106 protein-coding genes, 4 pseudogenes and 7 riboswitches (1 of these 117 running past the window's edge) are annotated in these 115,343 nt (G+C 36.2%); of the genes and pseudogenes, 34 read left to right on the top strand and 76 right to left on the bottom strand.

Annotation, left to right across the window (positions count from 1 at the left end):
• Window positions 1–141, top strand: the 3' end of a protein-coding gene (locus DM800_RS16675) for an MFS transporter (RefSeq protein ID WP_147787224.1). Its footprint begins 1,143 nt before the window's first position; only the last 141 of its 1,284 coding nucleotides appear in the window; the start codon falls outside the window, past its left edge; it ends in the stop codon at window positions 139–141.
• 44 nt (window positions 142–185) lie between these two features.
• Here the strand turns inward: DM800_RS16675 and DM800_RS16670 are convergent, their stop codons facing one another.
• The 8 genes from DM800_RS16670 to DM800_RS16635 all read right to left on the bottom strand — a co-directional run bounded on the left by DM800_RS16670 (window position 186) and on the right by DM800_RS16635 (window position 4,090).
• Window positions 186–578, bottom strand: coding sequence for a hypothetical protein (locus tag DM800_RS16670; RefSeq protein WP_147787223.1), 393 nt, complete (start codon window positions 576–578; stop codon window positions 186–188).
• Window positions 579–590: 12 nt separating this feature from the next.
• The gene (locus DM800_RS16665) at window positions 591–842 is read right to left on the bottom strand and encodes a helix-turn-helix transcriptional regulator (RefSeq protein ID WP_074651450.1); all 252 of its coding nucleotides are present in this window, start codon (window positions 840–842) and stop codon (window positions 591–593) included.
• A 56-nt stretch (window positions 843–898) separates the two neighbouring features.
• On the bottom strand, window positions 899–2,131 hold the full coding sequence (locus tag DM800_RS16660; RefSeq protein ID WP_137011445.1) for an MFS transporter: 1,233 nt from the start codon (window positions 2,129–2,131) through the stop codon (window positions 899–901).
• 66 nt (window positions 2,132–2,197) lie between these two features.
• Window positions 2,198–2,779, bottom strand: a complete 582-nt coding sequence (locus DM800_RS16655) for a TetR/AcrR family transcriptional regulator (protein ID WP_048541915.1) — start codon at window positions 2,777–2,779, stop codon at window positions 2,198–2,200.
• An 80-nt stretch (window positions 2,780–2,859) separates the two neighbouring features.
• Complete coding sequence (locus DM800_RS16650; RefSeq protein WP_000817984.1) at window positions 2,860–3,003, bottom strand: hypothetical protein; 144 nt, start codon at window positions 3,001–3,003, stop codon at window positions 2,860–2,862.
• A gap of 125 nt (window positions 3,004–3,128) precedes the next feature.
• The gene (locus DM800_RS16645; protein WP_060486913.1) at window positions 3,129–3,380 is read right to left on the bottom strand and encodes a hypothetical protein; all 252 of its coding nucleotides are present in this window, start codon (window positions 3,378–3,380) and stop codon (window positions 3,129–3,131) included.
• Between the two features lie 13 nt (window positions 3,381–3,393).
• The gene (locus tag DM800_RS16640; RefSeq protein ID WP_088061614.1) at window positions 3,394–3,708 is read right to left on the bottom strand and encodes a thioredoxin family protein; all 315 of its coding nucleotides are present in this window, start codon (window positions 3,706–3,708) and stop codon (window positions 3,394–3,396) included.
• Window positions 3,709–3,718: 10 nt separating this feature from the next.
• On the bottom strand, window positions 3,719–4,090 hold the full coding sequence (locus DM800_RS16635) for a DnaJ family domain-containing protein (protein WP_060486911.1): 372 nt from the start codon (window positions 4,088–4,090) through the stop codon (window positions 3,719–3,721).
• A gap of 372 nt (window positions 4,091–4,462) precedes the next feature.
• On the opposite strand from DM800_RS16635, the gene DM800_RS16630 reads away from it, so the two are divergent.
• Window positions 4,463–6,487 carry a glycosyl hydrolase family 18 protein gene (locus DM800_RS16630; protein WP_147787222.1) on the top strand — a complete coding sequence of 675 codons (2,025 nt, stop codon included), beginning with the start codon at window positions 4,463–4,465 and terminating at the stop codon, window positions 6,485–6,487.
• Between the two features lie 446 nt (window positions 6,488–6,933).
• On the opposite strand, the gene DM800_RS16625 is transcribed toward DM800_RS16630, so the two are convergent.
• The 6 genes from DM800_RS16625 to DM800_RS16600 all read right to left on the bottom strand — a co-directional run bounded on the left by DM800_RS16625 (window position 6,934) and on the right by DM800_RS16600 (window position 13,683).
• Window positions 6,934–8,478: an ABC-F family ATP-binding cassette domain-containing protein gene (locus DM800_RS16625; protein ID WP_147787221.1), complete on the bottom strand. Its 1,545-nt coding sequence runs from the start codon at window positions 8,476–8,478 to the stop codon at window positions 6,934–6,936.
• 395 nt (window positions 8,479–8,873) lie between these two features.
• Window positions 8,874–9,623, bottom strand: a complete 750-nt coding sequence (locus tag DM800_RS16620) for an ABC transporter ATP-binding protein (protein ID WP_060486908.1) — start codon at window positions 9,621–9,623, stop codon at window positions 8,874–8,876.
• Window positions 9,620–10,618, bottom strand: coding sequence for an ABC transporter substrate-binding protein (locus DM800_RS16615; RefSeq protein ID WP_147787220.1), 999 nt, complete (start codon window positions 10,616–10,618; stop codon window positions 9,620–9,622). The genes DM800_RS16620 and DM800_RS16615 overlap by 4 nt, the downstream gene beginning before the upstream one ends.
• On the bottom strand, window positions 10,615–11,388 hold the full coding sequence (locus DM800_RS16610) for an ABC transporter permease (protein ID WP_001057159.1): 774 nt from the start codon (window positions 11,386–11,388) through the stop codon (window positions 10,615–10,617). Before DM800_RS16610 ends, DM800_RS16615 begins: the two co-directional genes overlap by 4 nt.
• Entirely contained in the window at window positions 11,360–11,680 is a 321-nt protein-coding gene (locus DM800_RS16605) for an MTH1187 family thiamine-binding protein (protein ID WP_000082897.1), read from the bottom strand. Before DM800_RS16605 ends, DM800_RS16610 begins: the two co-directional genes overlap by 29 nt.
• A gap of 100 nt (window positions 11,681–11,780) precedes the next feature.
• A riboswitch (TPP riboswitch) is annotated at window positions 11,781–11,882 on the bottom strand.
• A 61-nt stretch (window positions 11,883–11,943) separates the two neighbouring features.
• Window positions 11,944–13,683, bottom strand: a complete 1,740-nt coding sequence (locus DM800_RS16600; RefSeq protein ID WP_147787219.1) for a methyl-accepting chemotaxis protein — start codon at window positions 13,681–13,683, stop codon at window positions 11,944–11,946.
• A 143-nt stretch (window positions 13,684–13,826) separates the two neighbouring features.
• Window positions 13,827–13,911: riboswitch (cyclic di-GMP riboswitch) on the bottom strand.
• 283 nt (window positions 13,912–14,194) lie between these two features.
• Between DM800_RS16600 and DM800_RS16595 the strand changes: the two genes are divergently transcribed.
• Entirely contained in the window at window positions 14,195–15,508 is a 1,314-nt protein-coding gene (locus DM800_RS16595) for an anaerobic C4-dicarboxylate transporter family protein (protein ID WP_147787218.1), read from the top strand.
• 115 nt (window positions 15,509–15,623) lie between these two features.
• On the opposite strand, the gene thiE is transcribed toward DM800_RS16595, so the two are convergent.
• Window positions 15,624–16,283, bottom strand: a complete 660-nt coding sequence (gene thiE, locus DM800_RS16590) for a thiamine phosphate synthase (protein WP_137013141.1) — start codon at window positions 16,281–16,283, stop codon at window positions 15,624–15,626.
• A 16-nt stretch (window positions 16,284–16,299) separates the two neighbouring features.
• Window positions 16,300–17,115 (bottom strand): hydroxyethylthiazole kinase, encoded by an 816-nt coding sequence (gene thiM / locus DM800_RS16585; protein ID WP_097858171.1) that lies wholly within the window; start codon window positions 17,113–17,115, stop codon window positions 16,300–16,302.
• Window positions 17,116–17,178: 63 nt separating this feature from the next.
• A riboswitch (TPP riboswitch) is annotated at window positions 17,179–17,288 on the bottom strand.
• 424 nt (window positions 17,289–17,712) lie between these two features.
• Between thiM and topB the strand changes: the two genes are divergently transcribed.
• Window positions 17,713–19,902, top strand: a complete 2,190-nt coding sequence (gene topB, locus DM800_RS16580) for a DNA topoisomerase III (RefSeq protein ID WP_147787217.1) — start codon at window positions 17,713–17,715, stop codon at window positions 19,900–19,902.
• A 41-nt stretch (window positions 19,903–19,943) separates the two neighbouring features.
• Here topB and DM800_RS16575 read toward each other — a convergent pair whose 3' ends face one another.
• From DM800_RS16575 to DM800_RS16555, 4 genes are all read right to left on the bottom strand, one after another.
• Window positions 19,944–22,919: a YhgE/Pip domain-containing protein gene (locus DM800_RS16575; RefSeq protein ID WP_098082088.1), complete on the bottom strand. Its 2,976-nt coding sequence runs from the start codon at window positions 22,917–22,919 to the stop codon at window positions 19,944–19,946.
• A 306-nt stretch (window positions 22,920–23,225) separates the two neighbouring features.
• On the bottom strand, window positions 23,226–24,017 hold the full coding sequence (locus DM800_RS16565) for an endonuclease/exonuclease/phosphatase family protein (protein ID WP_147787215.1): 792 nt from the start codon (window positions 24,015–24,017) through the stop codon (window positions 23,226–23,228).
• 4 nt (window positions 24,018–24,021) lie between these two features.
• Window positions 24,022–25,659, bottom strand: a complete 1,638-nt coding sequence (locus DM800_RS16560; protein WP_000705549.1) for a PTS transporter subunit IIBC — start codon at window positions 25,657–25,659, stop codon at window positions 24,022–24,024.
• Window positions 25,660–25,864: 205 nt separating this feature from the next.
• Entirely contained in the window at window positions 25,865–27,529 is a 1,665-nt protein-coding gene (locus DM800_RS16555; protein WP_060486900.1) for a glycoside hydrolase family 13 protein, read from the bottom strand.
• 181 nt (window positions 27,530–27,710) lie between these two features.
• Between DM800_RS16555 and DM800_RS16550 the strand changes: the two are divergent.
• Window positions 27,711–27,893, top strand: a pseudogene (locus DM800_RS16550) (BBE domain-containing protein); the annotation flags it as partial.
• Between the two features lie 30 nt (window positions 27,894–27,923).
• Here the strand turns inward: DM800_RS16550 and DM800_RS16545 are convergent.
• Window positions 27,924–28,850 (bottom strand): methyl-accepting chemotaxis protein, encoded by a 927-nt coding sequence (locus DM800_RS16545; protein ID WP_407707385.1) that lies wholly within the window; start codon window positions 28,848–28,850, stop codon window positions 27,924–27,926.
• Window positions 28,851–28,865: 15 nt separating this feature from the next.
• Window positions 28,866–29,051 (bottom strand): annotated as a pseudogene (locus DM800_RS30055) (HAMP domain-containing protein); the annotation flags it as partial.
• A 374-nt stretch (window positions 29,052–29,425) separates the two neighbouring features.
• On the opposite strand from DM800_RS30055, the gene DM800_RS16540 reads away from it, so the two are divergent.
• The 3 genes from DM800_RS16540 to DM800_RS16530 all read left to right on the top strand — a co-directional run bounded on the left by DM800_RS16540 (window position 29,426) and on the right by DM800_RS16530 (window position 31,850).
• Window positions 29,426–30,148, top strand: coding sequence for an amino acid ABC transporter ATP-binding protein (locus DM800_RS16540; RefSeq protein WP_064477213.1), 723 nt, complete (start codon window positions 29,426–29,428; stop codon window positions 30,146–30,148).
• Window positions 30,149–30,269: 121 nt separating this feature from the next.
• The gene (locus DM800_RS16535; protein ID WP_046953749.1) at window positions 30,270–31,064 is read left to right on the top strand and encodes an ABC transporter substrate-binding protein; all 795 of its coding nucleotides are present in this window, start codon (window positions 30,270–30,272) and stop codon (window positions 31,062–31,064) included.
• 93 nt (window positions 31,065–31,157) lie between these two features.
• Entirely contained in the window at window positions 31,158–31,850 is a 693-nt protein-coding gene (locus tag DM800_RS16530; protein ID WP_000461606.1) for an amino acid ABC transporter permease, read from the top strand.
• A 52-nt stretch (window positions 31,851–31,902) separates the two neighbouring features.
• Here DM800_RS16530 and desB read toward each other — a convergent pair whose 3' ends face one another.
• A complete protein-coding gene (desB, locus tag DM800_RS16525; RefSeq protein WP_064477210.1) occupies window positions 31,903–32,988 on the bottom strand; it encodes a Delta(10) desaturase DesB in 1,086 nt (361 codons plus the stop codon).
• 580 nt (window positions 32,989–33,568) lie between these two features.
• On the opposite strand from desB, the gene DM800_RS16520 reads away from it, so the two are divergent.
• Both DM800_RS16520 and DM800_RS16515 read left to right on the top strand, forming a co-directional pair.
• A complete protein-coding gene (locus tag DM800_RS16520; RefSeq protein ID WP_106383450.1) occupies window positions 33,569–35,095 on the top strand; it encodes an FAD-dependent oxidoreductase in 1,527 nt (508 codons plus the stop codon).
• 142 nt (window positions 35,096–35,237) lie between these two features.
• A complete protein-coding gene (locus DM800_RS16515; protein WP_088609251.1) occupies window positions 35,238–36,539 on the top strand; it encodes an MFS transporter in 1,302 nt (433 codons plus the stop codon).
• 15 nt (window positions 36,540–36,554) lie between these two features.
• Here DM800_RS16515 and DM800_RS16510 read toward each other — a convergent pair.
• Together DM800_RS16510 and DM800_RS16505 are read right to left on the bottom strand one after the other, a co-directional pair.
• Window positions 36,555–37,336: pseudogene (locus DM800_RS16510) on the bottom strand (nucleotidyltransferase domain-containing protein).
• A 121-nt stretch (window positions 37,337–37,457) separates the two neighbouring features.
• The gene (locus DM800_RS16505; protein ID WP_147787214.1) at window positions 37,458–38,567 is read right to left on the bottom strand and encodes a PRK06851 family protein; all 1,110 of its coding nucleotides are present in this window, start codon (window positions 38,565–38,567) and stop codon (window positions 37,458–37,460) included.
• Between the two features lie 149 nt (window positions 38,568–38,716).
• Window positions 38,717–38,829: riboswitch (SAM riboswitch) on the top strand.
• An 84-nt stretch (window positions 38,830–38,913) separates the two neighbouring features.
• Here DM800_RS16505 and DM800_RS16500 point away from each other — a divergent pair.
• A complete protein-coding gene (locus tag DM800_RS16500; RefSeq protein ID WP_046958871.1) occupies window positions 38,914–39,546 on the top strand; it encodes a cyclase family protein in 633 nt (210 codons plus the stop codon).
• Between the two features lie 27 nt (window positions 39,547–39,573).
• Here the strand turns inward: DM800_RS16500 and DM800_RS16495 are convergent, their stop codons facing one another.
• The 7 genes and pseudogenes from DM800_RS16495 to DM800_RS16465 form a co-directional block, all read right to left on the bottom strand.
• On the bottom strand, window positions 39,574–39,954 hold the full coding sequence (locus DM800_RS16495; RefSeq protein ID WP_000424111.1) for a hypothetical protein: 381 nt from the start codon (window positions 39,952–39,954) through the stop codon (window positions 39,574–39,576).
• A 224-nt stretch (window positions 39,955–40,178) separates the two neighbouring features.
• Window positions 40,179–40,340: pseudogene (locus tag DM800_RS16490) on the bottom strand (ATP-binding protein); the annotation flags it as partial.
• Window positions 40,341–40,549: 209 nt separating this feature from the next.
• The gene (locus DM800_RS16485; RefSeq protein ID WP_147787213.1) at window positions 40,550–41,815 is read right to left on the bottom strand and encodes an S-adenosylmethionine decarboxylase related protein; all 1,266 of its coding nucleotides are present in this window, start codon (window positions 41,813–41,815) and stop codon (window positions 40,550–40,552) included.
• 236 nt (window positions 41,816–42,051) lie between these two features.
• A complete protein-coding gene (locus DM800_RS16480) occupies window positions 42,052–42,720 on the bottom strand; it encodes an LSm family protein (protein ID WP_001004279.1) in 669 nt (222 codons plus the stop codon).
• A 163-nt stretch (window positions 42,721–42,883) separates the two neighbouring features.
• Window positions 42,884–43,333: a spore coat protein gene (locus DM800_RS16475; protein ID WP_147787212.1), complete on the bottom strand. Its 450-nt coding sequence runs from the start codon at window positions 43,331–43,333 to the stop codon at window positions 42,884–42,886.
• Between the two features lie 20 nt (window positions 43,334–43,353).
• Window positions 43,354–43,878, bottom strand: a complete 525-nt coding sequence (locus tag DM800_RS16470) for a spore coat protein (RefSeq protein ID WP_088061576.1) — start codon at window positions 43,876–43,878, stop codon at window positions 43,354–43,356.
• A gap of 235 nt (window positions 43,879–44,113) precedes the next feature.
• A complete protein-coding gene (locus DM800_RS16465; protein ID WP_002006755.1) occupies window positions 44,114–44,353 on the bottom strand; it encodes a helix-turn-helix domain-containing protein in 240 nt (79 codons plus the stop codon).
• Between the two features lie 180 nt (window positions 44,354–44,533).
• On the opposite strand from DM800_RS16465, the gene DM800_RS16460 reads away from it, so the two are divergent.
• Window positions 44,534–44,902: a hypothetical protein gene (locus DM800_RS16460; RefSeq protein WP_046953739.1), complete on the top strand. Its 369-nt coding sequence runs from the start codon at window positions 44,534–44,536 to the stop codon at window positions 44,900–44,902.
• Between the two features lie 258 nt (window positions 44,903–45,160).
• Here the strand turns inward: DM800_RS16460 and DM800_RS16450 are convergent, their stop codons facing one another.
• A complete protein-coding gene (locus DM800_RS16450; protein WP_001070939.1) occupies window positions 45,161–46,210 on the bottom strand; it encodes an NAD(P)/FAD-dependent oxidoreductase in 1,050 nt (349 codons plus the stop codon).
• 331 nt (window positions 46,211–46,541) lie between these two features.
• Here DM800_RS16450 and DM800_RS16440 point away from each other — a divergent pair, with 331 nt between their 5' ends.
• From DM800_RS16440 to DM800_RS16430, 3 genes are read left to right on the top strand one after another with little or no spacing between them, the layout of a single operon-like run.
• Window positions 46,542–47,459, top strand: coding sequence for an iron-hydroxamate ABC transporter substrate-binding protein (locus DM800_RS16440; RefSeq protein ID WP_000732569.1), 918 nt, complete (start codon window positions 46,542–46,544; stop codon window positions 47,457–47,459).
• Between the two features lie 48 nt (window positions 47,460–47,507).
• Entirely contained in the window at window positions 47,508–48,548 is a 1,041-nt protein-coding gene (locus DM800_RS16435; RefSeq protein WP_147787210.1) for a FecCD family ABC transporter permease, read from the top strand.
• On the top strand, window positions 48,545–49,552 hold the full coding sequence (locus DM800_RS16430; RefSeq protein ID WP_088061572.1) for a FecCD family ABC transporter permease: 1,008 nt from the start codon (window positions 48,545–48,547) through the stop codon (window positions 49,550–49,552). Before DM800_RS16435 ends, DM800_RS16430 begins: the two co-directional genes overlap by 4 nt.
• Window positions 49,553–49,592: 40 nt before the next feature.
• Here DM800_RS16430 and DM800_RS16425 read toward each other — a convergent pair whose 3' ends face one another.
• Genes DM800_RS16425 through mtnK form a run of 3 tightly spaced genes read right to left on the bottom strand, consistent with a single transcriptional unit; the run spans window position 49,593 to window position 52,574 of the window.
• Window positions 49,593–50,234 (bottom strand): L-fuculose-phosphate aldolase, encoded by a 642-nt coding sequence (locus tag DM800_RS16425; protein WP_000926561.1) that lies wholly within the window; start codon window positions 50,232–50,234, stop codon window positions 49,593–49,595.
• A 54-nt stretch (window positions 50,235–50,288) separates the two neighbouring features.
• Window positions 50,289–51,332: an S-methyl-5-thioribose-1-phosphate isomerase gene (gene mtnA / locus DM800_RS16420; RefSeq protein WP_147787209.1), complete on the bottom strand. Its 1,044-nt coding sequence runs from the start codon at window positions 51,330–51,332 to the stop codon at window positions 50,289–50,291.
• Between the two features lie 12 nt (window positions 51,333–51,344).
• Window positions 51,345–52,574 (bottom strand): S-methyl-5-thioribose kinase, encoded by a 1,230-nt coding sequence (mtnK, locus tag DM800_RS16415; RefSeq protein ID WP_088061569.1) that lies wholly within the window; start codon window positions 52,572–52,574, stop codon window positions 51,345–51,347.
• 589 nt (window positions 52,575–53,163) lie between these two features.
• On the opposite strand from mtnK, the gene ahpC reads away from it, so the two are divergent.
• Both ahpC and ahpF read left to right on the top strand, forming a co-directional pair.
• Window positions 53,164–53,727 carry an alkyl hydroperoxide reductase subunit C gene (gene ahpC, locus DM800_RS16410; protein WP_000924420.1) on the top strand — a complete coding sequence of 188 codons (564 nt, stop codon included), beginning with the start codon at window positions 53,164–53,166 and terminating at the stop codon, window positions 53,725–53,727.
• A 14-nt stretch (window positions 53,728–53,741) separates the two neighbouring features.
• On the top strand, window positions 53,742–55,268 hold the full coding sequence (ahpF, locus tag DM800_RS16405) for an alkyl hydroperoxide reductase subunit F (RefSeq protein ID WP_147787208.1): 1,527 nt from the start codon (window positions 53,742–53,744) through the stop codon (window positions 55,266–55,268).
• A 49-nt stretch (window positions 55,269–55,317) separates the two neighbouring features.
• Here the strand turns inward: ahpF and DM800_RS16400 are convergent, their stop codons facing one another.
• Both DM800_RS16400 and DM800_RS16395 read right to left on the bottom strand, forming a co-directional pair.
• A complete protein-coding gene (locus tag DM800_RS16400) occupies window positions 55,318–55,926 on the bottom strand; it encodes an SAM-dependent methyltransferase (RefSeq protein WP_098133551.1) in 609 nt (202 codons plus the stop codon).
• Between the two features lie 193 nt (window positions 55,927–56,119).
• Window positions 56,120–57,235 (bottom strand): M20 peptidase aminoacylase family protein, encoded by a 1,116-nt coding sequence (locus tag DM800_RS16395; protein ID WP_098653536.1) that lies wholly within the window; start codon window positions 57,233–57,235, stop codon window positions 56,120–56,122.
• A gap of 276 nt (window positions 57,236–57,511) precedes the next feature.
• On the opposite strand from DM800_RS16395, the gene nhaC reads away from it, so the two are divergent.
• Window positions 57,512–58,933 (top strand): Na+/H+ antiporter NhaC, encoded by a 1,422-nt coding sequence (nhaC, locus tag DM800_RS16390; protein WP_147787207.1) that lies wholly within the window; start codon window positions 57,512–57,514, stop codon window positions 58,931–58,933.
• On the opposite strand, the gene DM800_RS16385 is transcribed toward nhaC, so the two are convergent.
• Complete coding sequence (locus DM800_RS16385) at window positions 58,922–60,193, bottom strand: transcriptional regulator (RefSeq protein ID WP_147787206.1); 1,272 nt, start codon at window positions 60,191–60,193, stop codon at window positions 58,922–58,924. The genes nhaC and DM800_RS16385 overlap by 12 nt on opposite strands.
• A gap of 92 nt (window positions 60,194–60,285) precedes the next feature.
• On the opposite strand from DM800_RS16385, the gene DM800_RS16380 reads away from it, so the two are divergent.
• Both DM800_RS16380 and DM800_RS16375 read left to right on the top strand, forming a co-directional pair.
• Window positions 60,286–61,395, top strand: a complete 1,110-nt coding sequence (locus DM800_RS16380; protein ID WP_097907540.1) for a mandelate racemase/muconate lactonizing enzyme family protein — start codon at window positions 60,286–60,288, stop codon at window positions 61,393–61,395.
• Between the two features lie 14 nt (window positions 61,396–61,409).
• Entirely contained in the window at window positions 61,410–62,105 is a 696-nt protein-coding gene (locus DM800_RS16375; RefSeq protein WP_147787205.1) for a GNAT family N-acetyltransferase, read from the top strand.
• Window position 62,106: 1 nt separating this feature from the next.
• On the opposite strand, the gene DM800_RS29640 is transcribed toward DM800_RS16375, so the two are convergent.
• The 5 genes from DM800_RS29640 to rlmD form a co-directional block, all read right to left on the bottom strand.
• A complete protein-coding gene (locus DM800_RS29640; RefSeq protein ID WP_255447003.1) occupies window positions 62,107–62,229 on the bottom strand; it encodes a hypothetical protein in 123 nt (40 codons plus the stop codon).
• A gap of 37 nt (window positions 62,230–62,266) precedes the next feature.
• Window positions 62,267–62,974, bottom strand: a complete 708-nt coding sequence (locus tag DM800_RS16370; protein ID WP_088609260.1) for a M48 family metallopeptidase — start codon at window positions 62,972–62,974, stop codon at window positions 62,267–62,269.
• 95 nt (window positions 62,975–63,069) lie between these two features.
• Entirely contained in the window at window positions 63,070–63,588 is a 519-nt protein-coding gene (locus tag DM800_RS16365; protein ID WP_147787204.1) for a YehS family protein, read from the bottom strand.
• Window positions 63,589–64,087: 499 nt separating this feature from the next.
• Complete coding sequence (locus DM800_RS16355; RefSeq protein WP_147787203.1) at window positions 64,088–65,077, bottom strand: tRNA dihydrouridine synthase; 990 nt, start codon at window positions 65,075–65,077, stop codon at window positions 64,088–64,090.
• Between the two features lie 249 nt (window positions 65,078–65,326).
• Window positions 65,327–66,703 carry a 23S rRNA (uracil(1939)-C(5))-methyltransferase RlmD gene (gene rlmD, locus DM800_RS16350; RefSeq protein ID WP_016133496.1) on the bottom strand — a complete coding sequence of 459 codons (1,377 nt, stop codon included), beginning with the start codon at window positions 66,701–66,703 and terminating at the stop codon, window positions 65,327–65,329.
• Window positions 66,704–66,824: 121 nt separating this feature from the next.
• A riboswitch (purine riboswitch) is annotated at window positions 66,825–66,926 on the top strand.
• Window positions 66,927–67,129: 203 nt separating this feature from the next.
• Between rlmD and DM800_RS16345 the strand changes: the two genes are divergently transcribed.
• The 4 genes from DM800_RS16345 to DM800_RS16330 all read left to right on the top strand — a co-directional run bounded on the left by DM800_RS16345 (window position 67,130) and on the right by DM800_RS16330 (window position 72,396).
• The gene (locus DM800_RS16345; RefSeq protein ID WP_001200511.1) at window positions 67,130–68,326 is read left to right on the top strand and encodes a NupC/NupG family nucleoside CNT transporter; all 1,197 of its coding nucleotides are present in this window, start codon (window positions 67,130–67,132) and stop codon (window positions 68,324–68,326) included.
• Between the two features lie 279 nt (window positions 68,327–68,605).
• Complete coding sequence (locus DM800_RS16340; protein ID WP_046958889.1) at window positions 68,606–69,709, top strand: polysaccharide deacetylase family protein; 1,104 nt, start codon at window positions 68,606–68,608, stop codon at window positions 69,707–69,709.
• A 258-nt stretch (window positions 69,710–69,967) separates the two neighbouring features.
• Window positions 69,968–71,050 (top strand): polysaccharide deacetylase family protein, encoded by a 1,083-nt coding sequence (locus DM800_RS16335; RefSeq protein ID WP_147787202.1) that lies wholly within the window; start codon window positions 69,968–69,970, stop codon window positions 71,048–71,050.
• A gap of 116 nt (window positions 71,051–71,166) precedes the next feature.
• Window positions 71,167–72,396 (top strand): aminopeptidase, encoded by a 1,230-nt coding sequence (locus DM800_RS16330; RefSeq protein WP_000007353.1) that lies wholly within the window; start codon window positions 71,167–71,169, stop codon window positions 72,394–72,396.
• Between the two features lie 40 nt (window positions 72,397–72,436).
• On the opposite strand, the gene DM800_RS16325 is transcribed toward DM800_RS16330, so the two are convergent.
• The 10 genes from DM800_RS16325 to DM800_RS16280 all read right to left on the bottom strand — a co-directional run bounded on the left by DM800_RS16325 (window position 72,437) and on the right by DM800_RS16280 (window position 83,097).
• Window positions 72,437–72,760, bottom strand: a complete 324-nt coding sequence (locus DM800_RS16325; RefSeq protein WP_000263262.1) for a DMT family transporter — start codon at window positions 72,758–72,760, stop codon at window positions 72,437–72,439.
• Between the two features lie 47 nt (window positions 72,761–72,807).
• Window positions 72,808–74,259 carry an NADP-dependent succinate-semialdehyde dehydrogenase gene (gabD, locus tag DM800_RS16320; protein ID WP_147787201.1) on the bottom strand — a complete coding sequence of 484 codons (1,452 nt, stop codon included), beginning with the start codon at window positions 74,257–74,259 and terminating at the stop codon, window positions 72,808–72,810.
• On the bottom strand, window positions 74,252–75,619 hold the full coding sequence (locus tag DM800_RS16315; RefSeq protein WP_147787200.1) for a sigma-54 interaction domain-containing protein: 1,368 nt from the start codon (window positions 75,617–75,619) through the stop codon (window positions 74,252–74,254). Before DM800_RS16315 ends, gabD begins: the two co-directional genes overlap by 8 nt.
• Before the next feature lie 115 nt (window positions 75,620–75,734).
• Window positions 75,735–77,099, bottom strand: coding sequence for a 4-aminobutyrate--2-oxoglutarate transaminase (gene gabT, locus DM800_RS16310; RefSeq protein ID WP_179955684.1), 1,365 nt, complete (start codon window positions 77,097–77,099; stop codon window positions 75,735–75,737).
• Between the two features lie 154 nt (window positions 77,100–77,253).
• Window positions 77,254–78,000: an HAD family hydrolase gene (locus DM800_RS16305; RefSeq protein ID WP_147787198.1), complete on the bottom strand. Its 747-nt coding sequence runs from the start codon at window positions 77,998–78,000 to the stop codon at window positions 77,254–77,256.
• A 137-nt stretch (window positions 78,001–78,137) separates the two neighbouring features.
• Window positions 78,138–79,043, bottom strand: coding sequence for a diacylglycerol kinase (locus DM800_RS16300; RefSeq protein ID WP_000977669.1), 906 nt, complete (start codon window positions 79,041–79,043; stop codon window positions 78,138–78,140).
• 470 nt (window positions 79,044–79,513) lie between these two features.
• Window positions 79,514–80,941 carry an Asp-tRNA(Asn)/Glu-tRNA(Gln) amidotransferase subunit GatB gene (gene gatB, locus DM800_RS16295; RefSeq protein ID WP_001047688.1) on the bottom strand — a complete coding sequence of 476 codons (1,428 nt, stop codon included), beginning with the start codon at window positions 80,939–80,941 and terminating at the stop codon, window positions 79,514–79,516.
• A gap of 14 nt (window positions 80,942–80,955) precedes the next feature.
• The gene (gene gatA / locus DM800_RS16290; RefSeq protein WP_147787197.1) at window positions 80,956–82,413 is read right to left on the bottom strand and encodes an Asp-tRNA(Asn)/Glu-tRNA(Gln) amidotransferase subunit GatA; all 1,458 of its coding nucleotides are present in this window, start codon (window positions 82,411–82,413) and stop codon (window positions 80,956–80,958) included.
• A gap of 15 nt (window positions 82,414–82,428) precedes the next feature.
• The gene (gene gatC / locus DM800_RS16285) at window positions 82,429–82,719 is read right to left on the bottom strand and encodes an Asp-tRNA(Asn)/Glu-tRNA(Gln) amidotransferase subunit GatC (RefSeq protein WP_000086999.1); all 291 of its coding nucleotides are present in this window, start codon (window positions 82,717–82,719) and stop codon (window positions 82,429–82,431) included.
• 141 nt (window positions 82,720–82,860) lie between these two features.
• Window positions 82,861–83,097 (bottom strand): YiaA/YiaB family inner membrane protein, encoded by a 237-nt coding sequence (locus DM800_RS16280; RefSeq protein ID WP_001254393.1) that lies wholly within the window; start codon window positions 83,095–83,097, stop codon window positions 82,861–82,863.
• A 231-nt stretch (window positions 83,098–83,328) separates the two neighbouring features.
• Between DM800_RS16280 and DM800_RS16275 the strand changes: the two genes are divergently transcribed.
• From DM800_RS16275 to DM800_RS16260, 4 genes are all read left to right on the top strand, one after another.
• Window positions 83,329–83,811, top strand: coding sequence for a MarR family winged helix-turn-helix transcriptional regulator (locus DM800_RS16275; protein ID WP_097889271.1), 483 nt, complete (start codon window positions 83,329–83,331; stop codon window positions 83,809–83,811).
• A 75-nt stretch (window positions 83,812–83,886) separates the two neighbouring features.
• Complete coding sequence (locus tag DM800_RS16270) at window positions 83,887–85,068, top strand: ArsA family ATPase (RefSeq protein WP_088061535.1); 1,182 nt, start codon at window positions 83,887–83,889, stop codon at window positions 85,066–85,068.
• The gene (locus DM800_RS16265) at window positions 85,061–85,252 is read left to right on the top strand and encodes a DUF3926 domain-containing protein (protein ID WP_147787196.1); all 192 of its coding nucleotides are present in this window, start codon (window positions 85,061–85,063) and stop codon (window positions 85,250–85,252) included. Before DM800_RS16270 ends, DM800_RS16265 begins: the two co-directional genes overlap by 8 nt.
• 61 nt (window positions 85,253–85,313) lie before the next feature.
• Window positions 85,314–85,781, top strand: coding sequence for an HXXEE domain-containing protein (locus DM800_RS16260; protein ID WP_142310770.1), 468 nt, complete (start codon window positions 85,314–85,316; stop codon window positions 85,779–85,781).
• Between the two features lie 167 nt (window positions 85,782–85,948).
• On the opposite strand, the gene DM800_RS16255 is transcribed toward DM800_RS16260, so the two are convergent.
• The 3 genes from DM800_RS16255 to DM800_RS16245 are packed head-to-tail and all read right to left on the bottom strand — an operon-like array spanning window position 85,949 to window position 88,499.
• Complete coding sequence (locus tag DM800_RS16255; RefSeq protein WP_000721587.1) at window positions 85,949–86,803, bottom strand: MetQ/NlpA family ABC transporter substrate-binding protein; 855 nt, start codon at window positions 86,801–86,803, stop codon at window positions 85,949–85,951.
• A gap of 21 nt (window positions 86,804–86,824) precedes the next feature.
• Window positions 86,825–87,490, bottom strand: a complete 666-nt coding sequence (locus DM800_RS16250) for a methionine ABC transporter permease (RefSeq protein ID WP_001261880.1) — start codon at window positions 87,488–87,490, stop codon at window positions 86,825–86,827.
• Complete coding sequence (locus DM800_RS16245; RefSeq protein WP_147787195.1) at window positions 87,480–88,499, bottom strand: methionine ABC transporter ATP-binding protein; 1,020 nt, start codon at window positions 88,497–88,499, stop codon at window positions 87,480–87,482. The genes DM800_RS16250 and DM800_RS16245 overlap by 11 nt, the downstream gene beginning before the upstream one ends.
• Before the next feature lie 123 nt (window positions 88,500–88,622).
• A riboswitch (SAM riboswitch) is annotated at window positions 88,623–88,729 on the bottom strand.
• A 241-nt stretch (window positions 88,730–88,970) separates the two neighbouring features.
• Between DM800_RS16245 and DM800_RS16235 the strand changes: the two genes are divergently transcribed.
• A complete protein-coding gene (locus DM800_RS16235; protein ID WP_088061531.1) occupies window positions 88,971–89,534 on the top strand; it encodes a cysteine hydrolase family protein in 564 nt (187 codons plus the stop codon).
• Window positions 89,535–89,766: 232 nt separating this feature from the next.
• Here DM800_RS16235 and DM800_RS29240 read toward each other — a convergent pair whose 3' ends face one another.
• The 7 genes from DM800_RS29240 to pcrB form a co-directional block, all read right to left on the bottom strand.
• Window positions 89,767–89,916: a hypothetical protein gene (locus DM800_RS29240; RefSeq protein WP_000521654.1), complete on the bottom strand. Its 150-nt coding sequence runs from the start codon at window positions 89,914–89,916 to the stop codon at window positions 89,767–89,769.
• A 194-nt stretch (window positions 89,917–90,110) separates the two neighbouring features.
• Window positions 90,111–91,658 (bottom strand): L-glutamate gamma-semialdehyde dehydrogenase, encoded by a 1,548-nt coding sequence (pruA, locus tag DM800_RS16230; RefSeq protein WP_087982225.1) that lies wholly within the window; start codon window positions 91,656–91,658, stop codon window positions 90,111–90,113.
• Between the two features lie 153 nt (window positions 91,659–91,811).
• Window positions 91,812–92,582: a TSUP family transporter gene (locus DM800_RS16225; protein ID WP_048567196.1), complete on the bottom strand. Its 771-nt coding sequence runs from the start codon at window positions 92,580–92,582 to the stop codon at window positions 91,812–91,814.
• A 97-nt stretch (window positions 92,583–92,679) separates the two neighbouring features.
• Window positions 92,680–93,873 carry a CamS family sex pheromone protein gene (locus tag DM800_RS16220; RefSeq protein ID WP_048542055.1) on the bottom strand — a complete coding sequence of 398 codons (1,194 nt, stop codon included), beginning with the start codon at window positions 93,871–93,873 and terminating at the stop codon, window positions 92,680–92,682.
• A 16-nt stretch (window positions 93,874–93,889) separates the two neighbouring features.
• The gene (gene ligA / locus DM800_RS16215) at window positions 93,890–95,899 is read right to left on the bottom strand and encodes an NAD-dependent DNA ligase LigA (protein WP_147787194.1); all 2,010 of its coding nucleotides are present in this window, start codon (window positions 95,897–95,899) and stop codon (window positions 93,890–93,892) included.
• A 15-nt stretch (window positions 95,900–95,914) separates the two neighbouring features.
• Window positions 95,915–98,164: a DNA helicase PcrA gene (gene pcrA, locus DM800_RS16210; RefSeq protein ID WP_147787193.1), complete on the bottom strand. Its 2,250-nt coding sequence runs from the start codon at window positions 98,162–98,164 to the stop codon at window positions 95,915–95,917.
• Between the two features lie 12 nt (window positions 98,165–98,176).
• Complete coding sequence (pcrB, locus tag DM800_RS16205; protein ID WP_000272092.1) at window positions 98,177–98,866, bottom strand: heptaprenylglyceryl phosphate synthase; 690 nt, start codon at window positions 98,864–98,866, stop codon at window positions 98,177–98,179.
• A 338-nt stretch (window positions 98,867–99,204) separates the two neighbouring features.
• Here pcrB and DM800_RS16200 point away from each other — a divergent pair, with 338 nt between their 5' ends.
• From DM800_RS16200 to DM800_RS16185, 4 genes are all read left to right on the top strand, one after another.
• Window positions 99,205–99,582: a YgaP family membrane protein gene (locus tag DM800_RS16200; RefSeq protein ID WP_088609269.1), complete on the top strand. Its 378-nt coding sequence runs from the start codon at window positions 99,205–99,207 to the stop codon at window positions 99,580–99,582.
• Window positions 99,583–99,801: 219 nt separating this feature from the next.
• A complete protein-coding gene (locus DM800_RS16195) occupies window positions 99,802–100,647 on the top strand; it encodes an SPFH domain-containing protein (RefSeq protein ID WP_000660682.1) in 846 nt (281 codons plus the stop codon).
• Window positions 100,648–100,663: 16 nt separating this feature from the next.
• Window positions 100,664–100,828: a type II toxin-antitoxin system antitoxin gene (locus tag DM800_RS16190; RefSeq protein WP_001085171.1), complete on the top strand. Its 165-nt coding sequence runs from the start codon at window positions 100,664–100,666 to the stop codon at window positions 100,826–100,828.
• Between the two features lie 107 nt (window positions 100,829–100,935).
• Complete coding sequence (locus DM800_RS16185) at window positions 100,936–101,418, top strand: DUF4362 domain-containing protein (protein WP_147787192.1); 483 nt, start codon at window positions 100,936–100,938, stop codon at window positions 101,416–101,418.
• A 70-nt stretch (window positions 101,419–101,488) separates the two neighbouring features.
• Here the strand turns inward: DM800_RS16185 and purD are convergent, their stop codons facing one another.
• The 12 genes from purD to purE form a co-directional block, all read right to left on the bottom strand.
• On the bottom strand, window positions 101,489–102,760 hold the full coding sequence (gene purD, locus DM800_RS16180) for a phosphoribosylamine--glycine ligase (protein ID WP_088609271.1): 1,272 nt from the start codon (window positions 102,758–102,760) through the stop codon (window positions 101,489–101,491).
• Between the two features lie 302 nt (window positions 102,761–103,062).
• Window positions 103,063–104,598, bottom strand: coding sequence for a bifunctional phosphoribosylaminoimidazolecarboxamide formyltransferase/IMP cyclohydrolase (gene purH, locus DM800_RS16175; RefSeq protein ID WP_000745429.1), 1,536 nt, complete (start codon window positions 104,596–104,598; stop codon window positions 103,063–103,065).
• Window positions 104,599–104,622: 24 nt separating this feature from the next.
• Window positions 104,623–105,210, bottom strand: coding sequence for a phosphoribosylglycinamide formyltransferase (purN, locus tag DM800_RS16170; RefSeq protein WP_147787191.1), 588 nt, complete (start codon window positions 105,208–105,210; stop codon window positions 104,623–104,625).
• Complete coding sequence (gene purM / locus DM800_RS16165) at window positions 105,207–106,247, bottom strand: phosphoribosylformylglycinamidine cyclo-ligase (RefSeq protein ID WP_088061523.1); 1,041 nt, start codon at window positions 106,245–106,247, stop codon at window positions 105,207–105,209. The genes purN and purM overlap by 4 nt, the downstream gene beginning before the upstream one ends.
• A gap of 101 nt (window positions 106,248–106,348) precedes the next feature.
• Window positions 106,349–107,764 (bottom strand): amidophosphoribosyltransferase, encoded by a 1,416-nt coding sequence (gene purF, locus DM800_RS16160; RefSeq protein WP_000879030.1) that lies wholly within the window; start codon window positions 107,762–107,764, stop codon window positions 106,349–106,351.
• Entirely contained in the window at window positions 107,749–109,968 is a 2,220-nt protein-coding gene (gene purL / locus DM800_RS16155; RefSeq protein ID WP_046958904.1) for a phosphoribosylformylglycinamidine synthase II, read from the bottom strand. Before purL ends, purF begins: the two co-directional genes overlap by 16 nt.
• Window positions 109,952–110,635 carry a phosphoribosylformylglycinamidine synthase subunit PurQ gene (purQ, locus tag DM800_RS16150; RefSeq protein ID WP_000666772.1) on the bottom strand — a complete coding sequence of 228 codons (684 nt, stop codon included), beginning with the start codon at window positions 110,633–110,635 and terminating at the stop codon, window positions 109,952–109,954. The genes purL and purQ overlap by 17 nt, the downstream gene beginning before the upstream one ends.
• The gene (gene purS, locus DM800_RS16145; protein ID WP_000278821.1) at window positions 110,632–110,886 is read right to left on the bottom strand and encodes a phosphoribosylformylglycinamidine synthase subunit PurS; all 255 of its coding nucleotides are present in this window, start codon (window positions 110,884–110,886) and stop codon (window positions 110,632–110,634) included. The genes purQ and purS overlap by 4 nt, the downstream gene beginning before the upstream one ends.
• Window positions 110,879–111,598: a phosphoribosylaminoimidazolesuccinocarboxamide synthase gene (gene purC, locus DM800_RS16140; RefSeq protein WP_087982204.1), complete on the bottom strand. Its 720-nt coding sequence runs from the start codon at window positions 111,596–111,598 to the stop codon at window positions 110,879–110,881. Before purC ends, purS begins: the two co-directional genes overlap by 8 nt.
• Window positions 111,599–111,686: 88 nt before the next feature.
• Window positions 111,687–112,994 carry an adenylosuccinate lyase gene (gene purB / locus DM800_RS16135; RefSeq protein ID WP_000625686.1) on the bottom strand — a complete coding sequence of 436 codons (1,308 nt, stop codon included), beginning with the start codon at window positions 112,992–112,994 and terminating at the stop codon, window positions 111,687–111,689.
• On the bottom strand, window positions 112,991–114,142 hold the full coding sequence (gene purK / locus DM800_RS16130; RefSeq protein ID WP_088061521.1) for a 5-(carboxyamino)imidazole ribonucleotide synthase: 1,152 nt from the start codon (window positions 114,140–114,142) through the stop codon (window positions 112,991–112,993). The genes purB and purK overlap by 4 nt, the downstream gene beginning before the upstream one ends.
• Complete coding sequence (purE, locus tag DM800_RS16125) at window positions 114,139–114,624, bottom strand: 5-(carboxyamino)imidazole ribonucleotide mutase (RefSeq protein ID WP_000839368.1); 486 nt, start codon at window positions 114,622–114,624, stop codon at window positions 114,139–114,141. Before purE ends, purK begins: the two co-directional genes overlap by 4 nt.
• Before the next feature lie 110 nt (window positions 114,625–114,734).
• A riboswitch (purine riboswitch) is annotated at window positions 114,735–114,836 on the bottom strand.
• A gap of 250 nt (window positions 114,837–115,086) precedes the next feature.
• Here purE and DM800_RS29460 point away from each other — a divergent pair.
• On the top strand, window positions 115,087–115,343 hold a 257-nt coding region (locus DM800_RS29460; RefSeq protein WP_147787190.1), incomplete at its 3' end, for a hypothetical protein.

The raw sequence follows: 115,343 nt of genomic DNA, 5'->3' as shown, positions 1-115,343 counted from the left end.
ACAACGCAATTAACAGGAAAAACCAACGCTGGTGTCCTTAGTATTATTGTACTGTTCGTTATCGGTGGATTCTTACTAACTAGAGTTCCCGAAAATGATACATCCGTTACACCACCTAGTCCAAAAACTAAAATGCTATAAGAAAAAGATCCTCTTCTCATGAGAAGAGGATCTTTTCTTTATTTTTAGCGATAACGTCTTACAATTAAAAATTCTACAGCCGGCTTTACAACTATCGCAGCGCATAACGCAAACAAAAGCGGTATGTTATGAAAAGCAATCCATTTATTAAAACCTACCGATGCGAAAAACAAACCAAAAATTAATACAACAAGTACATAATACGTAACATTTGCACTTATTTTTAATACATGTTTTTCTACATCTTCTTTCTCCTCTGTTGTCCCTTCCACATTATGCGATGCCAAACTTTTAAACATATAATGTAATGCGATGCTACAAATAAATAGTGCATACCAGTTTACTTGAAGTTCAGTTAACCAATAATAAAGTGCAAACACTAACGTACTTATAGCTACTAATGCCGTAACTACAAGGCTTATTTTCTCTTTCCCCAACAACTACTCCCCCTACAACTTGTACAAAAATAGTTTATCGACAGTTGTTCCTAATACTTCAGCTAAACGGAATGCTAACGCTAAGCTTGGATCATATTTATTATTCTCAATTGCATTTATCGTCTGTCTAGAAACTTTACACTTATCAGCCAATGCACCTTGTGAAATATTGTTTTCAGTGCGTAATTCATAGATTTGATTTTTCACACCATTTCTCCTAACCTGTAAACTCGTTTTTACATCATCAGTATATAGTTGGGGCATGTCATTGTCAAAAGATTGCCACAAGAAAAGGGAGCAACCCTGCTCCCTTACACTGATTATTTCGAAGCTAACGAATTTGTTAGTTCCTCTTTATTAGCGACATCTTCTTTATTTATTTGCATGCGTAGAACTGGCCCTATCGCAAATAAAATAAGTGCCATTGCTATACAAAATACAGTAACTAGTGAGGTCATCTCCTTCAATCCTCCAGCTAGTGAAGTTCCGATTAACATTGCCCCCATAAACAGTGGTAAAATTGTTCCATTTACTCTTCCAATCATATTTTCTGGTACAAGTTGAATCATAAGCGTACCGACAACGATATTAACACAAGCTAAACAAATACCTGTTCCAAACCTCATGAAACTAGTAATCCAAAATGATGTAGATAGCCCTTCTACTAAAAATGACATTGCTAATATGCTCATACCGAATACAAACATCTTTTTCGGGTTCACTTTTGAAGCGAAAACTGCAGCAACAATACCACCGATTAACATACCTATCCCATCAGCTGCGGCTAAATATTGAACTGCTTCCTTTTCCATTCCAAGACGCTCTATTACAAGAAACACTTCTAATGGATTCGTTAATCCAACAGCTAAGCCCATAACGGTGAAAGTGATCGTAATCATACGTAAATTTTTCGTATGAAGAACGTATTTCCATCCTTCTTTTATATCATTTTTTAATGAATCTCTCGCCACTTGCTCTTGTTCCACCCATTTTGGTAAAAACGAAAGAGCAATAGCAGATAACAAAAATAAAATGATTAAGCTATATAGTGACGTAAATAAACCAAGTTGTGTATACACAAGTGATCCTATCACTGGTCCAAAAATCATAAATAATGACTGTAATGTTTGGTTAAATGCAATCGCATTTGCTACCTGCTCTTCTTTTACGTAGCGCTTAAATATACGCGAAGATGATGGCTGAGAAAATTGGCCTACAATCGCGGAAATGAGTGTTGCCAAAAATATAGCCTGCCAATAATCCAGCTTTAACAACAAAACAATTCCTACAATAGACAGTACACTTAATACATCTCCAGCAACCATCGTTCTTTTCGGATTCCAGCGATCAGCTAGCGCCCCACCGATAAACGAGAAAATAAAAATAGGTGCATATTCCATAACCGATAACAACGAAACTGAAACTGGATCATTATTCGTTCGCTCCATTATGAAATACAAAAGAGCCATATTTCTGATCCAAATTGCAAATTGTTGTAAAATATCAGATGCCATAACGAGCATAAATGCTCGGTTTTTAAATAAAGCGTTCATTTTCATTCCCCTTTCATAAACCGACCGTTCGGTCTAATTTGTTTTGTAAGAAAAGCAACTGACTTATTATTCAGCTGCCATTCCTTTTAACAATACATCTATTGCCTTTTTATAAATACGTTGCAGCTCTTTATAATCTAACTCGTAGTAAAGTACTCCAAGCCCTGATAATAATCCATTCACAATATACATAAGGTCGCGCGTACTATCTTCACGAAACTCTCCAGACTGTATACCTGCTTCAATTAGTTTCTCAAACATAACATATGATTCTCTAGTTAAAGCCAATAGTTCATCCAAAATCTCTTTACTTACAACTTGGCTCATAGAGAATTCCTCTATTGCATTTGAAATGGGTTGCTGTATGTCCTCGACATGATATTCCGCGAGACCATATAGTTTTTCAGTATTTGTACTATACAACTTCTCTTTTTCATTCCATTTTTCAAGCCAATCATACGTATGCTGTTTTACTACAAATAAAAATAATTCTTCTTTACTTTTAAAGTGATAATAAATGCTTCCTTTACTTCGCTTTGTAATTTCACAAATCTCTTCCATAGATGTAGCTGCATAACCCTTCTGTGAAAACAGACTTTCTGCTTTATATGCAATTTCTTTCTTTATCTCTTCTGCACTTCTTCTCATATTTACACCTCTTTAAACCGACCGTTCAGTCTAATAATAACAAATTAAAAACCTCTATTACAAGAGGCTATATTCCTTATTTAAGAAAACGTACTTTCAAACCACGTTCGAATCATATGTATTATTCCAATTTTAAATCCTAATTTAACAAGAAATACGCCTCCCGCAGCTAATAAAAATAACACTACTTTCCCCTTATTTTTCACTTTCGGTTCCCTTTTCATTTCTATTCCCCTTAGTACGTTAAAAATATTAATCAAACGTTTGTTTAACTGTTTTTATGCATATGTAAGCCAACTAATCAAACGTTTGTTTAAAAAGAAATACGCCTATATAAGGCGCATTTTCATCAATCACCGCCACCTCCGCCACCATCGCAGCTGCCTCCGCTATCTCCACCGAAAGATCCTCCACAATCATGTGAACCTCCATGCGAGCTATCATTATCAGATCCAGCAAAGAAAAATAATGGTGACGAACTGTTAGATGAATTATGAATGTTATTTTGTTTCGTAAGATTTACCTTCTTTTTGTTTGATCGAACTGCCGTTACGATCGTTCCAACTACAACAAATAATAGTATGACAATAATAAATTCCATATAAAAGCCTCCCTTAATCTTCGAATAATTGAATGGTTCTCTCTAAATTTTCAAGTGAAATGAAGCGCGATTCACGAAGGATCTCTTTTCCATTATAAAATAATAAAACTGTTGGCCCTGTAAACACTGCATAACGCCCCGCAATCTCTTGCATGTCTTGTAGTAATATTTCCACTTTCTCTACGTAATCATAATTCTCTAATAGACCATTTACTTTTCTTAGCATAACATCACAAACACCACAATTTTCCGTTTTAATAAAGAGCAGTACTAATTGTTGTTCTTCAATATGTGTCGCTAATTCTTCTATCGTTTCAAATTTATTCATCTTATCCCTCTTAGCGTAATTTACGAAATACTTTATCCTGATACATACGAAAAGCTGAACTCTCTTTAATCTTTCTCTTTTCCATTACCTGCTGAAAACGCAGCATTTTTGCCGTTAACTCTTCTTGTAATTTTTTTCTCTCTGCTTCATCATAACAGCACGCAATTAAGTCTTCTATTTTTAATATATCTTTTTGTAGTTCCATTTCTGGTGGAATCATACCCGCATTTTTTAAAATTTTATAACTCATTCTAAGTTCTGGAGGTACCATTGAAAGGTCTTCTAATTGTAGTGGTTTTCCTTTTCCCGGAATATGATCAAGGTCTCCATTCCGTATTGCTTGTCGAATTTTTTCTTCAGCAATGTTCAAAAAGACATCCACACCATTCGCTCCTTTACATATTTTTACTATTATTTTACATGATATTTTCTCATCTTGCTACGCTATTACAAATTGAATTCATACAATTTTTTCTCAAATTTAATTACAAGGAGCCTTTTCCTCCCTAATCAATATTTTATTTTCATGTGTAGTCTGTATTAGAGCCATTTCATATTGAGAAAATCTTTGCGAATCAAATAAAGCGTTTACACCAAATCTTACATTTGCTACGATTTAATCACCCCCAGCTCCCTTGTATAGACTTCGTGATGTCTTATCATTTTTATCTAGACGTTTCATACGTCTAGATTCACTTTGGTTTATTGGCGCATGCCTTTAAATATATCTTTTATTTTGAAAGGAGAAATGACTATGAGCTCCAAAAAATTCACACTGCTATTACTATCCCTACTACTCTTCTTACCTCTTTTTCTTACAAACTTTATTACTCCAAATGTTGCATTAGCAGATTCACCAAAGCAAGGTCAAAAAATTGTTGGGTATTTTCCTTCATGGGGCATTTACGGACGTAATTATCAAGTTGCAGACATTGATGCATCAAAGCTAACTCATTTAAACTATGCTTTCGCTGATATTTGCTGGAATGGAAAACATGGAAACCCTTCTACTCACCCCGATAATCCAAATAAACAAACGTGGAACTGTAAAGAGTCTGGTGTACCACTGCAAAATAAAGAGGTTCCTAATGGCACTCTCGTACTCGGTGAACCATGGGCTGATGTCACAAAATCTTATCCGGGATCAGGTACAACTTGGGAAGATTGTGATAAATACGCCCGTTGTGGAAATTTCGGAGAACTGAAACGATTAAAAGCTAAGTATCCTCACTTAAAAACAATTATTTCAGTTGGTGGCTGGACTTGGTCTAACCGCTTTTCTGATATGGCAGCTGATGAAAAAACAAGAAAAGTATTCGCTGAATCTACAGTAGCTTTTCTTCGTGAATATGGATTTGACGGCGTTGATTTAGATTGGGAATATCCGGGCGTTGAAACGATTCCTGGTGGTAGTTATCGTCCTGAAGATAAGCAAAACTTCACCCTACTCCTTCAAGATGTTCGAAATGCATTAACGAAAGCTACTGCAGAAGATGGGAAACAATATTTACTAACAATCGCATCAGGTGCAAGCCAACGTTATGCGGATCATACAGAGCTAAAGCAGATCTCTCAAATACTTGATTGGATTAATATTATGACATATGATTTCCACGGTGGATGGGAAGCTACTTCTAACCATAATGCAGCACTATACAAAGATCCAAATGACCCAGCAGCGGATACAAAATTTTATGTAGATGGTGCGATAGACATTTATACAAATGAAGGGGTTCCAGCGGATAAACTCGTATTAGGTGTACCTTTTTACGGACGTGGATGGAAAAGTTGCGGAAAAGAAAATAATGGGCAATACCAACCTTGTAAACCAGGTAGTGACGGAAAGCTCGCTTCTAAAGGTACTTGGGATGATTATTCTACCGGTGACACAGGTGTGTACGATTATGGTGATTTAGCAGCTAATTATGTTAATAAAAATGGTTTTGTTCGCCACTGGAACGATGTAGCGAAAGTACCTTATTTATATAATGCGACTACAGGCACGTTTATTAGCTATGATGACAACGAATCTATGAAATATAAAACAGACTATATAAAGACAAAGGGTCTAAGTGGCGCAATGTTTTGGGAACTAAGCGGGGATTGCCGTACAAGTCCAAAATATAGTTGCAGTGGACCAAAATTGCTTGATACGTTAGTAAAAGAATTACTTGGTGGACCTATTACTCAAAAAGATACTGCGCCCCCAACAAACGTAAAAAATATTGCTGTTACAAATAAAAATTCAAACTCCGTTCAATTAAACTGGACTGCATCTACTGATAACGTAGGAGTTACGGAATATGAAATTACTGCCGGAGAAGAGAAATGGAGTACAACAACAAATAGCATTACAATCAAAAACTTAAAATCTAATACCGAATACACATTTTCAATAATAGCAAAAGATGCTGCCGGGAATAAATCACAGCCTACTTCTATCATTGTAAAAACAGATGATACTGATACAACACCTCCTGGTGGAAATGGTAATGCTACCTTTTCAGTCACTTCAAATTGGGGAAGTGGTTACAACTTCTCGATTGTAATTAAAAATAGTGGAACGACCCCTATTAAAAACTGGAAATTAGAATTTGATTATAACGGTAATTTAACACAAGTTTGGGATTCTAAAATTAGTAGTAAAATAAATAATCATTACGTAATTACGAATGCAGGATGGAATGGTGAAATTCCTCCTGGTGGATCCGTTACAATCGGAGGGGCAGGAACAGGCACTCCCGCCGAACTTGTAAATGCGTCCATTAGCGAAAACTAAGCGTAACCTCCATTAATTATTTCACTAAAGTTTGAATTTAGGTTTGAGTGCTCTATCCTAAATTCAAACTTTTAATGTTATGAAAAATCACCAAATATAATTACAATAACCTATTATAATTATATTTGGTTTCTAATATGAAGTTCGTGTGAAGTTCATCTGAATTTTACATGAATTTCCTTTAAGTTCTATTGTCTTCCCATACTAATCACATTATCCTTTACATATAGGAATTATTTTCATTCCATTTCAAACTATCTATATATACAAAGAAAGATAGTCGCCTATTAGGGAAAGGCATCTAAATATAAACATAACATAAGAAAAAGCACGCTTATAAGCGCACCATAAGAGTGCTTCTTCATACAATTCTCATGTAAGAGTTCTCGAAAATCATGTTAATCACAAAGAAAAGGCATTAGCTTATACAAGCTAATGCCTTTTCTTTATTCATATCGTTCAGCATCCCATTCTTCTATATTCCATACTTTTGTTATCCATGCTTCATAGAAAGAAGGCTCATGTGAGACAAGTAAAACTGTTCCTTTATATTGTTGTAACGCTTCCTGCAATGACTTCTTTGTTTCTATATCCAAATGATTAGTCGGTTCATCTAAAATTAAAACATTGCTTTTCGTTACGATAAGTTCACATAAACGTACTTTCGTTTGTTCCCCGCCGCTTAATAAACGAATAGGTTTTAATACATGTTCTTCTTTCAATCCACACTTTGCTAATGCTTGGCGTACTTCTTTCTTTGTCATATCTGGTCGTTCTGCCCAAACTTTTTCTAATGGTGTTGTTTCTGAAGCAAACTCTTCCTGCGCAAAATAAGCAGGATTTACTCGTTCTCCAATAGAAATTGAACCGCTTAGCGGCTTTATTTGACCTAATAACGTTTTTAACATTGTCGTTTTTCCAATCCCATTATGACCAACAATCGCTATCTTTTCTCCTTTTTTTACTTGCAAATTCAATTCTGGACATAGCGGAGAACTATATCCTATCCTTAGTTTTTCAGCCTGTAATATGCGACTAACTGGCTCCTCATAAACATTGAAATCAAAACGGGATCGAGGTACATGATTAACCTTTTCAATCCTTTGCATTTTCTCCAATACTTTCTCTCGACTTTTGGCCTGTTTCGCTTTTCGAATTTTATTTTTTTGAATAAATGTTTCTAACTGAGCAATTTCTTTTTGCTGTTTCGCATGCGCCGATTGTAATTGTTTCCTTTGCAATTGATAACTTTGCACAAATTTTTCATAATTTCCTACGTACCGCTTCACTTTCCGTTCTTCTAGATGATAAATAACATTCGTAATACTGTTCAAAAATACTTCGTCATGTGAAATGATCACATAAGCTTTTTCATACAGTCTCAAATACGATTGCAACCATTCTATATGGGCTGTATCTAAATAATTTGTTGGCTCATCTAGCAATAAAACATCAGCTTTTTCTAAAAGGAGCTTCCCAAGTAATAACTTTGTTCGCTGTCCTCCACTTAACTTTGAAACATCCTTTTTCAACCCTATTTCAAATAAACCTAAACCGATTGCTACTTCTTCAATTTCTGTATGAATTTGATAGAAATTAGAGCTTTCCAATATAGTTTGTAATTCTCCATACTTTACTAACAGTTTTTCTACTTTTCCTGCTCCATTCATTTCTTCAGCAATTTTTAACATTTCGCATTCAATCCTATACAAATTAGAAAATGCACTTTGTAAGTATCCTTCAATTGTTATCCCCTCTTGTAAATCCATATGCTGCTGTAAAAAACCTATCTTCACATGTGGAAACCATTCAATGTTTCCGTCATCATGTATAAGTTCTCCTGTTAAAACCCTTAACAATGTTGATTTTCCAATTCCATTTTTCCCAACTAACCCAACATGCTCGCCCTTTAATAGTCGAAAACACGCATTATATAAAATGGTTTTCTCACCATATGAATGACTTAAATTTTCTACTGTTAATATACTCATTTTTTTCTCTCCTCTACTTATGGTTCATAAGCTAAATAGAGAGCAACAGTAAAAAGCCTTATTTAATTGTGCATATAAAAAATGGGTAAGGTGAATACACCTTACCCATTACATATTATCGTAAAAAAGGATTAAGGTTCTTTACCTGCTGTCTTCAATTTAGCTTAATCGTTAAAAATGGGCAGACTTCTCCCGTATCAAGCTAAAACCATTTGAAGAACAGTTGATAAAGTCATTTTATCCTTTCACTCCTTTAACATTCGTTATATTAAGAGTATAAACTACTCTGTTATATTCTATTCTCTATTTTTTCTTTTGTTCCTTCTCATTCTTTTCATGTTCTATAAAAAAAAGCTCTTACCAGCAATTATATTTAAATCTGGTAAGAGCTTTTTCTATTTTTTCATATAAGGAGCTAATACTCTCAGAATTTCTTCCTTATCCTTCTTTAACTCAAGTGATGTTAACATATCCATCGTTCTTGGTCTAGGTAATTTCACTTGTACCTCTCCAACTATTGATGCTGGTCTTTGAGATAAAATAAATACGCGATCCGAAAGTAAGATTGCCTCATCTAAGTCATGTGTAACCATAACGATTGTTTGCTTCTCTTGGTGCCAAGAGTTTAAAAGCCAGCTATGTACTTCCATTTTTGTAAAGGCATCTAATTTTCCAAAAGGCTCATCAAGTAGCATAATTGGCTTTTCACATAAATATGTGCGCAAAAAACTAATTCTTTGACGCATACCACCAGACAATTCATCTGGATAATGGTCTGCATATTCATCTAGTTCAAATTGCTTTAATGCTTCCATTCCTTCTGTCAGCCTTTGTTTTTTCGGTTTCCCTTCGATTTCCAATGGAAGAACTATATTTTGCAAAGCTGATCGCCAAGGTAGTAATAAATCCTGCTGCGGCATATAACTTACAACATCTTGCTCTTGTACGTGCGTATCCTTATACGTTACATTTCCACTTGTTGGTTTTTCAACATTTGCAATCATATTTAATAATGTGCTTTTCCCGCAACCACTCGGTCCTACAAAGGAAACGAACTCTCCCTCTCGTATAGAAGCACTAATATTTGCTAATACATTCTTTCCATCAAAAGCTTTTACAATCTCTTTTATTTGTAATCCACTCATTTTTCACTTGGAAGGAACTCATTTGTAAAGGCATCTTTCACATCAATTTTCTTCTTAATAACTTTGTTATCATATAAGAAATTCATGTAATTCGTCCAAACTTCTTCCTTCTGTACTCCCCACGTTTTTGCATCATCTTGATATTTCGTACTTAACCATTTTTGACTTTCTTGTACTAATTCTTTATTCACATCTGGAACTGCTTTAATTAAAATATCAGCAGCTTCTTTCGGTTCTTTAATTGCAAAATTATAACCTTCTGTCGTTGCACTCATAAACTTTTTCACAAAGTCTTTATCTTGCTTCGTATGTTTTTCACTCGTAATAATAACAGGACTATAGAAATCAAGCGCTGGGTCTAAGTCTTTCACCATAATCGTATTTAACTCTTTTCCTTGGCGCTTCGCTTCAATTCCATCCCATCCGTAATATATCCATTCAAAGTCTGCATCACGACCGATTGATTTAAAGAAATCTGTTTGTCCTAAGATAATTTTTTCAACTTTATTAAAATCAGCTTGATGCTTCTCCATGATTGTCTTCAACGTCGCTTCTTCTGCTGGTCCTCCCCAGCCGCCGTAACGTTTACCTTCAAAATCTTTTGGTGACGTCATATTATCTTTTTTAAGTGATGCAAAAGCTGAAGTATTATGTTGGATGATTGCTCCTACAGATACAACAGGAATACCTTCCACACGAGCCAACGTTACATTTTCTTGTGCGCTTATTGCGAAGTCAGCTTTTCCGGAAGCTATCATTTGCTCCGCTGTCACATTATCACCTGGCTGAATAATCTCTACATCTAATCCTTGCTTTTTATAATAATCTTTCGTTTGCGCTACATATAGGCCAGTATGATTCGTATTCGGAAACCAATCTAATACTACTTTTACTTTTTGATCTTTACTTGCACTTTCTTCTTTCTTCGCCGGATTACATCCAGCTACACCTACTGCTAATAAGGTAGCCAACATAACTTTTAAACCTTTTTTCATTTTCTGCCGTCCTTTCTATATATCCATGGTGCTGTTATTCTTGCCATAAACTCCACGATAAAATACAGACATAATGTCACCATAACAATAATTGCCGCCACACCAAATACTCGGGCTGTTAGAAAGGATTTTGTAGCTCTTGTAAGCATAACTCCTAACCCTTCGCTTGCACCGAGCCATTCCCCAATAATTGCTCCCATTACGCTATATGTAACTGCAATTTTTAAACCTGAGAAAAAGTATGGCAGCACCGCTGGAAACTTTACTTTCTGGTAAACTTGCCATTTCGTTGCCTTCATCGTTTGCAACAACTTCAACATATTTTTATCTACCGTTTGAAAACCTTCTAAAATGCTGAGCGCAATCGGGAAGAAACAAACGAGTATTACTACCATTACTTTCGGTAGCATTCCATATCCAAACCAAATAATAAATAACGGTGCAAGTACAACGATTGGAATCGTTTGCGAAATAACAAGCAACGGATTTATTAAAATACGAAATAAAGGGATAACATCCATAATAATTGCAATACTTGTCCCAATTAAAATCGCAAAAAACAGTCCGATTAGAACCTCTTGTAACGTTTGCATCGTATTCGGTAATAGTAAATCTTTCATTCCAATTAATTCTTGAACAATGGCAGAAGGCTTCGGTAAAATCCACGGTTCAATTTTAAATAATGAAACAGATCCTTCCCATATCGCTATGAGAAGGATAAGCCAAATTGTTGTAATTATTTTAGATTGCTTCTGGTTTTGCATATTCATCACGGTACTTCCAAACCTTTTCATCTATCGTTACACCAGTGCTTGGACGATAATGGATTTTAATAGAAGTAATCACTTCTTCTGCTCCAGCATCCACACAAGCTTGTTGCGCACGTTTAATGATATCAAGAAGTACATCTAATTCTCCTTCCAGCGTTGTTTCCATTGCCCCTACTTCATAACGAACTCCCGATTGTTGTACAACTTCAATTGCTTTATCAACAACAGAATACACATCTTTGTTCTTCGCTTGTGGTACTACTGAAAATGAAATTGTAACTTGTTGTGACATAGTAAAATCCCCCTTATAAAATGAAATATTAAAACAAGAAAAGGCTTTCCTACTGCGTAGGAAAGCCTTGTATGCAAGTTATTATAGAATAACATATGCTACATCACTTTAAGTAACTCCCTACGCTGGCATTATCCAGATCAGGTTGAGGGTCGATGTTTGTTTACATCCTCTCAGCCAATTGGCTCCCCGGTCCTTAATTCGTTTTCATTGTAGCATGATTTATTTTATTGAACAAACAAAAGCACGTATAATCATTTCATTTAACTTTTGAATTCCCCTATTAACTCTTGTAACTCCTGTGAAAGCCAGCTTAAAGAACTAGCTAATTCAGCAATATCTTGTACAGACATTTCCTGTTCTTTCATACTTTCTTCAATATTATTACTACTATTTGCATACTTATTTGCAATAAGTGATAGTTCATTTACAACACGAACAATATTTTGGCTATTTTGCAATATATCACTTGAATTGCTAGAAACAACTCTAACTTGATTTGTAACAGATTGTGCTGATTTTGAAATTTTTTCAAAGAAAGCACCACTACTTTGAAAAAGTTTAATTCCGGATTCTACTTCTTTTGAAGCTTTTTGTATTGAAACAACAGCTTCTTCCGTTTCAACTTGTGTTTCCCCTATTAATTTCGCTATATCTTTTGCTGATGCTTCCGTCTGCTCTGCTAATTTACGCACTTCATCAGCAACAACGGCAAATCCCTTTCCGGTTGCCTCAGCACGTGAAGCTTTAATAGAAGCATTTAAAGCTAGCGAATTCGTTTGATTTGAAATACCTGTAATTACATTTACAATATCACTAATTTCTTTTGATCTTGTTTCCAAAGAATGAATGATAGAAGATAAATCTTGTACTGCATTTTGTATTATGTTCATTTGATTAATCGTCTGTTCAATAACACCATTTCCTTTTACTGAATGATGCGTCGTACCTTCAGACTCTTTCGCCATTTGTTTTGCAATATTAGTTATCTCTTCCATCCTATCTTCCATTTCATATACAATACCTAAATACTTTGGTACTGAAGTTTCTTGTGATTGAACGCCAGCCCTTAACTCAACTATAGAACTTACGATTCCTTGGACTGCCATGCTATTCTCTTTCGTACTCACTGACAATTCTTGCGAAGATGAGGAAACCTGTTCTGCTGTCTGCTTCACTTTATCTATAATTCCTTTAAACTTCTCAATGGTATTATTAAAATACGCATTAATAATACCAATATCATCTGGTCTTTCCTCTAATTTAATACTTAAATCACCTTCACCGACTCTGCGCAATCCTTCACGTAAATCCCGCAATGGAGCAAGTGCGTTACGCACAATTAAGAATTGAATAAAAGTTGCAATTAAAACAGAAATACAAATAAACATTAAACCTTGTATAATGAACTTTTCTTTTGTACTAGGAACAATAGAAGCATCTACATCAGCTGCAACAAGTGCCACAATATTACCTTCTCCATCCTTAATTGGCTCTAATATCGTTACCCATGTTCCTAATGCGTCTTCATATACTTCTGTCATGTTTGCTTTTTTTGTGCTCATTACTTTATCATATGCTTTCATCCAAAGGTCTGGTTGTTTATAATATTCTCCCGGCCTTACTTCAACAACATTTGCTAAACCTGTAGATAAATCAATGATTTGTAGCTCACCTTTTTCATTTTTTTTCGCTCCAACAATATAGGTTTGTCCAACACTGTTCAATTCTTCCGTTGATTCATCTAATTTCTCTGTTAACTTCTCTCTCTTTTCTCTTTCTGCCGTTGGGTCTTTTGCAACATCTCTCAATATTTCTGCGTCTAATTTATGTAATACCGTATCTCCTGTTTCAAAAGAATGCCTTTCAAATATAGACATCATGCTATTTTGAAACATGTTAAAACTTAACGCTCCCATAGTACCGACAAGCGTCAAAATAACTAACACAGTTAACAATACATTTTTTTGAAGAAATGATAGCTTATGCCAATATCTTCTCATTAACATCACCTTTCTTAATTAACTTACTATAAAGTAACGCTATTAAAATATACACTTTATTAATAAATGATAACGGCTCTCATTTGTTTATAAACAAAAAAAAGACCAATGAAAAGAGCATTGGTCAAGACCAACCCTATCCGTCCGGTAACTGGCTAGCATAGCCTTTCGACCTTAGCTCCTGTAGTTTTGCGTCCTAATGTTTCCATCAGTTTGCCTTTCTCGCTGAACGAGTTGAACGATATGGGAGTTCTATGAGAATTAAATTATTCTCTATCAAAGATTACAACATAAGAATTAAAATGTCTACCTATTTAGAGATGCAAATGTAAAGTTTCAAGGTATTATTTTTTCGAAATAATTTAACAAAGTTCGTGAATGTTACATTTCTTGTGTTATATAATAAAAAATGTATATAACACAAGGATTATTTTGGGTATTTGTTTTAATTTTCGTTCAAATTAAATTATTCAAATATATCTTAACTAATGAATTCCGGAGGTAGTTTATCATGTTTTGGCTACAATTTCTTACGTTACTACTCTGCATTTTTATTGGCGCACGCCTAGGCGGAGTTGGTCTAGGAGTAATGGGTGGCGTTGGTATGGCAATACTTGTTTTTGTCTTCCACTTACAACCTACAGCTCCTCCTATTGATGTAATGCTTATGATTTTAGCAGTAATTACAGCTGCCGGTGCACTGCAAGCCGCTGGAGGAATGGACTACCTTGTTCATCTAGCTGAGAAAGCATTGCGAAAAAATCCAAAGCGCATTACATTCTTTGCTCCAATTGTTACTTATTTATTTACACTGTGCGCAGGAACTGGTCACGTTGCTTATTCTGTACTTCCTGTTATCGCAGAAGTCTCTCGCGAATCTGGGATTAGACCGGAACGACCAATGTCAATTGCCGTAATCGCTTCCCAACAAGCAATTACAGCTAGCCCTATATCAGCTGCAACAGTTGCACTTTTAGCAATGCTAGCTGACTATAAAATCACCTTATTAGATATTTTAAAAGTAAGTATTCCTTCTACCTTCATCGCTTGTATGGTAGCTGCATTTGTTGCTAGCAAAATGGGGAAAGAATTAAATGAAGACCCTGAATACTTGAAACGTTTAAAAGAAGGAATGATTCCTAAAATTGAAGAGAAGAAAGAATTTGTTGGTTTAAAAAGCGCTAAACTATCCGTTATCCTTTTCTTAGTAGGAACTTTCCTTGTCGTACTTCTCGGTTCATTTGAAGCACTTCGTCCAGGATGGATGGTTGACGGGAAGTTAATTCGTCTTTCCATGCCAAACACAATTGAAATGGTTATGTTAACTATCGCAGCTCTTATTATTATTTTCTGCAAACCAAATGTAGAAAGCATCGTGTCTGGTAACGTCTTTAAAGCGGGGGCAACAGCTGTTGTTGCTATTTTCGGTATCGCTTGGATGGGAGATACTTTCTTTAACGGAAACTTAAATATGATTCAAGGATCAATTCAGCACCTAGTAACAAGTGCACCATGGCTATTTGCCATCGCATTATTCATTCTATCTATTTTACTATATAGCCAAGCAGCAACAGTACGTGCTTTAATGCCTCTTGGATTATCACTCGGTATTCCACCAGCACTACTAATCGCAATGTTCCCTGCAGTAAATGGATATTTCTTCATTCCAAACTATGGAACAATCGTTGCTGCCATTAACTTCGATCGCACTGGTACAACAGGTATTGGTAAATATGTTTTAAATCATAGCTTTATGATTCCAGGCCTAATCGCAACATTCACCTCTATCGGAATTGGAATGCTCCTAATATCAATTATGTTTTAAAGAAAAAGCACAAACCGACAATTTTAAAGGGTTTGTGCTTTTTTAATCAAACGTTTGTTTAAATATTTTTAACGGTCCATTATGTTTTTTACTATTTTTGTGAAGTTCCGTTTTCCTACAAACCCCTATTTACTTCCTCAACTAGCTTCTTCGTACTTTCATACGCAGATTCCGCTAAACTAATCGCGGAAATAATAGAAACGCCGTCCGCACCTGCTTCTATAACTGACGCTGTATTTTCAATTGTAATGCCACCAATCCCGACGATCGGTATTGTAATTCCTTGCTCTCTAAAATAAGCTAAACCTTTCGTTCCTTGAACTGCTTTCGTATCTTTTTTTGTACTCGTTGGGAAAATAGGGCCAACACCTAAATAATCAGCTCCGTTTTCAATTGCCCAGCGTGCTTCTTCAATTGTATGTGTAGATACACCAACAATTTTATCACCCATTTTTTCACGAACAGAAGTAATTCCTTCATCATCTTGGCCAACATGCACGCCATCTGCATCTAACTCCATAGCTAGTTCCACATCATCATTTACGATGAATGGTACACCGTACTCTTTACAGACTGCTTGTAGTTCTTTCGCGAAACAAATACGTTTCTCTCCCGTTAAAGCCCCTTCCCCCTTTTCACGAAATTGAAAAATTGTTATACCGCCTTCAAGTGCATCTCTCAATACTTGTAGTGGCTCCTTCGCACAATTGTTACTTCCCATAATAAAATATACTGATAATAATCTAGACATTTCAGCCTTTGTAATACAGGGCATCTAGTTCCCCTCCTTACTATATAAGCTCAATCTTCCCATACTTCTCAATATCACCCGAAGTGGTATTCGCTAACTGATTTAAAAATTCAATTTGGAAACTACCAGGTCCCTTTTCCACTGTCTTAGCAGCTGCCAGTTCCGCAGCTACACCATAAAACGTTAATGCCGCTACTGCTGCCTTTACATAATCCTTTTCTACTGCTACAAATGCTCCTATTACAGAAGTTAGTAAACAACCAGTTCCCGTAACTTTCGTTAAAATAGGGTGACCATTTCGAATAAGGATCGTTCGTTCTCCATCTGTAACAACATCTTCTTTTCCAGTAATCACCGCTACTGTATTTAATTCATCCGCTGCCTGCCTTGCAATACTTACGACATTGCCATTTCCAACACCGGCGTCTACCCCTTTAATTTCCCATCTCTCATTAATAACGTTCGCTATCTCAGCTGCATTTCCGCGGATAATCGCTAAATCAATTTCAGCCGGAATATGTCTCGCAACTTCTGTTCGATACGATGTTGCTCCTGCACCAACTGGATCAAATAGTACTGGTACATTATTCACATTTGCTGATTTACCAGCAAGTAACATCGCTTCTACCTCTTCAGGACGAAGTGTCCCCATATTTAATACTAACGCTCCAGCAATGCTAGCCATTTCTGCTACTTCTTCTTTCGCATACGCCATTACAGGTGATGCTCCTAACGCTAACAAGCCGTTAGCTGTAAAATTTGTTACAACAACATTTGTAATATTATGCACGAGTGGATTAGACTCTCTCACCAAATCCACTACTTTACTAATTTCTTTCATATTCATCCTTTTCATCTCCTAACTATAGTGATGGGAGATACACAAAAAGGCACTTTGCGCGTACGCAAAGTGCCTGAACATGTGCTTTTACACTCTCCCTACGCTGGCATTATCCAACAGGTTCAAATGGTCAATGACGGATTAGTCATACTCTCAGTTTGCATCCACAAACTCCCATGTGTTTATTATTCATCTACTTCAAAGTCTACTCTTATTCTAGTAAAATAACAAGTTCTTTACTTTTCTATTTAATATAGGAGCAACTAATAAAACAATAAGCATAATAAAGTGAAACTTTAATCAGTGGGGGTTTTGTTCATCCCCCACTGATTATTAGTTGAACCAATCAGGCTTTTATGGGCAGTTGATCCCCTACCTAACTTCTTGGCTTCCGCTGAATTTTGAGGTAGGGGTCTTACTGCCCATTAATGCGGGATAAATAAGTATCTATTTCTCATAGTCTCATCATGGCGCATATTATGTTCTGTCGCCATCATTCACCCTCAAACAGATGTTATCCTACTAAAAAACGTTCAAATCTGGAGCGAAACTGAATCTCAAGAAGATGTATGCTATAGTTAACGTATGGAAATTTGAAAGGATGTTTTAAATATGGTAAAAAGCGTTGTAATCGCTGAAAAGCCTTCCGTTGCACGTGATATTGCGCGTGTACTTAAGTGCGATAAAAAAGGAAATGGCTACCTTGAAGGTAGTAAATATATTGTAACTTGGGCTTTAGGTCATCTCGTTACATTAGCTGATCCAGAAAGCTATGATGTGAAATATAAACAGTGGAATTTAGAAGATTTACCGATGCTACCTGAGCGCTTGAAATTAACGGTTATTAAACAAACAGGGAAACAATTTAATGCTGTGAAGAGTCAGCTACTTAGAAAAGATGTAAATGAAATTATTGTAGCGACAGATGCTGGACGCGAAGGCGAATTAGTCGCACGTTGGATTATCGATAAAGTTAAAATACAAAAACCTATTAAGCGTTTATGGATTTCATCTGTTACTGATAAAGCAATTAAAGATGGCTTCGCAAATTTAAAACCAGGTAAAGCATATGACAATTTATACGCTTCGGCTGTCGCACGTTCAGAAGCTGACTGGTACATCGGTCTTAACGCGACTCGCGCTTTAACGACTCGCTTTAATGCCCAGCTGAATTGCGGCCGTGTACAAACACCTACTGTCGCTATGATCGCTAATCGTGAAGATGAAATAAAGAACTTCAAAGCTCAAACTTACTACGGTATCGAAGCACAAACAACGAATCAGTTAAAACTAACTTGGCAAGATGCAAATGGTAATAGCCGCAGTTTTAATAAAGAAAAAATTGATGGTATTGTAAAAGGTTTAGATAAGCATAATGCTACCGTTGTGGAAATTGATAAAAAACAGAAGAAGTCATTCTCTCCTGGTCTTTACGATTTAACTGAATTACAACGTGATGCAAATAAAAAGTTCGGTTACTCTGCGAAAGAAACATTAAACATTATGCAGAAATTGTATGAGCAACATAAAGTTCTAACGTATCCTCGTACAGATTCACGCTATATTTCATCTGATATCGTTGGAACACTTCCAGAGCGTCTAAAAGCATGTGGCGTTGGAGAATACCGTCCTTTAGCACATAAAGTATTACAAAAGCCTATCAAGGCTAATAAATCATTTGTTGATGATAGTAAAGTAAGCGATCATCACGCAATTATTCCGACAGAAGGATACGTTAATTTCTCCGCCTTCACAGATAAAGAACGTAAAATTTATGATTTAGTTGTAAAACGTTTCTTAGCCATTTTATCCCCAGCATTCGAATACGAACAACTAACGTTACGCACAAAAGTTGGCAATGAAACGTTCATTGCACGAGGAAAAACAATTTTACATGCCGGCTGGAAAGAAGTATATGAAAACCGCTTTGAAGATGATGATGTAATGGATGACGTAAAAGAGCAACTTCTACCTCGCATTGAAAAAGGCGATACATTAACTGTAAAGTTAATTATGCAAACATCAGGTCAAACGAAAGCACCTGCACGTTTTAACGAGGCAACTTTACTTTCAGCAATGGAGAATCCTACAAAATATATGGATACGCAAAACAAACAACTTGCTGATACGTTAAAATCAACTGGTGGATTAGGTACTGTAGCGACACGCGCAGATATTATCGACAAGTTATTCAATTCGTTCTTACTTGAAAAACGTGGTAAAGATATTCACATTACTTCAAAAGGCCGTCAGCTACTTGATTTAGTGCCAGAAGAACTGAAATCTCCTACACTAACTGGTGAATGGGAGCAAAAACTCGAAGCAATTGCAAAGGGTAAACTGAAAAAAGAAGTATTCATTTCAGAAATGAAGAACTATACGAAAGAAATTGTTTCTGAAATTAAATCGAGTGATAAAAAATATAAACATGACAACATTTCAACAAAGTCTTGTCCAGACTGCGGTAAACCAATGCTAGAGGTAAACGGCAAAAAAGGAAAAATGCTTGTATGCCAAGACCGTGAATGTGGCCATCGTAAAAATGTATCTCGTACAACAAACGCTCGTTGTCCGCAATGTAAGAAGAAGTTAGAATTACGTGGTGAAGGTGCAGGACAAATCTTTGCATGTAAATGTGGCTATCGCGAGAAATTATCCACATTCCAAGAAAGACGTAAAAAGGAATCTGGAAGCAAAGCTGATAAACGCGACGTTCAAAAATATATGAAACAGCAGAACAAAGAAGAAGAACCATTAAACAATCCGTTCGCAGAAGCATTAAAGAAGTTAAAATTTGATTAAACAAAAAGGTTCCTACCACTATCGGTAGGAACCTTTTATTTTTAATGAATAATTTTACTTCCTTTAGCGTTCTCAACAAACTTTTCACTCGATTTGTTAATTGGTGTTTTCAGTAATAACGCAGCAACAATCATAATTACTACGAAAGCACTTAACACAAGTAAATCTCGCGTTACGATATCCCAAAGCATTCCACCTACTGTTTCACGAATCGCACTAATTGCATATGTGAACGGTAAGAACGGATAAATTGCTTGGAAGAACGCTGGTGTCATTTGAATTGGGAATGTTCCGCCCGATCCTGCTACTTGCAGTACAAGTAGAATGATCGCCATCGATTTCCCAACGTTTCCGAAAATAGAAACGAGTGAGTATACGATACAAACGAAGACCCCGCCAATAAATAAACTAAATAATACAAACCAGAACTTATCGACTACGTACGTACCGAGTAAGAATATATCTCCCATCGATACGATAAACGCTTGTGAAAGACCTATCGTTAAGAATGTTAATAAACGTCCGAAGTAAATTTCATGGCTCTTATAATTCGCGCCTTCTTCATGTACTTCTACTGTTAATAATGAAACCATTAATAATGCGCCTACCCATAATGCAAGCACTGTATAGAATGGTGACATCGCTGAACCGTAGTTTGGCATCGCAAATAACTTATTCTCTTTTAAATTGACTGGATTCGCGAAGTAATCACTTTGCTTTTCAACATCATTTTTCAATAAGCGTATGATGTCTTTTATATCCTCTTCAGATTCAAAATCACGAATTTTATTTGCTAAGTCCTTAATCTTTTTCTCAGTCTCCGGCATGTCAGCCTTAATGTCTGTTAATTTCTTTTTACCGTCTACTAAGCCTTTTGATGAATCTTCTAGTAGCTTTTTAACATCTGGAAGCTTTTTGTCTGCTTCTTTTAAAATTTGAGATGTGTTTTTAGACATCTCTTTTGTACGAGCAATAGCTGCATTGAAATTTGGAGTGATTTCTGAGTCATATTTAGCTAAAATGTCACCAATTTGGCCCGAAACACTTTTAGATACTTCATTAATACTTTCAATCACATCTGCTGCTGGTTTTTGCCCTTTATTAATAGAGTCAATTCCTTTATCAGTTAAATCGATTCCTTTTTGAAGACCATCTTTTACTTTATTCAATTTAGAAATCGTGTTATTCGTGTTCTTATCACTATTTACATCTGCTAAAACTTTATTTGTACTTTCCAGAACTGGAATCATGTCGTTAAATAAATTCCATGCTGCTTTGAACTGTCCATTTAAATCATTTAAGGCTACTTTTGTAGAGTCTAATCCATTAACACCTGCGTTGCTTAAGTCTTCTCTTGCTTTTCCAAGTTCTGTTTTTAATCTGCTGTAATCACTTACAGCCTTATCGTACTTTTCTCTACCATTGTCTAATGCCTCATTGGTTTGATTTACTAACTCATTCGCTTTTTTTATATCTTGATTTAAATTACCTCTAAGTTGTTGCGCATCTTCTTTTACACCTTCAGCCTTATCTTTCAATTGCTCGGCTGTACTTACTGCTTTTTCAAAATCAGTTACGAATGTTGCATTATAATCTGCTTCTGCTTGATTTACCAAGTTATTTATTGAATCTAACTTTTTATTAGTAGCATCTCTTACATCTTGTTTCACTTCTTGCCCTGTACCAATAATATTGGCAATATCTTTAACGCCACCATTTGCATTTTCAATAGCTGATTTAAGGTTTGTTAATCTTTCTATTCTCTTTTGGAAGAATTCTTTTCCAAAATCAGTTGATGCCGACTCTTTAAATTTAGTAAAGACATCAATTACATATGAAACACTATCCGCACGTCCTTGCAGCGTCTCAGAAACATTATTAAGATCTTGTTTCGCTTTTTCCGGATCAAAATTACCATTTTGTAACCCGTTTATAACACCTTGTGCGTAAGTTGTTCCAACACGTATTGAGCTGAAAACATTATTTACAGTTTGATCAATATTTTTAGCAATATTCTTATACCCATCACCATTCACTTGCGGTAACGCTGGAATTTCTGGTATTTGCGGTATTTGTGGAAGAGTTATATTAGGTAACACTGGTAATTTAGCTGGATCTGGAAGTGTCAGATTAAAATCAAATGAAGGATTTTTTAAGTAATCCGTAATTTTCGCTGCAGCATCCAATCCCTGCTTCGTTACAATTAAATTATTCTTAATAGTTCCCGGAGCACGATTCAATGTTTCATTATTTCTCGCAAAGAACTTATCTAAATTCCCTAATGCTTCCTGCCCATCATTCATAACACTTTCTACAACCGGTAACTCTTTTTGCGCTACTTTCACAATATCCTCTGCTCGAGTTGCATCATCTAACGCCTTATCCATTAATGTATTCATTTCTGGGAACTGCGCTTCTAACTTAAAGACAAGGTCTTTTACTTTCTCGATACTTGGTAAGTTTGTTTCTAAATCGATTCCAAGGTCATTGAAGATTTTAAAAATCTCACCGTTTGCTGTTTTAACGAAGTTTTTACTAATTTCTTCCGTAATACCTGATGCACCTTTTGCTGTAATTTTCGGTGCAATCGCATTTACTTTTTCATTTACATAGTAATCAAGTTCTGGCTTTTGTGGATTTTCATCCAGAACCGTTGCAATTTTTTCAGAGAAGTCTTTTGGGATTGTAATACTTGCATAATAATCCCCACGCTCAACTCCGTAAATCGCCTGCTTTTGGTCTACAAATTTCCAACCAAGATTCTTGTTTTTCTTTAGAGAATCTACAATCTCGTCCCCGATATTGATATCTTTCCCTCTTAAATTAGAGCCTGCATCTTGGTTAGAAACGGCAATGGGAACCTCTTTTGTATTTCCATATGGATCCCAAGAAGCTTTAATGTTAAACCATGCATATAACGATGGTAAAATCATTAATCCTAAAACAATAACAATTGCAGCCCAATGTTTAGCTACATTCCGTAAATCTGTCTTATAAATACGCCAAATTTGTTTCATAGAAGTTATCACCTAATTATATATTTTTCCTTCTTTAGAAAATGATACATACATTTTGCAATTATATCACTTTCTACATCGTGGATTAAACGAAAATACACTATTTTTCCCATTAAACATTTCACTTACTTCATTATATAACGAAGTAAAAAAAGTATGCATACAAAATGACCAAATTAGTTTTACATTCAATAATAACAAATATATAGGAAATGTCATAAAAAATACAAGTATTTTATCTTGGTAATACTTGTATTCCTCAAAAAAATCCTCACAGCTTTTCATCATCTGTGAGGATTTCTTCTATTATATATCTACTTGTACTTCTACACCGAAATGATCTGAAATTACATTTCTGTTCGTACCATTAAAAATGACTTTTGAAGAACGAACTTTTTCACTTTGGTTACACAATATTAGATCGATTCGTAAGTTATGTTTATTTTCATCCCAACCAGCAATCTCACCTTGGACAGTTGTTCCTTCATCCTTCTCTATTGCTAGTTCATATGTGTCATACAAACCTTTTTGCATCATATATTCATAACCTTCACCTTGTAAACGAGCGTTATTATTAAAATCACCCATTAAGAAGGAAAGTTCATTACTATCTACACGCCCCATCAAACGATTAACTTGATCTTTGAATGATTCTTCTTCATCATTCCACCAACCGAGGTGGCAAGAGTAAAACGTTATATTCTTATCATTATAAGCAATTGTCGCACTTACAATTTTGCGTGTTTTCCAATACGTTGTATCCTTATTTTCTGAAATAAAGAACGTATCTTCTTTTACAACATTATGCTTCGTTATAATCGCTAATCCTTCTTCATACACATCATAACCAATATGAGAGAAATCCCAAGTAATATTGTAATCTTTTACATGTAACGCTTTTAACTCTTCTAATAGTAAAAGTCCAAAATTATCTTCTTTCTTGTTACCGCATACATTTTCAGCTTGTATCGACTGACTTACTTCTTGCAATGCGATGACATCGTACTCTTCTTCTTGAATGACTTGAGCAAGATATTTTATCTTTTCCATTTGATTCTCTTCTTGCCAAGAGTGACAGTTTAAAGTTAGCAATTTCATCTTATTACGCACCTAACATATCTTGAATGTCTGACTTTAATACGTCAGCTTTCGGACCATATACTGCTTGTACACCTTTATCTTTTACGATAAGTCCTAAAGCACCATTTTGTTTCCACTGTGCTTCTGGTGCAACAACATCTAAATCTTTTACTGTTACACGTAAACGCGTCATACAAGCATCTACGTCAGCAATATTTTCTTTACCACCTAATAAATCAATAACTTTTGTTGCTAATGAACCATCCTGTACATTTCCTGTTCCTTCTGATGACTCATCTTCATTATCAATATAGTTACCTGCACGTCCTGGTGTTGGTAAATTGAATTTTTTAATTAAGAAATTGAATAATGTAAAGTTCAGACCGAAGAACACTAATGAAACGATAACGAAATTGATTAAATCTCTTGTTAGTCCTGCATTAACCATCATCGGTGTACGAGTAATTAATTCAATAAATCCAAATGCGTGAACACGTAAGTTAATTAAATCTGCTAATGCGAATGCAAGTCCTGTTGTAATTGCATATACAACATATAATACTGGAGCAATAAACATGAACATGAATTCAATTGGTTCTGTTACACCTGTTAAGAATACTGCTAATGCAGCCGATAAGAACATTGGTTTATATTTTGCACGTTTTTCTTTATCAACATTACGGAACATCGCGAAAGCAATACCCATTAACGCTGCTGTTGAGCCAATAACTTGTCCAGCTTTGAAACGAGCTGGTACAACGTTATTTAATAAATCGTTATATGCTTTCGTATCTCCATTTGCTAGTAAATTATTTAAGTCTGTAATCCATGCAAGCCATAAAGGATCTTGTCCTGCTACAATTTGTCCAACTTTTGAACCAGTTAACATCGTATATGTTCCGCCTAGCTCTGTGTAGTTCATCGGAATCGTTAACATATGATGTAAACCGAATGGTAATAGTAAACGCTCTAACGTTCCATATACAAATGGTGCAACAACTGGTGCACTATCTTTAGATGCTGCAATCCAGCGACCGAATTCATTTAATCCACTTTGGATGAACGGCCATAAAAGTGATAATACAATTGCAGTGACTGTAGACCAAACAATTACAACGAATGGTACGAATCGTTTTCCGTTAAAGAATGCTAATGCCTGTGGTAGTTTATTATAGTTATAATATTTGTTATATAGAGTAGCTCCTAAAAAACCTGTGATAATCCCTACGAAAACTCCCATGTTTAATGCTGGTGCACCAAGTACAGAAGTAAAGTAATCTTTTACAACTAAATCTCCTGCTAATACTGAAGAAACTGTCGCTTTTGAATCCGCTAACATTTCAGCGTTTACGCCAAATATAGCTCCTGTAATTCTGTTCGTTAAGACGAATGCTAATAGCGCTGCAAATGCACCACCTGCGCGATCCTTCGCCCAAGATCCCCCAATTGCTACTGCGAATAAGATGTGTAGATTTGTAATGATTGCCCAACCGATGTCTTCCATTACGCGAGCGATTGTATGAACTGCGTTAATATCCCCAGCAGACATCCCAATTAACTTACCGATAGAAATCATTAAACCAGCTGCTGGCATTACAGCTACAACAACTAATAATGCTTTCCCGAACTTTTGCCAAAAATCAAAAGACGTAATTTTCATCTGTTCTTCCTCCCCTTTATTTATAACAACATAATGATTTAAATGATAATTTCTGTTTCTATTATGAAAACGATTCCTTACGTTACTTTATTTTTATCTTTACGCAACCGTTTTCATAAATCTATTTTAATAAAAGCGTTTTCACTTTGCAATAGAAATTTATTTTTTTTCATAAAAAAAGATGCTCTAAGAGCATCCTTTTTTATTATGAAATGCGATAAACCCTTGTTTCATAAGGTTTTAACGTGATTGAAGTTACTTGTTCATTTTCCGCAACTTTATAGTTATTTAAAAGCAAACGTTTGCGTTCTAGTGCAAATGAACCTTCATTATACACAGCTACCTCTTTTGAGATATTACTAATTACAACGATTTTTTCATCGTTTAATGTACGAGTATATGCATAAATTTGCGGATCATCTTCTAAAAGTAAATCATACGTACCGTAATTCAGTACATCGTGCTCTTTTTTCAAGGCAATCATTTTCTTATAGAAATTGAAAATAGAGTTCTCTTCATTCTTTTGCTTTTCAACATTAATTTCTTTATAGTTTGGATTCATACCAAACCAAGATGCACCTGTTGTAAAGCCAGCATTCATCTCATCGTTCCACTGCATAGGTGTACGTGAATTATCGCGGCAAGAAGCCCATATAATTTCCATCATATCTTGATGTGATACGCCCTCTGCAATTTTCTCTCGATATAAATTTTTAATTGCTACATCATCATAATCTTCAATATTTGGGAATTGAACATTTGTCATCCCAATTTCTTGTCCTTGATAAATAAACGGTGTACCGTGCATAAAGAAATACATTGCTCCAAGAGCTGTTGCACTTTCACGCCAATATTGTTTATCGTCTCCCCAAGTTGAAACGATACGTGGCTTATCGTGATTCTCAATATATAAAGCATTCCATCCTTTATTTTCTAACCCTTTTTGCCATTTCGTTAATACCTTTTTCAAACCTACAACATCAAGATCTTTCTTCTTTTCTGCATCCCATAAACTTAAATGTTCGAATTGGAATACCATATTGAACTTACCTTGCTCTTCTCCAACCCAAAGCTCAGCATCTTCAATCTTAACGCCATTCGCTTCACCAACAGTCATAATATCATACTTAGAAAACGTATTTTCTTTTAACTCTTCTAATAAAGGTTGAATACCATCCACATTCATATGTTTATCAAAAGATGGTACATACTTTAGTTCTTTTGGATTTGGCATATCTTTGAAACCATCTTCTTTTTTAATATGGCTGATTGCATCCACTCGGAAACCATCAATTCCTTTATCAAGCCACCAATTAACTGTATCGTATAACACTTCGCGAACCTCTTTATTCTCCCAGTTTAAATCTGGTTGTTTACGCGAGAATAAGTGTAAATAATATTGTCCTGTTACTTCATCATATTCCCATGCCGAACCATTAAAAATACTTTCCCAGTTGTTTGGTTCCGCACCATCTTTACCATCATGCCAAATATACCAATCACGCTTCGGATTGTCTTTAGATGAACGTGACTCAATAAACCATGGATGTTCATCACTCGTATGATTAATAACTAAATCAATAATAAGCTTCATATCACGCTTATGAACTTCATCTAGTAAAGCATCAAAGTCTTCCATCGTACCAAATTCATCCATGATATCTTGATAATCACTAATGTCATAGCCATTATCATCATTAGGTGACTTATACATTGGACAAATCCAAATTACATCTATACCTAAATCTTTTAAATAATCCAGTTTTGCAATAATACCTTGTAAATCTCCAATACCATCACCATTTGAATCCATAAAGCTACGCGGATAAATTTGATACGCAACCGCTTCTTTCCACCATGTCTTTTTCATAGTCATTCTCTCCTTTTGCATCCCATCAGAAATTTATGCAAACGTTTTCGTAACACTATCATAACAAAATATGAATAGTTTGCAACTGTTTTCATTGAACTCTATGTAGATTCCTTATTCTTATGCTTTATTTATTTCTCACAAAAGCAAATCTCATTCCTCACCTGCTCTTGTCCACGCACGTTACATATGCTCGGTTAAAGATTTACGAGAAAGCTTTATCAATTGGCCCGATATCGACATTAAAAATTGGCAAACTAGTTATTACGGCCCTAACTTTCAAAGATTGCGTAAAGTGAAAACCATATATGATCCTTGCAATGTTTTTCGTTTTCAACAAAGTATCCCACCCTTTCATACGTAAAAAGGAAGAACAGAATGCTGTTCTTCCTTTTTACATTGAAAATCGTTCAATTGTTTGTTTCAAGTCTGCTGCTTGCTTTTCTAAATCCTTTAACAATTGATCGATTACTACCATATTTTTAGATTGTTGCAACGTCACACGTGCTACTTCTTGTGAACCAGCTGATGTTTCCTCAGCAATTGCTGCTACAGCCTTCGTCTGTGCTCCGGTTTGATGAATGTGACTCACTTGTTCGTTCATATAGCCACTAATTTGCTTCGTTGCATCGGCAACTTCCATAATACTTGATGACATTTCTTTTAAAATTAATTCAGTAGCTTCCCCACGTTTCGCCTCTTCTTTAGCCGTTTTCACTTGCTCTGTCATTTTCAATGCGACTTGTTGCACTTCTTCTTGCATATTCCGTAATAACTGCGATATATTTCTTGCAGAATGATCGCTTTCATCGGCAAGTTTACGTACTTCTTCAGCTACAACTGCAAAGCCCCTTCCATGCTCTCCAGCACGAGCCGCCTCAATAGAAGCATTCAGTGCTAATAAATTCGTTTGACTAGCAATCTCACTCACAACAGAAACAATATGTTCTACTTGTTTCATTCGTTCTTCTAATTTCTGTACATTTTGCATCGAATTTTCATTTTCTTTTGCCAATGTTTGAATACCTTGAATTAAAGAAGTAAAGACTCGTGTACTTTGCCCTAAAGCTTGAACCATTTCTAAAGACAACTCGTCAGACTGTTTTGCTTTTTCTTCTACTTCACTCGCAATAGAAGTTGTTGTATCAACAGCAGAAACAATCGCCTGAATGGAAGCTGCTGATTGCTCGGCGCCAGAAGAAATTTCTGCAAGGGTTTCAGACACACCTCGTGCTTGCTTTGTTGCTTCCCCTGTTTGCCTTCTAATTTGCTGAACTTGATTATTTGTATACGAAAATGTAGTATCAATATTTTTTACCATACCTCTTAAGTTCCCTAGCATCATATTAAATGCAACACTTAAAGATTTAATCTCATCATCTGTTTTTGGTAACGGGACATCTTCACGAATATCGCCATCGGCCGCTTTCCTTGCAGCCTCCTCCAACTTTCGAAGTGGTTTAATTAAAAAGATTGCTGCTCCATACGCTAAAATTCCAGACCATACTACACCTAATAACATAACGATAATATTATAAACAGTTTGACTTACATAACTTTGAAAATAATCGTATATCACGTAAATAAAAAATATACTTGTTGAATATGTAATAAAAGCTAAAACTGTAGTAAATAGCATAAGTTGTGTACGTAAGCCAAAGGAAAATGTCTTCCTTTCTTTTTCCATCTCTTCTTTCCCCCTTTTTATAAGCAACATAAGTACTACCTATATATTATTATCCATATTTTCGTTATAGAAAGATATAGGGATTTTTAAAATCATTATTTCTTTGAATATCAAATTACCCGAAAAAAATAAAGGATTCTGACAATTTATGACTAATAACAGAAATAAGGGGCAACATTTGTAAAATATATTTTGACTGGGGGTTTTGTATGATTCAGGTTCGAAATCTAGTAAAATCATTCGGCTCGCTTGATGTTTTAAAAGGAATTGATTTACAAGTAAAAGAAAAAGAAGTTGTTGTTTTAATTGGTGCCAGTGGTTCCGGTAAAAGTACATTACTTCGCTGTCTTAACTTTTTAGAAATGTACGATGAAGGTGAAATTCACTTACAAGGTGAACGAATTGATCCACAGCATTCAAATTTAAACAAAGTCCGTGAAAATGTCGGAATGGTTTTTCAGCACTTTAACCTCTTTCCTCATATGACCTCACTAGAAAACATCATAGAAGCACCTATCCATGTAAAAAAATTAGAAACAACAAATGCAAAGGAAATTGGAAATCAGCTTTTGCAAAAAGTCGGTCTACAAGATAAAGCAGATGTAACTCCCCACCTCCTGTCAGGTGGTCAAAAGCAGCGCATTGCCATTGCACGAGCTCTTGCCATGAATCCTAAAATTATGCTATTTGATGAACCTACCTCAGCCTTAGACCCTGAACTTGTTGGAGAAGTATTGCAAGTTATGAAAGAACTTGCTGAAGAAGGAATGACCATGGTTATCGTTACTCATGAAATGAATTTCGCAAGAGATGTAGCTGATCGCGTCATATTTATGGATGACGGAAAGATTGTAGAGGACGCTCCGCCAGCACAATTCTTTTCAGCTCCATCACATGAACGAGCAAAACAATTTTTACGCAACGTTTTATAATGTAACTTCTGTTTCAAATGAAAAGAAATACATTCATACGGTGCACAACTAATTGTCCAAATAAAATATCTCAGTAACATACTTAAAACCATCCGTATGATCAATATATAGGAGGGGTTTTATGAAAAGAAAACTATTAACCATTGTTGCGAGTATTACATTATGTACATCCTTCATACTAGGAGCCTGTAGTAAGGAAAGTGCTACTACTTCTTCAAATGGTAAAAAAGAATTTCGTTATGCGATGAGTGGCTTATATAAACCTTTTAACTATAAAGAAAATGACGGAAAGCTTGCCGGTTTTGATGTGGAAATTGGTGAGGCACTTGCGAAAAAAATGAATATGAAACCCACTCCTATTACAAATCCATGGGAAACGCTAATTCAAGGTCTACAATCGAAAAAATATGATGCTATATTGGGCAGTATGGCAATTACAGAAGAACGCTTAAAAGCTGTTAGTTTCTCAAATCCTTATTATCGTTCTGGTGCCCAAATTTTTGTGGCTAAAAAGAATACATCTATCTCTTCTCCAGAAGATTTGAAAGGTAAAAAAATTGGTGTTGTAAAGGCTAGTACCTTTAAAGACCTTGTTGCAAAACATACAGATCAAATCACAGAATATGACAGCGATATTACTGCACTTATGGACTTAGAGCCTGGACGTATTGATGCAGTAATCACTGATCAAATGGTTGGTTTACGTATGATCAAAGAAGGTAAATCAAATATAAAAGAAGCTGGAAAACCATTAAATCTTGATGAAATGGGAATTGCTATTCGTAAAGATGATAAAGAAATGGTTGAGAAAGTAAATAAAGCTTTAGATGAAATCATTAAAGATGGTACGTATGAAAAAATCAGTAAAAAATGGTTTGGGCGTAATATTCTCGGCGAAGAGGAAAAAACGAAGTAAATTAGCTAGTCAAATGTTTCATACATTATGCCCCACTTTTTATGTGGGGTATTTCATTCCCTACCAAAATCCATACAATATGAGGTGACACATATGTTTGAAATTTTTATGTCTACTTATCCCACACTCTTAAAGGCTACTATTGTCACATTACAATTAACACTAACATCCCTATTACTTGGTTCACTAATTGGATTACTATTCGCTTTTTTTCGAATCTCTAACAATAAGATTTTAAATAGTATTGCTCATGTATATATCGCCATTATTCGTGGTACACCTTTAATTGTTCAAATTGCCATTCTCTATTTCGGTATTACATCGATTATTGTCTTCACTCCTTTTTGGGCAGGAGCAATTGCTTTAGCAATCCATAACGGTGCATATATTACTGAAATTTTCCGCGGTTCCATTCAATCTGTCGACCGTGGACAATTGGAAGCCGCTCGTTCTTTAGGTATGCCTTATCCTTTAGCAATGCGCCGTATTGTATTACCGCAAGCATTTCGTCAATCTCTTCCTCCTTTAGGAAATCAGTTTATTATTGGATTAAAGGACTCTTCTCTCGTTGCATATGTAGGATTGTCCGAATTATGGGGATCAGGTTTATCAATTGCTGCAAGTAACTTCCAACAATTAGATACATACATAATCGTTGGTTTATATTACCTCGTACTTGTTCTTCTATTTACTTATTTTGTTAATCTTTTAGAGAAACGATTACAAAGAAAAGAAACAAATTCAGTTCAATTTAGCAAAAAGAATAAAAAAGAAGTCTCTTTATAAAAAAAAGCAAGCCTGAAATGGCTTGCTTTTTCACTGCAAAATATATCAATTTTTATTGATTTACTTTTTTAATACTCTCTTCTTCCTCTATATGTTCCTCACGATATGAAATATTATGAGGATCTAGTCCATTTCCTAAAGAACCATAGAAATGCTCTCTATGCGGATCCACTAATTCACTTCCTTGATAATACACACGTGGTGTATTCCATAGCGCTGCCAAAGCTTTTGTCATTGGCATCTCATGATAGCGTTCCGGCCACATTTCTTTAATTTTCTCTTTTACTAACGGATAGTATTTAGAGCTCATTGCAGGGAACAAATGGTGTTCTGTATGATATGAGAAATTGAAATGTAAAACGTCTACCCAGCGCGGCACTGTTACTGATAAACAGTTCGCTAACGGATCATTTACTGGAACAATTGGATTTAAGCGATGATTTGTTGCGATATATGCCATTACAATAAAGTTAGCAATTAACAATGGAATTACATATGCAAATAACCATTTTCCAGGTCCCATAATAAACAATAAACTAATCCAAACAGTCCAAGGCAAAAGAAGTTGAAGCCATACAGATTTTTGATTGGATGACTTAAATTCCTTTATAAAATGAAAGAACATTCGAGTCGAATGTAACGTAAATTGAATGGTTAGTGACAGAAAACTAAAGAATGAACGAACATGAAGAGGCATGCGATATACCCACCTTAAAAACTTACTCTTTTTCAGTTTCTCAAGTGTAGGCCATGCATCTGGATCATTTTCTTCATGTTGTGTATGAACATGATGCGTTGCATTATGCCACTTTCTCCAAAGCTTCGGGCCAGTTGATAATGGCATAAATGCTATCGCGCCTAAAAAATCACGAAGCCATGCTTTTCTTACAACAGTTCCATGTAAAATTTCATGTCCTAAAAATCCAAGTGAAGCAAAACATAATCCAAGAACAATCGCAATTCCTAGATTCGCCCACACATTCAATTCAAATACACCAATCGATATTAACCCCGCCAATGCCACAAGCAAATAAGCCAGTCCACCAAATAAACGTGTAGGAACTGGTTTAAATGCTTTTTTCGGCAAATGTGGTGATACACGTGCTGCATACCACCCAAACGTATGAAGCTCCTTCATCCTTTTGCCCCTTTCTTATGCCGCGTCTTGCGCAACTTACATATATCAATTCTTGCTTCCAGATTGATTTTACTAGCTGATTAAAAAGCATCTATGTATAAGGAAAATATACTCACTCTATCGTCACTTATCTTTTCGCTTTTATTATCAATGAAAAACATTTCTCTTTTTACTCTCTATCAACCTTTCCACATGATGAATCATATCAATAGAATTTCCATATTGTCAACAACTTTTATGACCTAGTAATAAAAGTTGGTTATATTTTTATAACCATACTTTATTCCACTAAAGAAAAAACATAGATTTTATAAGGTTTTACCCATTATGCATATATATATGCTGACATACTATAGACTCTATCTTATTCAAGAACTCTCTGTGTAAACAACAAATAAACTCACCTGAATCTAGCTTTGCACAACTCCTATCTCTTCATACCGACAACACCAAAATTATATTAAAATAATTTTATCTTTCTTTTAATAAAAATAGGCTCTCTCTAAAACAGCACACATGAATTTCATATCTTATGGAAATATTAAAAGGAAAATTGTTCTAAAATCGGGAGGTTTCTATAATGACAAGCGATACATTTCCACAATTCCCATTATCTTATTGGATTGAATCTACTCAAATCCCTGCTTTTCCCCCTTTATCTGAAAATATAAAGACAAAAGTTGCCGTTATCGGTGCCGGTATTACAGGTATTACTACTGCCTATTTACTTGCGAAAGAAGGCATCGATGTTGTTTTAATTGATTCTGGTCTTATTTTAAATGGAACGACTGGGCATACAACAGCAAAGGTAACAGCACAACACGATCTTATTTATGATGAATTAATAAATCATTTTGGTTTGGAAAAAGCGAGGCTTTACTATGAATCAAATAATCATGCTCTACAATTTATAAATGAGACGGTGAAAACATATAAAATCGACTGTAATTTCTCAAATGAAGATTCATATTTATATACAACTACTGATAATGGATTAAGAAGTTTATCAAAAGAATATGAAGCCTATCAAAAATTAAATATACCTTGTGACTATGTTCAATCTCTATCGATTCCGATTCCAGTACAATCTGCACTTGTCATGAAAAACCAAGGACAATTCCATCCCCTCCTTTATTTGAAAACACTTTTAGAAAAGTTTGTAGAGATGGGTGGAAAAGTTTATGAACAAACAACAGCTATTGATGTGGAAAAGGGTGATTATCCACAAATCATTACAAAGAGCGGACATCGCATCACTTGTGAATATGTTGTCTCTTGTTCACATTTTCCTTTTTATGATGCGAATAGCTTTTTCTTTACACGAATGTACGCAGAACGCTCTTATGCTCTTGCCATTAAAGCAAAAACAGATTATCCAGGTGGCATGTATTTAAGTATTGATGATCCAAAACGCTCCTTACGCTATACAACAAACAATGGAGAACAATTAATTTTAATTGGCGGAGAAAGTCATAAAACAGGACAAGGAATAAACACGATGCTTCATTACGAAGCACTGTATTCTTTTGCGGAAGCAACGTTTGGAGTAGATGAAGTTCCCTATAGATGGTCAGCACAAGATTTAATCACGCTAGATAAGCTTCCTTATATCGGACATATTAACGAAAGAAATCCAAATATATTTGTTGCAACTGGATATCGTAAATGGGGAATGACAACTGGAACTGCTGCCGCTCATTTACTGAAGGACTCCATTCTAAAAGTCCATAATCCCTATAAGGAACTGTATGCACCATCACGCTTCCATGCAAATCCAGATATAAAAACATTCCTCTCCCAGAACATTGATGTTGCGAAACATTTAATTGAAGGAAAGATTGAAACCGCATTACGTAAGCCAGAAGATCTCGAAGTTGGTGAAGGATCTGTCGTACATGTTAATGGGAAACGAGCAGGTGCTTATAAGGACAAAGATGGGAAATTACATATTGTCGATACAACTTGTACACATCTCGGCTGCGAAGTTGAATGGAATAATGGTGATTGTACTTGGGACTGCCCTTGCCATGGTTCCCGCTTTTCAATTGAGGGAGATGTTATGGAAGGTCCAGCAGATCAACCGTTAAAACGAGTTGATCATGAGTAAACAAATAAAGAAGTTCAACAGGATTCCTGTTGAACTTCTTTATTTGTTATAAAACCTTTTCAGATAAACTTCGACATAAGAAGGGAAATATTAACATCAAATAAAATAATATATTTATCTATAAATAAAAGGAGGGAATACTATGCAAACTTCAGCTCCACCTCATCTAGAATCTACAAAAACTATCTTTTCAAGCTCTATTACAAAACTTGTTGTTTTTATTTGTTGGCTAGCCATTCTAGCTGATGGATATGATTTAGGTATTTACGGTGCCGTTCTGCCAAAGCTCCTAGAAGACAAAAGCTGGGCACTTTCACCGGCACACGCTGGTACAATTGCTAGCTATGCTTTATTTGGGATGTTTATTGGCGCTATTCTAGTTGGAACCATTACAGATCTAATTGGACGAAAATGGACGCTTATATGCTGTTTAGCACTTTTCTCCATCACAATGGGCCTTGCTGCACTTGCTCCTTCCCCTGAATTATTTGGTTTATCTCGATTTATCGGAGGAATCGGATTAGGCGGTGTTATTCCAACAGCTTCAGCACTTACTGTTGAATATTCACCAAAAAAGCGACAATCTTTTATTTATGCTCTTATGTTTACTGGCTATCCTTTAGGTATCGTGTTAGGTGCTATTTTGTCTATGTTTATGTTAGAAGATTTCGGATGGAGAATTATGTTTGGCATCGGAATGATTCCACTACTCCTCATTCCTTTCATCATTCGTTATTTACCTGAATCCATTCAATTTTTGTTATCACGTAATCGACAAGAAGAAGTGGAACAAATCCTTAATCGTTTTCAAATTGAATTCCATGCAAAAGAGGAAACTCATCAAGCCCCACCTAATATACGAAAGAAAAATGGATTTCTTACGTTATTCTCAAAAGAGTACATAAAAGCGACGCTGCTTTTTTGGATTACTTATATAATGGGAATGTTTTTAATATACGGTTTAAACACTTGGTTACCGCAGATGATGCGCCAAGCAGGATACCCTCTTGGATCTAGTCTATCATTTTTACTTATGCTAAATATTACTGCCGCTATCGGTGCATTGTTTGCTGGAGCAATCGCGGATCGTATAGGGGCTAAAATTGTTATTAGCATCTCCTATCTTATGGCAGCTATATGTATTGGACTATTAACAATTAAACCATCTGTTACAATCATTTATCTTTTAATCGGCCTTGCTGGAATTGGATCAGTCGGTATTACTCAAATATTAAATGCATATGTAACACAATACTTCCCATCCCATATCCGAGCTACCTCCTTAGGCTGGGGACTTGGACTTGGCCGAGTTGGTGCGATTGCTGGTCCTATTCTTGTCGGTATTATTATGACAATGCAATATGACTTAGCATGGAATTTTTACTTATTCTCATTCGCGGGTCTTCTTGCAGCTATATCTGTTTTCTTTATTCCTACAAAATAAAAAAAGAGCACAAACTCACTTGTGCTCTTTTTCATATACTTCAAACAACATATCTCGAAACAATGTATTTAAACTCTCAATATCGATTCCTGATCCCTTTTCAATTCCTTTTACATATTGCTGATAGTAATGAATTTGTTCTTCTAAAAATTGATTCAACACCTCAATTTTTAATCCAACATCTAATTCAGTACCTGCCTTTTTCTTTATTAACAACTGTTCAATTTCATCTAATACGCTACGTTCTAACGATAATTCTGTAATCAATCGATCGAATTCTACAGGTGGTAAAGTTGTTTTCTCCTCTAGCCACTTACAAGCTAAAATCGGACGCAATACATAAAAGTATTTTTCAATTTTACGTCCTCACCTTGCAAAAATTCACGATAATTTTTTGAAGCCATATGTAAGTAATGATATATCGTTGCTTTTGGATCAAAGTGCTTATCACTCATTTGCTGAAGCTGTTCTGGAAAATGAGAGTTTTTCGAATAGAAAATCGGTGATCGAATCCATTCGAGTAAAGCTGGGTTTGACTTTGCGAATAACTGTAACGCCTTTTTAATATCCCACCCGCTTATATCTAAATCATCACTAATCGGATACTCAATTACATCTCGTTTATCATGAATTGATAAATACCACTCTACCGGATGCATATAAACAAATCTAACATCATAATCACTATCTTTCGATGGAAATCCCCAAGCACGACTCCCTGATTCCACTGCAAATAAAATTTTCACATCATTCTCTTGTTCAATTCTTGCTAACTCCACTCTAATTTTCTCTCTCATTTCATACCCTCTCCATTTTTTGATTATTTCCTTGGAAATTCGACAAATATACTCCTAATTTTACTACATACTAAAATAGCTGTCAGAAAATTCCCGACAGCCTACCAAAATCCTTTATTTTTTACTTGTTCTTTTCTTTTACACTAACCGCAATTCGTTCAAACTCTTTTTGAATCTCCTCTTTATATGCATCTACTTTTGAAAAATCCATAGCAGCAATATATATTCGTTCTAATTTATCACGAACTGATTTCGCTTTCGCTAAGAAAGACATCGCCTCATTCATTTTTGCTTTATATTGAATCGACACGTCACGAATTTCTGTCGCATACTTCTCATCTGTCCCTGGTGTCACAATCAAGGCATACATATCTATAATTTCATCACCTTCGCGGCTCGGAAAATATTCATGTGGTGCGGTGCTATCAAAAATTGCAAACCCTAATTCTCTTACGATAACCATATCAAGACTATTTGGATCAAATCCACAATGATATACTTCAACTTCAAATCCTTTTTCTTCTGCTGCCTTAGCTAATTTTTTAAGCATTGTTGATTTCCCAGATCCTGGGCGTCCTTTTATAAAATAACGATGTGGTAATCCCTCTGTTAAATTAGGAACAAAATCAACTGCTCCTTTCGGTGTAGCTGCCCCTAAAAACCGATGTTTCACAAGCGATTGTTTCCCGCCTTTATCTGTAAATAACTTCTGAATCAGCTGATCGGTTAGTTCATTTGCTTTATTAAAATCAATATTATTAATATATATTTTCTCCCACTCGTCATGTATAACTAGTGCCTCGTTAAAACAAGCGTAAGCAGTTTGAAAAGCCTTGCTTGCTTCTGAAACAAATCGTTCAATTTCCACCTTCTGCTTTCTTAATTTATCTGAGTCCCAAGCAACCCCTAAATTAATATACTCTTCGACAACTCCTGGCATTTTCGGCTCAATAACATGCGGTGATGTTCCATCAACAATTCCTACTTTTAACTTCGGGATAATTACACCATCAACCGATTTATTATCAGAAGAGCAGTGTAAAAATTCAATATCATATCCTTTTTTAACCCACTCGCGACCTATTGCTTTGATTAAAGAAGATTTCCCGGTTCCAGGACCACCCTTTAAAATAAATAACCTGTTTAGCCCTTTTAAATTCTCATCGTATAAATTATGAAATCCTCTAGCTGTATTTCCACCAGCGTAATAATTCAATACATTCCCTGTCACTGCACTCACTCCTTCGCAGCATTCTATTTACATAAGCTACAATATGCGAGCAACTTTATTTGGGTGAATACCTATTTTGTATTGCACGAAAAAAGGAAATGAATTACAATTTAAAAGTAGTGAATATTCAGAAACGAAAACTTAATATGTCTTTATCAAGAGAGGCAGAGGGACCGGCCCTTTGACGCCCAGCAACCTCAGTTTATACAAACTGAATAGGTGCTAATTCCTGCAAAATGCATTGCATTTTGAAAGATAAAACGTAACTATTGTGTACAAAACTCATCTTTCTTGATTATGAAAGGTGAGTTTTTTTATTTCAAAACATATATTGGAGGTATTTAAAATGAAAGTAATTGACCTATCACAAACATTTGAAAACAATATGTCCCAATTCCCTGGAACACCAAAAATCAATTTAGGAGCCATTACAAGCGTTGAAGAGACAGGCTATCAAGTTACAGATTTTCATTCTGTCGTTCATGTTGGCACGCATTGTGATGCTCCTGCTCATTTCATTTCAGGCGCAACGACTATTGATCAATTACCCCTAGATCAATTTGTAGGCGAAGCTGTTCTTATTGATGTAACTCATGTACAAGAACGAAAACTACCTAAAGAAGTATTACACAACGCTGACATAAAAGAAGGTGATATTGTCATTTTCCATTCCAATCTATCTACGAAATGGAATACAGAAGCATATGAGAAAGAAGCTTTTTATCTTTCTGAAGAATTAGCTGAAGAACTAGTTCAATTAAAAGTAAAATCTGTCGGTTTAGATTTCATCTCTCCTGATGAGGTAACGACAGAAACATCGCCAATTCATCACATACTACTTGGGAATAATATTTATTTAATCGAAAACTTAACAAACTTAGATGCAATTAACACGAAACGTTTCTTTTTCTCAGCGGCACCTTTAAAAATTAAAGATAGCGACGGTGCTTTCGCAAGGGCATTCGCTGTAATTTTTTAAACAAACTATACAAAAAAGCAAAGATCATCATTGACCTTTGCTTCTATTTTTTTTATTTAAACTAAGAAAGAATTGCTCAACACGAGGACGTAACCAAGCTAAATAATCTTTCTCTTTCTTCTTTGTACAAGCTATTTCTTCGCCATCTACCATTCCGACAAGCTCTAGCTCTAACAGTTGCCTCGTAAATGCTAACATATTTATTTCTTCGTCTGGATACTCTTCTTTTAATTTCTCCTCAATTTCCCCCAATAAAAAACCGTCACGCATCATTGCCAATGCATCAATCCAAAGTGGCGGCATTTCATATTTTTCTCCTGTAATTGTATCTTTTACAATATAATTCTTTTGCTCTTTTCGAAATTGAATCGTGTGTAAACATACAGTCGAATTTAATGTTAATTCCATCATACCACCTCTTTCATAATATCTGCATAGAAAAAAGGATGCGCGTGCACCCCTTCTTTCTCTAACACTACCGAACCGTTACATGAATAACAAATCTCATGTCGATATTTTCCTCCATTATAAACGAAGTATTTTATAAAAAAAACCCTTCTTGAAACATTTTATAAAATGTTTATATTTACACAACAAGAACACTTTTCTGAAAAATATTTTTCTCTAGTACATTATGCTGTCGGTAAAAAAATTTCCTCTTTCGTTCCTATTCCCATGCTACTTTGAATCGCGATACTTCCTTGATGTTCCTCAATGATTTTATATGTAATCATTAACCCCAGTCCCGTACCATTCTCCTTTGTTTTGTAAAAATCTTTACCGATTTTCTCTAACAAATCCGTTAATTTTTTTAAATACTTTTAAAGCTTCTCTTTCCTCATATATCAAGCTTTTAAATTTGTTCATATAAATACTCCTCATACTCAATACAAAAGCTCTACATATTATCTCCTTAAATTATAAGTATGAAATTGCTTTCAGGGTAAGATGTAACCTTATCATACGAAAAGGAAGGAGATTTCCCCTTCCTTTTCGTCACAACTTATATCCATCTTACCCGATCATGTAGCAATCCATCCGTAAAGTCATTTCCGCCCACTACAAAATCCTTCATATATAAATTCAAATATTCTCCGTACTTACTCTCTGTATTTAATAATAATTCCTCTACATAATAGGCACCTTGTTTAAAGTTATCGAACAGTAAACTACACAAGCCAGCATAAATTCCGCACCCTACTTGGAAGTAAGTCGCATTCGTTTTATATTTACGAAAAACTTGACTGCTATTCATCACGTTATACATATATGTCTCACTATTTTCATAAACGAGTAATACACCTACTAGATCCTCGCCCGCAATCTCTTCTTCGGCTGGATTAAATACTTTACGATTCCAACTCCATAAATCTTCTACTTGATCTAAGTTCTGTCTAATTACATTAGTCGTATACTCATTAATTCGGTAAAGAAAACCCACTTCCATATTGAAGTTTTTTCCTAAAATTAAAACTTCCTCATGTGGCATTAAACAGCCATAAAACTCTTTCTCTCCTAACTTTACTTTATACTCTGAAGCATATACATCTTCATAAAAATAAAGAGGACGATGATGACTCATATACATCGGATAACTCCATATCGCTTCATCTAGAAATCGCTCTACTGCCCATGAAGCATAAAGTGTATGAGGCTTTATAAGTGCTGTATCATTTAAAAATGACGTATCATGTTCTACTATATAACATGCTCTTGGCTTTTCCTTTGGACGTTCCTTCATAAGTTCAACAACCATCCATTGAACAACACCTGGATTCATACCTGAGCCTATAATTGCTTTTGTATTTGTAAATTTCTCTTTCTCCTTCTCAAACCTCGTATATCTTTCCGTAAGCTGAAAACCGATTAAACTATCGTCCTGATCTACTTCCTCATTTTCCAAAGCTGAATTAATATAACAAATTCCAAGTTCATTACAACAACTTAATACTCTGATTGTATCTGCCCCCGAAACATCAATAACAACACCCGTGCTTTTTTCTTTCAAATGTTGTTTGAATTTCACTACATCTTGAAGGTCAATTTCATATAAAAACAATTGATCTTTCAAATTTGGAAACAACTCACCATAATAAGCCCTATCTTTTTGTTTTATGTCAACCAAATGAAATGTAACATTCTTTATCGCTTCATAAATCGGGTCTTTTTCATTTGCTATCGCTTGATTTAAAATTGCTAAAACTGCTTTTGCTGCTCCACCAGCACTACCAAGTAATGTAATCGATAACGAATTTGGAAACTGCTCCACAAACAAAACCCCTTTAATATATTAGTTGAGCAGTTCTCCCACAAAAAAATAAATTGAATATATAAAAAATGGCTCGTACATATTTTTTATAATTTTGCACAAGATTTCCTCTTCAAAGGTCACACTAACACATTTATATTCAATTCATTTTCCCTCTCATATTCAAATCGAGCTAAACAAATAGGCTCGACCTTTTCTTCTGCATATAAAAGAAAAAGCCAGCCCTTTCAACTAGATTACGGACAATGGACAGATTTCACATGTTGAATATTCACATACATTTTTGCATCACGTGCTTTTAATATTTCAATATGCCCTTCATCAATCTTTGCCATCTTTCCGATTTTATTAGATTCCTCACCTAAATCGAACACCATGATTTTGCCGGACATTTTAATAAGCTGTTCTTCGAATGTTCTAGCTAACGTAATATTTAATGGATTCACGGGGAGTTCATTTTTATTGAGGGCGTACGGGACTTGGTTTTCTTTATACGGAATTAACCATTTCAAATGCTTTAAAGATATATATACTGTTTTATAAACTGGGCTATAAAAAACAATATAATCGTTCATTACACTTGTAACATAACCATGTATTGGAGCATTTCCTGCTACATAAACCTCTGTAAAAATCCCTTTAGAAGTGCTTAATACTTTTCTTAAAGAAATAGAAGGCGATTCCCTCTTAATTACAGAGTCAACATCTGGTTTTGATATTTCCTCATCATATGGTCTTAAAAATTTATAATATTGTACATGGTATAAAGATATATATACGTAGTCTTGTCCATTGTAAAGAACAACAATATCATTTCCTACGTCTATTAATACACCTTTAAATCTTTTTTCACCGATTAGTTTAACATATATATTTTCTCCAATACTTTTGTTTAACTCATTCATCTATATCCTCCTTCCTATAAATTTTTTGCTTTCCTATTCTCCATTCAAAAAAATAATCAGGGGCAATGTTCCGTCTTAATAGTAAAGACTTCCTTTTCATACTATCCGAAATAAGAAATCGTTCTTCACCTTCAACCATAATGCCCCTCTTATTTATCAAACATTATTCTTCTTCATTCTTTTTACATTTCACTACTTGGCTCACACTCTTAATATGAGACTTAATTACATAAATAACTTCATCGCAGTTTACTAGTGTAATACAGTCATGGTGTACCTCACTTAACAAACCTTCTACACATTCTGGACCGCCACGATTAATCTTTACCCACTTATACTTCAAGTCACGTAATACATCGACAAAAGTATCATCATCAGAGCAGAAACTTGAAACATAGCAATCGCCACATTTACTTTCTTTCACTTTCTTAACTAGACTCTTCACATGCTTTAGTTGGTAATATACTAATTCACCAAGAGGAAGTTGTAATGTAAGGTAATCTCTTCCTAACGATACAAGTACCCCCACTCGACTCTCTGGTCCACGAAGATTTACTTTTACAGTCTCACCGACTAAACACTTAATTTGCTCACAGCATAATACATTCTCCAATTTCGTATCCCCCTTTCTTATTATCTTCCTCTACTTGATTGTCTTTGCGCACGAGCGCGACCTGAATTATTGCTACTACTTTCCTTACTACTACTATCGTCGCTCTCATCGCTCTCTCCGCATGCTAATGCATTATAGTTAACGCTTTTAATATGCTTTATTGCAACTAATATAATTTCTTCTTTTACGATCAATGTCACGAAATCACACGAAACATCTTGTAAGATGCCTTCTACTTTCTCTGGACCACCGCGATTAATTTTCACCCAGCAATATTTGAAGCTTTGAAGTAGTGCTTCAAAGTCTTCTGCACATGCACAATCTTCCCAATCGCAATCACTTGATCCACAGTCTTTCGCATTTTTTGTAATACTTTTTAGATGACTAAGTTGATAGTAATAAAGCTCACCTTTTTCATTCTGCAATACGAAGTAGTCCGGACATACTGATATTATTGTTCCTTTTTGAGATTCTGGACCACCCCTGTTTACTCTCACAAAAGATCCAATTAAGTCTTTCAAAAAATCACAATGAAATAAACTCACGAGAAAACCCCTTCCATTAATTTATAAGCATTTGCACTGATAGTATATGTATCTGTACAGGTTACGTTCTCTATGTTTGTCCTAGCTAGAAAAAAATATGCTTTTAACATGGTAGACTACTACCTATCAAAATTCGAAGAAATGCTAAACGCTCCTTAGGCTTTTAATATCTTTAAACAAAAAATCCCGTATGAAGATACATTTCTGCATATCTTCATACGGGATTTCCCATAGTTTAATCTTCGTCTTTAACATCCATATCTTCTGGAATTGGTTCGTTCAATATATCTTCCACTAATTGCTTATATTTCTCCATTTGTTCTAAATGTGTATTGAATTGTTCTTTATTTAATAAATATTGCTCTCCATCAAATAGTGCACGAATTTTCTTTTGCTGAATTAGCTCTTCAATATACGACTTTGGTAAATTCAAATACTCCGCAGCTTCTTCTACTGTTATATACAACGCGTTCATTCCTTTATTATTTTTTTCATATATACTGTATCTTACTTTATTTTTGTAAACAAATAAAAAAGATTTTGTAAATGCAATTTAAAAAGAAGGTGGATGCATTCCATATATTGTATAATAATATAGTAAGGATTTTTTAAATATAGAATGGTATTACCCATTTACACAAAGGAGAGTTAACATATGGCTACTCGTCACATCATTACAATGTTAGAAAAAACATTACAATTTGAAACAGAAAACACAATTTCTCATTTAACTACATCTTTATCTGATCGTATTCTTTCTCAAAGCGCAGCAATACATGAAAACAATTGTTACCATACAATTGGGGAATGGTACAAAAATCATTTTTTATTCCAACAAGATGATTTCCTTTGGGCTAAATACGCTTTCTATGACGCATATTGTGAAGCTATAAAGGAACAAGGACATCTTACAAAACGCGTCCGTCAAATATTAGAATCATTAGCTCGAATGCATGGAAAACAGTACATTGCCTCTATATTAAATATGCCATTTCCTAACGAACGAGCTAAAGGGACAGCATAATGTAATACTGTTCTGCGGCAGTAAAACATAGATTCATTGTTTTCTAGGAAGATTTACAAATAAAACGTTCATATCACATGAACTGATGAAACCGGTGTCATTACAATGATTGAAAATATAGTAAACAGGAAAACCCCCATTTACCTCTCTCGTCACTCGAGAAGAGAAGTAAATGGGGGTTACTTGTTTCTTTATCCCGCTATTAGTGCGCGGCCATACTCAGCTGGGAATAGCCCCACTGATTACAGTTTAACTTTATTATTTCATCATCTGCTTGATCAATTCACGATTTCTCTTCTTAAATACTTCATTATGCGAAGAAACCATTCCGTACTCACTTGCATCAGGTTGAATAAATTGTTTCGCTTTATTTACAGCATTTCCAGCATCTTGGAATGCTCCCGCAATTAAGTGTAATTTCCCTTCGTGCTTTAAAATATCTCCCGCAGCATATAATCCATCTACAGAGGACTCACTATTCGCATTACCTGCAATATAATAATTATCTATAATTGCAACGTCTAACTCACTATTTTCTAATAACGTAATGTCACGTTCATATCCATGGTTAATAATCACTTCATCAATAGGTAAATGTGAAATTTCACTTGTTTCATGATTCGTTAATTCTACATATTCGATCGCTTCATGATTATCACCAGCAATGAGTTTTGTAATCGATGTATTAAAGAAACACTCCGCCGAGCTGTTCAGCAGTTGTTTTACTTGTGCTTCATGACCAGATAATTCTTCTTTTCTATATGTTACATACACTTTTTTCGCAATTGGTTCTAATTCATTTGCCCAATCAACAGCAGAATTTCCTCCGCCGGAAATAATGACCGTCTTACCTTTGAAACGCTTTAAAGATTTCACTGTATAATTTAAATTAGATACTTCAAATCGCTCAGCACCTTCAATTGATAACTTTTGAGGTTTCAATATACCACTTCCAGTTGCGACGATAACTGTTTTTGAAAAATGTTCTTCTCCAGTGCTTGCTTTTAACGTAAAAGTGCCATCTTCGTTACGAATAATCGATTCTACTTTTGTATTTAATACCACTTCTGGCTTAAATGTTAGCCCTTGCTGTACAAGTTGTTCAATTAATTTATCACCTGTAACTGGCAGCAGCCCTCCTACATCCCAAATCATCTTCTCTGGATAAACATGTATTTTTCCACCTAACTGTGGTTGAAATTCTATTATTTTCGTTTTCATCTCTCTGAGTCCACTATAAAAAGCTGAATAAAGCCCTGCAGGCCCTCCGCCTATCACAGTTACATCAAACAATTCTTCTTGATTCATTCGTGTCACTCCTCAGCTACTAGTTATTGATTATCATTCTCAATAAAATATAACCTGTTTCCGCAAAATTTACAATCAAAATTACTATTGACAATACACCTATATAAAATTATATTATTTAAAGGATCAATAGTGATAATCATTATCATTTTGTTAATAATTAGTAAATTTGAGATTACATCTTCTTTTATTAATATGGTTAATACTATATTGTAGAATCTCATATTCAAGATTTTTAATAAGCATTTTGCATTACCACTACTCTTTCAAAAAGATTGCAGTTAAACAAATTATTATATACAAATATCATCTATGTTAAAGGAGAAAGACAATGAAAAAGTTATTTATTTCACTAACAGTTCTTTTCGTTCTTGTTATGAGCGCTTGTAGCAATGGCTCTACAGACAAAAAGAACGATGCAAAAGGTAGTAAATCAGAAACAATTACATACCAATCTGAAAATGGTAAAGTAGAAGTTCCTGCAAATCCAAAACGTGTTGTTGTTTTATCATCATTCGCTGGTAACGTAATGTCATTAGATGTAAATCTTGTTGGGGTAGATTCATGGTCTAAACAAAACCCACGCTTTGATAGCAAACTTAAAGATGTTGCTGAAGTATCAGATGAAAACGTTGAAAAAATCGCTGAACTAAATCCAGATTTAATCATTGGTTTATCAAATATTAAAAATGTTGATAAGTTAAAGAAGATCGCTCCTACTGTAACGTACACTTACGGAAAAGTTGATTACTTAACACAGCATTTAGAAATCGGTAAATTATTAAACAAAGAAAAAGAAGCAAAAACTTGGGTTGATGACTTCAAGAAACGTGCACAGGACGCTGGTAAAGAAATTAAAGCAAAAATCGGTGAAGATGCAACAGTTTCTGTTGTAGAAAACTTCAACAAACAGCTTTATGTATACGGCGAAAACTGGGGCCGCGGAACAGAAATTCTATACCAAGAAATGAAATTAAAAATGCCTGAAAAAGTAAAAGAAAAAGCATTAAAAGAAGGTTACTACGCATTATCTACTGAAGTATTACCTGAGTTTGCTGGTGATTACTTAATCGTAAGTAAAAACAAAGATACTGATAACTCATTCCAAGAGACAGAATCATATAAAAACATCCCAGCAGTAAAAAATAATCGCGTATACGAAGCAAACATGATGGAATTCTATTTCAATGATCCACTTACATTAGATTTCCAACTAGACTTCTTCAAGAAGAGCTTTCTTGGTAAATAATACAAACATGAGGAATTCTTAATTTAAGAATTCCTCTTCCTTTATTCTATGAACAGAAAAGATGTGAAACGAATGACAAAAGATCACGACAATCCACGTTCTATAGCTTTTACATACAAACTAATTTTGAGCATAATTGCATTCTTTCTTATTTTTATGGTAGCAATGGTATTAGGTGCTGCAGATACTTCAATAAAAGACGTATGGTTAGCACTTACTTCCTCCGCTAAAGGGGACAAAATATCTATTATTCGCGAAATACGTTTGCCACGTGAAGTTGCTGCTATTTTTGTAGGAGCTGGACTTGCTGTTTCTGGAGCAATTATGCAAGGATTAACACGAAATCCACTTGCAGATCCTGGATTATTAGGGCTATCTGGTGGAGCAAATGCTGCGCTTGCACTGACACTTGCTTTCAATCCTTCCATCAGCTATCTTTACTTAACATTTGCTTGCTTTATTGGTGCTGCAATTGGCGCAATTATGGTATTTGGAATTAGTATGGTGAAAAAAGGCGGGCTATCCCCTCTTCGAATTGTATTAGCCGGTGCTGCCGTTTCAGCATTTCTACTCGCAATTTCAGAAGGAGTCGGCATTTACTTCAAAATTTCACAAGATGTATCACTTTGGACTGCTGGGGGCGTAATTGGAACTACTTGGAGCCAATTAAAAATTATTATTCCAGTCATTTCAATTAGTATCTTTATCGCTATCTTACTAGCAAAAAAATTGACAGTTCTTAGTTTCAGTGAAGAAGTGGCTATTGGACTAGGTCAAAAAATTATTGTTATTAAAACCATTCTATTTATCATTATTATCTTACTTGCTGGTGCTTCTGTAGCGCTTGTCGGAAATATGGCATTTATCGGTTTAATGGTACCTCACATGGTACGCCCAATTGTCGGTCCAGATTACCGATTTGTTATACCGATGTCAGCAATTGCTGGAGCTTCCTTTATGCTACTTGCAGATACAATCGGACGTACTATTAACGCTCCATACGAAACACCAGTTGCCGCTATTGTCGCAATTGTAGGGCTGCCATTCTTCCTATTCGTTGTACGTAAAGGAGGAAAAACATTCTCATGATGCAATCTATTCTAAGAAAACAACGTCTTATTATACTCGCTTTACTAATACTGACCATCACCACCATTGTAGTTGGAATGGGACTTGGTTCAGCATCTTTATCTTATGATCGACTACTCCCAACATTAATGGGACAGGGGACTTTTAAAGAGGAGTTTGTTTTATACTCTTTAAGACTACCTAGAATTGTTATTACATTATTAGCTGGTATGGCTCTCGCTTTATCAGGGGCTATTCTGCAAGGAATTACTCGAAATGATTTAGCTGAACCTGGTATTCTCGGAATCAACTCTGGGGCCGGTGTTGCTGTTGCTATTTTCTTTTTATACTTTCCAATAGATGTAGGTTCATTCCTTTATTTACTACCTGTCGTTGGATTTATCGGGGCTTTTCTGACAGCTGTTCTAATTTACGTATTTTCATATAGTAAATCAACTGGACTTCAGCCAATACGATTAACATTAACTGGTATCGGTTTTGCATTTGCACTATCTGGAATGATGATTGTCCTTATTTCATCCGCTGATCGTATGAAAGTGGACTTTATTTCAAAATGGATTGCCGGAAATATTTGGGGAGATGACTGGATCTTCGTTTTAGCAATGCTCCCATGGTTAATCGTATTAATTCCGTTCGTTTTCTATAAAGCAAATCGATTAAACATTCTAGCATTAAACGAGCCAGTCGCAATCGGTGTTGGAATTGAAATTGAAAAAGAACGCAGATACTTATTAGTTGCAGCCGTTGCGCTTGCAGCTGCAGCTGTTTCCGTAACAGGAGGAATTAGCTTTATCGGACTAATGGCTCCTCATATCGCGAAATCTTTAGTAGGTCCAAGACATCAAATTTTCATGCCTATCGCCGTTTTAATCGGCGGATGGCTATTGCTATTAGCAGACACAATCGGACGAAACATCGTTGATCCTAATGGCATCCCCGCAGGTATTGTCGTTGCTTTAATTGGTGCTCCTTACTTTATGTATTTGTTGCTTAAGAAGGCATAGAAACACCCTCAAGAGTGAAATCTTGAGGGTGTTTCTTCATTTACTGCTGCCCATACCCTTCAAACTTCTTCGCCAAATTCGCCATCTCATCTTCTGGCAATAGCTTCGGCTCTCCAACGCTTTTCGTTTGATAATAAATTTGCGCACAAAACTCAATTTCTTCTGCAACAGTAAACGCCATTTTTATGTTATTTGCACCTGCAATTAAACCGTGGTTCTCAAGTAAAACGGCACGGCGATCAATCATGCCTTCAAAAGCAGCATCTGCTAATTGCTTCGTACCAAATGTTTCATACGGTGCACAGCGTACATTCGGGCCTGCGAAAGCAATTAAATATGATACAGCAGGAAGCTCCCACCCTAATGATGCAATGGTCTTCGCATAAGGTGAATGTGTATGCACAAGCGCATTTATATCTTCACGATTTCTATAATATATAAGGTGCATATCGAGCTCGCTTGACGGTTTTCTCTCTCCCTCTACCACTTCACCATCTAAGTTTAATATAACTACATCTTCAGGTTTTGTTTCATAATACTCTAAACCACTTGGGCTAATCGCAACAAGACCTTGTTCACGATTGAAAATACTAATATTGCCGCCTGTCCCCTTTGTTAAACCGCTAGAAATCATTTTCTTTCCATACGCTACAATTTCTTCTCTTTCTTTTTGTAATAACATATACATCCCCCTAAGTATGAAGCTTATGATGACTGACTTTTTAAATCTATCTACTTATTGAAATAGCTTTTTTAAGTTCTCCGTAAACGGTGCTTTTACAATCCCTTTTTCCGTAATAATCGCTGTTACATTTTCATGTGGTGTGACATCAAATGCCGGATTATATACTTTACTTTCTTTCGGAGCAGAATATTGTCCGAAGCGATTAATCACTTCAGAAGCATCTCTTTCCTCGATTGGAATTTCTTTTCCTGCCTTTGTTTTTAAGTCGATTGTCGGTGTTGGTGCTGCTACATAAAACGGAATGTTGTAGTATTTTGCTAAAATAGATACGCCTAATGTCCCAATTTTATTTGCTACATCACCGTTTGCTGCCACACGGTCGCACCCAACGATTACCGCCTCAATCTTCCCTTGTGACATGACCATAGCTGCCATATTATCCGTAATGACAGTAACATCAATCCCCGCTCGCTGTAGTTCTAATGCTGTTAACGTTGAACCTTGTAATCTAGGACGTGTTTCATCCGAAAAGATTTTTAAGTCCCATCCTTTTTCTTTCGCTAAGTACATTGGAGCTGTCGCAGTCCCATACTTAGTCGTCGCTAACGCACCAGCATTACAATGTGTTAACACTCCCATTCCATCATGGAATAACGTTAATGCATGTTCTCCGATTTGACGGTTAATTTCTTCATCTTCTCTATGAATCTCTTTTGCCTCTTCTAGTAATCTATCTTTCAACTGGCCGATTGATAAATGTGAGTTCTCTGTCGCGACTGTCTCCATTCTTTCAAGTGCCCAAAATAAATTTACTGCTGTTGGCCTTGATGTTGCCAAATATGCACATACCTTTTTGACTTCCTCTATAAAGTCTTCCATCTTACTTTGAATAACTTCCTTTATTCCTAAACACACACCATACGCTGCCGAAACACCAATCGCTGGTGCTCCTCTTACTTTCATTACTTGAATGGCATCCCACACGCTTTCAGCTGTCTTGAAAGATTCATAGACAACCTCATTCGGTAATAATGTTTGATCTAATAAAACTAAAGAATCATCTTTCCACTGAATGGGTATTAATTGCTCTTCCATCATCTTCTCCCCTTACTTCGCGTAGTGCATTGACTGTTCTTTTAACGTTTCTACAAAACTTGTGCCTGTTTTATATTGATTAGCCCGTAAAATAAATTTCTTCGCTACTTGAAGACAAATACGTTCTGCTCTGGCACGTGCTTCCTCATTCTCGATACAAGTAATATCCTTTACTTTCGCTAGCCCAACAATACGACGAATTAACTCAAGGCCCGTCACTGCAGCTGTATCCTCTAATACAGATTGTAAATATACTTCGTTAAAGCCTTCTTCCTTCGCCATAATCTCGGTCACATGAATATTCCAAGCATTTAAAAACTTCTTCTTAAATAAATCAATTACCTCTACCATTGTCGATTGTAGCCAACCCATATACGCATCTTTCTCAGCCCCAGGCTTCATAGTCGCATCTGCATTCACCCAAGCAAACATTAAATTCGCCATTACATTCCCAACGTCATATCCCATCGGTCCATAAAAGGCAAACTCAGGATCAATAATCTTCGTGGAATCATTTTTCACAAAAACGGAACCAGTATGCAGATCACCATGAATAAGTGCCTGTGCATTCGTCATAAAAGAAAACTTACGTTTTGCTACTTCCATACGAAGCTCTTTATCACTATAAATATGCTCTCTAATCCATCCTTCATTTAGCGGAAATAACTCGTTACGCTTATTATGATTTGTAAATGGCTCAGCGTATACGAGGTCTTCTGTAATCTCACATAATTCAGGATTTATATAGTTTTTTACAAGCTCCTTCTTCTCTTTATGATTCATTACAACATCCGATGTTAATAAAAGTGTGTTTACCAAAAAAGTCGTTACATCGTCAGCAAGCCTCGGAAATATTTGATGATTTATAAGTGCTGTACGTAATATTGTGTGGTCTGATAAATCTTCCATTACGCAACAATTCATCACACTATCAAACAAATATACCTTTGGAACAAGCCCAGGTGCTAACTCCTCCTCTAACTGCAAAACATCTGATTCTATACGAATACGATTCGTCGACAACTTAAACTCATCTGAAATCCTTGCTGTATCCCCAGCTTGCTTTACAATGACAGAAATATTCTTCTGCTCATCCCAAACGCGGAATACATAATTTAAATTACCATCGCCTATTTCTTTACACTGTAACCCCTTTGCATCCTCAAACTCACATAATTTCTCTTTCACATATACAATCACATCGTTAGCTTCCATTAAAAAATACTTTGTGAACTTAGACATGGTTTCCCCTCCATACTAATTGTAAGCGTTTTCTAAAAGCTATAAAAAATAATAGGTTGAAAAATTTTTATCCTATATTATATCTTCTTCTTTTTGAAAGGTATATCTAGATTTTATTATATCTTGTTAACATCTTGAGTCAATGTTTCTATATCACTGCAATATGCTTCCTAATTATATATTTTAGATGACAAAAAATGTTCAAAAAGATTCTAATTCATTTTATTTTATTTATCGCACAATTCTTTGTAAAATAGAAATAAGCAATCCCTTTTCAAATCCACAACTTCTAAGAAATACTCCCTTCCTAACAATTTATACTTACACCATGTCTCTAACATACGCACTACTCTTTTACATACTCGTTGAAAATCGATTAAATGAAAACTACCTTTTAATTCTCTAACAACCTTAATTGAGAATAAATATTAATTAAATTGATATAAAGTTGGTTTATTCTCTTGACAAAATAACCACTTCTATATGATAATTAATATCGAATTAGAATTATTATAGTTAATTAAAAAATATATTTTATGAGCACACTATTTTTTGATGCTCAAAACCAACATTTAGGAGGAATTTTAATATGTTATTAATCGGCACAGAAGTAAAACCGTTTAAAGCTAATGCTTACCATAATGGAGAATTTATCCAAGTTACTGACGAAAGTTTAAAAGGAAAATGGAGTGTAGTTTGTTTCTACCCAGCTGACTTCACATTCGTTTGCCCAACTGAACTTGAAGACTTACAAAACCAATATGCAACTCTTAAAGACTTAGGCGTTGAAGTATACTCTGTATCTACAGACACTCACTTCACTCACAAAGCATGGCATGATAGCTCAGAAACTATCGGCAAAATCGAATACATTATGATTGGTGACCCAACTCGCACAATCACTACAAACTTCAACGTTTTAATGGAAGAAGAAGGTCTTGCTGCTCGTGGTACATTCATCATCGATCCAGACGGCGTTATCCAATCTATGGAAATCAATGCTGACGGTATCGGCCGTGACGCAAGCATTCTTGTTAACAAAATTAAAGCAGCTCAATACGTACGTAACAACCCAGGTGAAGTTTGCCCAGCTAAATGGCAAGAGGGTTCTGCAACACTTAAACCAAGCCTTGACCTTGTAGGCAAAATCTAAGGAGTTCGATCAAAATGATACTAGATGCAGATATAAAAACACAACTATCCCAATACCTTCAGTTAATGGAGAACGATATTTTACTTAAAGTAAGCGCTGGAGACGACGACGTATCTAAAGATATGTTAGCTCTAGTAGACGAATTAGCTACTATGTCATCTAAGATTACAGTAGAAAAAGTTGAATTAGAGAGAACACCAAGCTTTAGCGTAAATCGCCCTGGTGAAGACACTGGTGTCGTATTCGCTGGTATTCCATTAGGACACGAATTTACTTCATTAGTGTTAGCTTTACTACAAGTAAGTGGACGCGCTCCAAAAGTTGAACAAAAATTAATCGATCAAATTAAAAACATTCAAGGCGAATATCATTTTGAATCTTATATCAGCCTAAGTTGTCATAACTGTCCTGATGTTGTACAAGCTCTTAACGTAATGAGCGTTCTAAACTCTGGTATTACACATACTATGATTGATGGCGCTGCATTCAAAGAGGAAGTAGAAAGCAAAGACATCATGGCAGTACCAACAGTTTTCCTAAACGGCGAATCTTTCGGAAGCGGTCGTATGACACTTGAAGAAATTTTAGCTAAAATGGGTAACGGTCCAGATGCATCAGAGCTTTCTGATAAAGATCCATACGATGTTCTTATTGTTGGTGGCGGCCCTGCTGGTGCAAGTGCAGCAATTTATGCAGCACGTAAAGGCATCCGCACTGGTATCGTTGCTGAGCGCTTCGGTGGTCAAGTAATGGATACTATGGGCATTGAGAACTTCATCAGCGTAAAACGCACTGAAGGTCCTAAGCTAGTAGCAAGCCTTGAAGAGCACGTAAAAGAATACGACATCGATGTAATGAATCTACAACGTGCAAAACGTTTAGAGAAAAAAGAACTTATTGAAGTGGAACTTGAAAACGGCGCTATTCTGAAAAGTAAAAGCGTAATCGTTTCAACAGGTGCTCGCTGGCGTAACGTTGGCGTACCAGGTGAAGCTGAGTTCAAAAATAAAGGTGTAGCATACTGCCCACACTGTGACGGTCCATTATTCATCGGAAAAGACGTAGCAGTTATCGGCGGAGGTAACTCTGGTATTGAAGCAGCTATCGACTTAGCAGGTATCGTTAAGCACGTAACTGTTCTTGAATTCATGCCAGAATTAAAAGCTGATGCTGTATTACAAGAGCGTCTTAACAGCTTACCAAACGTAACTGTTCTGAAAAACGTTCAAACGAAAGAAATCACTGGTACTGATAAAGTAAACGGTATTTCTTACATCGATCGTGAAACTGAAGAAGTTCATCACGTTGAATTACAAGGTGTATTCGTACAAATCGGTCTTGTGCCAAACACAGACTGGTTAGGCGAAACAGTTGAACGCGCTCGCGGTGAAATCGTAACAGACAAGCACGGCGCTACAAACGTACCAGGAGTGTTTGCTGCAGGTGACTGTACAAATAATCCGTACAAACAAATCATCATCTCTATGGGTTCAGGTGCAAACGCAGCTTTAGGTGCATTTGATTACTTAATCCGTAACTAATTATATAGACGTGAGTAAAAAAAAGCAGGTGCCTTGGCACCTGCTTTTTTTATAATCTTAATGTATAAACTAAAAACCTCTCATTCCCATTCTTCTCATAAGCACCTGGCAACCTTACTTCTCTCTTCAGCTCAAACGTAGTCTGGTTCTCTAAGAAGAAAATATAATCTTCAGAAGGATAGTATAAAATAATATCTACTTCTCTCTCTGTTTCCTCTACCGAAAGCAAAATGTTATTTACTACGTTCATAAACACTTGTACAGAAAATGGATTAAAAAAATAAAACCGATTATCACGTGGATCAATCTCATATTCTTGCGCTAAACAGCATTCAAACCCAATTTTATCTTTACTGTTTCTTACCTTTCGTGCATAGCGCTCAAGATTATCCATTGCTTCTTTATAAAACTCTTCATTCATTTCAATTCCAACTGCTGAAGCACCACACTTATGGTGCATGTAAAAATTTAATCGTCCTTTTCCGCATCCAAAATCTACAACCCGGTCGCTACTTCTTATTTCATATTGATTCAATAACTCATCTAATCCGCTATATGGCGTCGGTTCATAACGGTGATAATGCATAGACTTGTTAAAACCCTTTTGCTCACCGACAGTTTTTATATGTAATACTGCATCGTAATATTGTTCGTTCATTCGTCTTCTCCTATTAGAAAATGGTACTTATTATTATACACCATGTACTGAAGACTCATTTTGCATCAAGTTAACTGATACGTGAAATTATATGAATGATTTTCTGAATATATCTATCGTAACTTAGAATATATCAACGATTTTTTCAATATATCGACTTAACGACACATTCCTACAAAAAAACAGGAGCTATCTAGCCCCTGTCCTCTAATACTTTCAATACAGTTTGTTTCAATATTTCTACTCCATCCATAATACAACTATGATCGAACTTCATATACGGATGGTGTAATCCAGGTTGTAGGTTGGCACCTAGTCCAAGCATGACAGCTTTTAAATGTGGTCTCTTCACTGTGTAGTAATGGAAATCATCGCTTCCTGTCGTATACAGTGGTCCAGTGCATCCCTCTTCCCCGTACACTTCAAGAATGCCTTTTCGCATAAAGCGCTCAGCTTCTTCTGACACTTCAGCTCCTGGTGCAAGGTCGATCCATTTGTATGAAGTTTTCGATCCCATAGATGCGGCCGATTCTATTACATGTTCTATTTTTTTCTTCAATTCTTCTAATAATGTATTACTCTCCGCTCTTACATCTAAACTAAAATGCCCGTTACCTGGAATGATATTTAAATTATCTCCACCAGCTTGGCACCTTGTCATCTTCACTGAATATGAACTTTGCGGTGGTAGCCATATATTTTTCAAACCGATATTGATCATAGAAATGACATCAATTGCATTTATCCCTTGATGTGGGCGTGCCCCATGTGCATCATCTCCATGAATCGTTCCTTCTAAAAATCCTGCTGCTCCGTGACGAATAGACGGGGCAGCTTGTTTCAAAGGTAGTTCTTCAATCGGTCTTAGATGAACACCAAATAAGAAATCAGCATCATCCACAGCCCCCTTATCTACCATCTTTAAAGAACCATTTCCTTTTTCCTCTGCCGGCTGAAAAATAAATCTAACCGTTCCACTATCCCATCTCATATTTTTCAATTGTAAAATAAGCCCCATCACAATTGTCATATGAGCATCGTGACCACATGAATGATTCGCTTTAAACTCTCCGTCCACTTCTTGCCAAAGTGCATCCATATCGGCACGAATTGCAATAACTGGATTTCCGCTTCCAATTTCAGCAATCACGCCTGGGCAATCATCAAATATTTTATATGAAATTCCTTCTTCTTTTAAAAAGTTAGTAATATACGCTGTCGTTTCATACTCTTTCCAACTCACTTCAGGGTTTTCATGTAAATGCTGAAAAATTTCAGTTAACCGCTCTTGTAGTTCTAATGTTTTCAAAGCTACATTCTCCTTCCCAAATTCCAAAACCATTCAGGTTAATTATACTTATGAAAAACAGATGTTTTTATGAACATATTGAATTTTAAGAAAAAAGTCAATTGTTTATTTTTAAATACGATCGACAACTCATTTTCACTCACTTTATAACGATAGAAGATTCCTTATTTTCTGTTTTTTATTGACGCTCATATCAATTTTTAGTTATTATAATTTAATAACGTCTATTTTGCGACAATTCCAAAAATACAAACATACATAATGAGGAGGCAATTTATGAAAAAAGAAATACCTTTTGGCGTAGCAATAATCCCTATTATCATTACAGTTGCAGTTATGATGGTTACAATTGTTGTATTAAAACAAAGCCCTCACGTCCCACTTATTATCGGTACAACCGTTGCTTCTATCGTCGCTTGGCGTTACGGTTACAAATGGAACGACATTGAAGAAGCAATGTATAAAGGAATTCGCCTCGCATTACCCGCTATCGTTATCATTATTCTAGTAGGTTTAACGATTGGTGCTTGGATTGGCGGCGGAATCGTCGCAACAATGATTTATTACGGTTTAAATCTTTTAACTCCATCACTATTTTTAGTTTCAATTACAATTATTTGTTCTATTGTTGCATTAGCTATCGGTAGCTCTTGGTCTACAATGGGAACAATTGGTGTTGCAGGAATGGGAATTGGCCTAAGTATGGGAATCCCAGCCCCAATGGTTGCCGGTGCTATCATTTCCGGTTCTTACTTCGGCGATAAAATGTCACCGCTTTCAGACACAACAAACTTAGCCGCAGGATTAACAAATACAGATTTATTCACACATATTCGTCATATGTTATTTACTACAATTCCAGGTTTAATTATTACTCTTATCGTTTATGCATTCTTAGGAAGAAATTTTGGCGCTAACAATATTGATGCAAAAGGTATCGATCAAACGTTACAAGTATTGCAACAAAACTTTGTTATCTCCCCTCTCCTACTAATCATACCTGTAGTCGTTATGGTATTGGTCGCTAAAAAAGTTCCTGCTATACCAGCTATTCTCGTAGGTATAATTTTAGGATTTTTATCACAAGTCTTTATTCAAGGTGGTTCTGTCTCCGCGTCTGTCGGTGCACTCCAAAATGGATTTGTCATAGACACTGGCAACAAGCTAGTAGACGAACTCTTTAACCGCGGTGGCTTAAATTCGATGATGAATACAGTTTCGATGACAATTGTCGCTATGACCTTTGGAGGAGTATTAGAACATACTGGTATTCTTCGCGCAATTGTAAATCAAATTTTAAAATTAGCGACATCAGCAAAAGGACTTATCGCTTCTACTATCGCATCTTGCTTTGCAACCAACCTTACTTGCTCTGAACAATATATTTCGATTGTTGTTCCTTCAAGAATGTACGCAAATGCATACACAGAAAAAGGACTACATTCTAAAAATTTATCCAGAGCATTAGAAGATGGCGGAACATTAACTTCTGTTTTCGTACCTTGGAATACATGTGGTGTATTTATACTCGCAACACTTGGAGTTGGCGCATTCGAATATGCTCCTTATGCTATATTGAATTTCATCGTACCTATTATTTCAATCATTTACGGCCTAACTGGTCTCACAATTACGAAACTATCAGACATTGAAAAAGCGGAACTACTAAAAAAACAAAAGGCTCAACTAGAAGCTTAGAGATACCGGTAAATTCATTTCATATATTGCGCGAGGGCGCCCTTGTTGATAGGGCATTTCCTCGCCGCAAATATGAGCATACCCATAATCAACTAGTTTCTTTAATAACCTTTCTGTTGATCGGCGAGTCACTTGTAAGTATTCAGAAAGATCCGCTGCTGTAAACTTCAATGATGGATGTGATTGACTAAATTGAATAATTTTTGACAAGTTGGCTGGACTAAGTTTCGTTTCCTTCGCTATTTTCATGAGTTCTGGGTTGTCATTCTTCAAACTTTGTACTCTCTGTTCTTTCGGGAACGGACCAAATAGTTCTTTATCACTTGTTAGTATATAAAAACAGTGGTCTATTGGATTATTCTTCGCGAAACTTTGAGCAATTTTAGCATTTTGCTCCGCTTCTTTCACAGTTTTTCCGTAACCAAATCCAATAGCTATTGTTCCTTCTATACTCGCAAATAAATTATTTATCATATTTGTTTTTATAATCGATTCAATATCACCACGAGTCGTATACAAAATGAACGTCATTTCATCAACTTTTTTAAATGAACCCCGTAGTTCTTTTGAAATAGCATCTAATTGCTCAAGCAAACCTTCTCGTAATTCTAAAGAAGAAATCATACAAGCACCAACAGTAGCTGAATGGCTTTTTGCTAACTCAGCTTTTATTTTCGCATCTTTTAACCCATGTATAATGGATTGCTTCGGATCTATCATACGCTCTGAAGGAATACCTATTTTTTGAAGTTCATCATAGACAGCGTGAATACTAGTTAAAGCTAAATGAGCATCTCCAGATTGATATTTAGCTACATGAAAATCAATAACTCTATTTATTTCATCTTTACTCCACAGCATATTTTCATAATCTAACACTTGTGGACTTTCTTTTATACCGATATCATGGAACACATTTGTAATGAATGAGCGGTCTACTAAATCAATTGAAATTTTATGTGGTTGAATACGTTGGTGATACATGACAGAAAGAATGGAAGATGCGACAGTTGTCTCGTCTTGCTGTAAGTACGTACTTGGAATTCGTAATTGTTCTCTTATTTCTTTTGCCATATAATAAGGTAAAGCACCTGAGAAAAAGATGAAATCACACGGCTTTAAACGCTTTAAAAGTTCAGAAGATTCCGCCGGATGAAGGTAAATATATGGATCAATCTCTATTTCTTCTAGTTTATGAGCGACAGGTAAAAGTGTCTCCATAAACTCTTTTGAACCGACAACTGCAATTTTTATCATCATTTCTCTAACTCCTTATCATTAATTAACGACTATTTAACGTCAACTATATCAAATGTACAAAACTATTGTAAACAGGAAGGGGTCTCTACCTAATGAAAATTACAGCTATTCATCTTTACGCAATTCGTTTACCACTTCGCGATCCGTTTGTTATTAGTTATGGTTCTTATTCTGACATGCCTTCTATTATCGTCAAAATGGAAACAGATGAAGGCATTATCGGTTACGGTGAGGGCGTTGCTGATGATCACGTTACAGGCGAATCATGGGAAAGTACTTTCCATACTTTAAAACATACACTTGCTCCTGCGCTCATCGGGCAAAATCCAATGAATATCGAGAAAATACACGATATGATGGACAATACCATTTACGGTGTTCCTACTGCAAAAGCCGCAATAGATATTGCTTGTTTTGATATAATGGGCAAAAAACTAAATCAACCTGTATATCAATTAATTGGCGGACGCTACCATGAAGACTTCCCTGTCACTCACGTCTTAAGTATCGCCGAACCTGAAGACATGGCTGAAGAAGCTGCTTCCATGATTCAAAAAGGTTACCAATCTTTCAAAATGAAAGTCGGTACGAATGTAAAAGAAGATGTAAAAAGAATTGAAGCGGTACGTGAACGTGTAGGAAATGATATTGCGATTCGCGTTGATGTAAACCAAGGATGGAAAAATAGCGCCAACACATTAACGGCACTTCGTTCATTAGGTCATTTAAACATCGACTGGATTGAACAGCCTGTTGTCGCAGACGATATTGACGCAATGGCTCACATTCGTTCTAAAACAGACCTTCCGCTTATGATTGATGAAGGATTAAAAGGTTCTCGTGAAATGCGCCAAATCATTAAATTAGACGCGGCTGATAAAGTAAATATAAAACTAATGAAATGCGGCGGCATATATCCCTCTGTAAAACTCGCTCATCAAGCAGAAATGGCAGGCATTGAATGCCAAGTTGGATCCATGGTCGAATCATCCGTTGCCTCTTCCGCAGGATTCCATGTCGCTTTCTCGAAAAAAATCATTACGAGCGTTGAACTTACAGGTCCATTAAAGTTCACGAAAGACATCGGAAACTTACATTACGACGTACCATTTATTCGCTTAAACGAAAAGCCAGGACTCGGCATTGAAATAAACGAAGATACATTACAAGAACTAACCGTCTTTCAAGACGTTGTACGCTAAAGGAGGACTAACGCATGACAGTTCTATACAAAGGATCATTAAAACAAAATAACGAACCATTTCACGTTACATTACTAACACTAGAGAACATTGAACAAATCTTATCATTACAAAACGTTGTAGTTGAGGCGCTAGAGGATAAAAGTCGCTTACAGCCACTCTCGCTAGAAGAATTTCAATACATTCTAGAAGGAAACGGCATGATGATCGGTGCTTTTATCGAAAACGAACTCATCGCATTTCGTGCCCTACTCGTTCCTCCTATCGACGACGAACATTTAGGACTTGATATTGGCATAGCAGAAAGCGAACTACATCGCGTCATCTATCAAGAAATTTCAAATGTTCACCCGAACAACCGAGGAAATGGGATCCAAAAAATATTAGCAACAGTCATCATGGACGAATTACAAAACGAAGATAGCAAATACGATTACGTTTGCTGCACCGTTGCCCCTTTTAACATTCCAAGTTTAAAAGATAAGTTTGCGCAAGGAATGGAGATTGCTGCATTGAAGGCAAAATATGGCGGGAGTATGCGGTATGTTTTTGTGAAGGAATTGCGTGGAGGCAAGGAAAGAAATTGGACGGATGTTAAGAGTGTTCCGATGAGTGACGCTGTTGGACAGCAGGCTTTACTTTCGAACGGTTATCATGGGTATGGAATGGAGAAAGTAGACGGAGATTTTGTTGTGAAGTTTGGACGATGATTTATATACCTGAAAAAAAGGAGATGTCTGCTGTGACATCTCCTTTTACTTTCTCTTCATTGAACATATCGATTGCAACTCCAAATATATCAGCGATTTTTGAAATATATCGACTTACCGACAAGTATTGACAATAACCGTAACCTATATAAAGTTCACCACTAAACCGTCATCTTCCAACTAGATAACGCTAACCAATTCTCCATTTCCTTATAATCAGGCATTATTTTCCCGACAAGACGCCAAAAAGAGCGATCATGATTCAAATGAACCATATGGCACATTTCATGAACAACTACATAATCAATTACTTGCTGTGGTGCCATCGCTAACTTCCAATTAAATGTTAGCTGTAAATTTGAATCACAAGTTCCCCACGTGCGACTACTATCTGTAATACGAATAGAACGTGGTTTTGTTTTGAAGTTACTTTGATGCACTTTAATACTCTTCTCTACTAATGACTTACACTGCTTATAGTAAAATCGTTTTAAAGCCTGCTGGATTTTCTCATCCTTAAGCTCTTTCACATAAATGTGTAACTTATCTCCTTCAAACACTGCATTGTCTTGCGTAATACTTGTATCTTGGGAGATCTGTATCGGATACGTACTTCCTAAATACAGAAAACCCTCTCCTTGATCATAATCCTTTTCCTGTGGTCCAAGCGCTCGCTCCTGCATTTCCTTACGTGTTTTCTGAATCCAATCCCACTTCTCCTCCAGCAGCTGGACTAAGTATTCAACAGGTGTCCCTTTCGGAGCCTGCACTTCCACATTTCCGTACGAATCTACAAAAAGACGCACGGACTTTTTCTTTTTATAATTTATATGAAAATTAATTGTCTCACCTAAATATGTATGTACCATTTCATCACCTAGCGTATTATTTTTACAAATAAAAAAGAGTAGGATACGAACGCCCTACTCTACCTATTATATCATTTACCGCGTTAACCGACTCATTACCCTCTATACTTTATACCTAATCCCTTAATGAAATTCCTTGCGTATCTATCGCCGCACTCTTTATAATTTTTATGGCCTTTCTTTCTTAATAGGGCTCCTAGTTCTCCCTTTGTTACCGTAACGCCTACGCTATCTAATATATCAAGTACATCCTCACTCGTTAAAGATAGTGCAATTTTCATTTTCTTTAGAAGAAGGTTATTCGCACTCTCTTTGCTTTGTACAGGTGCCGGTTGTCCTGGTTTCGGATCTTGCTTCCCTCTTTTTAAAGTAATAAATCCATTGAAAAATGCCTCTAACATCATCATATCGCATGTTTTTACGTACTCATCTTCGACCACATCATCATTTTCAGCTTCATGCTGAGGTGCTCTCTTTATTTTTGTAAGCATATCAACTACGTCTTCTTTCGTTACTTCCATACCACCAAGTTTAAAGATTTCTACCATATCTATATCTCTTATATCTAAAGCGTACCTTACTCTTTTTAATATATCGTTGTTGCTCATTGCCATTGTTTTGCCTCCTGAAATGTTGATTATAGTAATGCTTTTAGCATGTGTAAATGAATGTCGTTAAGTTACTACTTTAACATTTTAGGGGGAGGTTTTGTAGCCTTAGGTGGATTAATGGTTGTGGGGATGATTTTATTTATTATTAAGATACTTCTAATAACGAATTTATTGTATTAGAAATTAAGAAAGATCCTATCAATAGAAACGCCTTCAAATACTGTAAAAAGTATTTTAGTTGGTAGTGGGATAGCTCCTTCATTTAAGGATGATATTAATAAAGCAAAAAAGGATGGGGATTTACTATTAATTAACACACTTAAAAATGGACTAACCTAATATAGGTTAGTCCATTTCTTTTTATGCAACTCAAACGTGAATGTTACGCAAAATTCAGGTGAAATAGATTGATTATGTTTACTTAGGTTTTACTTTTTATTTGTGGTACGGTTCACCTTAATTAAAATGAAGCAAACACTCCATTCCCTCTAACTTTCAAAAATCACACTGTTTCACTATCCCCATCTTTATTAACACTCGCCTCAAACTTATCAAGCAATGCTCGCACTTCATCCGTCGATTTTGTGCTCATTAATTGATTTCTTAGTTCAGCAGCTCCAGGGAAGCCTTTTACATAAATTTTGAAGAAGCGGTGAAGCCCTGTGATGGAGCGTGGTAATACTTCTGCATATTGATCTTGAAGATCGAGTTGTAGTCTTAAAAGATCTAAATGTTCTTTACTACTATGCTCTCTTGGCTCTTTTTCGAAAGCAAACGGATTTTTAAAGATACCTCGTCCGATCATTACGCCATCAATACCGTATTTTTCAGCAAGTTCCAGTCCAGTTTTACGGTCAGGAATGTCTCCGTTTATTGTTATTAGCGTATTTGGTGCGATACGGTCACGTAATTTTTTAATTTCCGGAATTAGCTCCCAGTGCGCATCTACTTGGCTCATTTCTTCTCTTGTACGTAAATGAATAGAAAGGTTTGCGATATCTTGTTTGAAAATATGCGTTAACCAATCTTCCCATTCGCTTAACTCTTTAAAGCCCAGTCGTGTTTTTACGCTGACAGGTAGTCCACCCGCTTTTGCTGCTTGAATAAGTTCTGCCGCAACGTCTGGACGTAGAATAAGGCCACTACCTTTTCCTCTTGATGCTACGTTCGGTACAGGGCAACCCATGTTAATATCAATACCTTTAAATCCTAACTCTGCCATACCAATACTCATTTGACGGAAATATTCAGGATTATCTCCCCAAATATGCGCCACGATCGGTTGTTCATCTTCTGTAAAGATTAAACGGCCACGTACACTTTTCATACCTTCTGGATGACAATAGCTATCCGAGTTTGTGAACTCTGTGAAGAATACGTCTGGGCGACCTGCCTCACTTACTACGTGACGGAAAACAACGTCTGTCACATCTTCCATTGGTGCAAGTACGAAAAATGGTCGTGGTAAATCACTCCAAAAATTATCTATCATTTCAAATTCAAATCCTCTCACTATGAATACAATTTCAAACTCTCAATAAAGTGAAACTTTAATCAGTGGGGGGGGTTCTTCATCCCCCACTGATTATTAGTTGAACCAATCGGACTTTTATGGGCAGTTGATCCCCCACCTAACTTCTTTGCTTTCGCTGAATTTTGAGGTGGGGGTCTTACTGCCCATTAAAGCGGGATAAACCAAAAAGCAGATGGTATAGATTCTCCTATATCAACTGCTTTCCTATTATACCAACTTAAGCCAAGCCACACACTCCACATGAGTCGTATGCGGGAACATATCAACAGGTTGTACTTCCTGCGTTTTATATCCGCCTTCTTCTAGTACTTTTAAGTCACGTGCTAATGTTGCTGGGTTACATGATACGTATACGACGCGTTTTGGTTTCATGTCGATGATTGTGTTTAGTAGTGCATCATCACAACCTTTACGCGGTGGATCTACGACCATTGTGTCGGCGATTATGCCTTCTTTGTACCATTTTGGAATAACTACTTCTGCTTCTCCTACGCCAAACTCAGCGTTTGTCATGTTGTTTAGTGCTGCGTTTCGGTTTGCGTCTTCGATTGCTTCTGGGACGATTTCAACGCCGTACACTTTTTTCGCTTTTTGCGCTAGGAATAAGGAGATTGATCCAATTCCACAATAGGCATCAATTACTGTTTCGTTACCATCTAGTTTTGCATATTCTAACGTTTTATCGTATAACACTTTCGTTTGTTCTGGGTTTACTTGATAAAATGAACGTGCTGAAATTGCAAATTTAATGTCACCGATAAAGTCATAAATGTATTCTGATCCGTACAGTACTGTCGTTGTATCTCCAAAGATTACGTTTGTACGTTTCGTGTTTACGTTTTGAACAATCGATTTTACTTCTGGGAATTTCGCTGCAATTTCTTCAATGATTGCTTTTTTGTTTGGTAATTCTGCTGTACGAGTAATGAAGACAAGCATAATTTCCCCTGTTACTTGTCCGTAACGAGCCATTACGTGGCGAAGTGTTCCTTTGTTACGCTCTTCGTTGTATGCCGAAATACCGTGTTTTTCACAAATACGTTTTACTTCCTGGATTAATGTATCGTTTTCTTCTGCCTGAATTAAACATGATTCCATATTAATGATGTCATGTGTTCCTTGGCGATAGAAACCAGCGACAAGTCCACCTTCACGTTCTCCAATTGGTACTTGTGCTTTGTTACGGTATACCCATGGGTTCTTCATACCAAGTACAGGGTGTACAGGAACATCGCTTAATCCACCAATGCGCTGCATAACATCACGTACTTGTTTTTCTTTCGCTTGTAATTGTCCTTCATATGTTAAGTGCTGAAGCTGACAACCGCCGCACTGATTGTACACTGGGCATTCTGCATCTTTACGATATGGGCTCTCTGTATGAAGCTTCATTAAACGACCGAATGCGAAGTTTTTCTTCACTTTAATAATTTTAATTTGTGCTTCTTCACCTGGTAATCCGTTTTTAACGAAAATAGGATAGCCCTTTACTTTCGCAACACCGGCACCATCATGGGTTAAATCTTCAAATACTACATCTATAAAATCATTTTTTTCAACTGGTGGCGTCATTTTTGTACTCATTTTCCGACCTCTCTTTTTCATAACACTGCGTTACATTTTATCATACTTATATGGTCTATTTCTATCGGAAGAAAAAAAGCTATTGACGATAGTTCTCTGTTAATGTTACGCTACTACTAATTTAATACGGACGATGTTACCTCATATATATTCGATAATATGGATCGAGAGTTTCTACCCGGCAACCTTAAATTGCTGGACTATGGGGAAAACTAATGAATATTAGCCTATGTGCAAAAAAAGGACTCATATTGATTAGCTTTCTCTCATAGATGAAAGTGAATCCATATGGGTCTTTTTTTATTTTTATTTTTCTAAAAGGTCAGACATCTTACGTATGACATAAAACCTCTTTGTTTTATTTTTAGTAATATAACGAGCGTTTTATGTACAAACTTTATACGAACTTCTGAAAGGGGCAACTACATGCAATATGTAATGAGCATTATCGGTATTCTTGTCGTTTTAGGTTTATGCTTTGCTTTGTCAAACAATAGAAGTAAAATCAACTTCCGTGCAATTGCTATTATGATTGGTTTCCAAATTTTAATCGGTTGGTTTATGTTTGGCACAAAAATTGGTCAACAAATTATCATCTTCATTAGTAAAGTTTTCAACAAACTAATTAAACTTGGTACGACAGGTGTCGATTTTCTCTTTAATGGAATTCAAAGAGATTTTGTCTTTTTCTTAAATGTATTATTAATTATCGTATTTTTCTCAGCACTACTTTCTATCTTTAGTTATTTAGGTGTTTTACCATTCATCGTTCGCGTTGTCGGCGGTGCAATTTCAAAAATTACTGGTTTACCACGCGTCGAGTCATTCCACGCAGTAAACTCTGTATTCTTCGGTTCAAGTGAAGCGTTAATCGTTATTAAAAACGATTTACAGCATTTTAACAAAAACCGTATGTTTATCATTTGTTGTTCTGCAATGAGTTCCGTTTCTGCTTCTGTTACAGCATCATACGTAATGATGTTAGATGCGAAATATGTACTAGCCGCTCTTCCGCTAAACTTATTCTCAAGCTTAATCGTTTGTTCGCTATTAACACCAGTTGATACGAAGAAAGAAGATGAAGTGATTCAAAAATTTGATAGAACTTTATTCGGAGACAGCTTTATCGGCGCAATGATTAACGGTGCGCTTGATGGTTTAAAAGTAGCTGGTATCGTTGCTGCATTAATGATTGCCTTCATCGGTGTGATGGAAGTTGTAAACTACGTAATTAGCGCAGCTTCAGGTGCAATGGGATATGCTGTTACTTTACAACAAATCTTCGGTTATATACTTGCTCCATTCGCATTCTTAATGGGTATTCCAACTCAAGATATTATCCCAGCTGGTGGAATTATGGGTACGAAGATTGTATTAAACGAATTTGTAGCAATCCTTGATTTAAAAGGTGTTGCATCAACATTATCTCCACGTACAGTCGGAATCGTTACAGTATTCTTAATTAGCTTCGCAAGTATTAGCCAAATTGGTGCGATCGTTGGGACAATCCGTGCTCTTTCTGAAAAACAGGGAAGTGTCGTATCTAGATTCGGTTGGAAAATGTTATTTGCATCAACACTTGCTTCTATCTTATCTGCAACAATCGCTGGATTGTTTATATAATAAAAAACTCCACCTTACTTCTCCTTTTTCAAAAGGAAATTTAGGTGGAGTTTTTTTACTTTCTTCTATATGTATTTTTATGTAAACCTCACCAGAAAAATATAAGGTTTTTTCCGAATTATTCCAAAAATGTATTCCCCTCTATATTCTATAGTGATATGATGTACAAGGGTATAATTCAAATTTTTAAAATCGAAAATTTGAATTATTGTCACTTATACGAATGATAATTTCAAGACATAAGTGATGATAATTAAAACACAATAGAAGGATGATAGAATGAAAAAATATACATATATCGCTTTACTTTCTTCTGCTATTCTCGTAGGTTGTAACACTAGTAGCACTAGTGATAAACAAATAAAAGAAGCAACGGCGAAACAAACAGTTGAACAAAAAAAAGCGAAAGCGGTTGAACTGCCTTTAACACAAGGGATTATTACATGGGATCCGTATGAATATAACGCACAAAACACCACGCTTTATACAAAGGATTTAAGAGATTCATTCACACAAGTACGTTACAATATTTGGCGTACTGCTGATGGTCCTGAAAACAAACAAACTTTTACTTCACAAGAAAAAGAACGTGACTTTGCCCTCCCACTACATTTAAAATCATTTCATTTAAAACGTGGCGAATTTCAAATTGAAACAGTAGGAATCAAAGAAGATCATACTGAAACAAATCTAGTAACATCTAAAATTACATTCCAGCAACATGTACCCGTATTAATGTACCATGCGATTGAAAAATACCCTGGACCAAGTGATGGGGATTACGGCTTATACGTACCACCTGAGCAATTCGAAAAACATATGCAATACTTAAAAGATAACGGTTATACGATGCTTACATTTGAACGTTGGAATGATATAAATCGTGTAAATAAACCTGTTTTTGTAACGATGGATGATGGTCGAAAAAATAATATGAACGCTCTTCATATTTTACAAAAATTAAAGGATGATAGATTTCAACCTACGGCTACTGAATTCCTTACTGCAAATGAGATAGACAAACCAAATCGTCTATCAACAGATGAGATAAAACAAATGATGGATTCAGGCATTTTTTCTATTCAATCACATACTGCTAATCATACGATGATGGCTCATTCAAGCAATTATGATGAGGAATTACGTAGTTCGAAAGAAAAAATCGAAGCCCTTACTGGTAAAAAGGTCATCGCTCTCGCCTATCCAGTAGGTTCTTATAATGACCCAGCTGTTGAAGAAACAAAAAAACATTATGAGTTCGCAGTAACTACTGATCACGGTAATCACATTACAAAAGGGATGCCAAACGAACAGTACTTAATTAAACGCCACTTTGTAGGGCCTAATACATCAATGGAAAAATTCATATCTCTTATAAAGTAAAACTTTGATCAGTGGGGGTTTTGTTCACCCCCACTGATTATTAGCCCTCACCAATCGGGCTTTTACGGGCAGTTGATCCCCCCACCTAACCTCTTTGCTTTTGCTGAATTCTGAGGTGGGATCTTACTGCCCACAAATAGCGGGATAAAGTAAACTTTACTAAAATGATATGATGAACAAGGGTATGTCCCCACCTCTCTTACAGCGGTGGGGATTTTAAATACGTATGCAACATAATACACAATAGAAGGTGATTTTATGAGAAAATACGCAGCAATCGCTTTATGTATGTCTGCCATTTTAGCTGGCTGTAACAGTAGCAATGTAAACCAGGAACCTAAAAAAGAGAAAAAGGTTCAAGAAGTTAAGAAACAAGAAGAGGCTGTACAAGAACAAGGTAAAATTTCTTATCATCCGATTACACACGAATCTACAAACACTACTATTCATATGACAGATATAAAGGATACTTTAAGTGAGGTACAATATAAAATTTGGCGCACAGCTGATGGGAAGGAAAGTGCTAAATCTTTTTCTTCTAAAGAAAAGGAGAAACAATTTACACTTCCTTTTGACATAAAAGAATTTGAAGGAAAACGCGGTGAGTTTCAAATTGAAGCAATAGGAATGAAAGAAGATGGGAAAAACATTCCACTCACAAAATCTACTATTACTTTCGAGCAAAAGGTTCCCGTTCTTATGTACCATGCAATCGATGATTATCACGGACAAGGCATTAAAGATTTATTCGTATCACCTGCTAATTTTGAAGCCCAAATGAAATATTTAAAAGACAACGGCTATACATTACTAACTTTTGAACGTTGGGGCGATATTAATAAAGTAAATAAACCTATCTTTGTTACATTTGATGACGGTATGAAAAATAATATAAATGCATTTCATATTTTACAAAAGCTAAAAGATGATACGTTTAAACCAACAGCAACAGAATATATGATTGTTAATAATGTCGATGCTGAAGGATCACTTTCTACATCTGACATAAAAGAAATGGTTGATTCCGGCATTTTCTCTATGCAATCTCATACTGCAACACATGCAGACTTGCCGAAAATTACAAACTATGAAGAAGAATTAAAAGAATCAAAGGAAAAGCTAGAGAAAATAACAGGTAAGCCTGTTATTGCAGTTGCTTATCCATTCGGTCATGTGGATGATAAAGTTGTTGCAGAAACGAAGAAATATTATCAATTTGCGACGACAACAAAACCCGGAAAGTTCATTACGAAAGGTGAACCCGATGAATTATTAAAAATGAAGCGTGTTCGCATACACAATTCGACGACTGTAGAACAATTTGCTTCTTCGATTAAATAACGATGAGAGCTCAATATATTTTGAGCTCTCTTTTTACGCTATATTTATATATATTTTTTGAATTTTCTTGTATTATATATAGTAAGAAATCTTTCAAATTAAAGGAGATTATACATATGTCATTTGAACAAACGTTAGAGAAATATGCTGCTCTTGCAGTCAATGTTGGTGTTAATATTCAACCAGGACAAACACTATCAATTAGTGCACCTCTTGAAGCTGTACAATTTGTGCGCCTCGTTACAGAAAAAGCATATAAATCTGGTGCAAAACACGTATATGTGGACTGGAATGATGAGACGTTAACACGCTTAAAGTTCGACCTAGCTCCTGAAGAAGCATTCGCTGAGTTCCCATCTTGGAAAGCACACGCTCGTGAAGAATTAGCAAAAGAAGGCGCTGCATTTATGTCTATTTATGCAGAAAACCCGGATTTATTAAAAGGTGTAGAAGCAACGCGTATCGCAACAGCTCATAAAGTAGCTGGTGAAGCAATGAAAGTATACCGTGATTACGTACAAGCTGATAAAGTAAGCTGGTGTGTCATTTCTGTTCCTACGAAAGAATGGGCTGCGAAAGTATTCCCTGACGTTGCACCAGAAGAACAAGAAGCAAAACTATGGGATGCTATTTTCAAAGCTACTCGTGCGGATTTAGAAAACCCTGTGGAAGCATGGAAAGAACACGATGAAACGTTACATACAAAAGTTGATTACTTAAACGAAAAGCATTATAAAGCCCTTCACTATACAGCTCCTGGAACAGATTTAACGATCGAACTTCCAGAAAAGCATGTATGGGCTGGTGCTGGTAGCTTAAATGAAAAGAACGTACCATTTATGGCGAACATTCCAACTGAAGAAGTATTTACAATGCCACTTAAAACAGGTGTAAACGGCCAAGTATCTAGCACAAAACCGTTAGCATTTGCAGGTAACATTATCGATAACTTCACGTTAACATTTGAAAACGGACGTATCGTAGACTATAAAGCTGAAACTGGTGAAGAGGCTTTAAAACATTTAGTAGAAACAGATGAAGGCTCTCACTTCTTAGGCGAGGTTGCTTTAGTACCTCATGATTCACCAATTTCAAATACAAATATTTTATTCTACAATACACTATTTGACGAAAACGCATCTTGCCACCTTGCAATCGGAAGTGCCTATGCATTCAACTTAGTTGGCGGAAAAACAATGTCTAAAGAAGAACTTGCTGAAAACGGAGCAAACACTAGTATTACACACAACGACTTCATGATCGGATCCGCTGAGCTTGATATCGATGGTATTACAGATGACGGAAGACATGAACCAATCTTCCGTAAAGGTAACTGGGCATTTTAATAAAAACAAAAGGCTATCTTCCACACCGGAAGATAGCCTTTTATGATGCCGATGAAACCTTAAGCCCAATTACTCCTAAAACAATAAAGAGAATGCAAAATGCTTGGAATAAGCTAATGTGCTCTTTGAAAAAATACACGCTAATGATTGTAATAAGTAATGTTCCTACACCAGACCAAATCGCATAAGCGATACTTAAATGAATTTTTTTGACAACGATAGCAAATACGCTGAAACAAATTCCATAAAATACGAAAATAAGTACACTGGGAACGAGCTTTGTTAAACCATTTGATAGTTTCATCGCAATTGTTCCAGCTACTTCAAAAATAATTGTAACAAGTAATAATAGCCAATATACCATACTAGAATCTCCTTCTCTGTTACCTTATAGAGATTCTAGTATACTACTTATAGTCCTACTGAAATATATTTAATTTCTAAATATTCCTCGATACCGAAATGGCCTCCTTCACGGCCAATACCACTTTCTTTAAAGCCACCGAATGGTGCTTGTGCAACTGATGGAAGTCCATCATTTAATCCGATAATACCGTACTCTAATGCTTCGCTAACTTGGAATGCTTGACTAATATCTTTTGTGAAAATATAAGCAGCTAAGCCATATGGTGTATTATTTGCACGTTCGATTACTTCTTCAACCGTTTTAAATTTCGCAACTGGTGCTACTGGTCCGAATGTTTCTTCATTCATACAAAGCATCGTATCGTTCGCCAATCCAATTACAGTTGGTTGCATAAAGTGTCCATCTAGCTCTGCAACCTTTTGACCACCAAATAAAACTGTTCCACCCTTTTGAATAGCATCTTCGATATGTTCCTGTACTTTCGAAACTGCATTCTCGTCAATAAGTGGTCCTACAGTCGTTCCATCACCGAAACCGTCTCCTACTTTTAACTGCCCTACTGCCTTTTGAAACTTCTCTGCAAATACTTCATACACTTCTTCCTGAACAAATACTCGGTTTGTACATATACACGTTTGTCCTGCGTTACGGAATTTCGAACCGATTACCGCCTCTACCGCTTTATCTAAGTCCGCATCATTCATAACAATAAACGGCGCGTGACCACCTAACTCAAGTGAAACCTTTTTCATCGTTTGTGCAGCACTAGCCATTAATTCTTTCCCAATCTCAGTTGATCCTGTAAAGGAAACTTTTCGAACACGCCCATCTTCCATCCACGTATCAGCAATTGCTTTCGCACTACCTGTTACAATATTTATTACGCCTTTTGGAATGTCCGCTTCATGGGCTAATTCAGCTAATTTCAAAGCAGTTAAAGGCGTTTGGCTTGCCGGTTTTACAACTGCCGTACATCCCGCTGCAAGCGCCGGGGCTACCTTTCTCGTAATCATAGCAGCCGGGAAGTTCCAAGGTGTAATAGCGGCCATAACTCCAACCGGTTGTTTCATAACTAAAATACGTTTATTCGGATGAGAAGCAGGAATCATTTCGCCATATACGCGTTTACCTTCTTCTGCATACCATTCAACAAAGCTATTGGCATAATTCACTTCACCAAGTGCTTCTACAAATGGCTTTCCTTGTTCTCTCGTCATAATCGCTGCAATCTCTTCTTTATTTTCATCGATAAGTGTGAACCATTTTTTTAACTTCACTGCACGGTCTGCTGCTGTTAACTTAGACCATGATTTAAAAGCTTCATGAGCAGCATCAACAGCTTGCTTTGCCTCTGTTACCCCGCCCTTTGGTACCGTCGCAAATATTTCCTTCGTTGCTGGATTATTTACTTCGATTTGTTCTTGCAATGTAATCCACTCACCATTTATATACATCGCCTTTTTCTCTACATTTACAAACGTCGCTTTTTTATCCAATGTTTTCTTCCTCCTCTATAAGTTTCTTTATCTTCCTAGTGGCAGCAGATTGACTTATTTTTAAAAACTCCGCTACTTTATAACTCGATCCATATGTTTTATATGCTTTCAAAATAATATTCCGTTCTACTTCTTCTAACATTTTATAGAGACTTTGGCCGGACTGTTCAACCGTTGATTCTTGCATCGCTATTGGCAAATCTTCTATCGTAACGATATCATCAGCAGTTATAACAATTCGCTCAATCACATTTTCAATTTCTCTATTATTTCCTTCCCACGGGTAACCAACAAACATTTGCAATGTGCTAGGCGCTAATTTTACATTCCGACCATATTTTTCGTTGAAGTGCTCTAAATAATGATAAATGAGTGGCAAAATGTCTTCGGTTCTTTCCCTGAGTGGTGGAATTACAATTGGAATGACATTTAGACGATAATATAAATCTTTCCTGAATGTTCCTTGTTTCACCATCATATTTAAATCTCTATTTGTAGCCGCTACAATTCTAACGTCCACCTTTTTTAATTCTCTTCCTCCAATAGGACGAAACGTTTTTTCTTGCAACACTTGCAAAAGTTTCGCTTGAATTTCAAGTGGCATTTCGCCAATTTCATCTAAGAAAAGAGTTCCTTTATGAGCTGATTCTAATAATCCCTTTTTCCCTTCACGATTCGCACCTGTAAAAGATCCACCTGAGTATCCAAAAAGCTCTGATTCAATTAAATTCGTTGGCAATGCCGCACAATTAATTTCATAGAAACTTTCATTCTTCCTGTTACTCACTTCATGTAAATGACGTACTAATCGACTCTTCCCTACTCCTGTCTCACCTAAAACGAGAACTGTACTATCTACCACGGATACTTTCTTGATTGTCTCGACTATTTTTTGCATAGCGATACTTTTAAAAATAAGTCCTTCATGTTCATATGTTTCTCTTAATTCTTTTTTATATGTTTTTAACTGATTATCCATTTCCTCTATCTTTTGACGTAATTGGTAGAGCTCTGTCAGATCACGTGAATAACTAATTACTCTTCTTAAATTTCCCTCATTATCAAAAACAGGCCTTGTACGAACGTGTAAATACTCTCCTGATTTTGTCGTTTGAACGAGTTCAATCGGTCTCTTTTTTTCAATTACTTCTAACGTTGCCGATGGATAAAAGATACCATCCTTCTGCAATTCTTTCACATGCTTACCTACCAACTCTTTAGCAGTTAGTTGATAGTGCCTTTCACATGTACTATTTACACGCACAACGATTCCCTTTTCGTCAGTCACAAAAATTTCGTCAAACGCATATTCAAATACATCTTGTAAATCCATTAACACTCGTTCCTTTTCTCCAACCATCCTAGCCACCCCTAACTTCCAATCCATCGATTCACTTCACTACCTTTATTATAAAGTGAATTTTCTGTATTTTATATAGAGTCAGCTAGAATGTTTGCGATTTATTATTTAACTTTTAAACACGAGCAGTATTTGCTTTCTCATAACAGACTTGCAATGATTCTTCAATTATATTTAATCCTTCTTCAAGTTGCTCACCTGTAATAATTAATGGCATTAACACACGAATAACATTACCGTATGTCCCTGCTGATAGTAGGAGTAATCCGCGTTTATTTGCCTCTGCGCACAAATTAGCTGTTAACGTTTTATCAGGTGCTTTCGTCTTCCGATCTTGAACGAGCTCGAATGCACACATTGCTCCTAAACCACGCACATCACCAATGCAATTATATTTATTTTTCATCTCTTCGAATCGGTTCATTACGACTTTTCCTAATTCTATTGCTCTATCATTTAAATTCTCTTTTTCTATTACATCAAGTACTGCCAATGCTGCTGCACATCCTAGTGGGCTTCCTGCATACGTTCCACCAAGCTCTCCCGGCGCAGACTCATTCATAATTTCCTTGCGCCCAATAACACCACTAATCGGTACACCAGCGCCTAATGATTTAGATACCGTAATTAAATCTGGAACGACATCATAATGATCAATGGCAAAATATTTTCCTGTACGACTAAATCCTGTTTGAATTTCATCCGCTACAAATAAGATGCCGTGTTCTGAACAAATATTGCGTACTTCTTGCACAAACTTCTTACTCGGAACGATAAATCCGCCTTCCCCTTGAACAGGTTCTATTACAACGGCTGCAATTGTTTCTGGTGCTACTTCTGATATGAAGAAATTCTTAAACTCTTCAATCATAAAGTCATCGTACTGCTCTTCCGTTAATCCTTCTGGACGGCGATATTCGTACGGGAATGGTGCTTTATAAACTTCAGGCGCAAATGGGCCAAATCCAAATTTATATGGTTTTACTTTACTTGTCATCGTCATTGTCATTAATGTACGCCCGTGGAATCCTTTAGAAAATGCAATAATACCAGGTCTTTTTGTATATTTACGAGCGATTTTCACTGCGTTTTCAACCGCTTCTGCACCACTATTTAAAAATAGTACTTGCTTATCAAAACTTCCCGGCGCTAATGCCGCAAGTTTTTCTGCTAATTCAATATATGGCCCATACATCATGACATTAAATCCAGTATGAATGTATTGATCTACTTGTTTATGGAGCGCCTCTTTAACAGCTGGATGACAATGCCCTACGTTAATTGTTCCGATTGCTCCCGCGAAATCAATGTACTGATTGCCATCAACATCTGTTACAAGAGAACCATTTGCAGATTGTACAAACGTTGGGATGCCGTTACTTACTCCTTTTGGTACTATATTTTGGCGGCGTTCTAATAAAGACGCTGCTTTCGGTCCAGGAATTTGTTCATTTACTTTAGCAAATTTTTTTGTGTTCATTACGTACCCCATCCTTTTCTTTACATTGTTTTCTCTTTTCATTGCAAAATGTGTGCCAACGTTCTTTCCCAGCATTCATCCTGCATACCTTCTATGTCGACATAAAAAATAAGTCTATAAAGACTCATCAAGAGTCCTTATAGACTTATTTTTCTTACACATTAGACTTTCCTTGTTCCCAAATCAACTCACCCGAATGAGAAATAAACTCCCCAACAGATTGTACTACTAAATCTGCAAGTGGTTCTAACGTTTGACGATCTCCTGTACCAGACAGTACTCCAATTGCATAGCAATTGCCACCATTTCTCGCTAAATATAAATCAGTTGGTGTATCTCCAACGACGGCTACTTCACATGCTTCTAAATGAAACTTCTCACAAAAAGATTCTACAATTCTTTTATCTGGTTTTTGTGCCGGAAATGTATCTGAAGCTACAACATAATCAAAAAAGGACTCTAATTGATATTGTTTCAAAAATAATTCTGTTGGTGCAAAATCATCAGCTGTCACAACACCTAAAATAAATCCTCTATCCTTTAAACCTTGTAAAATCCTCGGTAAATCCGCCGTCATTTTCATATGGGAGCGGTGTTCATACATAAGAGAAAATAAATTTCCACTTACCCACTCATGCATTTCCTCTTCCTTAGATGACGTAATATACTTACAAAGCCCCTTTGCTACATCGAGGCTTGTTCCAGCAGCTATTGCACTACGAGGATGAACAAATGCCCCATCCACACCGATTTCTTTTAATAAAGCCTGCTGCATTGACTGTGGGAGTTGATATAATTTTATACATTCAGCGACAAGCTCTTCAGCCACTTTTATCCAAATTGAATGAAAATCCATTAATGTCCCATCTTTATCAAATAGTATTGCCTTTACCTTCTCCATAGCATCCTACCTCTCGTTTCTTATCTCCTCCAGTGTATCAATAAAGTATGGATATAAAATAAACGAATTGTAAAAATACCATAAAAATCAAACTAACTTCCAATTTACAATTCCTCTATATAATAAAAAGGATGCCTTTACAGGGCATCCTCTTGTTGTTCAGGAACAAATAGTTCAAGACAATGATATATATTTTCGAATTCCATCGGTGCATCTCCACCGTATTCACCGTCTAAGTTAATCATTAGTTTATCTGGTGAATGCACTTTAATTCGATTTGCTTGTGTGTATAGTACTTTTGGATTGTTAATATGTTCACCACGCTGCGCTTGTGTTGCTGCTTTAATTAAGTCAGCAATAGAACCTTTTTTCAGTACTAATAAATCAAATAATCCATCGTTAATCGATGCATATGGTGCTACCTTTTCAAAGCCGCCCACTGAACGAGTATTCGTAATTAAAAACATCGTAATTTCTTCTTGTAGTAATTTCCCATCATACTCAATTTCAACATATGTTGGATGTAATGACGGTAACATTTCGATTCCTTTTAAATAGTAAGCAAGTTGGCCTAATACCGTCTTTAGCTTGCTTGGCACTTCATATGTTAATTCTGTAATACGGCCGCCACCAGCGATATTAATGAAATATGTATCATTCGCTCTACCAAGATCTAACGGAACTGTTTTCCCTTCACAAATAATATCCGCAGCCTCTTCAATAGCACGAGGTACACCGATCGCACGCGCAAAATCATTTGTCGTTCCAACTGGAATAATTCCAAACTTTGGACGATGTTCATGTCCTACTAAGCCGTTCACCACTTCATTTAATGTACCATCACCACCAGCTGCGATAACAACATCAAACTTACGATCCGCAGCTTGCCTCGCTGCCACAGTCGCATCTCCAGGACCAGTTGTCGCATGACAAGACGCTTCATATCCAGCTTGTTCTAATTTTTGTAATACTTCCGGTAAGCTCTTCTTAAATAGCTCGCGCCCAGAAGTAGGATTATAAATAATTCTTGCTCGCTTCATCATTTATTAGCACAGGAAATTTCTTTATATATTGAAAAAGAACATACCGAACTTCTATTCAGTATTCCCATGCCTACCTCCTCTCATCTTCCTATCCTTCTTTTATCTCGCTCAAACAGGCGGTAAGAACCCGATTCGTGTAGTCCATCAAAAGTAAATATTCATTTCAATGGTTTTGTTTTATTTGACAAAAAATTTATGTCCATCTATTTCCTCACAACAATTTACATATAACGAATAATAATTATCTATTATTTCATGAGATGAAAAAAACCTCTATGTCTAGATTTATCATTATTCCCACCTTTTTGCAACTATCATACCATAGTTGCTATACAAACATTTTTACACTTTTGACAGTTAATCAAACGTTTGTTTAAACGATCTTCTCTCATTTAAACAAACGTTTGATTAACCTAGAAAAACACCCATGTACGGGTGTTTTTCTGCTTAATCTTTACAAGTTACTATTATTATCGCTTATTAATCTCTTCAAGTAAGATTTTGTTAACAAGCGGCGGATTTGCTTGTCCTTTTGTAGCTTTCATAATTTGACCAACTAAGAAGCCAATTGCACGGTCTTTACCGTTTTTAAAGTCTTCGATAGATTGCTCATTATTATCAAGAATTTCTGTTACAACTTTACGAAGTGTACCCTCGTCAGAAATTTGAACAAGACCTTTTGCTTTAACGATTTCCTCTGGGTCTCCACCTTTTTCAATTAACTCGTTAAATACTTTCTTCGCGATTTTAGAAGAAATTGTACCTTTTTCAATTAATTGAACCATTTTAGATAAACCAGCAGGCGTTAATGCAACGTCTTTTAATTCTTTTTGTTGTTTGTTTAAGTATGCAAGCACTTCACCCATTAACCAGTTTGATGTTAGTTTCGCATCTGCTCCATCTTCAATTGCTGCTTCAAAGAAATCAGACATCTCTTTCGTTAATGTTAATACGTGTGCATCATAAGCTGGTAAGCCAATTTCTGCAACGTAGCGAGCTTTACGTGCATCTGGAAGTTCTGGAATCGAAGCACGAATTTCTTCTTTCCACTCATCATCGATGTAAAGTTCAACTAAGTCTGGCTCTGGGAAGTAACGGTAATCGTCAGATCCCTCTTTCACACGCATTAAGATTGTTTTCTTCGTTGCTTCATCATAACGACGTGTTTCTTGTTGGATGATACCACCAGATAACAATTCTTTCTCTTGGCGCACTTGCTCGTGCTCAAGACCTTTTTGTACGTAAGTGAATGAGTTTAAGTTTTTCAGTTCCGCTTTTGTACCGAACTTCTCTTGTCCAACTGGACGAAGGGAAATGTTCGCATCACAACGCAAGGAACCTTCTTCCATCTTACAATCAGATACGCCAGTGTATTGAATGATTGATTTTAACTTCTCTAAGTATGCATATGCTTCTTCTGGCGTACGCATATCTGGCTCAGATACGATCTCGATTAAAGGCATACCTTGACGATTGTAATCTACTAATGAACCATCAGCTGTATGCGTTGATTTACCAGCATCTTCTTCTAAATGAAGACGTGTAATACCGATACGTTTCTTTTTACCGTCTACTTCAATTTCAATCCAACCATTTTCACCAATTGGCTTATCGAATTGAGAAATTTGGTAAGCTTTCGGATTATCTGGGTAGAAATAGTTTTTACGGTCGAACTTCGTTTCCGTTGCGATTTCACAGTTTAATGCCATTGCAGCTTTCATTGCAAAGTTAACTGCTTCTTTATTTAAAGTAGGAAGTACCCCTGGGTATCCTAAGTCAATTACACTTGTTTGTGTATTTGGCTCCGCTCCGAATTCTGTTGGACTCGCAGAGAAAATTTTCGAATTTGTTTTTAACTCAACGTGAACCTCTAAACCAATAATTGTTTCTAAATTCATCTATGCTCGCCTCCTTACAGACTTGCTTTTTTTGTATGATAGTCTGTTGCTTGCTCAAACGCATGTGCAACGCGGTAAATTGTCGCTTCATCAAAGTGTTTACCAATGATTTGTAGACCAAGTGGCATGTTGTTAGCACCGAATCCACATGGAACAGAAATCGCTGGAACACCCGCTAAGTTTACTGGGATTGTTAAAATGTCATTTGCATACATTGTCATTGGATCATCAACTTTTTCGCCCACTTTAAATGCCGGAGTTGGCGTTGTTGGTCCAATAATAACATCGTAGTTAGCAAATACATCTTCAAAGTCGTTTTTAATTAATGTACGTACTTGTTGTGCTTTCTTGTAGTATGCATCATAGTAACCAGAGCTAAGTGCAAATGTACCAAGCATAATACGACGTTTTACTTCATCACCAAAACCTTCGCTACGTGTGTTTTTGTAAAGGTCTAATAAATTATTTACATTATCAGAACGAACACCGTAACGTACGCCATCAAAGCGTGAAAGGTTAGCAGATGCTTCAGAAGAAGATAATAAGTAATACGTTGCTAGAGCGTATTTAGAGTGTGGAAGAGATACTTCCTCCCAAGTTGCGCCCATACCTTCTAATACTTTTAAAGCAGCTAGTACTGACTCACGAGCTTCTTTGCCAACACCTTCTCCTAAGTATTCTTTCGGTACAGCAATGCGTAAACCTTTAACGTCGCCTGTTAAACCAGCTAAGTAGTTTCCTACTTCAACGTTAGCAGAAGTTGCATCCATACGGTCAATACCTGAAATAGCTTGTAATAAGTATGCATTATCTTCTACTGTACGTGTAATCGGTCCGATTTGGTCAAGTGAAGATGCGAATGCTACTAATCCGTAACGAGATACGCGTCCGTAAGTTGGTTTTAAACCTACAACGCCGCAATATGCAGCTGGCTGACGGATAGAACCACCCGTATCAGAACCTAGAGAGAATAATACTTCTCCTGCTGCTACAGCTGCTGCAGAACCACCACTAGATCCGCCTGGAACGTAATCTAAGTTCCATGGATTTTTCGTAGCGTAGAAACCTGAGTTTTCATTTGAAGAACCCATTGCGAACTCGTCCATATTTAACTTACCGATTGTAACTGTGTCAGCAGCTTTTAGCTTTTGCACAACTGTTGCATCATAAATTGGATCAAAGTTTGCTAACATTTTGCTCGCACAAGTTGTACGAAGACCGTTAGTTACAATGTTATCTTTTACACCAATTGGCATACCGAATAATAAACCATTATCTTCAGCACCAATTTTCGCGTCTAATTCTTTCGCTTTCGCGCGTGCGTTTTCTTCATCTAATGTAAGAAAAGCTTTCACGTTATCTTCAACATCCGCAATACGTTTGTAAGATTCTTCTACTAAATCCGTAACGGAAATTTCTTTGTTGTTTAACTTCTTATGTAACTCTGATACGGAATGATCAAATAATGACATCGAAATTCCCCTCCTCTATTCTAATACTGCTGGAACACGGATTTGATTATCTTTGTGATCCGGTGCATTTTTTAATACTTCTTCGACTGGTAAACCTTTTTCTGGTACATCTTCACGCATAACATTTTTCATAGTTAATACATGAGTTGTTGGTTTTACATCAGTTGTATCTAATTCATTTAACTGTTCTGCAAATGTAACAATTGCATCTAGTTGTTTTTGAAATTTTTCAGCTTCTTGATCAGTAATTGCAAGACGTGCTAAATGTGCTACGTGCTTTACATTCTCAACGGAAATTCTTGACACGGCTAGGCCACCTCCATAATATATCGTTCAATCTACAATACTATTGATGATACCAAATTTTCAGTACTTCAAGCAAGTCAACACACGGCACTTACTGCATTTTTACATAAAAAAAGAAAGGCAAATGCCTTTCTTTACGATTTACTCTTTATCTAACGGTTTATTTTTCGGAAATCTCTCGTTATCTTCTTCATTATCACGAATTGTTTTTTGTAATACAAAACAAGACATCGTTAAAAATAATGTTCCAATTAAATAATATCCTTTTACACTAAGCGTTTCATCTAACGTATAAATTCCAATTAGCATACCTGAAAGTGCACAAACAAATGAAGTCCATGCTAAAAACGTGAACGCTTGCGTATTACGTCTTCTCATTGTTCTCCCCCTCGTTAGCTGTACATCCATTATAGATAAGTATATTTACTATGATGGATTTTTATGTAAATTCTAGTTTTATATTTATAAATCTATCATAAAAGAATACTATTTTAAAGTTAGTTTTCTGTCTAATCTGAAAAAACAGTTAAAACTATTGACATTTATTTCAATTCTTCATAAAATAAAAACAAATATTACGAACCTCGAAATATACGGGAGTGGAAATAATTGTTGCAATACGAACATTTTTTAGACTTACTGCTAGATAACGCCAAGAAACTTTTTTATCCTGAAGAATGGGTAAGCCTAGATTTAACACTTTCTAAAACAGAAGTATTTTGTTTACTTTGGATGGAGCGAAATACAGATATTACAATGACAAAAATCGCTGACCTTCTTGATATACCGATGAGTACAACGACAGGTGTTGTAAATCGCCTCGTAAAAAAGGGATATATTGAAAGGTACCGTGATGAAAACGACCGACGCATTGTATTAATTCGTTTAACAGAAAACGGCGTAATGCTCGTTCAAGAAGTAAAACAAAATGCAGCCCATTACTTTAGCCTAGTGACAGAAGCATTATCAGAAGCAGAAAAAGCATTCTTACTACAAATCTTCCAAAAGATCATGAATCACATTGCTACGTCACAGCAAAAAACAGAAGAAAAGGTTTCTACACCTAAAATGAAAAACATTCCGATTGAATAAAACCCTAGTTGGGTTTTTATTCAACATTTTATTTCGGTACTCGTAATATTCGATACTCGAAACAAAGGGGATAGAATAATGAGAATTATTTTGTATACAGGTAAAGGCGGCGTAGGAAAAACTAGCATTTCAGCAGCAACAGCACTTCAAAGCGCAAAACAAGGATTAAAAACATTAGTAATGAGTACAGATCCTGCTCATAGTTTAGGAGATTCATTTGGTATAAAGCTATCTTCTGAGCCATTAGCAATTCGTGAAAATTTGTGGGCACAAGAAATTAATACGATTTATGAGATGGAAAAAGGCTGGGGGAAATTACAGAAATATATTACACTACTCTTCACTTCCAAAGCAGCTGATGATATTACAACAGAAGAATTAACAATGTTTCCTGGTATGGAAGATTTAATTAGCTTACTTCGCGTACTCGATTATTATAAACAAAACACATATGATGTTATCATCATTGATTGCGCTCCAACAGGAGAAACATTAGCAATGCTCAGCTTTCCAGATATGCTCGGCTGGTGGATGGAAAAACTCTTTCCTATTAAAAGAAAAGTTTTAAAAGTTGTTCGTCCTGTAGCTCAACCACTTCTTGGTGTCCCCCTTCCAACCGATGATATTATGGACGAATTAACGAATACACTTGAACAACTTGGAGAAATGAGAGATATTTTATCAAACCGAGACATAACAAGTATCCGCATCGTTGTAAATCCTGAAAAGATGGTCATTAAAGAAGCTCAGCGCAGCTTTACGTATTTAAACTTATACGATTATAACGTGGATGCCATTATGATTAATCGCGTCATCCCTAACACTGTCACCGATCCTTATTTTCAAGCATGGAAAGATACTCAAAAGAAATATAAAACATTGATTCAAGATAGTTTTCAGCCGCTTCCTATTTACGAAGCTCCTATGTTTGAACAAGAGGTTGTCGGTTTGTCTATGTTAGAGCGTGTAGGAGATGCTTTATTTAAATCAGATTCTTCTCCTACGGAAGTGAAATTTAACGGTCGCACTCAATATGTAAAAAAAGATGGCGATGAGTATATTTTCGTTCTCTCCATTCCCTTCTCAAACAAAAGTGAACTTTCATTAAATCAAAAAGGTGATGAACTTATCATTCGTTCAGGTTCTGTGAAACGGAACATCACATTACCAAAAACGTTAACACACCTTTCTATTCAAGGAGCAAAATTCGAAGATGATGTACTAAACATTCGATTTGGAGGTGTAGTGCATGCGTGAGGAACTACTAAGGAAGGTAATTCATACAAAAATAAAAGTCGGTATGAATATATTAGAAGAGTTACCTGCCCCAATCCAGCAATCAGCTAAGCAAGTACTAAACATTTTGCAAGAAGAACTAGCTACTTATCCGAAAAAACAAGAGCATCATGAGGATAATTTAAAAAGTATCATAATTGAATAACTATCCCTGTATAGAGGGCCTTTTTTAGGCTTTCTATATTTTATTGGAGTGATGTAAGTTGATGAAAAAACATTCAACTATTATACCCTGGATCATTCCTTTATTATTTTTCGTTCATAACCTTGAAGAATCTTTTCAAATGCCACAATATCTTGCTAATCAATTTTCAATTCATTTTATAACAAGCCGACAATTTTTCATTGCGATTTTCGTATTAACAATCTTTGTCTTACTTATCGTCTTTCTATATCAACTAAACTTCTTGTCTTCTATATACTGGATTATTTTTATACAGGGGGCGATATTCTTCAACTCTGTTCAACATATTATTTTGTTTTTCATTTATCGTTCATATAATCCTGGCGTAATATCAGCCGTTTTCATTATGATTTTTTCTATTTTCTTTTTTTCATTCGAAAAACACCTCATTCATAAAAAACAATTCGTAATTACACTCATTTTTAGCTTATTTGCTTACCCTTTTATAATTTGGATTACCTTACTATTCGCTAGCTACTTTCATTCATAAAAAAAGACCAGGAAAACTCCTGGTCCATCACTCTACTTAACAAACATTGGATTCTACGTTATACAGAATTGGAAGGTACAGAATTAGGGTTTTGTTTGTTAAGTAAATTATATGTTGAACGAGCTAACAGCGGAGGGGTTCCTACTGTTAATCGTTAAACCCAATAATTATTTTACGATTTTTTCAAGCTCCTCAAGTGAAAGATCTACTGAAATGGAACCATCATTTGTTTCTTTCTTAATTGCATCTGTTACTTCTTTTGAATGATATAGTTCAATTACTTTTTTCAGTGTTGGATCATCTTTATCTTTTGTACGAGCTGCGAAAATATTAATATATGGCTTCGCATTTTCATTCTTTGGATCTTCTAAGAAAATTGGATCCTTCGCTGGATCTAATCCAGCTTGACCAGCAACACCGTTATTAATAACTGAAGCTGCAACATCTTTTAATACACGAGGTGTTTGCTGTGCGATAACCGGTGTAATTTTTAACTTCTTCGGATTTTCAGCAATGCCACTTGGATCTCCGAATAAGCCAAAGTCTTTCTTAAGCTTTAATAATCCAGCTGCATCAAGAAGTTTTAATGCACGAGCTTGGTTCGTTGGATCATTTGGAATCGCAATTTCTGAACCATCTGGAATTTCATTTGCCTTCTTATATTTTTCAGAGTATAAGCCCATTGGTGCAATTTGCGTTGTACCGACAGCTGTAATATCTAACTTATGCTCTTTTTTAAATTGCTCTAAGAAAGCAACGTGCTGGAATGAGTTTAGTTCAATATCTCCATCAGCTAACGCTTTATTTGGCGTTGTGTAATCAGAGAACTCAACCAGTTTAATTTTAATTCCCTCTTTTTCAGCTTTTTTCTTTAAAATTTCCCAAGCGTCTCCATCTGTTCCGGTTACGCCAACGCGAACTACTTTCTCTTTTGCTCCTGCCCCCGTGTCTCCACTTGAGCAGCCGCTTAACGCTGAAATTCCTACAATCGCTGATAATGCAAATGCTAAAATTTTCTTCATTTTCTTTTCCCCTCTTCCTTTTTATGATCTACGTAAAAAGACTTTCGCAAAGTAGTTTCCTAAATTTTGAGCTACCTGTACGAGAATAATAAGTAAAACGACCGTTACGAACATAACTGATGTATCAAAACGTTGATAACCATATGTCATCGCTAAGTCACCAAGACCGCCACCACCGACAAGCCCAGCAACTGCAGAAAATTCAATTAAACCAACTGTCATAAACGTAACACCTAAAATCAATGGCGCTAACGCTTCTGGTACAAGAATTTCAAAAACAATTCTAAATGGTGAAGCACCCATCGCTTGAGCTGCTTCAATGACTCCCTTTGGAACTGAAACAAGATTTGTTTCAACCATTCTAGCAATACCAATTGACGCAACTAACGTCATTGGAAAGATTGCTGCTGCTGTTCCAATCGTCGTTCCGATAACACTTCTTGTTAGTGGGCTTAAAGCTACTAAGAAGATGATGAATGGAACCGGACGAATTGTATTAATAATGATATTAAGAATAGAAAAGACCCATTTATTTTCTAAAAAGTTTCCTTTCCTCGTTACATACAATAGTAAACCTAGGGGTATACCAAGAATTGTAGCAAATATAAGGGTTACGATTACCATTAAGAGGGTATCCCCCGTCGCATCTACTATGCGAGGCCAAAATATACTCCAATCAACTCGCATGAGCTTCTACCTCCTTCAGCTGCACTTGCAGTCTTAGATGTTGTAATGCTTTTTGAATTTCCTTCTGTTCACCTTGCAATTCTACAAGAAGATTTCCAAATAGCACATTTTGGAGTTCAATAATATTTCCATACAGTACGTTTACATCGACGTTATAATTTTTCGCGATATATGATAGTATTGGCTGCCCTGTCTCTTCCCCAGTAAATGTTAAGCGATAAATCTGTCCACCATTTTGAATTTTCCCTAGAACACTTTCCGGTAAATGATCATTAATAATGGAGCGTACAAAGTTTTGAGTTGTCTTTGTTTTCGGTTGTGTGAAAACGTCAAATAGTTTTCCTTCTTCAATAACTTTTCCCTTCTCCATTACAGCTACACGGTGACAAATTTCTTTCACAACATGCATTTCATGTGTAATAAGAAGAATTGTTACATTGTATTCTCGATTTACTTTCTTTAATAAGTTCAAAATTTCTGTCGTTGTTTCTGGATCTAAAGCTGATGTTGCCTCATCACATATAAGAATGTCTGGCGATGTTGCAAGTGCTCTTGCAATGCCAACACGCTGCTTTTGTCCGCCTGATAGTTGCTCTGGATAATAGTTTGCTTTATCTTCTAATCCTACAAACTTTAGCAGTTCATTTACTCTTTCTTTTATCTCATTTTTTGGTACTTTCGCTAACCTTAATGGATAAGCAATATTCCCAAACACTGTTCTTGAATTAAATAAATTAAAACTTTGAAAAATCATCCCGATTCTTTGTCTTAGCTTCCGTAATTCTTTCGTCGATAGTGATGTAATATCTTTATCATCTATTGAAATCGTTCCCGCCGTTGGTCTCTCTAACATATTTACTAGGCGTAATAACGTACTCTTTCCAGCGCCACTAAAACCGATAATGCCAAAAATTTCGCCCTTCTCAACTGATAATGTTACATCCTCCACCGCATGAACAGATTGCCCACCTGATTCATATACTTTACTTACGTTGTTAAAAGAAATCATTTTTTCGCCTCCTATATGCTGTAAAAACTTGAAGTAGAGCTTTCGAGGTAAAATAAAAAGTGCTCTCCTTCTTATCAACCGTAAAGATAAGAAGGAGAGCACTTATATGTACTCGGTCACATCTTCTCATCTTCCAAGCCTTTTATAAGGCTTGCTGGAGTTAGCACGGTATTAAAAAACCCGTTGCTGAGGTATCGTAGGGCCAGTCCCTCCACCTCTCTGGATAAGAATGTATCGATTTAATTGTCGTTTAATTAATTCTCATTATAGAACTCAGAATAATAAGAGTCAATACATTTTTTAGAAAAATATTAATTATTTCTCTATTAAAATTTTCAAATAAAAAATCACAATATAATATTGCTTTTTAAAGTTATGTAAAATTCTTCTCCTTCATATTTTTTAAAAGGAGAATCACCTCTATAAATTGAATACCATTATTTGAATATGAAACCGGAGGAAGATAAATATATGAAAACAGCTCTTTTACTCGTTGATATTCAAAATGATTATTTTCAACACGGAAAGATGGAATTGCGTAATCCAATAGAAGCAAGCAAATATGCTCGTCAGCTGCTACAACTCTTTAGAACGAAAAACGAACCTATTTTTCATATCCAACATGTAGCAATAAAAGATGACGCTACTTTTTTCCTGCCCAATACAGAGGGTGTACATATTCATGAAAGCGTACGTCCACTTAGAGAAGAAACCGTTATACTCAAACATTATCCAAATAGTTTTCGCGAAACTGATCTTCTAGAACAATTACAACGTTTAGACATTGAGCACGTCGTCATATGCGGGATGATGACTCATATGTGTATTGATGCTACCGTAAGGGCTGCTTTTGATTTCGGCTTTCCATGTACCGTTATACATGATGCTTGTGCTACAAAAGATCTTTCTTTTAAGAACGCTACTATACCAGCCGTTTATATTCATAACACAATTTTGGCTAGTTTAAATGGAGTATATGCAACTGTAATGAGTACAGAGGAGTTTGTGGCTACAAAAAAACACTCCCTTCAGTGAGCAAAACCGAAAAGAGTGTTTCTTGTCAAACCATAGATTTTCTTTCAAATTGTATTATACAGGAAATCCTTAAAATGAATACTAAAAAATATGACTAATAAGTCAACTTTTCTCGTTGTTTTGTTTCTATTTACATGTTTATCCCGATATTAATAGGATTTAGCTAGTTCCAATTACCGAATGGTAATATACGGTAATCGGAACTAGTTTCTCCTATCAAAAACGTAACATATTATTTATCTGTTTGTTTTTGCTTCTTTTTCAAATACTCCGCACGCAATTTTTCAATTTGCTGCTTTTTATCAAATTTGGCAGGCGTCTGTTTTTCATGAAACTTTGCCACAGATACCTGACTTTTGTAATCCAATTGATATTTTCCCACTTTGTTCACCTACTTTTCTTGTCTTTAAAGAGAATCTATTCAACAAATATAATATACCTTATTTACTGAAGTAAACCTTATTACTTTATTAGTTTTTCTACTTATATCTATCTTAATCCACATATAGAAATTTTTTCAAAAAAAAAAAAAAAAAAGAGATCTTCGCAGACTGCGAAGATCTCTTCTACTATTTCTTATAAAGTTTCAGAAGTAGTTTTTGCTTGCATGTGAAGTGCTAAGTAGTCAGGGCCACCAGCTTTAGAGTCTGTACCAGACATGTTAAAGCCACCGAATGGTTGGTAACCTACGATTGCACCAGTACATCCACGGTTGAAGTATAAGTTACCCACATGGAATTCTTCACGTGCTTTTTCAATATGGTCACGGTTATTAGTAACAACAGCACCTGTTAAACCGTATTCTGTATTGTTTGCAATTGCAAGTGCATGATCAAAGTCTTTTGCTTTACAGAATGCTACTACTGGTCCGAAGATTTCTTCTTTCATTAAGCGAGCATCTTCTGCAACGTCAGCAACGATTGTTGGTTGGATGAACCAGCCTTTAGAATCGTCTCCTTCGCCACCTGTTAAGATTCTACCTTCTTCTTTACCAATTGCAACATAGCTCATCACTTTATCAAATGCAGCTTGGTCATTAACAGGACCCATGTTTGTACCTAAAACAGCTGGATTAGCAACTGTTAATTCTTTCGTTAATTCAACAGCACGATTTAATACGTAATCGTATACATCTTCATGGATTACTGCACGAGAACATGCAGAACATTTTTGTCCTGAGAATCCGAATGCTGATGCTACGATAGATTTAGCTGCTAATTCAAGATCTGCTTCTTTATCAACAACGATTGTATCTTTACCACCCATTTCAGCGATAACGCGTTTTAACCAAATTTGGCCTGGGTTTACTTTCGCTGCACGCTCATAAATACGGATACCTACATCACGAGATCCAGTGAAGCTCACGAAACGTGTACGAGGGTGATCTACTAAGTAGTCACCAACTTCAGAACCATTACCTGGAACGAAGTTTACTACGCCAGCTGGTAAGCCAGCTTCTTCTAACACTTCCATGAATTTCGCTGCTACTACAGGAGTTGTACTAGCTGGTTTTAGTAATACTGTGTTACCAGAAACTAAAGCAGCTGTTGTCATACCTGCCATAATTGCGAATGGGAAGTTCCAAGGAGAAATGATAACACCTACTCCTAATGGAATGTAAGAGAAACGATTATATTCAATTGGACGGCTTTCTACTGGAATTCCGTCTTTTAATTTTAACATTTGACGACCATAATATTCCATAAAGTCGATTGCTTCTGCTGTATCAGCATCTGCCTCATTCCATGGTTTACCTGCTTCTTTTACAAGAATAGCAGAGAATTCATGCTTTCTGCGACGAACGATTGCTGCAGCACGGAATAAAATGTCTGCACGCATTTCTGGCTTTGATTTTCTCCAAGTTTGGAATGTTTCATCCGCTACTTGCATTGCTTTTTCAGCTAACTCACGGCTTGCTTTTGAAACGCGACCAACAAGTTCCTCTTTATTTGCAGGGTTTACAGAAACAATTTTGTCTTCTGTAGTGATTTTTTCTCCCCCAATAATTAATGGATAGTCTTGTCCAAGATAAGATTCTACTTTCTTTAAACCTTCTTCAAACGCTAATTTGTTAGCCTCCACTGAAAAATCTGTAAATGGCTCATGTTTGTATGCTACTACCATTCTTTTTAGCCTCCCCTTAGAAAAACGTTTACATTTTACAACATTATTCTACACGATAATTTAGATTTATTCAAATATTCCTAGACTTATATTTTAAAAATTAATTAATTTTTAAAATATAATAAAAAAATAGAGTTATACATACGTATAACTCTACAAAATATGAGTATATTCCAAAATGTTTTTTCCAATCAATAAAATAGTTACTAACAAAAATAAAGTTCTTACATATCCAACACCTTTTTGAACTGCAAACTTCGATCCAAAATAAGCGCCAAAAATCATCGACAATCCCATAATAATACCGTATTCAAAATGAATTACGTCTAAAAATAAAAAAGTAATTAAAGATACGATATTACTAACAAAGTTCAAAAGTTTTCCAGATGCTGCCGCTTGAATAAAATCCAAACCAACTAATAAAAATGCAAAAATTAAAAAGGATCCTGTCCCTGGTCCAAAAAATCCATCGTAAAACCCTATCATTAAAATAACAAAGAAAAATATTAATGTTTTTCTTTTCGTCATCTTCTTATAGGTAGATACACTTCCCCAATCCTTTTTTGCAATAATATAAATGGCAATAAACACCAACATCACAAGCACTAACGGACGTAAAATATCCGGCGGAATAAACTTTACTACTAAAGCGCCTGCGACCGCTCCTATAACAGTTAACGGGATTAACTTTCCTACAATTTTAAAATCGACCTTTCCTGATCGAATAAAATAAACTGCACTCGTAAACGTCCCCATCGTTGCAGCTAATTTATTCGTTGCAATTGCCGAAGCTGGTGGTAAACCAACAAACATAAGTGCTGGAAGCGAAATTAATCCTCCACCGCCAACAACTGAATCAATAAAAGCTGCTAAAAAGCCGAATGCAATTAATAAAATAATGACTTGAAAACTTAATTCGTCCATGTGCTTTACCCCTTGCCCCCCATTATTTATAACATTTTAAATTATAACAAAATTCCTCAAGAAAAAAAGCCGTTCCATAAAGGAACAGCCCTCCTATTTAATCTAAAATTTTCACAAATGGTTCATCTTGCTTCGCTTCACGTATAATAATCGCTTCTGGACGTTCTACAGATTTAATCGTTACTTGTACTTTCATATAATTCGGGAAGTATTCCATAACAAGCCCAGCTACATATTGTGTAAAACCAATTATTTCTGCTTTCCCATTAAACTGGACAGGAATATCAAGCTTTATTTCTCTTAATTCATCATCTCTATACATACCAGTACCGATAACAGCTGTGTAGTCGCCTTGGAAATAATCGCTTAGTTTTGATTTAAAGTTCGATACTCTCGCCAGATCTTCACGTTTATTATCTGTTTTCGCTTGTTCAGATGGGAACAAATAATATTTCTCATTAATTTGTTTCCAATCCTCAACCGTTTCACTGCCTTTTTCAACATTCGCATAAGAAACAAAGTTACCTGGCACGAGTGAAGCCTTTGGAGCCTGACGATAAATTGCAAATGTTATCGGAAGGTTTTTTGTTTCAGGCTGTTTTTGATGCATAAATTTCAAGACTTCTTGCGCCATTTTTTTCCCTTCCGCTACCATTTTTTCTTGCTCAATTTTAGCCTCACGCGGATAACCATGCTCTTCCTCGTAATAATGAACCGAGTTCATCGCTAAACCAATTACAATGCCTTGGCGCTCATCTGATTCGCCTTTTTTCACATAATAATCATGCTCTAAAATATTTGAAATATATATTGGATTTTTTTTATTCTTTTCCTCTAATGATTCAGATCCTCCACCTAACGCTGGGTTTAACCCAATGTTTGGAAATTTAACTGCATCTTTTTTTAATTTGTCCTCTAGTTCCTTTTGTTCAGCATCTGTACGCTTTCTTTTAACAAGCATCTGCACATTTTGAGTATCTAGAGTACTTCCACCTTTAAAGAAATGATCTTTCGTACTAAAGGATTCTTTCGCAATACGCATTAATCCTGTTTCAAATTCATCTATATCAAGACGATTACTTACTCCTTGTACAACTAAACCACGTGCAGCTCCTGCTTGAAATGGAATAGTCGCCTTATAGTATTCATCCGAAATAGCGTACTTCGGAACGATTGCTTGCTCTTTTGCTTTCCCCGATTTCTCAACCACTTTTTCATCTTTATCGGCACCTGCACTACACCCACTTACGAGTAGGCCAAGGCTTAATACCGCTAATGCTATTTTTTTCATGGTAAGTTTGCACCTCTTACTTATTTAGCTCTTGTAAGAACCTCTCTTCATTCCAAACCTCAACATTATGCTTCTCTGCTTGTGCTAATTTCGAACCTGCTGCTTCACCTGCAACAACTAAATCCGTACTTTTACTAACACTTCCTGTGACTTTTCCACCTAATGCCTCAATCTTCTTCTTCGCTTCACTACGTCCCATAACTTCTAATTTACCTGTTAAAACGACAGTTTTTCCTGTGAAGTACGACTCAACATTTTGTAAATCAGCAATTTTTATACCTTTGTATGCCATATTCACGCCATACTCTTTAAATTGTTGTAATAACTCTAATACGTCTTCATTATCAAAATACGTCACGACGGATTGAGCCATTTTTTCACCAATCTCATTAATTGCTTTTAGTTCTTCTTCCGTTGCTTTCACAAGTGCATCCATCGTTTCGAAATGCTCTGCAAATGTACGTGCTGCTTTTGCTCCGACATGGCGAATACCAAGGCCAAATAATAATCGCTCTAATGAGTTGTCTTTAGAATTCTCAATTGCTTGCACTAAATTCGTTGCTGATTTTTCACCGAATCGTTCTAGCTGCAATAATTGCTCTTTCGTCAACGAATATAAATCAGCAAATGTACGAATATAATCCGCATCAAAGAGTTGTGTAATGACACGTTCTCCAAGTCCATCAATATTCATTGCATTTCTTGAAACGAAATGAATTAATCCTTCTCGAATTTGAGCTGGACAAGTTGGATTTATACAACGAAGTGCTACTTCTTCTTCTAAACGAACTAGTTCACTCTCACATGCTGGGCAATGCGTTGGCATATGATATTCTTCTTCCTCACCAGTACGCTTATCAAAAATAACGTTCACAACTTCAGGAATAATATCTCCGGCCTTCTTCACAACAACATAGTCACCAATTCGAATGTCTTTTTCACGAATTAAATCTTCGTTATGTAAAGAGGCACGACGAACGATAGTACCAGCCACTCGCACTGCCTCTAGCTCTGCAGTCGGTGTTACAACTCCTGTGCGACCAACACTTAATTCAATGCCTGTTAATCTTGTTACAACTTCTTCCGCCGGGAATTTATAAGCAATCGCCCATCTTGGACTCTTTGCTGTAGTTCCTAAACTTTCTTGAAGAGCAACATCATCCACTTTTATAACGATTCCATCGATCTCATAATCAAGATGCGGGCGTTTTTCTTGCCATTCTTCTACATAAGCTATAACTTCTTCGATTGTTTCACATGTACGACGATTTGGATTTGTTTTGAATCCAAGTTCACCTAAGAAATCAAGCGATTCACTATGTGATGGAATTGTTTTTTCTTCTACATTCGCAAGACCGTACACAAACATAGATAAGTTACGCTTCGCTGCAATTTTTGGATCAAGTTGGCGTATTGAACCTGCTGCCGCATTACGCGGATTCGCAAATACATCTTCACCATTTTGTTCTTTTTCTTCATTTAACTTAACGAATGAACGCTTCGGCATATAAGCTTCGCCTCGTGCTTCTAATGTTACTTCTTCATTTAAACGGAGCGGGATCGCTTTAATCGTTTTTAAATTTTGAGTAATATCTTCACCTGTTACACCATCACCACGTGTTGCCCCTTGAATGAAGCGTCCTTTTTCATAATGAAGTGAAACAGCAAGTCCGTCAATTTTTAATTCGCATATATATCTTACATTCGCATCATCAATTCCTTGGCGTACTCGTCGGTCGAAATCACGTAAATCTCCTTCGTTAAATGCATTTCCTAAACTTAACATCGGTGACTTATGTGTTACTTTTTCAAATATATCAAGAACAGTCCCCCCAACGCGAATGGAGGGAGAGTCTTCACTCATAAACTCTGGATTCTCTGCTTCTAATTTTATAAGCTCCTGCATATTACGGTCATACTCCGCATCAGAAACAGAAGGATTGTCTAATACGTGATACTGATAATTAAATGTATTTAACAAATCACGCAGTTCTTCTATACGTTGTTTTGCTATCTCTTTTGACATATCCTCATTCCTTTCCTATTGTTTCGTCACAGGTGCAAATTTTGCTAACAAACGTTTAACACCAATTGGGCTTGGGAACGCAATATCTAATTCTTTTGCATCACCTTCACCTTTTACACTGACAACTGTACCGACTCCCCATTTTTGGTGGGAAGCTTTATCGCCTACTGCCCAGCCAATTTGCTCGCCGCCTGTTGTCTTAGCTGCAGGACGCGCGAAAGCTGAACGAGAGCGTGTTGTGGTTGTAGTTGTCATTCTACTTGTACTTGTCGTTCTGCCTTTTGCACCAAACGAAGTTTCACGCTTTGGCGCTGTTTCATTTAACGATTCTACTAGCTCTGCCGGGATTTCTGTAATAAATCGAGAAGCAGCGTTCATACTTGTTCTACCAAATAAAGTACGCATTTGTGCATTGGATAAATATAACTCTTCTTCTGCACGAGTAATACCTACATAAGCAAGGCGACGCTCTTCTTGCATTTCATCTTCTTCCATTAGAGAACGAGTATGTGGGAATATTCCTTCCTCTAACCCAACAATAAAGACAACTGGGAACTCTAACCCTTTCGCTGAGTGCATCGTCATTAAAATAACTTCCTCACCCGCAGTTGGATCTTCATCGACACGATCAATATCAGCAACAAGCGCTAAGTCTGTTAAGAATGCAACGAGGCTCTTATCTTCGCTTTGAGATTCAAATGTTTGCGTAACAGATAAAAACTCATCTAAGTTCTCTAGACGACCTTCCGCTTCTAAAGTACGCTCGTTTTTCAACATATCGCGATAGCCTGTTTTTTCAATAACTTCCTCTACCAATTCTGTAACAGATAAATACTCTTGCATATTTACCCAGTTGTGTAATAGACCTGCGAATTCTTTTACTGCCTTTGTTATTTTTGCACTTACACCAACATGCTCAATCTCATCGAATACAGCAGTTAATGAAATTCCATTTTGTACACCGTAATTAATAATTTTATCGATAGAAGTCGCACCAATTCCGCGCTTTGGCATGTTAATAATACGTGCGAAACTAATCTCATCATCTGGATTCCCAATTAAACGTAAATACGCCAAAATATCTTTAATCTCTTTACGATCGTAGAACTTCGTACCGCCGACAATTTTGTAAGGAATATTAGATTTCAGGAAAATCTCCTCGACCATACGAGACTGGGCATTTGTACGATATAATACTGCAAAGTCCGTATATTTTCGTTTTCCCATTTGAATATCGTCACGAATTTTTTTCGCAACAAAATATGCTTCGTCTTTTTCCGTCGCAGCACGGTAATATGAGATTTTGCTTCCAACTTGATTGTCTGTCCATAATTTTTTCGGTTTACGGTTTGAATTTTTTTCAATAACAGCATTCGCTGCATTTAAAATATTTTGTGACGAACGATAGTTTTGTTCTAACAGAATAACTTGCGCATTCTCATAGTCTTTTTCGAATGACAAAATGTTAGAAATGTCAGCCCCACGCCAGCGGTAAATAGACTGATCTGAGTCACCTACAACACATAAATTTTTAAAACGTGCTGCTAAATGTTTTACAAGAAGGTACTGCGCTTTGTTCGTATCTTGATACTCATCCACGTGAATATATTGGAACTTACGCTGATAAAACTCTAGTACTTCTGGAACACGTTCAAATAGCTGAATCGTTGTCATAATTAAATCATCAAAGTCTAATGAGTTATTTTTCAGAAGACGTTTTTGATATTCTGTATATACATCACTCGTTAATTTTTCATATGGATCAGCGATTGTAATTTTTTTCGCATATTTATCTGCAGATAACAATTCATTTTTCGCATTACTAATACCAGCTAAAATAGAGCGTGGCTCAAATTTCTTCGGATCAATATTGCGCTCTTTCATAATTTTTTTGACTACAGTTAACTGATCGCCTGAATCTAAGATTGTAAAGTTACGATTAATACCAATACGATCGATATCACGTCGTAAAATACGTACACACATAGAGTGGAACGTAGAAATCCAAATATCTTCTGCTTCTGGTCCGACAAGTGTATTAATACGCTCGCGCATTTCTCGAGCCGCTTTATTTGTAAAGGTAATAGCTAGTACATTCCATGGCGCTACACCTTTTTCACCAAGTAAATACGCAATACGATGTGTTAACACACGTGTTTTACCACTACCTGCACCTGCCATTAATAGAAGTGGTCCGTTCGTTGTTTGTACTGCTTTTTGTTGCTGCGGATTTAAACCATTTAATAACTTATCTGTCTTACTCATATACGCCTGCACCTACTCTCCTTTTACTGCTTTAACTGTTTTTAACGCGGATTTTATATCATCATAAATAATATTCCCAACCACTACTGTATCAGCGTATTGTGCCATTTCCTTCGCTTGTTCAGCATTAGAAATACCGCCGCCATAATATAACTTCGCTTGTTTTAATTCTGCTTTTACATTTTTAACAAGTTCAACGTCTCCATACGTACCGCTATATTCTAAATAAAATATCGGTAAACGTAATAGCTTGTCTGCTAAACGCGCGTATGCAATTACATCATCTTCTGTTACATCACATTTCGCATCTGTAAGCTGAGCTACTTTCGCTTCCGGATTTAAAACACAATACCCTTCCATGAAAATTTCGTCCCAGTCCATAATATCCCCAAATTCTTTCAAAGCCTCATGATGAACACCTGTTACCCATTCTACCTTTCGGCTATTTAAAACGCTTGGGATATAATAAAAATCAAATCCTGGTGTAATTGCTTCCACATCAGAAACCTCTAACACACAAGGAACTGCATATCTACGAATGCTAACTAGCATGTGTAATACATTATCAATTGTAACTCCATCACTTCCGCCTACAATAACAGCATCTGTTCCAGACTCACAAATCATTTCTAAATGTTCGTCACTTAACTCCTTATTTGGATCAAGCTTAAATACATGTTTCCACCCGGAAATATCGTACATGAAAACACCCTTTCTTTTCTCTAGTTATATATATTTCTGTTCAAAATAACAGTTTATTTTCATCAGGATTTTTTTAACTTCATCTTAAATATTTGTTTAAAACGGAGAATTAAGTTTGGAATTCCCTCTTCCATAGTTTTTCAAACGAGAGGATTTAACTTTGAACTTCCTTTTGTGCATTCTTTCATTATAACAAAAAAAGCTACTTACACACACGCACATTCCAACATCTTTTTCAACGTCAAATGTTGGATTACATATCCCAAAAATCACAAGGGATACTAATAAGAGAAATAGTATTATCTATTTCAACTTTCATAAAAAGGAGTGTTTTTCTAATGAAGCAAAACATCGGTACAATAAATGCCCTAATTCGAATTACGCTCGGACTTATCCTCTTCGGCTGTAGTAGCGCTAAACTTGTACGCAAGCCTTGGTGCACTTGGTCTAACGTCTTGCTATGGATTGGTGCAATGAAAATTGCAGAGGGAATTGTTCGTTTCTGCCCTGTTGTTGAAATGTGGAAATTCGGAAAATACATGAATATGGGGGCATTTAAAATGCCTAGCATGAATTTTACCGAAAAGGGACATGCTAAAGAAGAAGTGAATCAAACTTCCAATCACGACAAACCAAAGTCAAATGGAAGTTATGACACTTCTGACAAAGAGATTGAGTCAGCGATTGAAGATATAATCCTGGCAAAACCGCTTTGAATCATTTGTCACGATGCAAGATGCTCTCAAAGGGACTTAGCTGCTGCAGTGGGCGGTTAAGTCTTCTTTATTTTACCACAAAATAGAACGTACATTCTCATTTCAAACCTCAAAATATACATAAGAAATACCTAATCAATAATTTCAGAAAATTAGGTGTAAAACCCTTGCATAAAATGATATAAAAGTGATATCATTTTTATATCAGGAGGCGATCATATGAAAGAAAAACAAGTTTTTTATGTAAATGGTTTTCTCGGTATTATCGGGATTTTAATTTTAGCCGCTATCGGTGTATTTTTCCTTGTACAAGAAATTTTCATAGGAGCGGCATTAACTATTATTTTAGCCGCCGTTCTTGCTACAGGTATTGGTATTGTTCAACCAAACCAAGCAAAAGTTATTACGTTTTTCGGTAATTATTTAGGAACAATTCGTCAAAACGGTTTATTTTTAACAATTCCATTCGCATTCCGTCAAACTGTATCGTTACGTGTTGAAAACTTTAATAGTAAGAAGTTAAAAGTAAACGATATTGAGGGAAATCCAATTGAAATTGCAGCCGTTATCGTATATAAAGTAGTTGATTCTGCAAAAGCAATGTTCGGTGTTGAACATTACGATCGATTTGTAGAAATTCAAAGTGAAACAGCAATCCGCCACGTCGCAACAAAATATCCTTATGACAATTTCCAAGATGAAACTTGCATCACGTTACGCGGAAATACTGAAGAAATCTCTGAAGAATTAAAACGTGAGTTAGAAGCGCGCCTTGAAATCGCTGGCGTAGAAGTATTAGAAACTCGTTTAACACATTTAGCTTACGCAACAGAAATTGCCCATGCAATGCTACAACGTCAACAAGCAAAAGCAGTATTAGCTGCTAGAAAAGAGATTGTTGAAGGTGCTGTGAAGATGGCGAAAGATTCAATCCATATGTTAGATGAGGAAGGCGTACTTGAATTAGATGACGAGCGTAAAGCAAATATGGTGAACAACTTATTAGTTGCCATCGTTTCAGATAAAGGTGCGCAACCAGTTATTAATACAGGAAGCCTATACTAAAGGGTTGTAAATCATTATGGCTAAAAAGAAAAGCTTTCCATTACGTATTGATCCTGAATTACACGCAGTCATCGAAAAATGGGCGAATGATGAGTTTCGTAGCGTCAATGCACACATCGAGTATTTACTTCGAGAAATGGCAAAGCAAAAAGGAAAATTGAAAAAAGATAAAGATGCATAAAAAATCCCGCTGAGAAATCAGCGGGATTTTTTAATACAATGATGATGTTTTCTTTGTAATTATATTGCAAAATACAAATATAACATTATTAATAGAGGTGGTTCGCTTTGCCTATAAAACATTACTATAAAAAAACGAGTTTATTATTTATTGCACTACTCTCATTCAATCTTGTCGCTTGCTCAAATAAACGACCAACAATTGATACATCCAATAAAGAATATAGTTTTGAAACCGCCGAAAAATATGGTGATGTCATTCAAAAGAATGACACAGTTTACAATATCGAAAAATTAGATATCTTCATTAAAAAATATAATTCAAATAAGAGTCACTCCATTCGCATCACTCGATTTAACGAAAAAGATGAGCCTCTCATCATAGATTTAACAGTAAAAAAAGGAAGAGAGACAACATCTTTGTATTATGATGTTGATTACTCAAAAACAAGCGACCGAAATACAGAAAACAAAAAAATTCAATATTCCAATAGTAGTTGCCGAAAAATTTCAAAGAAAGTTTCATCAACAGCAATAACTTATCAATTACAATGCCCTGACATTATTGATCTTATAAAAGTTCCTAAATAAAATAATAAGAAAAGCGGAGAATGAACTACCTCATTCTCCGCTTTTCTTACCGCTAAAACATTTAATATTACTAGCTTCTCGTCATCTCATGACCAATTGCACGATATCCTATATCACTTCGGTAAAATAGACCATCACTCTCAATTTTACCGATTTCTTTATACACCTTATCTTTCGCCGCTTGTAAACTGTCCGCCTTACAAGCAACAAATAGTACACGGCCACCATTTGTTACAAAGTCACCATGCTTCATCGCTGTACCTGAATGGAAAACAATTACATCGTTCAGTGCATCTAATCCTTTAATAATGTCACCTTTTTTATATGCTTCCGGATACCCTTTCGAAGCAAGTACAACACCAATTACCGCTTCCTCTGACCACTGTAACGTTAATTCACTTTCATTTAATACAGCGTTACATACATCAACTAAATCATTTTCTAAGCGAGGTAATACTACTTCCGTTTCAGGATCACCAAAGCGTGCATTAAATTCAATTACCTTTGGGCCATCATTTGTTAAAATAAGTCCCGCATATAAAATCCCTGTAAACGATCGATTTTCTGCAATCATCGCTTTAGCAGTTGGATGTAATACTGTTTTTATCGCCTCTTGAACTGCTGATTCCGAAATTTGTGGTACTGGAGAATACGCACCCATTCCGCCTGTATTTGGACCTTTATCACCATCAAAAGCTCGTTTATGATCTTGCGCAATTACCATCGGATGCACAGTTGTTCCATTTACAAATGCCATTAATGAAAATTCTTGTCCATCTAAAAACTCTTCAATAACGACCTTCTTGCTCGCTTCGCCGAACTTCACATCTTGTAGCATCTCTTTCACAGCTTGTAATGCTTCTTCAAGCGTCATTGCTACCGTTACACCTTTACCAGCAGCTAGGCCGTCAGCTTTAATAACGATTGGCGCACCAACTTTTTGAATATACTGTACTGCTTCTTCATAGTTTGTAAAAGTTTCATATGCCGCAGTTGGAATATCATATTTTTTCATCAATTCTTTCGTAAAAGCCTTACTACCTTCAATAACAGCAGCCGCCTTATTTGGGCCAAACACACGAAGTCCCTCTTCGTTAAATCGATCAACAATTCCATTCATAAGCGGAATTTCTGGTCCAACGAAAGTTAATTCAACCTTATTCTCTTTAGCAAATAAAACTAATGCATCAAAATCATTTTCATCAATATCAACTGGTGTTGCAACATCGCGCATACCTTCATTACCAGGTGCTACATATACCTTTTCCACCTTTTCAGATTGCGCAAACTTCCAAGCTAAAGCATGCTCACGCCCACCGCGGCCAATTACTAAAACATTCATATTTCATCCCCCAATACTTAAATAAGTACAAACTAGAAGCTCTGCTCCTAGTTTGTTTTCATATCAATAAAAGTTTAAAAGGGAGGATCAAGAGCAACGACGACATGCGACAGTTATCTTGACCGGACCTTTTAAATATCCATATCAATAAAAGTTTAAAAGAGAGGATCAAGAGAACCGAGCAGGTCGAGGCGCATTTGACAGGAGGACACGGAATGTAGCTTTCCTACATGAGTACCGCACTGGCAATGCAACGACGACATGCGACAGTTATCTTGACCGGACTTTTTAAATATCCTCTATTAGTGTTTGAAATGACGTACGCCAGTGAACACCATCGTAATCCCATACTTATCCGCAACTTTGATAGAATCTTCGTCACGGATTGATCCGCCTGGTTGAATGATTGCTGTAATCCCTGCTTTTGCTGCTTCTTCTACTGTATCTGGCATTGGGAAGAAAGCATCAGATGCAAGTGCGCTACCTTGTGCCTTTTCGCCAGCTTGTGTAATTGCGATTTTTGCAGAACCTACACGGTTCATCTGTCCCGCGCCTACACCAACTGTCATGTTATCATTCGCTAAAACAATTGCGTTTGATTTCACATGTTTTACAACTTTCCAAGCTAGTTTTAAATCTTTCCACTCTTGCTCTGATGGTTCACGTTTTGTCGGAATTGAAATTGTACTTTCATCTAATGATAACGTATCTTCCTCTTGAACGAGAAGACCACCTTGTACAGAAGTTAGTTTTTTGCTTGCACTTGTCGCTTTTTCAATATTTACAGTTAGTAGACGTAAGTTTTTCTTACTTTGCAATACTTCTAAAGCTTCTTTTGAGAAAGAAGGTGCAATAATGATTTCTAAGAAAATTTCGTGTAACTTTTCTGCTGTAGCTTTATCAATTTCACGATTTGCTGCAATAATTCCACCAAAGATTGATACTGGATCTGCTTCATAAGCGCGTGTGTATGCTTCATGAATATCAGTCCCCACTCCAACACCACATGGATTCATATGTTTTACTGCTACTACTGCTGGCTCTGTAAATTCTTTTACAATACTAAGTGCTGCATCTGCATCATTAATATTGTTGTAAGATAATTCTTTACCGTGTAATTGTTCTGCGTATGCAACAGAAGAAGTTACAGCGAATGGTGCTTTATAGAAGGTTGCTTTTTGATGTGGATTTTCTCCATAGCGTAAATCTTGTTTTTTCTCAAATGTCACTGTTAATGTTTCTGGGCTTTCTTCACCCATTTGCTCTGTTAAGTAGTTAGAGATTAACGCATCATATGCCGCTGTATGACGGAATACTTTCGCTGCTAATTTACGTTTTGTTTCTTCTTTTACTTCACCGTTCTCTTTCAGTTCCGCTAATACAACATCGTAATCTACTGGATCTACAATTACCGATACAAATTTATGATTTTTCGCAGCAGAGCGAATCATTGTTGGACCACCGATATCAATATTTTCAATTGCATCAGCAAATGTTACATCAGGCTTAGCGATTGTTTCTTTAAATGGGTATAAGTTAACAACAACAAAATCAATTGGCTGCATACCTAACTCATTCATTTGCGCTACATGCGTTTCATTATCACGAACCGCTAATAGACCACCATGAATATTTGGGTGTAATGTTTTTACACGTCCATCCATAATTTCCGGGAAACCAGTTACTTCAGAAATACCGATTACTTGTAAGCCGTTTTCTTCTAGTAATTTTTTCGTACCACCTGTTGAAATAACTTCAATCCCTTGTTCTAGTAAACCTTTAACAAATTCTACTACTCCTGTTTTATCTGAAACACTTACTAATGCACGCTTTTTCATTTATCCTTCACCCCTGGTTGTATGTTAGTTAACAGTTGTTTCTTTCGCAGACTGAACAATTTGATTCACTGTATTTACGTATAATTTATGTTCAACTTGTTGAATTTTCTTTTGTAAGCTTTCTCTCGTATCCCCTTCAGAAACAACTACTGCTTCTTGCGCAATAATTGGACCTGTATCCATACCTGCATCTACATAATGAATTGTTACTCCAGTTACTTTCACACCTGCTTCTAACGCTTGACCGACAGCATCTTTACCAGGAAAACTCGGTAATAGTGACGGATGAATATTAATAATCTTCCCACCGTACGCTCCTAATAAAGTCGGCCCAATTAAACGCATATATCCAGCTAAAATAACATAATCAATCTCATACTCTTCTAGCTTCTTTAATATTTCTTTTTCAAATGCTTCTTTTGACTCATATGCTTTCGCTGAAAAGACGAAACACGGAATATGATGATAATGTGCCCGTCCAACAGCACGTGCTTCTGGTTTATCACATACTAATAAACTAATTTCTGCATCCAATCTTTTTTCTTCTACCGCATTAACGAGAGATTGAAAGTTAGAGCCGCTTCCAGAAGCAAAAACTGCTAATCTACTCATAGTGCCGTGCCCCCATTGAAGGTAACGCCAGTTCCTTGTACAGTACGTCCAATAATACGAGCTGTTTCTCCTTGCTCTTCAAGAAGACGAACGATATCTTTTGCCTCTTCTTCCTTCACCGCTACTACCATACCAATACCCATGTTAAAAATATTGAACATTTCTTTCTCTTCTAGTTTTCCCACTTCTTGAAGTAAACTGAAGATCGGTTGAATTTTCCAAGATCCTAATTCAATTTCTGCACCGATTCCTTCTGGTAACATACGTGGAATATTTTCAATGAATCCGCCACCTGTAATATGCGCCATACCGTATACTTCATATTTCTTCAATAGTTCTAAAATAGGTTTGACATAAATTTTCGTTGGTTTTAATAATTCTTCACCAAGAGGTAGTTCTAAGCGTCCGTAAATGCGATCTAAAGATAGTTCTCCATCTTCTAGTAATACTTTTCGTACTAAAGAATAACCATTACTATGAATACCGCTAGATGCTAAGCCAATTAATACTTGACCACCTTCAATTTTTTCACCTGTTACAATTTTCTTTTTATCAACAATTCCAACTGTAAAACCAGCTAAATCGTATTCTTCCATAGAATACATTCCTGGCATTTCAGCTGTTTCTCCACCAATTAATGCACAACCAGCTTGGCGACAGCCCTCTGATATACCTTTGACGATGTTTTCAATTTTACTAGGTTCAGCTTTACCACAAGCAATATAATCAAGGAAGAAAAGCGGCTCTGCTCCTTGGACAACAATATCATTTACACACATTGCTACTGCATCAATACCAATTGTGTCATGTTTATCTGCCATAAAAGCGAGCATCAATTTTGTTCCCACGCCATCTGTTCCAGATACTAATACAGGTTCTTCTAATGCAAATTTTGATAAATCAAACATACCTCCAAAACCGCCTAGACCGCCTAGTACTTCTTTTCTCATTGTTGTTTGTACGTGTTTTTTCATGCGAGATACCGCTTCATATCCAGCTTCAATATCTACTCCTGCTTGCTTATATGCATTCGCCATCGTTATCTACACCTCGTCTTTTAATTTCTCCCTATTCAGGGCGGGCCATTTTAAGAAAGAAGCTAGCTTCTACATCAAAAGAAGTAGAAGCTTTTTTCTTCTTATTTCATACTTTCTAAAAGCTCTTGCTCATAATCATAAAGAGCTGTTGGATAATCTCCATTGAAGTACGCCATACATAGACCGCCGTATTTCCCTTCATATGGACGTCCAATTGCATCTACTAATCCATCTTCACTTAAAAACGTTAAAGAATCTGCTCCGATGATTTGACGGATTTCTTCTATTGAATTATTTGCTGCGATTAATTCTTTTCTCGTTTGAATATCAATGCCATAGAAACATGGATACTTAAGAGGTGGTGAAGCAATTCTTACATGGACTTCTGTCGCTCCAGCCTCGCGAAGCATACGAACAATTCGTTTACTCGTCGTTCCTCTTACGATAGAATCGTCAATCATCACAACCCGTTTTCCTTCAACTACGCCTCTTACTGCTGAAAGCTTCATCTTAACCCCTTGCTCACGCAGTTCTTGAGAAGGTTGAATAAACGTACGTCCAACGTAACGATTTTTAATTAATCCTAACTCATATGGAATTCCTGTCGCCTCCGCATAACCAATTGCCGCTGAAATACTAGAGTCTGGTACACCAGTAACAACATCAGCTTCAATAGGAGCTTCTGCCGCCAAACGTTTTCCCATGTTTTTACGTGCTGCATGGACGTTAATACCTGCAATATTAGAATCCGGACGTGCAAAGTAAATGTATTCCATACTACAAATTGCATGATCTACTTCATTTGTAAAACGATCTACATGAATTCCTTCATCATTGATGATAAGTAATTCACCTGGTTCTACATCACGAATGTATGTTGCACCTACTACATCGAAAGCACATGTTTCTGATGCTACAACGTAAGCATCTCCCATCTTTCCAATTGAAAGAGGACGGAATCCATTCGGGTCTAGCGCAACGATCATTTCATTTCCAGTTAGTAAAAGATATGCAAACGCACCTTTCACTTTATTTAGAGCTTCTTTTACACTTTCAATTAAAGAATCTTTCGTACTACGTTTAATGAGATGTAGAAGTACCTCTGTATCTGAACTTGTTTGGAAAATACTTCCTTCTGCCTCTAATTCACGACGAAGCATCTTTGCGTTAATTAAATTTCCGTTATGAGCTAATGCCATACTATGATCAGAAAAACGGAATAATAATGGTTGAACGTTAGCAACTTCACTTCCGCCAGCTGTCGCATATCGTACGTGTCCAATTGCTGATTTTCCGTTTAAGCCTTCTAGCTCACCTCTTGAAAATACTTCCGATATTAAACCTAACCCCTTGTGACCGACGATTTTCTCACCATTATTTACGACGATGCCTGCGCCTTCTTGTCCACGGTGCTGTAAACTATGCAATCCGTAGTACGAAACTTGTGCTGCATTTTCATGCCCCCAAATTCCGAAAACACCACATTCTTCATTTAACCCCTTTATTTCAGCAAGCATGGGATTGCCCCTTTCCAAGCCTTTCTCATTTCATCTACATTTGCTGTAAGTAATACTTCATTTTCTTCATTATGAATTGTTACTTCATTTGTATTTGTCACTTCTCCAACTTGAATTGCTTCTACCGCCGTCTCAAACGCTTCTTTATTTTCACGTTTTACAGTTATAACGAAGCGAGATTGTGATTCAGCAAATAATGCCGCTGTTGCTTCTCCGTCTAATTTCACAGTAGCACCTAAACCATTTGCACCAATTGCACTCTCAGTAATTGCAACTGCTAAACCACCTTCTGCAACATCATGAGCAGATTGAACAAGGCCAGCTTGAATTGCTGCTAATACTTGTTTTTGACGTTTTAATTCTACGTCTAGATCGATGCTTGGTGATTGACCGAAAATTTTGCCGTGAATCATTTTCTGTAATTCACTTCCACCAAACTCAGCTTTCGTCTCTCCGATGATATAAACTAAATCGCCAGCTTGCTTAAACTCTTGTGTTGTTACATGTTTTAAATCGTGTACAAGTCCAACCATCCCAACTGTCGGTGTTGGGTATACAGCTTCACCACTACGTTCGTTATACATTGATACGTTTCCGCCGATAACTGGCGTTTGTAATGTGCGACAAGCTTCACTCATACCATCTACTGATTTCTCAATTTGCCAGAAGATTTCTGGTTTTTCTGGATTACCGAAGTTTAAGCAATCTGTAATTGCAAGTGGCTCTCCCCCAGAACATACGATATTACGTGCTGCCTCTGCTACTGCAATTTTACCGCCCACTTCTGGATCTAAATAAATGTAGCGAGAGTTACAATCTGTCGTCATTGCTAATCCTTTTTCTGTACCGCGTACACGTACAACTGCTGCATCTGAACCTGGTGTAACAACTGTGCTTGTGCGAACTTGATAATCATATTGATCATAAACCCACTCTTTACTTGCAATCGTCGGTTGTTGTAATAGAGCGAATAACGTTTCTTTATAATTTTCTACTTTTGGTGTTTCCATTTTCATTGCCTGGAATTCAGCAAAGTATGCTGCTTCTTTTGATGGCTTATGATAAATTGGTGCTTCTTCTGCAAGAGCATCTGCTGGTACTTCAGCTACCTTTTCACCTTTATGGAATAAGCGAAGCATTTTGTCTTCCGTTACTTTCCCCATCGTAACGGCTGCAAGACCATACTTCTCAAATAAATCTACTATTTCTTGCTCTCTACCCTTTTTCACAACGATTAGCATACGTTCTTGTGATTCAGATAGCATCATTTCATATGGTGTCATTCCTGTTTCACGTTGTGGTACATCATCTAAGTACATTTCAATACCCATACCTGCTTTACTTGCCATTTCTGCAGAAGATGATGTTAAACCAGCTGCACCCATATCTTGAATTCCAACAAGTGCATCCGACTGAATAAGTTCTAAGCAAGCTTCAATAAGAAGTTTTTCCATAAATGGATCTCCTACTTGAACTGCTGGACGCTTCGCTTCTGAGCTTTCAGATAACTCTTCAGATGCGAATGTTGCACCGTGAATACCGTCACGACCAGTTGATGCTCCTACGTACATTACTGTGTTTCCAGCACCGTGCGCTTGCCCCTTTTTAATATCTTCATGATTAATTAAGCCTACGCACATTGCATTTACAAGTGGATTTCCTTCATAACATGGATCAAATTGTACTTCGCCGCCAACAGTCGGAATGCCGATACAGTTACCGTATCCTGCAATCCCTGCTACTACTTCTTCGAATAAATATTTCACACGTGGTGACTGTAATTCACCGAAGCGAAGTGAGTTTAATAGAGCTACCGGGCGTGCTCCCATAGAGAATACGTCACGGATAATACCACCAACGCCTGTTGCTGCTCCTTGATATGGTTCAATAGCAGAAGGATGGTTATGACTTTCCATTTTAAATACAACCGCTTGATTATCACCGATATCTACAATTCCAGCACCTTCCCCAGGTCCTTGCAGAACGCGCTCACCTGTTGTTGGGAATTTTCGAAGTACTGGTTTTGAATTTTTATAACTGCAATGTTCAGACCACATAACAGAGAATAATCCTGTTTCTGTATAATTTGGCAGACGGCCTAAAATCTTTTCAACCATGGCAAACTCTTCGTCTGTTAGCCCCATTTCCGCATATATGCGCTCTTCTTTAATTTGTGTTGGATTTGGTTCAAGCATTAACGACATATGTTTCCCTCCACTGTTTTAAGATAGATTGAAAGACTTTTAACCCTTCAGCACCGCCAAGTAATTCATCTACAGCACGCTCTGGGTGTGGCATCATACCAAGTACATTTCCTTTTTCATTTACAATACCAGCAATATCTGAAACGCTTCCATTCGGATTTTCTACGTAACGGAATGCGATTTGATTATTCTCTTCTAATTGTTTAAGAGTCTCTTCATCACAATAGTAATTCCCCTCACCATGCGCGATTGGAATATTGATTACTTCATCTTTTTCATATTGTGATGTAAACATCGTTTCATTATTTTCCACACGCAGCTGAACTGTTCGGCACATAAATTTTAAGTTTTCGTTTCTCATTAACGCTCCTGGTAGTAATCCTGATTCAACAAGAATCTGGAATCCATTACATACACCTAAAATCGGCTTTCCTTGCTCAGCAGCTTTTTGCACTGCTTTCATTGCATTCGCGAAGCGAGAAATAGCACCACAACGTAAATAGTCACCGTAAGAGAATCCACCAGGTAGTAAAATTGCATCATATTCATCTAAATTCTCTCTATCGTGCCAAACGTAATCTACTTCTTCACCAAGCTCATCTTTAATTGCATGGAACATATCGACATCACAGTTCGAACCTGGGAATACTATGACTGCAAATTTCACTGTGCGACAACCTCCTCAACTTCATAACGGAAGTCTTCCATTACAACGTTTGTTAATAGTTTTTCACACATTTCTTTTACCTTTGCGTCAAGGTCAGATACTGATTTATCAATTGTTAATTCCATATATTTTCCAATTCGAACGTCTTGTACTTCTGTGAACGAAAGACTATGAAGTGCCCCTTTTACTGCTGTTCCTTGTGGATCTAATACGCTTTCTCTTAACGTTACATATACCTTAACTTTATACATGTGAAATTCCCCCTAAACGTTTTAAAATCTCTTCATAAGCTTCTGTTAAATTTCCAAGGTCACGACGGAATACGTCTTTATCAAATTTTTCATTGCTCGTTTCATCCCATAAACGGCAAGTATCTGGTGAAATTTCATCTGCTAAAATGATTTTTCCTTCATCTGTTACACCAAACTCTAATTTGAAATCTACTAGTCTTACACGACAGCTTGCGAAATGATCAATCAACACTTGATTGATTTGTAGAGCCATATCTCGTAATACGCTTACCTGCTCTGGTGATGCAACGTTTAATACACGAATATGATCTTCCGTTACAAGCGGATCTCCTAAATCATCATCTTTGAAGTAAAATTCTACGATTGGTTCTGCAAGTACAGTTCCCTCTTCCATTCCTAATCGTTTTGAAAGACTTCCTGCAATTACATTTCTTGTGACAACTTCTAGAGGAATAATACTCACTTTTTTAACAAGTTGCTCTGTTTCAGATAACTTCTCTACAAAATGTGTTTTTATTCCTACTTCTTGTAACTTTCTGAACAATAAAGTTGTAATCTCATTGTTCAAACGACCTTTTCCTGTAATCGTCTCTTTTTTCTCCCCATTGAAAGCAGTCGCACTATCTTTGTACTCTACCCAAACCATATCTGCTGATTCTGTACGATAAATTCTTTTTGCCTTACCTTCATACAGCAATTCTAGCTTTTGCATTTCGCAAGCCCCCTGTAGTTTGAAAAATGTGAATAATGTTTTTATAAAGAATGGCACAGAATGACTCTATTCTGTGCCATATGAAATTTTACGCTTCGTTTAACCCAAGGCGTTCAAAGATTGTATCAACGTGTTGCATATGATGCTCATAGTTGAAGCATTCATTAATTTCTTCTTGTGATAACTTGCTCGTAATACGCTCATCAGCTTCTACAAGCTCTTTAAATTGTACTTGTGTTTCCCAAGCTTCCATCGCTTTAGGCTGTACGATATCATAAGCTTCTTCACGTACCATACCTTTGTCGATTAATGTAAGCATTACACGCTGAGAATAAATTAAGCCGTATGTTCTTGTCATATTGCGTTTCATATTCTCTGGGTATACAGTTAAGTTTTTAACGATATTACCGAAACGATTTAACATATAATTTAATGCGATTGTAGCATCTGGTAAAATTACGCGTTCTGCCGAAGAGTGAGAAATATCACGCTCATGCCATAATGGAACATTCTCATACGCTGTCATCATATAACCGCGGATAACACGAGCTAAACCAGTCATATTTTCTGATCCGATTGGATTACGTTTATGTGGCATTGCAGAAGAGCCTTTTTGGCCTTTTGCGAAAGCTTCTTCAACTTCACGTGTTTCACTCTTTTGTAAACCACGAATCTCAACTGCCATCTTTTCGATAGATGTTGCGATTAGTGCAAGTGTTGACATGTAATGAGCATGGCGATCTCGTTGCAATGTTTGTGTTGAAATTGGTGCTGCTTCTAATCCTAAGTTTTCACAAACATACTTTTCTACGAATGGATCGATATTTGCGTATGTACCAACCGCACCAGATAATTTACCAACGCGAACTGTATCAGCAGCTTGTTTGAAACGCTCTACGTTACGTTTCATTTCTTCATACCAAAGACCAAGTTTTAAACCAAATGTTGTTGGTTCTGCATGAACACCGTGTGTTCTTCCCATCATGATCGTGTATTTATGCTCTTTCGCTTTGTTAGCTAAAATGCTTACAAAGTTTTCTAAGTCTTTTAATATGATTTCATTCGCTTGTTTTAAGATGTAAGATAGCGCTGTATCTACTACGTCTGTAGATGTTAAACCGTAATGAACCCATTTACGTTCCTCACCTAATGTTGGTGTTTCTGATACAGCACGAGTGAATGCAACTACGTCATGACGTGTCTCTTTTTCAATTTCATAAATACGATCAATATCAAATGATGCATGCTCACGGATTTTTTTAACATCTTCTTTTGGAATATCGCCAAGCTCAGCCCATGCTTCACAAGCTAAAATCTCAACTTCTAACCATGCTTTAAATTTGTTCTCTTCCGTCCAAATTGCACCCATTTCTGGGCGTGTATAACGACTAATCATCTTTTTCCCTCCAACAGTTGTTCTTGATGGTCCCAAATATGCAAACTCTTCGCTTTTTCTAGAGCGACTTCAATATTATCATTTAAAATATTAACATGCCCCATTTTTCGCTGCGCTTTTGCTTCTTCTTTTCCATACAAGTGTAAATAGCACCCGGTTAATCTATTCACTTGTCTTAGGACCCCTTCTATATGTTCGCCTAAAATGTTTACCATGACAACTGGTTTTAACAAATTTGTTTCTCCAAGAGGTAAATTACAGATTGCTCGAATATGTTGACCGAATTGACTCGTTTCACATGCATCCTGTGTATAGTGTCCTGAATTGTGAGGTCTTGGTGCTAATTCATTAATATAAATCTCACCATCAGCTGTAGCAAACATCTCTACCGCTAGTGTTCCCACAAGTTCTAGTTCATCCGCGAGCACTTTTGCATAAGCAATTGCTTTTTGAGAAAGTTCTTCTGTAATGCGAGCTGGAACGATAGATTCATGCAAAATGTTATTTACATGAATATTTTCCGCTACCGGAAATACTTTCGTTTCACCACTTACACTACGAATCACAATAACTGATACTTCTTTTTCAAAAGGCACCCATTTCTCTAAAATACACTCTGCTGCATTCGCAAGCTCTCGCGCTTTATCAACGTCAGCCTCACTTCTTAAAACAACTTGACCTTTCCCATCATATCCGCCTGTCGTCGTTTTCAAGACGGAAGGATATGATAACTCAGTGATTGCTTCAGTAAGCTGATCTTGATTTTGAACTATTCTATACGTTGCTACTGGTAGCCCAGCTTTCTCAATCGCATTCTTTTCTGTAAAACGATTTTGTGTTTTACTTAACAACTGACTGCCTTGCGGTAAGTAAGCATGTTTTTCAAGCCATTTTAAACATCTATAATCAATATTCTCAAATTCATATGTGACAACATCACTGATCTCCGCTAAATGCTGAATTGCTTTTAAATCGTCATATGGTGCAACAATTTCAATATCAGCAACTTGTGCACATGGTGAATTTTTTGTAGGATCTAAAACAGCAATTTTATATCCCATCTCCTTAGCTGCCAATGCCATCATTCTTCCTAGCTGGCCGCCTCCAATAATGCCGATTGTTTTTCCAGGTAAAATGATTCTCGTCATACTAGCTCACTACCTTCGCGCACATCTTTTTTAATTGCTTCTCTTCTCAATTCTAATGCATCATGTATATCATCATGGAATGATCCAAGTATTTGTGCAGCAAGTAAACCAGCATTTGTTGAACCAGCCTTACCAATTGCAACAGTTGCAACTGGAACCCCTCCTGGCATTTGGACGATGGATAATAATGAATCTAAGCCGTTTAACGCTTTTGATTGAACTGGAACTCCGATTACAGGAAGATTCGTCTTCGCTGCAACCATCCCTGGTAAATGCGCTGCTCCACCAGCTCCAGCAATAATAACTTTCAACCCACGTTCACGAGCCGTCTCTGCATATTCAAACATATAATCCGGAGTCCGATGAGCAGATACAACTTTTTTCTCATACGGTATATTTAATTCATCTAAAATGTCACAAGCATATTTCATTGTTTCCCAGTCTGACGTGCTTCCCATTATGACTCCAACTAGTGATTTCATATTAGAATCCCCCCGATTCAAATAAAAAAAGCCTGAAATAGAACAGTTTCTCTTTTACTATGAGAGAAAGTGCTCTACTCAGGCATACGTATCCCTTGTGAATAGAAAAATACCGAGTGACTTTCCCTCATAGTCTAACGAATAACGGTCGTTAGGTAGAGACTTGCAGGCCATATCCCCGCGATTATATGAGGTCTTATATATTATTCTTTCTATGGCTATATTAACAATATTTCATAAACAATGTCAATAAATAATCGAATGTTTTTTTATTACTCACCAATAACGTTCGTGTTTTAGTTATATTCAAAAGAATAATTGTAACTATATGCAAGAAGGATAAGAAATTAGAATTTATATTTCTAGAGATCTATTGTACACATAACGGTTTGTATACTTATTCCGTATGCTTTAATATAAAGCATATCATTTATATTCATTTTATTTATAAGGAAGACAATAATGAAAAAACGAACTACACTTTTTTCGTATTTATTCCTTTTTATCGCAGTCTTTGCTGTAATGATTGAATACTTATTTATATCATCCCACTTTTTTAAATATATACTTGTGGTAGAAATAACGTTTCCTATCCTAACGATTATTTTAGGAACACTCGGAAAACCTAGAAAACAAAAAATCATTGCTAGTACTTTAAACAGCCTCTATTCCATTCTTTTCTCTTCTTTAGCGTCATTCAATTTATGGATTATGACATT

Origin of the sequence: Bacillus sp. AY18-3 (assembly GCF_008042305.1) — a bacterium.
Lineage (GTDB): Bacteria > Bacillota > Bacilli > Bacillales > Bacillaceae_G > Bacillus_A > Bacillus_A wiedmannii.
The sequence above is the reverse complement of the archived record's forward strand: the minus strand, read 5'-3'. Positions and strand labels throughout refer to the sequence as shown.

Bases quoted from the DNA above. Each gene is read 5' to 3' on its own strand.
- DM800_RS16665 (WP_074651450.1), bottom strand. From the start codon at position 842: ATGCCCCAACTATATACTGATGATGTAAAAACGAGTTTACAGGTTAGG.
- DM800_RS16660 (WP_137011445.1), bottom strand. From the start codon at position 2,131: ATGAACGCTTTATTTAAAAACCGAGCATTTATGCTCGTTATGGCATCT.
- DM800_RS16655 (WP_048541915.1), bottom strand. From the start codon at position 2,779: ATGAGAAGAAGTGCAGAAGAGATAAAGAAAGAAATTGCATATAAAGCA.
- DM800_RS16650 (WP_000817984.1), bottom strand. From the start codon at position 3,003: ATGAAAAGGGAACCGAAAGTGAAAAATAAGGGGAAAGTAGTGTTATTT.
- DM800_RS16645 (WP_060486913.1), bottom strand. From the start codon at position 3,380: ATGGAATTTATTATTGTCATACTATTATTTGTTGTAGTTGGAACGATC.
- DM800_RS16640 (WP_088061614.1), bottom strand. From the start codon at position 3,708: ATGAATAAATTTGAAACGATAGAAGAATTAGCGACACATATTGAAGAA.
- DM800_RS16630 (WP_147787222.1), top strand. From the start codon at position 4,463: ATGAGCTCCAAAAAATTCACACTGCTATTACTATCCCTACTACTCTTC.
- DM800_RS16625 (WP_147787221.1), bottom strand. From the start codon at position 8,478: ATGAGTATATTAACAGTAGAAAATTTAAGTCATTCATATGGTGAGAAA.
- DM800_RS16620 (WP_060486908.1), bottom strand. From the start codon at position 9,623: ATGAGTGGATTACAAATAAAAGAGATTGTAAAAGCTTTTGATGGAAAG.
- DM800_RS16615 (WP_147787220.1), bottom strand. From the start codon at position 10,618: ATGAAAAAAGGTTTAAAAGTTATGTTGGCTACCTTATTAGCAGTAGGT.
- DM800_RS16610 (WP_001057159.1), bottom strand. From the start codon at position 11,388: ATGAATATGCAAAACCAGAAGCAATCTAAAATAATTACAACAATTTGG.
- DM800_RS16605 (WP_000082897.1), bottom strand. From the start codon at position 11,680: ATGTCACAACAAGTTACAATTTCATTTTCAGTAGTACCACAAGCGAAG.
- DM800_RS16600 (WP_147787219.1), bottom strand. From the start codon at position 13,683: ATGAGAAGATATTGGCATAAGCTATCATTTCTTCAAAAAAATGTATTG.
- DM800_RS16595 (WP_147787218.1), top strand. From the start codon at position 14,195: ATGTTTTGGCTACAATTTCTTACGTTACTACTCTGCATTTTTATTGGC.
- thiE (WP_137013141.1), bottom strand. From the start codon at position 16,283: ATGCCCTGTATTACAAAGGCTGAAATGTCTAGATTATTATCAGTATAT.
- thiM (WP_097858171.1), bottom strand. From the start codon at position 17,115: ATGAAAAGGATGAATATGAAAGAAATTAGTAAAGTAGTGGATTTGGTG.
- topB (WP_147787217.1), top strand. From the start codon at position 17,713: ATGGTAAAAAGCGTTGTAATCGCTGAAAAGCCTTCCGTTGCACGTGAT.
- DM800_RS16575 (WP_098082088.1), bottom strand. From the start codon at position 22,919: ATGAAACAAATTTGGCGTATTTATAAGACAGATTTACGGAATGTAGCT.
- DM800_RS16565 (WP_147787215.1), bottom strand. From the start codon at position 24,017: ATGAAATTGCTAACTTTAAACTGTCACTCTTGGCAAGAAGAGAATCAA.
- DM800_RS16560 (WP_000705549.1), bottom strand. From the start codon at position 25,659: ATGAAAATTACGTCTTTTGATTTTTGGCAAAAGTTCGGGAAAGCATTA.
- DM800_RS16555 (WP_060486900.1), bottom strand. From the start codon at position 27,529: ATGAAAAAGACATGGTGGAAAGAAGCGGTTGCGTATCAAATTTATCCG.
- DM800_RS16545 (WP_407707385.1), bottom strand. From the start codon at position 28,850: ATGGTAAAAAATATTGATACTACATTTTCGTATACAAATAATCAAGTT.
- DM800_RS16540 (WP_064477213.1), top strand. From the start codon at position 29,426: ATGATTCAGGTTCGAAATCTAGTAAAATCATTCGGCTCGCTTGATGTT.
- DM800_RS16535 (WP_046953749.1), top strand. From the start codon at position 30,270: ATGAAAAGAAAACTATTAACCATTGTTGCGAGTATTACATTATGTACA.
- DM800_RS16530 (WP_000461606.1), top strand. From the start codon at position 31,158: ATGTTTGAAATTTTTATGTCTACTTATCCCACACTCTTAAAGGCTACT.
- desB (WP_064477210.1), bottom strand. From the start codon at position 32,988: ATGAAGGAGCTTCATACGTTTGGGTGGTATGCAGCACGTGTATCACCA.
- DM800_RS16520 (WP_106383450.1), top strand. From the start codon at position 33,569: ATGACAAGCGATACATTTCCACAATTCCCATTATCTTATTGGATTGAA.
- DM800_RS16515 (WP_088609251.1), top strand. From the start codon at position 35,238: ATGCAAACTTCAGCTCCACCTCATCTAGAATCTACAAAAACTATCTTT.
- DM800_RS16500 (WP_046958871.1), top strand. From the start codon at position 38,914: ATGAAAGTAATTGACCTATCACAAACATTTGAAAACAATATGTCCCAA.
- DM800_RS16495 (WP_000424111.1), bottom strand. From the start codon at position 39,954: ATGGAATTAACATTAAATTCGACTGTATGTTTACACACGATTCAATTT.
- DM800_RS16480 (WP_001004279.1), bottom strand. From the start codon at position 42,720: ATGAATGAGTTAAACAAAAGTATTGGAGAAAATATATATGTTAAACTA.
- DM800_RS16465 (WP_002006755.1), bottom strand. From the start codon at position 44,353: ATGAACGCGTTGTATATAACAGTAGAAGAAGCTGCGGAGTATTTGAAT.
- DM800_RS16460 (WP_046953739.1), top strand. From the start codon at position 44,534: ATGGCTACTCGTCACATCATTACAATGTTAGAAAAAACATTACAATTT.
- DM800_RS16450 (WP_001070939.1), bottom strand. From the start codon at position 46,210: ATGAATCAAGAAGAATTGTTTGATGTAACTGTGATAGGCGGAGGGCCT.
- DM800_RS16440 (WP_000732569.1), top strand. From the start codon at position 46,542: ATGAAAAAGTTATTTATTTCACTAACAGTTCTTTTCGTTCTTGTTATG.
- DM800_RS16435 (WP_147787210.1), top strand. From the start codon at position 47,508: ATGAACAGAAAAGATGTGAAACGAATGACAAAAGATCACGACAATCCA.
- DM800_RS16430 (WP_088061572.1), top strand. From the start codon at position 48,545: ATGATGCAATCTATTCTAAGAAAACAACGTCTTATTATACTCGCTTTA.
- DM800_RS16425 (WP_000926561.1), bottom strand. From the start codon at position 50,234: ATGTTATTACAAAAAGAAAGAGAAGAAATTGTAGCGTATGGAAAGAAA.
- mtnA (WP_147787209.1), bottom strand. From the start codon at position 51,332: ATGGAAGAGCAATTAATACCCATTCAGTGGAAAGATGATTCTTTAGTT.
- mtnK (WP_088061569.1), bottom strand. From the start codon at position 52,574: ATGTCTAAGTTCACAAAGTATTTTTTAATGGAAGCTAACGATGTGATT.
- ahpC (WP_000924420.1), top strand. From the start codon at position 53,164: ATGTTATTAATCGGCACAGAAGTAAAACCGTTTAAAGCTAATGCTTAC.
- ahpF (WP_147787208.1), top strand. From the start codon at position 53,742: ATGATACTAGATGCAGATATAAAAACACAACTATCCCAATACCTTCAG.
- DM800_RS16400 (WP_098133551.1), bottom strand. From the start codon at position 55,926: ATGAACGAACAATATTACGATGCAGTATTACATATAAAAACTGTCGGT.
- nhaC (WP_147787207.1), top strand. From the start codon at position 57,512: ATGAAAAAAGAAATACCTTTTGGCGTAGCAATAATCCCTATTATCATT.
- DM800_RS16385 (WP_147787206.1), bottom strand. From the start codon at position 60,193: ATGATGATAAAAATTGCAGTTGTCGGTTCAAAAGAGTTTATGGAGACA.
- DM800_RS16380 (WP_097907540.1), top strand. From the start codon at position 60,286: ATGAAAATTACAGCTATTCATCTTTACGCAATTCGTTTACCACTTCGC.
- DM800_RS16375 (WP_147787205.1), top strand. From the start codon at position 61,410: ATGACAGTTCTATACAAAGGATCATTAAAACAAAATAACGAACCATTT.
- DM800_RS16370 (WP_088609260.1), bottom strand. From the start codon at position 62,974: ATGGTACATACATATTTAGGTGAGACAATTAATTTTCATATAAATTAT.
- DM800_RS16365 (WP_147787204.1), bottom strand. From the start codon at position 63,588: ATGGCAATGAGCAACAACGATATATTAAAAAGAGTAAGGTACGCTTTA.
- DM800_RS16355 (WP_147787203.1), bottom strand. From the start codon at position 65,077: ATGATAGATAATTTTTGGAGTGATTTACCACGACCATTTTTCGTACTT.
- rlmD (WP_016133496.1), bottom strand. From the start codon at position 66,703: ATGAGTACAAAAATGACGCCACCAGTTGAAAAAAATGATTTTATAGAT.
- DM800_RS16345 (WP_001200511.1), top strand. From the start codon at position 67,130: ATGCAATATGTAATGAGCATTATCGGTATTCTTGTCGTTTTAGGTTTA.
- DM800_RS16340 (WP_046958889.1), top strand. From the start codon at position 68,606: ATGAAAAAATATACATATATCGCTTTACTTTCTTCTGCTATTCTCGTA.
- DM800_RS16335 (WP_147787202.1), top strand. From the start codon at position 69,968: ATGAGAAAATACGCAGCAATCGCTTTATGTATGTCTGCCATTTTAGCT.
- DM800_RS16330 (WP_000007353.1), top strand. From the start codon at position 71,167: ATGTCATTTGAACAAACGTTAGAGAAATATGCTGCTCTTGCAGTCAAT.
- DM800_RS16325 (WP_000263262.1), bottom strand. From the start codon at position 72,760: ATGGTATATTGGCTATTATTACTTGTTACAATTATTTTTGAAGTAGCT.
- DM800_RS16315 (WP_147787200.1), bottom strand. From the start codon at position 75,619: ATGGTTGGAGAAAAGGAACGAGTGTTAATGGATTTACAAGATGTATTT.
- gabT (WP_179955684.1), bottom strand. From the start codon at position 77,099: ATGAACACAAAAAAATTTGCTAAAGTAAATGAACAAATTCCTGGACCG.
- DM800_RS16305 (WP_147787198.1), bottom strand. From the start codon at position 78,000: ATGGAGAAGGTAAAGGCAATACTATTTGATAAAGATGGGACATTAATG.
- DM800_RS16300 (WP_000977669.1), bottom strand. From the start codon at position 79,043: ATGATGAAGCGAGCAAGAATTATTTATAATCCTACTTCTGGGCGCGAG.
- gatB (WP_001047688.1), bottom strand. From the start codon at position 80,941: ATGAATTTAGAAACAATTATTGGTTTAGAGGTTCACGTTGAGTTAAAA.
- gatA (WP_147787197.1), bottom strand. From the start codon at position 82,413: ATGTCATTATTTGATCATTCCGTATCAGAGTTACATAAGAAGTTAAAC.
- DM800_RS16280 (WP_001254393.1), bottom strand. From the start codon at position 83,097: ATGAGAAGACGTAATACGCAAGCGTTCACGTTTTTAGCATGGACTTCA.
- DM800_RS16265 (WP_147787196.1), top strand. From the start codon at position 85,061: ATGCGTGAGGAACTACTAAGGAAGGTAATTCATACAAAAATAAAAGTC.
- DM800_RS16260 (WP_142310770.1), top strand. From the start codon at position 85,314: ATGAAAAAACATTCAACTATTATACCCTGGATCATTCCTTTATTATTT.
- DM800_RS16255 (WP_000721587.1), bottom strand. From the start codon at position 86,803: ATGAAGAAAATTTTAGCATTTGCATTATCAGCGATTGTAGGAATTTCA.
- DM800_RS16250 (WP_001261880.1), bottom strand. From the start codon at position 87,490: ATGCGAGTTGATTGGAGTATATTTTGGCCTCGCATAGTAGATGCGACG.
- DM800_RS16245 (WP_147787195.1), bottom strand. From the start codon at position 88,499: ATGATTTCTTTTAACAACGTAAGTAAAGTATATGAATCAGGTGGGCAA.
- DM800_RS16235 (WP_088061531.1), top strand. From the start codon at position 88,971: ATGAAAACAGCTCTTTTACTCGTTGATATTCAAAATGATTATTTTCAA.
- pruA (WP_087982225.1), bottom strand. From the start codon at position 91,658: ATGGTAGTAGCATACAAACATGAGCCATTTACAGATTTTTCAGTGGAG.
- DM800_RS16225 (WP_048567196.1), bottom strand. From the start codon at position 92,582: ATGGACGAATTAAGTTTTCAAGTCATTATTTTATTAATTGCATTCGGC.
- DM800_RS16220 (WP_048542055.1), bottom strand. From the start codon at position 93,873: ATGAAAAAAATAGCATTAGCGGTATTAAGCCTTGGCCTACTCGTAAGT.
- ligA (WP_147787194.1), bottom strand. From the start codon at position 95,899: ATGTCAAAAGAGATAGCAAAACAACGTATAGAAGAACTGCGTGATTTG.
- pcrA (WP_147787193.1), bottom strand. From the start codon at position 98,164: ATGAGTAAGACAGATAAGTTATTAAATGGTTTAAATCCGCAGCAACAA.
- pcrB (WP_000272092.1), bottom strand. From the start codon at position 98,866: ATGTACGATATTTCCGGGTGGAAACATGTATTTAAGCTTGATCCAAAT.
- DM800_RS16200 (WP_088609269.1), top strand. From the start codon at position 99,205: ATGAAGCAAAACATCGGTACAATAAATGCCCTAATTCGAATTACGCTC.
- DM800_RS16195 (WP_000660682.1), top strand. From the start codon at position 99,802: ATGAAAGAAAAACAAGTTTTTTATGTAAATGGTTTTCTCGGTATTATC.
- DM800_RS16190 (WP_001085171.1), top strand. From the start codon at position 100,664: ATGGCTAAAAAGAAAAGCTTTCCATTACGTATTGATCCTGAATTACAC.
- purD (WP_088609271.1), bottom strand. From the start codon at position 102,760: ATGAATGTTTTAGTAATTGGCCGCGGTGGGCGTGAGCATGCTTTAGCT.
- purH (WP_000745429.1), bottom strand. From the start codon at position 104,598: ATGAAAAAGCGTGCATTAGTAAGTGTTTCAGATAAAACAGGAGTAGTA.
- purN (WP_147787191.1), bottom strand. From the start codon at position 105,210: ATGAGTAGATTAGCAGTTTTTGCTTCTGGAAGCGGCTCTAACTTTCAA.
- purM (WP_088061523.1), bottom strand. From the start codon at position 106,247: ATGGCGAATGCATATAAGCAAGCAGGAGTAGATATTGAAGCTGGATAT.
- purF (WP_000879030.1), bottom strand. From the start codon at position 107,764: ATGCTTGCTGAAATAAAGGGGTTAAATGAAGAATGTGGTGTTTTCGGA.
- purL (WP_046958904.1), bottom strand. From the start codon at position 109,968: ATGTCGTTAATGCTTGAACCAAATCCAACACAAATTAAAGAAGAGCGC.
- purS (WP_000278821.1), bottom strand. From the start codon at position 110,886: ATGTATAAAGTTAAGGTATATGTAACGTTAAGAGAAAGCGTATTAGAT.
- purC (WP_087982204.1), bottom strand. From the start codon at position 111,598: ATGCAAAAGCTAGAATTGCTGTATGAAGGTAAGGCAAAAAGAATTTAT.
- purB (WP_000625686.1), bottom strand. From the start codon at position 112,994: ATGATTAGTCGTTATACACGCCCAGAAATGGGTGCAATTTGGACGGAA.
- purK (WP_088061521.1), bottom strand. From the start codon at position 114,142: ATGACGAGAATCATTTTACCTGGAAAAACAATCGGCATTATTGGAGGC.
- purE (WP_000839368.1), bottom strand. From the start codon at position 114,624: ATGAAATCACTAGTTGGAGTCATAATGGGAAGCACGTCAGACTGGGAA.